Genomic DNA, 113,467 nt, shown 5'->3' on the forward strand with positions numbered 1-113,467 from the left:
ACACTCGCCTGAATTGGGTGATGCGCGGGCCCTGCCCGGATCGAACGGTCCGGCAGTTGTCGCTGTGCCGGGGCGGGAACGGTCAGCCGACCTTTCATGCCCCGGGCTGGCTCGGCGCGGAAGGTCGGCTACCGATCTACGAGCGGGGCTGCGAGTCCGGCTGCAGTTCCGCGTGTGACTGGCGTTCCTCGGCGGGGATGGGTCGCGGCGCGCCGGCGACTACCGACTCGAGTTCATCCGGCTGCGCCTTGCCCAGTCGGCGCAGTTCGAAGGCCAGCATGAGGTCGGAGATCCCTCGGAAGATGGCCATGAATCCCACCCAGAGCAGGATGAAGACCGCGCGGCCGGCGAGGTCCCACGCCCGGTCGGAGGTGGAGACCCACAGGGCGAGCAGCACGATGAGCCCTCCGGAGACCAGCCCGACCCACCAGAAGGGGCTCTCGTTCCGCAGTGCGAGGCTGCGGGCGATGTAGGAGAAGCCTTGCAGGAACAGCAGCAGGCCCAGCATCGAGGCCAGGGCGAAGAAGGTGTTGACGGGCCGGATGAACGACCAGATCGCGCAGAGCAGGAACAGCACGGCGAGCGCGAAGTGCAGCACCTTCCAGCCGCCGATCATGATCGTACCCAGGCCTCCCTCGGTGACCGCGGCGACGAGGAGGACCACACCGACGAGGACGCCGACCGTGGCCAGCGAGGTGACGTTCGCGCGCAACACCAGCCAGGCGATGAGGAACCAGATGATCCCGGCCACGAGGGGCGCCCACCACCACCGGGCCGCCTCGCGCTTGAGCAAGCGCCCGGCGAGACCTGGTAGCTGCTGGGTGTCTGTGTACATGATGTTGTTCCTTCTCTTGTGTCGAACGGGCGGCCCAGGGCCGGCTGAGACCAGGGCCGCTGCACTGCAACCCGGCGACAGCGGGCTCAGCCGCTGGTCGCCTTGGCGCGTTCGTCGGCGCAGGCGCGGGCGTCGATCGCGTCGAGTACGGCCAGGCGCGCGTTGTCGACGGCCCATCCCGCGTAGTCGATCGCGGCGGATGCGGCCTCGTCCGCCCACGCCGCATCGTCCGCGGCGATATCGGCGTCGAGCTGCGCGTTCCTTTCGTCGATCTTGGCCTTGATGTCGTCCATTTTGGCGGCGGCGTCGGCCTTCATCTGGGCCCATTTGCTGCTTGCGCCGGTGCCCGCGGTGCCGGCGTGCTGCTCGGCGTCCTGGACCCCGAGGTCGACCTGGGCCTGAGCCTGGTCGATGCGCTGCCGGAGTTGGTCGCGGGACTCGGTCCCGGCGGTATCCACCGCCGCCTTCGCCTCGGCGACGCTCCTCTGCAGTGCGTCGAGCTGCGCAGAATAGTTCATCATTCCTCCTGATCTGCCTTATTCGGTGTCCTTATGGGCACCGAAGCACGTTCCGCCGATGCGCCCGACGGCCGAAGGATCCGGATCAAGGAGGCCTTCTGCCCCCGTCTTCCTGCTGTTCGGCCTGGGCAGAGAGCATTCGTGTGGACGGCCTCCATGTCGGCCATGTGTCGCGCCCCACGATGAGGGTCTGCATGGTCTCGACCACGAGCGTGTCGACGTCCTCGGCGTCTCCTGGGGCGGCGGGGTGGCGCGTCCAAGGCCCGCGCCGTCCTGGCCGAGGCCCGCGACCTCCTGGGCGGCAACGGGACGTCGAGCAGCGCGAGCATGGTGCGGGCCAGGCAGGGCAGGCGACAGGGCCGTGTCGGGCCGGGCGAACCGCCGGCGCCCGCGGGTCGAAGCGGATCACCGGGCGGTGCGGGTCGCGCGCGTCGACCAGTGGGTCGAAGGATTCGAGGCCCGCCAGGGGGAGATGTGGTCTGCGACGCCGGCGACGACGTAGGCGTCGGTCGTGATCGCCGACAGGTCCACCGGCTCGCCGAGCGTGCTCGCCTCCCCGGGGCGCACCAGCGCGTTGCCAGCGCGAGGTCGAGGAGATCGCGGTGCAGAGCGGCGGTCATGCGGGGGTGTCGGCGTTCCAGAACAGGACATCGAACGGTGCCGGGTCCCTGCCCTGTGGGAGTTGTCCACCCAGTAGGTCCAGATCGGATCGTTCGGGCGCAGCCAGGCGAAGACCTCGGCCAGGGCGCGCCCGTCGAGGTAGCCCCGCCTCCCGGACAACGCGGTCGCGGCGCTGGCGGTGGTGTCGTCGAGGAACGCGCCGGCCATCCCGGCCCGTGCCTGATCGAGCACGCTCACCGCCAGGGCGAACCCGCCCACCTTCTCGGCCAACCGTCGTCGGCACGTTGGGCGCGGCGGCCAGGCCGGTGACCAGGTTGTGCAGGCCCCTGACGACGGGGGAGCCGCGGGAGTCGACGAGTGCTCCCACGCGGTCGGGCTGATGATTCGGGCTGATGATGGGGTTGTTGCTCGGTGCCAGGGCGGCGACCGGCCGTTCCCGACCTGCCGATCGCACCCGAGGGCTTGTCGGCGGCGCCGTGGGGCGTGGGTGGGGGCACGGCCGCCGGCTGCAGGGGCACATCCGCCGGCTGCGCGGCACCGTCGGTACCGGTGGATTCGGTGGTGTCGGGGGCGCCGGTGGCGGGAGCGGGCTGTTCGGTGATCATGCCTGGGCCTCCGTGGAGCCGGGTGCGAGAGGTGCCGGAGGTGCGAAGGGCGGTCGCGGGATCGACCGGATCGGGCGGTCCGGCAGCCGGATCGACGCGAGGCCGGCGGCCAGGGCGGGGACGTCGCGGCCGGCGCGCTGAACGGTGGCGTCCGGCCGCACGATCGCGGCGCGTGCCCGGCCGCGCTGCAGCCAGCGGTGCAGAGCACTACCCGGCTCGGCCGTGACGACGACCGCGCCGCAACGCTCGATCTCGGACTTCTCCCCGGGCGTCGGAGCGGTGGTGGTGACGAGGGCGAAGCGCCCGGCCGCGAGGTCGTCGAAGCGGCGGGTCCCGTCGGCGAAGGCGTTGGGGCACAACTGCCCCGCCAGCGTCCGGCGCAGGCGGGGCCGGGCGACGAGGGCGGTCCGCCGCAGTGGTGGTGTCCGGCTGTCGAGGATGTGCTGTTTGATCCGGGGAACGTGGTGCAGGCGCGGAGCGACGATGCGGCGCACCAGCCCGCCGACACCGCCGCCTCCGGTCATGACCGTTCCGATCAGCTTCGCCAACCGGATCATGGCGTGGGCGTGCGGCTTGCGCTCCGCCTCGTAAGTGTCCAGGAGGTGCTCGGGCAGGGCGCCGCGGAGAACGGCGGCGAGTTTCCAGCTGAGGTTGGCTGCGTCGCGCAGCCCCGCGCCCATGCCTTGTCCGACGAATGGCGGGGTGAGGTGTGCGGCGTCACCGAGGAGGAAGATCCGGCGGTCGCGCCAACGATCGGCGAGCTGGGCGCGGAAGGTGTACTCCGCCACGCGGAGGACGTGCAGCTGGTCGAGCGGTGTGGACTTGGTCCAGGGTGCGATGAGCGGATGCAGGCGGGTGATGTCGCGGTAGTCGTCGGCGGTCTCCGTGGGCGCCAGGCGGAACTCCCAGCGGTAGCGGGTGTGGCCGACGCGCATGTAGGTCGCGGCACGCCGGGTGTCGCAGACCTGGTGTACGCCTTCCCACTCGGCCAGATCGCACGCGGTGTCCACGTCGACGACGAGCCACCGCTGGTCGAACCTCAGATCCAGCATGTGCGCGTCGATCACGGTACGGGTGAGGCTGTTGGCACCGTCGCAGCCCAGCACGTACGCGGCCAGCAGCGTCTCCGACTCCCCGCGGACCCGATCGGTCACATCGACCCGCACCGGCCCGTCGCCGTCCTGGGTCAAACCCGTGACCTCGGTTCCACCGCGCAGGGTGGCGGAAGGATGCCGCGCGAGGTTGGCGCGCAGCAGCGCCTCGAGCTCGGGCTGGTCGAACATGTTGGCCTCGGCGTAGCCGTGCCGACCTCGGTCGGCGCCTCGGGCCAGCTCGGCCAATATCGTCATGTCCGGCCGGACGAGGCGCAGCCCGTGGCAGGGCCGGGAGATCGCGGCGAACTCGTCGCGGAGCCCCAGACCGGCCAGGATGCGATAGACCTCGTCGTCGAGGTGGACGGCGCGGGGCTGCGGGTAGATCGACTCCCAGCGGTCGAGGACCAGGCACTCGACGCCGTGCCGGGCGAGCAGGGTCGCGGCGGTCAGCCCCGTGGGGCCGGCGCCGATGACGACGACGGGGACGACCGGAGTGTTCCTGGTGTTCATGGCCTGACTCCGAACAGGACGACGAGAGAGGCGGCGACGAGCAGGCCGGCGGCCAGGGCCGAGCTCAGCGCGACGAAGAGCGCGGCGACGATCGCGGTCAGGGTGGGCAGGGTGGTCATGCCGTCGTTCCCCGGTCGGGAATCGCGGGCGGCACGGGGCGGCGGTCGGCACAGGCATCGCGACCGTGGTGCTCATCGCCCGGCCGCAGCTCCCATGTGATGGCATAACGGCTCAGGATCGCCTCGACCGCGGCCGGATCGGTCTGCGGCGCGACGACCACGGTGATGATCACGGCGCCGTCCTCGATCCGGGCGTCGACGGTGAGCTGGAGGCTGATCTCGGTGAGCGCGTCGAGGACCGCGCGCCGGGTCGCGTCAGCCCGCAGGGGCAGCTTGTAGGGCTTGCCCACATCGGTGAACGGGACCGCGTCGAGCACGGTGACGGCCTTGGGTGCGGCGGCAGGCTCGGCGACCCGGGCGCGTGCCCAGCTGCGCAGCTCGTCCTCGGCGACGGTCGCGCCCGGCGCGAGGGCCACGTAGGCGACCGGGACCTCCCCGGCGTGCGGGTCGGGCCGGCCGACGGCCGCGGCTGCGGCGACCTGCCGATGCGCGAGCAGTGCGTCCTCGACGACCGTCGGGTCGATGTTGTGGCCGCCGCGGATGATGAGGTCCTTGGCGCGGCCGGAGAGATGGACGAAGCCCTCGCTGTCGACTCGGGCGAGATCGCCGGTGTCCAGCCAGCCGTCGACCAGCTTGCCGAGGCCGTCCAGGACGTACCCGTGCTCGTCGCGTCCCACCACGTAGCCGGGGAACACCGTCGGGCCGCTGATCGCCAGCACCCCCGTCTGCTCGGGGAGAAGGTCCTTCCAGATGCCGTCGGTGCTGATGCGGACGGCCTTCGTCCGCTGGTAGGGCAGCCGCTGGCCGACGGTGCCCGGCCGGAATGCCTCGGGGAAGGTCAGCGCGCTCGCGCAGGTGGCCTCGGTCAGCCCGTACCCTTCCATCAGGGTCACGCCGGTGTGGGCCTGGAAGTCGTCCCGAACCGCGGTGGGCAGCGGGGACGCACCGACGACGGCGAAGCGCAGGCTGGAGATGTCGGCGTCCACCGGGCATCGGGCCAGCGCGGCATAGACGGTGGGTACCGCGCTCATCGAGGCGATGCGGTAGCGCTGCACCAGTTTCCAGAACAGCGGGTACAGGGCGGGGTCGCGGTAACCGAGTGGTCCGGCCCACAGCACCTGCTGGCCCTTGAACAGCGGCATCAGCACCGTGACGACGAGCGCGTTGACGTGGAACAGCGGCAGGGCGGCGAACACCGTCGACTCAGCCGTGAACCCGGAGTAGGCGGCCAGCATCCAGGCGTCGGTCACCTCCATGCCGTGGGTGTGGGCGGCCAGTTTCGGCTCGCCGGTGGTGCCGCCGGTATGGAACAGCGCGGCGAGATCGGACGATCGTGGGACCGTGCCGGCGAAGCGTGACGGGTCGCGGTGCTGCGCCTGCGCGTCGAGATAGGCCACCGTGACTCCGGGCAGGACCGGCAACGGCTCCGGTGCGGCCGTGGCCGCTGTGGGGCGCACGACCAGGACGGTGTCGAGCACGCCGGTGGCGGCGAGGTGCCGAGCGCTCGTCCACGTGTCGGGCGCGAGTTCGGGCGTGGCGGTGATGAGCACCCGGGCTCCCGCGCGGCGCAGCAGCGCGCCCAGATGCGCGGGCGACAGCGATGCGTTGAGGGGGGCCGCGATGCCGGCCAGCTGCGCGGCGAGGGTCGCGGTGAGCAGCTCGGCGCAGTTCGGGGCCATCAGGGCGACCGCGTCGGTGCGTTGCACGCCGAGGTCGTGCAGCAGGTTGGCGTAGCGGTGCACGTCGGCGAGGAGCTGAGCGAAGGTGCGTCGGTGCGGCTCCTGCCGGTTCGCGTCCGGCAGGACGGCGACCGCGATCCGGTCCGGCCACCGCCCCGCGGCGCGGGTCAGCAGCGCGTAGGTGGTTTCGGGCAGGCCGCGTGCCTGCAGTGGCACCGCTTCGATCGCGGCCAGGTCGTCCGGGGTGGCGTAGACGGGCCACAGCAGCTCGCCGGTCATCGGGTCCACCGCACCGTGGTGCGCTGCTGGCCGAGGTCGATCGCGCCGTCGTCGGTGGCCACGGTGGCCTCGATGACGTCGCCGTCCTGCAGGTACTTCGGATTCTTCCGCTGCCGGCCGAGGAAGACCTTCCACCTCAGCGCGGGCGGCAGCAGCGAGGCGAGGAACGCGATCGGCGCGGAAGGAGCGGACAGCGCGGTGCCGACCGGGGTACCGGTGAGCAGGAGGTCGCCCGCGTCGAGGTGCTGGAACCGGGCCAGCGCCTGCAGCGCCTGCACCGGTGGATAGATCATGTCGGCGACGGTCATGTCCTGGCGTGGCTCGCCGTTGACCCACAGTCGCAGCCGCAGGTCGGCGAACCGCTTGAGCTCGTCGCGGTCGAGCAGCACCAGGGCGGGCCCGACGGGCGTGAAAGTCGGGTAGGACTTGGCCTCGTAGAACTGGGTCTGGGGCAGTTGGACGTCGCGGGCGGACACGTCGTTGGTGACCACCAGGCCGGCGACGTGGTCGGCGAGGTTCTCGTCGGTGATCTCGGCGCCGACCGGCACCTCGCGGCCGATGACGATACCGATCTCGACCTCGTAGTCCAGCAGGTGCACGTGGGCGGGCCGGACGACGTCGGCATAGGGGGCGCTGATCGATCCCGACGCCTTGCGGAAGAAGGTCAGCGGGATCGTGTTCGGGTTCATGCCCGCGTCGGTGACGTGCGAGACGAAGTTGGTCATCTGGGCCACGACCCGGCACGGGGCGGTGACCGGGGAGAGCAGGGTGAGGTGCTCGACCGGGACGATGTCCTTGCGGGCCGTCGCCGCCGTGATGGCTTGACGGTCGTCCAGCAGCTGGGCCGTGGTGGTGGCGTCGGTGTCGATGCGGGCGGCGCCGCCGGCCGTCCGGACGTACCAGGCGCCGGCGGTTCGCAGGATGACCGTGGTCATGATGTGGGCACCTTCAGCAGTCCGATGAGGCGGTGGAGGTCGAACTCGGTGTCGTCGCGCAGCGCGCGCCCGATCGCGCGCAGCTCCTGCAGGGACTCCCGGCCGGGCGTCATGCCGAGGAAGTCCTTGGTCGCCGGAGGGCCCCATTGCGCCAGGCCGGACGCGGTCATCGGGGCCCAACCGGGCTCGAGGGTGTTGTCGAACATGTCGCCGTCGCTGAAGTGCTCGACGAGGAAGCCGTCCGGGTCACGCCAGTAGTCGAAGATCTGGCTGCCCTGGATGTGTCGGCCGATTCCCCAGGACCGCTGGTAGCCGTGTTCGCGCAGGAACTCGCCCCCGGCCGCCATCGCGTCCAGATCGGCGACCTGGTAGGCGGAGTGCACGTACCGGTTGGAGGGGCCGAGCACCATCGCCAGGGTGTGGTGGTCGGTGGGCGTGGACCCGCGGTCGCAACGGATGAAGCTCATCACCGGCCCGCGCTCGCGCTGGCCCGGGTAGTAGAGGAAGTCGCTGACGATCAGCCCGAGGTGCTGCAGGTACCAGTCGAGCGTCTCGACGTAGCGGGTGGACTGGAGCACCACGTGCCCGAGCCGCTGCACCGTGGCGGGTGCTCGTGGCGGCCGTCGGGTGGCGTTCACCCGCGCCACCTCGTGGCCGACGTTCCATGACAGCGGTTGCTGCGCGGGCAGTGCGGGCAGTTCGTGGGTGTCGGCAACCACGCGGACCTGCGCTCCGCTCGGGTCGACCAGATCGACGCCGACCCCACCCAGATCTTCCGGCAGTCTGGTCACGGTCCGGCCGGTCGCCTCCGCGAGCCGCAGCACGTCCTTCCGATCGGCGGCCTGAAAGGCCGAGCCGACCAACCGCGACCGGGGCCCCCGCCGGATCACCACGCACGGCGAGTCCGCGTCCGAGCCGCGCAGCTGCAGCTCCGACCCGGTGCGCGACACGGTGACGAAGCCGAACGCGGTGGCGAACAGCTCGGCCCGCTCCAGGTCCGGCTTCTCGAACTCCAGCCAGGCCAGGTCCCGGACCTTGAGGACCGGGTTCGTCGCTCGACCGGGATGCTCGCCGGCGAGCGCGCCCTGCTCGCTGTGTAGGCCCGCGTGCGGGTCGTGGTGCGTGGTCACGATCGCTCCTCACGTTCTGGAAGATGACGATATCCTCAACTATGAGCGCTGCATCAGTCAACAAATTCTGACGAAATATTCAGAGTTGACGTTCCGTGCTAGCGTGGAGACGATCACAACGAGGAGGCTCAGGCATGACCGAGCAGGGCGAGCGCGCTCCCACCAGGCGGGAGCGCCGCAAGGCGCACACCAGAGCAGCGCTAGTGCGGGCCGCTCAGGGCTTCCTCAGCGCGGGCAGGACCGACGTCCCGATCCTCGAGATCACCCAGGCCGCCGACGTGGGTATGGGCTCGTTCTACAACCACTTCGACAGCAAGGAGCAGCTGTTCCAGGCCGCGGTCGAGGACGCACTCGACGTCCACGGCGCTCTGCTCGACGAGCTCACTGCAGACATCGACGACCCCGCCGAGGTCTTCGCGCGCAGCTTCCGGCTGACCGGGCGCCTGCACCGCCGACAGCCCGAACTGAGCAACGTCCTGCTCCGCCACGGTCTCGCGATCGCCACCTCGGACGAAGGCGTCGCGCCCCGAGCCCGTCGCGACATCCTGGCGGCCGACCGCGCGGGCCGCTTCACCGTCAAGGACGTCGATCTCGCGATGACGATCGTGGCCGGTGCCGCCCTCTGTCTCGGGCAGCTCCTGCACGATCGACCCGACCGTAACGACGCCGAGGCCACCGACCAGGTCACCGAACACCTGTTGCGCATGCTCGGCGTCGCGGCCGACGAAGCGCACGAGATCTGCCACCGCCCGCTGCCCACCCTCGACCGCTCGACCGAGGGAGGCACGGCAGCCTGACATCCGTCGAGGGACGTCCGGAGCCAGGCCCCGGGCGACGACCACTCGCGTCGCAGGGGAACGGCCAAGCGCGGGCGACCGCTGCACAGCCGGCCGGGCGGCGCTCGAGGTGCAGTCGGCCTCACAATCCTGCCCGGAGGCTCCATCCCAAGGCCTCCGGCTCGCGTCATGGCGTCGCGCACGGTGCGTCCTGCGGCAGACCCGGGCGAACCGGCCCGCGGACGCCGGGCCCTTCGGCCTTGGTCCGGCGCTTGCGGGAGGGGCATCGTGCGCCTATGAGTAGTGCTAACCGGATCTCATAGCGATGAACACGGAGCACCGGGCGCCTCTTCAGTCGGGCCGTGCGGACGTCCCCTGTGGCGACCCTCGTCGCGGTGCCGCTCGGTGGTGCCCTGCTCGGCATCGTCGGCGCGCTGGTCGCCATCCCCATCGCGGCTGGCGTGCAGCTCGTTGTGCGCGAAGTGGCGCTCCCGCGACTCGACGAGTGCTGAAACGACGGATTCGAGTGGCTCCACCGAAGTGGTGTCGTGGACCAGGGACGGAGGCAGGTCGTGAGAGCCCATGCCAGGTGCGCCACGCGATCGCCCATAGCCCGACGCTGCCGCGGGGCGTTCGGAGCCCGTGACGGCGGGTCGGCCGGCGCGCCCATGGATCTGCTGGACTGGAGACGCCGACTCGTCGGCGTCGTCCCGGTGATCGCCGCGGAATCGGGCCGGAGGCGTCGGCGGGCTTGGTTGGTAATCGGCGGACTCACACTCGTCCTGGTCGCGTGCGCTGCCGTTGGTCGCGTCCGCGCCCTTCGCCGTGCGCAGCCGCCGCTGGGCCGGATCGTCCCGGCCGCCCACCACCCCGTGCTGCTCATGAACCCGCGCAGCGGCGGGGGCAAGGTGGAGCGCTCCGGCCTGCTGCGAGAATGCGGGGCCCGCGGCATCGAGCCGGTCGTCCTCGGCCCAGGGGAGGACCTGGTCGACCTGGCGGAGGCTGCGGTGGCCGGTGGGGCCGACGTGCTCGGCATGGCCGGCGGCGACGGCTCCCAGGCGCTGGTCGCGGGCGTGGCCGCCCGGCACGGCGTGGCGATGGTGGTTGTGCCCGCAGGCACCAGGAACCACCTGGCGATGGACCTCGGCCTCGACCGCGACGACGTGGTCGGCGCGCTCGACGCGTTCGGCGTGGCTGTGGAACGCCCGATCGACCTCGGGGACGTGAACGGGAGGCTCTTCGTCAACAATGTTTCCCTAGGCCTGTATGCCGAGATCGTCCGCTTGCCGGAGTACCGCGACGCCAAGCTCGAGACCACCCTGAGCACCCTTCCCGGCCTGCTGGGGCCGGGAAGACCACCGTTCGACCTGCGCTTCACGGGCCCGGCGGGGGAGCAGCACACCGGTGCGCACGTCGTCCAGGTCTCGAACAACCCCTACGGCCGCACGGCCGGCACCTTCGTCAGCCGTCCCTGTCTCGACACCGGCCACCTCGGAGTGATCGCACTCGAACTCCCGGACGATCCCGCCGACAAGACGTTCCTCGCCGCAGTCGCGGCCGGTCGCCCGGAGCGCTTTCCCGGTTACGTCGCCTGGACGCCGTCGACGTTCGAGGTGGATTCCGACGCTCCCATCAACGCCGGTATCGACGGTGAGGCGCTGCGGATCGCCCCGCCCCTGCGCTTCAACAACAGGCGGGGTGCGTTGCGGATCCGCCTGCCGCAACATGCCAGCGGGCTCTCGCCCGCCGCCCGCGAGCTCCGCGCACGCTCGACGGTTTGCGCGCTGGGAACCCCGCCGCCAGGCCGGACGTCCGGTTCGCCGTGAGCCGTGAGGCCCGGTCGGTGACAGGCCCCTTCGTGATCGCTGTGTGAGGCGGCCTCAGCATCGGCGTCGGCCCGGCGATGGAGCTAGCGACCCTCGGTCGCTGGTCGTCCTCTCCGTGGATTCGTCGGCTCCGCCGCGACGATCTTCCGGGGAGACGGCCTCCGTCCCGCTGCAGACCACCGGCTGCGCCGCACACGCCCTGGGCACAGCCGCCGGTACGGACGGTGAAGGCGATCTAGGTCCGGGCGGCGGGCGGCCGCTCCACCACGAGCCGGAGCCCGAGTTCGATCAGTCTCCAGCCGGCCCGCCGGCGCCACGCGGGGACGCGCCGGGGGCCGGCCCGGCTCGCGGCGCTCCGGCGACTCGCGGCCCGCGCCGCGCGTCGCAGGTCCGCCTGTCGCGCGGCGCGGTGGAGCTCGGCCTGGCGCTCCCGCACCAGGAGCTCGACGGCCATCGGATGCTGTGCGGTCAGTCCCCCCATACGCCAAGTCCTACCGGGGCGGGGGAGTGCGACCAACCGGATTTCGCTCGCTGCGGAGTCCGCCGAGGGCGGACAACCCGTGCACCGTGGCGGGGTGCGGCGCCGATGCTGGTACCGCTCAGGCGTCGGGGTAGAGCCCTCCGAGGCCTGCGTGGCCGGGCTCTGTAACACCCGACCCCGCCCGGACGTTGTTGCCTGTACGCCGACAGCGCCGCGTCCCGGCCGGCGAGGGGGTTCGACCGGGACACCGGTTCGTCCTCGTGGCCGCTGACCACGAGGACGAACCGGGACTGCCGGCTCAGGCCCAGCTGACGACGTCCCGCTGGGCGAGCCGCGGCAGACGCGGGAACCACGCGTCCGGCCCCGGGTGCCCGATGTTGACGACGAGCAGGGCGCGGTGGCGTCCGCCCGGGAAGAACGCCTCGGTGACGGCGTCGGCGTCGAAGCCCGCCATGGGGCCGGTCGCCAGGCCGTGCGCACGGGCGGCGAGCAGGAAGTAGCCGATCTGCAGCGTGGCGTTGAAGGTCGCCATCGTCGAACGGCCCTCCCGGCCCGACGCCTCGAACGAGTCCTTCATCTCGGGGCGGATCGGGAAGGTCTGCGCGGTGAACTCGTGGAAATCCAGGTCGACGGCGAACAGCGCGGTGACCGGGGCGTTCTCGACCTTGCCCCGGTTGCCCTCGGACATCAGGGGGAGCAGACGGGCCTTGCCCTGCGGGGTGCGGACGAACGTCACGCGCAGCGGCTGGGTGTTGGCGGCCGTCGGCGGCCACTTGGCGAGCTCCCAGATCGAGGCGAGGGTCTCGTCGGTCACGGGCTCGTCGGTGTAGGTGTTCGCCGTGCGGGCCTCGGTGAACAACACCTCGCGGCCGGCGTCGTCGAGCAGGGGGAGACGCAGGGCGGTGGTGTCGGACGTGATCGTCATGCTTCTTGGAATGGCGCGGTCGTCCTCGACATTCCGTGTCACCGGTCACTATACTTCAACGCTCAACCACTGTACGTCGCGCCACGGCCCGCTGCGGTGCCCCACCTAGGAGATCCTCTTGTACACTCCCGCCTTGTGAGACCAGCCGAGGTGCTTGCCACGCGGAACGGCGCACGCCGGGACGCGGTCGCCGACGCGCTCGGATCGGTGCGCGCCGAGGGCCTCGAGCCGACGGCGTTCGGTCTCGGCCTGCTGGACGCGATCGCGGCCGGCCGGCTGGACGAGGACCTCGCCGTCGCGCAGCTGGTCGCCGCTCACGGTCGGTGAGCTGGGACCCCTACCTGGACCTGCGGGCCGGTGTCCTGCACAACCGGCTCGGGATCACGGACCGGGCCGCGCTCGCCGCGGCCGAGGCGGACCTCTCCGCGGTGCGTCTCACCCAGCTGACGAGGCGGCCGCTACCGGGTGGCTACGACCTGGACCACCTGCGGGCTTTCCACCGGCACGTCTTCGGTGACGTCTACGCCTGGGCCGGTGAGATCCGCACGGTCTCCCTCGGCAAGGGCCACCTGTTCTGCCTGCCGGACCGGATCGAGGCCACCGCCGAGGAGATCTTCGGCGGGCTCGCCCGGACGGAGCGTCTCCGCGGCCTCCCGCGGGACGACTTCGTCGCCGCGCTCGCGGACCTGCTCGGCGCGATCAACTCCCTGCACCCGTTCCGGGAGGGCAACGGCCGCACGCAGCGGGCGTTCGTCACGCAGCTCGCCGCCGACGCGGGTCATCGCGTCCGCTGGGCCGCGATGGACCGCGCCCGGAACGTGGCGGCGTCGCGCGCGGCGCACCAGGGCGACACCGGGCCGCTGCGGACGATGCTCGACGGCCTGGTCGACCCGCTCGGCCGCTGATCTCCCGAAGAAGCGTCGGCCTGGGAACGTCGTGGAGGTAGCGGGGGACCCCGTCCGGGCCGGGGCCGACGGCGGCTCCCGTCAGGTCCGCCCACCAGCGGGCGAGGGGCTCCGGCTCCGCGCTGTCCGTGCAGAGCGCCACCGCGGCGGGACCGGGTCCCGGGAACGCGCAGAACTCGTTGCCCTCGGGGTCGGCGTACACCCGGAAGCCGTCCTGGTCGCCGAGCGGGGTCGCGCCCAGGTCGAGCAGGGCGCGGTCTGCCGGGACGAGCAGGTCGAGATGGACCCGGTTCTTCGCCGTCTTGGGCTCAGGAACGCCGTTCACCCAGATCGTGGCTCTGCCGTCGTCCCGCAGGACCGCGTCACCGCCGTCCATGATCTCCACGTCGAGGGCGAGTACCGCACCCCAGAAGCGGGCCACCCGGGCCGGCTCGGCGGCGTCGACGCAGAGGTCCTTGAAGGTCACGGTGGGCACGGAGCCGGAGCCTAGGGTCCGTCCCGCGGACCGGACGACCGGACCCGCCGCTCAGGCCGTCGCCGACGGCGGCCAGGAGACCGGCGGCCACGCGGGCGCCCCCAGCTCACGGGACACGGCGCGGGCCGCGGCACGCAGGGCGTCGTGCGCTGCGGGATCCAGGGGCCAGCCGCTGGCCGGCACGACCAGGCCGAGCGCGCCGACGACGTCGCCCGCGCCGTCGGCGAGCGGCGCGGCCAGCCCGTACTCGCCGAGCACCGCCTCCTCGACCTCGACCGCCAGCCCGGTGCGCCGCACCTCGGCGAGCTCGGCGTCCAGCGCGGTCCGGTCGGTGACGGTCCCGCCGGTCATGCTGCGCAACGAGACCGCGGCCGCCGCCGCCGGGTCGTGGGCGAGCAGCGCCTTGCCGAGCGCGCAGGCGTGGGCCGGGATGACGATGCCGACCTCGGGCATCTGCCGGGTCCCGTCGGGCCGCGGCTCGTGCACGACCACGACGACCTCCCCGAGCAGCAGGACACCGGTCCGGACGGCGCAGCCGGTGCGCCGCGCCAGTTCCGTCGCCCACGGCGCGACCCGGGCCCGCAGCTCGAGGGTGTCGAGGTAGACGTTGCCCAGCCGGAGGGTGGCGGGGCCGAGCCGGTAGCGGCCGGAGTCCCGCTCCTGCACGACCATCCCGTGCGCGAGCAGCGTGCGCACGATCCCGTGCACGGTCGACGGAGGTAGGCCGGCCCGTCCGGCGATGTCCCCGAGGCTCATCCGGCCGCCCTGCAGGACCGCCAGGATCCGCAGCGCGCGGTCCACGGCCTGGATCACGGTCCGACCCTCCTTGTGAGCGCAGTCACACCGGCGTAGCTTACAACGCGTTCGACATCATCGAATGCCGTTCGGACACCATGCGGGCCATCGACGGGGGATCCTCGATGAAGAAGCTGATCAACGACCCGGCCGACGTCGTCTCCGAGGCTCTCCGGGGCATGGCGGCGGCCCATCCCGAGCTGCGCGTCGACCTCTCGAAACGCATCGTGTTCCGCGGCGACGCCCCGGTGCAGGGGAAGGTCGGACTCGTCTCCGGCGGCGGCTCCGGGCACGAACCCATGCACGGCGGGTTCGTCGGCCCGGGCATGCTCGACGCCGCGTGTGCGGGCGAGGTGTTCACCTCCCCGGTTCCCGACCAGATGCTCGCCGCGACCGTCGGGGTCGACGGCGGCGCGGGCGTGCTGCACATCGTGAAGAACTACACCGGCGACGTCATGAACTTCGAGATGGCCGCCGAGCTGGCCGCGGCCGAGGGCGTCGAGGTCGTGCCGGTGGTGACGAACGACGACGTGGCGGTCCAGGACAGCCTCTACACCGCCGGGCGCCGCGGGGTCGGCGTCACCGTGCTGCTCGAGAAACTCGCGGGCGCCGCGGCCGAGGAGGGCCGCGACCTCGCCGGCGTCGCCGAGGTGGCGCGCCGGGTGAACGAGACCGGCCGAAGCATGGGCATGGCGCTCACCTCGTGCACGGTGCCGTCGGCGGGGCAGCCGACGTTCGACCTCCCCGAGGACGAGATCGAGATCGGCATCGGCATCCACGGCGAGCCCGGCCGGCGCCGCGTTCCCGCAGCGCCCGCGCGCGAGGTCGCGGAGATGCTCGTCGAGCCGATCCTGGCCGACCTCGACTTCACCGGCTCCGACGGCGTGCTCGCCTTCGTCAACGGCATGGGAGGCACCCCGTTGCTCGAGCTGTACGTGATGTACGGCGAGGTCGCGGCCATCCTCGAGAAGTCCGGCGTGCGGGTCGCGCGGTCGCTGGTCGGGTCCTACATCACCAGCCTGGAGATGGCGGGCTGCTCGGTCACGCTGCTCAGGCTCGATGACGAGCTGCTGCGGCTCTGGGACGCGCCGGTGCGCACCCCCGGGCTGCGCTGGGGGGTGTGAATGAGCGGGACGGCCGGGACCGCCGAGCTCGAGAGCTGGATCCGGGCGTTCGCCGAGGCGATCTCGGCGCACGCCGAGGAGCTGACGCGGCTCGACTCGGCGATCGGCGATGCGGACCACGGGGTGAACATGGCCCGCGGGATGACGGCCGTGGTGGCCAAGCTCGACGAGGGCCCGCAGGACGGCACAGCACCCGGGGTCCTGCTCAAGCAGGTCGGCATGACCCTGGTCAGCACCGTCGGCGGGGCGAGCGGACCGCTCTACGGCACGTTCTTCCTGCGCATGGCGACGGCCATGGGGGACCGCACCGAGCTCGGCGCCGCCGGGTTCGCCGAGGCGTTCCGCGCCGGGATCGGCGGGATCGTCGCCCGCGGCAAGGCCGAGGCCGGGGACAAGACGATGTTCGACGCGCTCGCGCCGGCCGCCGACGCGCTGGACGCGGCACTCGCCGCCGGCGACGAGCTGGGTGCGGCGCTGCGGGCGGCGTCCCGCGCCGCCGACGCCGGCCGGGACGCCACCACACCGCTCCTCGCGCGCAAGGGCCGGGCCAGCTACCTCGGTGAACGCAGCGTCGGCCACCAGGACCCGGGCGCGACGTCGGCCGCGCTGCTCGTCGCCGCCGCGGCCGACGTCCTGGCGTGACCCCCGGACCCGTCGGACTGGTGGTCGTGGCGCACAGCCGGCGGCTGGCGCAGGCGGCGGTCGGGCTCGCCCGCGAGATGGCCGGCCCGGACGTCGCGATCGAGGTCGCCGCCGGCCTCGACGAGACGACCTTCGGCACCGACGCCATGGCGATCGCGTCGGCCCTGGGGGAGGCCGACCGGGGTGCGGGGGTCGTGGTGCTCATGGACCTCGGCAGCGCGGTGCTCTCCGCCGAGCTCGCCCTCGACCTGCTCGACGACGCCGACCTTCGTGACCGGGTCCTGCTGTGCCCGGCGCCGCTGGTGGAGGGGCTGGTCGTGGCCGCGGTGACCGCCGCGGGCGGGGCCGACGCCGCCACGGTCGCGGCCGAGGCGGGGGCCGCGCTGGCGGCCAAGGAGGCGCAGCTGGGCGGGGCCACTCCCGAACCCGCCGCTCTGCCGACAGTCACGCCGGACGAGCCGGTCACCGTGGAGGCGTTCACCGTCGTCAATCCGCACGGGCTGCACGCCCGCCCGGCCGCGCGGCTCGTCGGCACGGCGCGGTCGGCCGGCGACGACACGCACCTGCGGCTGCGCAACGCCACGACCGGCTCGGACTGGGCGCCCGCGACCAGCCTCTCCCGGGTCGCCGCGCTCGGTGTGCGGCAGGGGGACCGGGTCGAGGCGGCGGCCGACGGGCCGGGCGCGCGGGCGGCCCTCGACGCGCTGCTCGCCCTGGCCGCGCGCGGGTTCGACGAGGAGGTCGACGACGCGCCGCCACCGCAGGTCCCGGGAACGCCAGGCCCGATGCCCGCGGTGCCCGGCACCGCCGTGGGTCCGGCCTGGACGCCGCGGGCGGCGCGGCCGGCCGTCCCGGACGACCCCGCGGGCGAACCTGCGGCCGAGCGGGCCGCCCTCGGCCGGGCCCGCACCGCGGCGCACGAGGAGATCACCCGTAGCCGGGCCGCGGCCCCGGCGCAGGCCGGCATCTTCGACGCCCACGCGCTGCTGCTCGACGACCTGCTCACGGAGGCGTACGCGGGGGTCGACGGCGGGGAGTCGGCGGCGCGCGCCTGGGCGGCGGCCGCCGACCGCAACGCCGCCGCACTGCGCGCCCTGCCGGACGCCTACCAGGCCGCGCGGGCCGCCGACGTCGAGGCGGTCGGCGAACAGGTGCTGCGCGCCCTCGTCGGGGCGTCCGCGCTGCCCGAGCCGCCGCCCGGGCAGCGGGTGGTCCTGGTCGCACCCGACCTGACGCCGGCCGCGGCGGCCGCGCTCGACGCCGACCACGTCGCCGGGGTCGCGCTGGAGGGCGGCAGCCCGACCGCCCACTCGGCGGTGCTGCTGCGCGCCCGCGGGATCCCGGCCGTGGTCGGGACGGGGCCCCTCGGCGTCGCCGACCGCGTCGTGGTGGCCCTGGACGGCGGCCGCGGCGAGGTCGTCGTCGATCCGGCACCGGAGGTCCGGGCAGCCTACGAGGAGCGCGCCGCGGCCGAGGCGGCCCGCCGGAGCGCCGCCGCCGCGCGGGCCTCCGCGCCCGCCGAGACGGCCGACGGCACGCCGGTGCTGGTCGGCGTCAACGTCGGTGCGGACCCGATGCCCGCGCCGGGTGCCGACCTCGCCGGGCTGGTCCGCACGGAGTTCCTGTTCCTCGGCCGGGACACCGCGCCCGGCGTCGACGAGCAGGTGGCGGCCTACCGGGCCGTCGCCGAGGCGCTGGGCGGGCGGCGGATCACGCTGCGCACCCTCGACGTCGGCGGCGACAAGCCGCTGCCGTACCTACCGACCCCCACCGAGGCCAACCCGTTCCTCGGCGTGCGCGGGCTGCGGCTGGCGCTCGCGACGCCCGGGCTCCTCGCCGACCAGTTGCTCGCCGCGGTGCGCGTCGCCCACGAGACCCCGGTCAGCGTGATGTTCCCGATGGTCAGCACCCTCCCCGAGGTGCAGGCCGCGCTGGCCGCGCTGGACGACGCGATCGCCCGCGAGGGCCGCGGCCGCCCTGCCGAGCTGCAGGTCGGGATCATGGTCGAGGTGCCGGCGGCCGCGCTGAAGGCCCGCGTCCTCGCCCGGCACCTCGACTTCCTCTCGATCGGCACCAACGACCTCACCCAGTACGCGCTGGCGGCCGAGCGCGGCAACCCGGCGGTGGCGGCGTTGGCGGACCCGCTCGACCCCGGCGTGCTGCGGCTCGTCGACGCGGTGTGCCGGGGCGCCGGGGATCGCGCGCTGGTCGCGGTGTGCGGCGAGAGCGCCGCCGACGAGGCGGCGGTGCCCCTGCTCGTCGGGCTCGGGGTGCGGGAGCTCAGCGTGGCCGCGCCCGCGGTCGCCGTCGTCAAGGACGCCGTACGGGCGGTGCACCTGCCCACCGCCCGGGCCCTCGCCGCCGCCGCGCTCGACGCGGACGGAGCGCCGGAGGTGCGGGCCCTCGTGGCCGACGCGCGCTGAGCCCGTCGGATTGGGCCGCGTGCCCCCTGGTGCGCCGCCGCACGCCTTCCTGCCCCTGCGTCATGGGGCCCGAGGAGGACGAAGGGGGCGTCGTCGCCCGCCGCGCTGCCCCCACGGTCGGTGGGGTCCACCATGGGGTCATGTGTGACGGCAGTGGCACGGCCTCGGAGGTGGCAGCGACCCTCCCGCGCCCGGCCGAGGCCCCGGCGGTGGATCCCGTCGCCCTGGAGCCGGTCGACGAGGTCGTCGTCACGACGCTCGTGGACAACAGCTACGACGCGCTGATGGGCGACTCCGGCCCGGCCCGTCGCAGACCGTTCTCCCGGCTGCCGCAGGTCCCGGCCCCGCAGTTCGAGGAGGGCCGCACCTTTCCCGGGCTGGTCGCCGAGCACGGCTTCTCGGCGCTGGTGACCGTCCGCCGTGGCGCGACCTCCCACACCGTGCTGTTCGACACCGGGGTGTCCCCGGACGGGATGGCGACCAACCTCGAACGGCTCGGCGTCGACGTGGCCGCGATCGAGGTCGTGGTGCTCAGCCACGGCCACGTCGACCACGACGGCGGCTTCCCCGGCCTGGCCCGGTTGCGGGGCCGCAGCGGGCTGCCGCTCACCGTCCATCCGCTGGTGTGGAGCCGGCGCCGCTTCGCCCTGCCCGACCAGCCGCCGTGGGAGCTGCCGACGCTGAGCCGGTCCGCGCTGGAGGCCGAGGGCCTCGAGGTGATCGAGCGGCGGCAACCCTCGCTGCTGCTGGACGGCTCGGTCCTGATCACCGGGGAGGTCGACCGCACCACGGAGTTCGAACACGGGCTGCCCCACCACGAGGCCTGGCGCGAGGGACGCTGGGAGCCCGATCCGTTGATCCTCGACGAGCAGGCGCTGGTGGTCCACGTCCGCGGACGGGGACTCGTCGTGCTCACCGGCTGCGGGCACGCCGGCGCGGTGAACATCGCCCGGCACGCGGTGCGGCTGACCGGGGTGGACCGGCTGCACGCCCTGCTCGGCGGTTTCCACCTCACCGGACCGGCCTTCGAGCCGGTGATCGAGCCGACCGTGGCCGCGTTCGCCGCCATGGCGCCCGACGTGCTCGTGCCGGCGCACTGCACGGGCTGGAAGGCCCAGCACCGGTTGGCGGCGGCGCTGCCCGAGGCGTTCGTGCCGAACGCCGTGGGTACGTCCTTCACCTTCGCCGGAGCCGGAGCCGGAGCCGGAGCCGGAGCCGGAGCCGGGTGATCGGCGTCGTGGGCGGACTCGCCGCACGGTCCTGAACTGCTCGTTCGGGGACGACCTGATGCCCGGGTCGGCTACGTTCACAGTCTCTCGGGGGCAGACGCCGCCGAGGAGGGGAGTGGGGAGCCGTGACCGATCCAGCGGAGGCCTTGCGCGTGCTCATCCATGAGATCGACTCGGGCGAGATCGCCGCCGACGAGGTGCAGAGGGCGTACCTCCTCGGTGCCGCGGACACCCTGGAGTCTCTGCCCGCGGAGCGTCCGGAGGGCGTCCAGGATCCGCCTGTTCAGTAGACGACCCTTTACTGTACAGTCGGGGGATGGGCAGCAAGAAGGAGATCGTCCGGGCCATCGGGTACGTCCGGGTGAGCACCGGGGGACAGGTGGAGTCCGGCGCCGGCCTGGACGCGCAGCGCGACGCCCTTATGACAGAAGCCGTCCGGCGGGGGTGGGACCTGACCATCGTCGCGGACGAGGGCCTGTCCGGCGGAACCCTGAAGCGCCCCGCCCTGATGGAGGCCCTGGCCCGCCTGGACCGTGGAGACGCGGACGTCCTCATGGCCTCGAAGCTCGACCGCGTGTCCCGGTCGGTCACGGACTTCGCGGAGCTCCTGGAGCGGGCCACGGAGAAGAAGTGGCGGCTGGTCCTCCTGGACCTCGGAGTCGACACCTCCACCCCGGCGGGGGAGTTCGTCGCGAACACCATCGCGAACAGTGCACAGTACGAGCGACGCCTCACCGGGCAGCGCACCCGTGAGGCCCTCGCCGCGAAGAAGGCCACCGGTGTCCGTCTCGGCCGCCCGTCGGGCTTGTCCACCGAGACCATCGCGCGAATCGTGCAGGAGCACCGGGCCGGCGCGTCCCTCCGCAAGATCGGCGCCGGCCTGGAGGCGGACGGCGTCCTCACCGGCAGGGGCGGGACGAAGTGGCACGCGAGCGCCGTGAAGGCGGTGCTCGAGAGTCAGGATGCCGCTGTACTCGCCCGCTAGCAGCGAAGTATGCGTCGCCGGAAGAGCCGAGTTGTCATAACGTCGATTATCGGCTCAATGGAGAAGGCGGTGAGACCGGCGAAAGGGGCCGTTCAGGGCCCTGCCGTGCGTCCGATGTCCCGTCGCGCGGCAGGCGCCCCGTGGCCGGCCTAGTTGCCGCGACCGGTCTTCGCCTGGAGGTCGTCGATCCGCTTGGACGCGTCCGCCTTGCTGAGGCCGTCCAGATCGTCCGCTGCGTCCTCGCCGGCCTGCTGGGCCAGCGTCTCGAGGTACGAGCGCTGCGGGCCGGTCATCGGCTCGTCGCCGGTCGTCCAGTCGTCCGGATCCTTCTCGGCCGGTCCGGTCTGCTGCGGAGCGCTGTTCTGATTCGTCATGGAATCGAACATATCTTCGATCGCCCGCTCTCGCGCGGCGAGTCGGTGTCCGGCCCGGATGTTATGACAGTGTCGGCGCGGAACCCCTGCGGCACAGGGGCCCCTGCGTCGCCGGCTCAGCCGGGGGTCGGCGGCTGGTCCACCAGCTGCGCCAGGTAGAGCTGCTCGCCGAGGCGCTCGATGAGCTCGAGGTTCGTCTCGATGTAGTCGATGTGGTGCTCCTCGTCGGCGAGGATCTCCTCGAACAGGTTGGCCGTCGTGTGGTCCGCCTTGGAGCGGCACATCGTGATGCCCGGGCGCAGGCGCTCGACGACGGCGAGCTCGATCTGCAGGTCCGCCTCCAGCTGCTCCTTGACGCTCTGCCCGATCCGCAGGGTCCCGAGCCGCTGGTAGTTCGGCAGCCCCTCGAGGAAGAGGATGCGATCGGTGATGATCTCCGCGTGCTTCATCTCGTCGATGGACTCGGCCCGGGTGTACGCGGCGAGCTTCGTGAGGCCCCAGTTCTGCTGCATCTTCGCGTGCAGGAAGTACTGGTTGATCGCGGTCAGCTCGCTCGTGAGCTGGTCGTTGAGCAACGAGATGATCTCGGGGTCGCCACGCATGGAAGGTCCTCACGGTCGTCGCACTGAAGGGCGACGACGACGCTAGTGGCTTCTGACCTGCCGGGACCATGCAGGGCGGGCTGATCATCGGGTAGGCAGCCCTCTGCGGAGGTGACGCTGGGGAATCAGATCCTACGGTGCGTCACGCCGTGAGCGGGAGCCCCGCGATCTCCGACGGCGCGAGCTCCGTGGCCAGCAGAACGTCCACGGCGTTCAGGCACGAACCGCAGCCCGTGCCGGCCCCGCAGGCCTCGCCGACCTCCTCGACGGTCCGGGCGCCCTCGCCGATGCAGTCACGCAGCTCGACGTCCGTCACCGCCGCGCAGATGCACACGTACATGCAGGCCACCCTTCAGTCAGGTAAGCCTATGCTGCCATCCGGCATCCCCTGCTGGCAAGGTCCGCTTCACCCGCGCTGCCTGGTTAGGCTCGTTCATGTGCCGCTCGACGAGTACCGCCGCAAGCGTGACCGGCACCGGACCCCGGAGCCGATCCCGGACGAGGAGCCCGCCGCGGGACGCGGCGACCGGTTCGTCGTCCAGGAGCACCACGCTCGCGCCCTGCACTGGGACCTGCGCCTGGAGCACGACGGCGTCCTGGCCTCCTGGGCCGTCCCGAAGGGCCTCCCGGCGGACACCGAGACGGTCCGGCTCGCCGTCCGCACCGAGGACCACCCGCTGGAGTACCTCGAGTTCTCCGGGGAGATCCCGAAGGGCGAGTACGGCGGCGGCCGGATGACCATCTGGGACCACGGCACGTACGAAGCGGAGAAGTGGTCGGACCGCGAGGTCGCCTTCCGCCTGCACGGCGAACGCACGCAGGGCCGGTTCGTGCTGATCCGCAGCAACCGGGAGCGCCGGGACGGCTGGATCCTGCGCCGCTCGGAGCCGGTCCGCGGCCACTCCCCTCTCCCCCGCGCCGCGGCGCCCATGCAGGGCGCGCCCGGCGAGCTCCCCACGGGCGACGAGTGGGCGCTGCAGATCCGCTTCGGCGGCCGCCGGGTGCTGGTGCGCGTCGACGGCGGCCGGGCCGTCGTGACCGCGGACGGCGAGGAGATCACGGTCCCGACGCTGCGGGAAGCTCGGCCCGTCGCTAGGCGCAACGTCGATGCTGCTCGACGCCGAGCTGGCGAGGGCCGGCGAGCTGTGGATCTCGGATCTGTTGTACCTCGACGGGCGGGACACCCGCTGCCTGCCGTTCCGCGAACGCCGGAGGCTGCTCGAGGAGCTGCCGCTCACCGGACCGCACTGGCGGGTCGCGCCCGTGTTCCCGGCGAGCGACCCGGACGCGGTGCTCGCCGCCGCGCGGGACCAGGGGCTGCCGGGGGTCGTCGCGAAGCGTGTCGACTCCTCGTACGAGGCCGGGCCCAGCGAGAACTGGATCGAGGCCGGCGTGCGCGCGCCGCCGCCGCGGCCGCGGGTCCCGACCAAGGTCGGGCGGGCGAAGCTGACGAACCCGGACAAGGTGCTGTACCCGGCCACCGGCACGACGAAGGCGGACGTCCTCGCGCACTACCTGAGCGTCGCCGACGTGATGCTGCCGCACCTCGAGGGCCGGCCGGTGACGATGGTCCGCTGGCCGGACGGCGTCGAGAAGCCGTCGTTCTTCGAGAAGGACGTGTCCCGGCACGCGCCGCCCTGGATCCGGACGGTCCGGGTCGGCACGCCGGGCGGGCGGTCGGAGAACGCGGACTTCCCGCTGATCGAGAGCGTGGAGGGGCTCGCCTGGGCCGCGAACCTCGCGGCGCTGGAGCTGCACGTCCCGCAGTGGAAGGTGGGCCCCCGGGGCGGCCGGCACAACCCGGACCTGGTCGTCTTCGACCTCGACCCGGGCGAGGGCACGACGGTCGTCGACTGCTGCCGGGTCGCCGAGCTCATCGCGGACGTCCTCGCCGAGGACGACCTGCGGGCCTACCCGCGCACGTCCGGCGGGAAGGGGCTGCAGCTGTACATGCCCGTCACCGTGTCGAAGGCGGAGCGGACGGTCGAGTTCGCGAAGGACGTCGCCGTACGGCTCGCACGCGAGCAGCCGCGGCGGGTCGTCGCGGTGATGGCGAAGGCCCGGCGTCGGGGGCGGGTGTTCGTGGACTGGAGCCAGAACGACACCGCCAAGACCACCATCGCCAGCTACTCGCTGCGCGGGCGGCCCCTCCCGACGGTCGCCACCCCGGTGACGTGGGAGGAGGTCCGGGCGTGCCGCCGGCCCGAGGACCTGATCTTCACCCTCGACGACCTGCCCGCCCGTCTGGACGAGCACGGTGACCTGCTCGCACCCCTGTTGTTCACCGATCGTCAACGACTCCCCCGTCGCGGGTGATCGGGCCCGGGTGGCAGGGTTCACACGTGGGAGATCGGCACCCGTACCTCGACGGACCCTATCCGCGGGCCTACGCGCACCGCGGCTGGCACATCGGCGAGCTCGCCGGGTGCGAGAACACCCTCGCCGGGTTCGTCCGGGCGGTGGACGAGGGCTTCTCCTACATCGAGATGGACGTGCGCGCGAGCGCCGACGGCGTCGCGATGGTCCACCACGATCCGACCCTGGACCGCACCACCGACGGCCACGGCGCGCTGTCCCGGCTGTCCGCGGCGGAGATCGGGTCCGCCCGGGTGGCGGGCCTCGAGCCGGTGTCGCGCCTGGAGACCGTCCTGAGCACGCTCCCGACCACCCGGTTCACCATCGAGCTGAAGGCGGACGCGGTCGTCCTGCCGACCCTCGCCGTGCTGGAGCGCCTCGACGCCTGGGACCGCGTGTGCCTGGGCGCCTTCTACGAGGCGCGGCTGCGCCGGGCCCGCGCCGCCGGTGGTGGCCGGCTGCTGACCTCGATGGGGCAGAGCGCCGCGATCGGGCTGCGCGGCCGGGCGTGGCTGAAGGCCGTCCCGGGGCCGACCGGCGTGGTCAGCCCGCTGCTGCCGCGGGTCGCCGGCGGGCTGGCGCAGCTGCCCCGCGCGCTCGGGACGCTGCGGGTGGTGGACCGCGAGCTGCTCCGCGAGGCGCACCGGCGGGACATCGAGGTGCACGTGTGGACCGTGAACGACGAGGCCGAGATGCGGCAGCTGCTGGACCTCGGCGTCGACGGCCTGCTCAGCGACCGCCCCGACGTGCTGCGGGACGTGCTGAGGTCCCGCGGCGAGTGGCCCGGTTGATCCATCCTGCGGATAAGGTGCGCGGATGAGCAGCCGGGCGCCGGAGAAGGACGCGGGCACGCGACGTCGCATCGTCGCCTGGGGGCTCTGGGACTGGGGCTCCTCGGGCTTCAACGTCATCGTCCTGACCTTCGTCTTCTCGGTCTACCTGACGGACTCGGTCGGCAAGGGGCTCCCCGGCTCGATCAGCGCCAACAGCTGGCTCGGCTGGGCGGTCGGGGCGTCCGGGCTCATCGTCGCCCTGATGGCCCCGGTCATCGGCCAGTCCGCGGACCGCGCCGGCCGGCGCCTGCGCTCGACCGGGCTCTGGACCGCCGCCTGCGTCCTGTGCCTGCTCGCGATGATCGCGGTCCGGGCGGACCACCACTACCTCTGGCTCGGCCTGCTCCTGCTCGGCGGCGCCTCCCTGTTCTACGAGCTCGCCGTCGTCGGCTACAACGCGATCCTCCGGCAGATCTCCACGCCCGAGACGATCGGGCGCGTCTCCGGTTTCGGCTGGTCGATGGGCTACTTCGGGGGGATCGTCGCCCTGTTGGCGGCGTACGTCCTGCTGATCGCGGACGACGGGGGCCTGCTCGGCGTCAGCACCGAGGACGGGTTCAACATCCGGCTCGTCGCGCTGCTCTCCGGCATCTGGTTCGCGGTGTTCGCGATCCCGCTGTTCCGGATGGTCCCGGAGGCCCCGGCGGCCCTCGAGCGGGCGCCGCGGCTCGGGGTGGCGGCGAGCTACCGCAAGCTCTTCCGGGACCTGCGCGACCTCTACCGGGCCAGCCCGCACACCGTCTACTTCCTCGCCGCGAGCGCGCTCTACCGGGACGGCCTCGCCGCGGTCTTCACCTTCGGCGGGGTCCTCGCGGTGACGGTCTACGGCATCGCGGCGGACGACGTGCTGATCTTCGGGGTGGCGGCGAACGTGGTCTCCGCGGTCGGGGCGCTCGCCGGCGGCAGGCTCGACGACCGGCGCGGCCCGAAGATCGTCGTCACGGGGTCGCTGATCGGGATGATCGCCGTCGGCGTCGTGCTGTTGTTCCTGTCCGGGCCGACCGCGTTCTGGATCTTCGGGCTGGCGCTGTGCCTGTTCGTCGGGCCGGCCCAGTCGTCGTCGCGCACCTACCTCACCAGGCTCACCCCGGTGGGCCAGGAGGGCCAGCTCTTCGGCCTGTACGCGACGACCGGCCGGGCCGTGTCCTTCCTCGCACCGACCCTCGTCGGGCTCTTCACGTACCTGTTCGCGACCGACCGGGCGGGAATGGCCGGGATCCTCCTCGTCCTCGCGCTCGGCCTGCTGGCGCTCTGGAAGGTCCGGGCGCCCGCGCCGGCCGTCGCGCCGGCCGCCTGACGTCCCCCGTGCCCCTGCCGTCACGGACCATCTGACCTGCGACAACTCGACGATCGAGCGATCCACGGCGAGCAACGGGTAACGAGAAACGGGCGTCAATGTAAATAACGCGCGAGAACCGGTGAGCTAAGTCACACTTGGCTGACAGGTCACATCGGCGTGTGTCAGAGGGCCAGATGGTGGACACTCTCACCTCGGGCAGCCATGAACCGCCGTCGGGTACACGCCCGACGGCACGGTGAGTGAATGCGCCCCGCTCGGGAATGGACGCCTGGCAGCAGACGTTACACCGGGTGGCGACGACGTGACCGTCGAGGGGTGCCGCCCTCTCGGCTTTGAGATGGGGAGGATGACGCATGGCCGACCGCGTGCTTCGTGGCAGCCGGCTCGGGGCTGTCAGCTACGAGACCGACCGTAACCACGACCTGGCGCCGCGACAGATGGTGCGCTACGCGTTGTCCAACGGACACGAGTTCGAGGTGCCGTTCGCGAACGACGCGGAGGCCCCCGCCACCTGGGAGTCCCCGCAGGGCGGGCTCGGACGCCGGGTGGACGGTGTCGAGCCCGAGCAGAAGAAGACCAAGCCGCCGCGTACGCACTGGGACATGCTCCTGGAGCGGCGTTCGATCGCCGAGCTCGAGGAGCTCCTCTCGGAGCGCCTGGAGCTGCTGCGGGAGCGTCGCGCCGAGATCGCGTGACCTCCCCGATGCACCGCTGACGCGCGCGCAGACACCACGAAGCCGGGCCACCTCCCGTGGGGCCCGGCTTCGTCGTGTCCGGGGCAGGTCGCCAGGATGGGGCCATGCCCGACACCCCCGCGGCCACGAGGCGGATCCGTGACCTCGCCGACGCCCATGTCACCGCGCAGGCCGTCCTGGACCCGCTGCTGGCCACCTCGATCGGCCTGGCCGAGGGTGCGGACCGGCTGCCCGACCTCTCCCCCGCGGGCGGCGAGGCGCTCGACGCCCTCGCCCTGGACACGCTGACCTCGCTCGACGCCGTCGAGGCCGCCGGCGTCGACGGGGACGACGAGCGGCGCTGCGCCCGGCTGCTCCGGGAGCGCCTCGGCGCCCAGCTCGCCTCGAGCGCCGCTGGGGAACGGCTCCGCACCGTGCAGACGCTGTTCGGGCCGGTCCAGGAGGTGCGGACGGCCTTCACCCTGATGCCCACCGCCACCGAGGACGACTGGCAGGCGGTCGCGCGCCGGCTCGCGGCCGTCCCGGCGGCGTTCGGCGGCTACGTCGAGTCGCTGCGGGAGGGCGCCCGTCGTGGGCTGCTCGCCGCGCCCCGGCAGGTCGACGCGGTCGTCGCGCAGCTGGAGACCTGGGTCGCGGCCGGGGACGGCCGCGGCTGGTTCGCCACGTTCACCGACGACGCGGACGTCCCCGCCGGCCTGCGCTCCGAGCTGGACGCCGGCGCGCGCTCGGCGACCGAGGCCGCCGCGGCGCTGCGGGACGTCCTCGCCCGGGAGTACCGGCCCGCCGCCGAGGGCACTCCGGACGCCGTCGGCGAGGAGCGCTACCGGATCGCCGCCCGCCGCTGGAACGGCGCGGACATCGACGCCCGCGAGGCCTACGAGTGGGGCTGGTCGGAGTTCCTGCGGCTGCGCGGGGAGATGGCGGCCGAGGCGGAGCGGGTGCGGCCGGGGCTCACCGCGAGCGAGGCGATGGCGTACCTGAACACGCAGGGGCCGGCGATCGAGGGCGTCGAGGCCGTCCGGGAGCACCTGCAGGCGCTCATGGACAAGACGATCACCGAGCTCGACGGCACCCACTTCGACCTGGCCCCGCCGCTGAAGCGGGTGGAGGCCCGGATCGCGCCCGCGGGCAGCGCGGCCGCGCCGTACTACACCCAGCCGTCGCTGGACTTCGCCCGCCCGGGCCGCACCTGGCTGCCGACGCTCGGCCGCACCCGGTTCCCCATGTGGGACCTGGTCAGCACCTGGTACCACGAGGGCGTCCCGGGCCATCACCTGCAGCTCGCGCAGTGGGCCCACCGCTCGGGCGCGCTGTCCACGCTGCAGACCACCGAGGTCGGCATGGTCAGCGCGAACGTCGAGGGCTGGGCGCTCTACGCCGAGCGCCTGATGGACGAGCTCGGCTACGTCACCGACCCCGGTGAGCGCCTGGGCTACCTCGACGCGCAGATGATGCGGGCGATCCGCGTCGTCCTCGACATCGGCATGCACCTCGAGCTGGCCGTCCCGGCGGACTCGCCGATCGGGGCCGGCGAGACGTGGACCCACGACCTGGCCCGCACCTTCTTCGGCGCACACAGCGGTCGGGACCCGGAGTTCCTGGACAGCGAGCTGCTGCGCTACCTCGGCGGCCCGGGGCAGGCCATCAGCTACAAGCTCGGGGAACGGGCCTGGCTGGCGGGCCGGGAGGCGGCACGCACGCGGCAGGGCGCGGGCTTCGACCCGAAGCGCTGGCACATGGCGGCGCTGTCCCAGGGCTCGCTGGGCCTCGACGACCTGGTCGCCGAGCTGGCGGTGCTCTAGCCGCCCTGGGCTTCCGCGACCCGGCCGGGCTCGTCGACCAGGGGCGGCAGGGTGGACCAGGGGAAGTTGATCCACCGGCCCGTCCGCCGCCACACGTACTCGCAGGCCACCTCGCTGTGCGGCTTCTCGTAGACGACGGCGGTGCGGACCTCGGCGACCTTGTCCCCGCAGAAGTCCCGGACCAGTTTCAGCGTGGCGCCGGTGTCCGCGACGTCGTCCGCCACGAGGACGTTCGCGCCGGACAGGTCGACGACGTTCGGGACCGGCGGCAGCACCACCGGCATCGGGAGGCGCTCGCCCACGCCGGTGTAGAACTCGACGTTCATGACGTGCAGGTTCTTCACGCCGAGGGCGTAGCCGAGGGCGCCCGCGACGAAGAGCCCGCCGCGGGCGATCGACAGGATGATGTCCGGCCGGTAACCGCTGTCCGCGACCTGCACCGCGAGCTCACGGGACGCCGTCCCGAACAGTTCCCAGGTCAGCGTCTCGCGCTCGTCCGCCATGGCGGAGAGCTTTTCACGCACCACGGGCCGGGGCAGACCGGGTCAGGCCGGGACGGAGCCCTCGCTCGTCGTCTCCTCGGGCTTGCGGCGCAGTCTGCGCAGCCGGTGTGCGAGACCCCACTGCGTGACGCGCAGCAGAGCCTCCCCGACGATCGCGCCGCTCATCTTCGACGAGCCGCGCTCGCGCTCGGCGAAGGTGATCGGCACCTCGCGGACGCGGAAGCCGGCCTGATAGGCGCGCCAGGCCATGTCCACCTGGAAGCAGTAGCCCTGCGACGAGACGTGGCCGAGGTCGAGCTCCTCGAGCACCTGACGCCGGAAGACCCGGTAGCCGCCGGTGATGTCCCGGATCGGGACGCCGAGCGCCAGCCGCGAGTACACGTTGCCGCTGCGCGAGATCCACTGGCGGTGCGCCGGCCAGTTCACGACCTCACCGCCGTCGACGTACCGGGACCCGAGCACGAGGTCCGCCCCCGGGTCCGTCAGCGCCGCGAGCAGGGAGGGCAGGTCCTCGGGGGCGTGCGAGCCGTCCGCGTCCATCTCGACGACGACCTGGTGCTCACCGGACAGGGCGTGCCGGAAACCGGCGAGGTACGCGGCACCGAGGCCGGCCTTCCCCGGCCGGTGCAGCACGCGGATCCGCGGGTCCGCCGCCGCCATCTCCTCGGCGAGCTCGCCCGTGCCGTCCGGGCTCGCGTCGTCGACAACGAGGACGTCCGCCGCCGGTACGGCGGCGTGCAGCCGCGTCACGATCGGTCCGAGGTTCTCCCGCTCCTCGTACGTGGGGATCACCACCAGAACCGGGCCCGGGGGCTCAGCCATCCTCGTCCTCTCTCACCGTGGGCCCACTCTCACCATGGGCTCCTGGGGCCGCCGGTGCCCCGACGACGGCGGAGTCCGTGCGCCGGCGCCGACCCCTCAGGACCGCCGCGCCGATCGCCACCACGCCGACGACGGTCAGCATCCACTCGGGTACCGACCGTAGTCGTGACGCCAGCGTAGTCGTGTCGCGGAGCACCGTTGCACCGACCAGGGTCCCGGGCACGAACTGCCCGGTGCCGGCGGTCACCGTACCGCCCGGCGTGATCGCCGCGGACACGCCACTCGTGGTGACGACGATCGAGGACCGATCGTGTTCGACGGAGCGGATCTTCGACATGGCCAGTTGCTGGTAGGTCATCTCGCTGAGCCCGAAGGTCGCGTTGTTGCTCGGCACCGCGAGGACGGTCGCGCCGGCGTCGACACTGTCCGCGACGAGGTCGTCGAACGCGACCTCCCAGCAGATGGTGATGCCCACCGGGATCCCCGCCGCGTGCAGGACCCCGGGGCCCGGACCGGGCACGAAGTTGCCCGCCCGGTCGACCCAGCTGGAGAACAGCCGGAAGAACGAGCGCCACGGCATGTACTCGCCGAAGGGCTGGATGCGGCGCTTGTCGTTGCGGGCGACGGGCCCGGCCACGGGGTCCCACAGGAGCACGGAGTTGCTGGTGGTCCGGTCCGCGTTCACGAGCACGCTGCCGACCAGGATCGGGGCCTTCACCAGCGCGGCGGCCCGGCTGATCTCGGCGGCGGCGTCCGCGTTGCGGAACGGGTCGATGTCCGAGGAGTTCTCCGGCCAGATCACGACGTCCGGCTGGGCCTGCCGGCCGGCGGCGATGTCCGCGGCGAGCTGCTCGGTGACGCGGACGTGGTTGTCGAGCACCGCGCGGCGCTGGGCGTTGAACTCCAGGCCCAGCCGCGGCACGTTGCCCTGGACCGCGGCGATGGTCACCGTGCGGTCCGGGCCGTCGACGGTGGCCGGGACCAGGGACGCGAGGGGCCCGGCGGCCAGGGCGAGGACCAGGAGCGCCGCCGGGACGGCGGCGCCGCGGATCTCCCGGCGGACCAGCCGACGGACGATCTCGGCCAGCGCGAACCCGGCGAGCACCGTGACGAACGAGAGCAGCGGGACGCCGCCGATCGAGGCCGTCGGGAGGAAGAGGCCCTCCGGCTGCCCGAACCCGGCGCGCCCCCACGGCAGCCCCCCGAACGGCACCCGGCCCCGGACCGCCTCGATCCCGACCCACACCGCGGCGGCCCAGAGCGCCGCCCCGCGCAGCCGGGAGACCATGGTCATCCCGGCACCGGCCAGGCCGAAGAAGAGCGCCTCGAACACGCACAGCGCGATCCAGGGCAGCGCACCGACCATCCCGCCGGTCCAGCTGAGCAGCGGCAGCAGGAACGCGAGTCCGAAGAGGAACCCGAGGAGGAAACCGCGCCGGGCCCGGACGTGCCGCACGACGGCGAACAGCAGGCCGTAGGCCACGGGCGCGAGCCACCAGAGGGGTCGGGGCGGGAACGTCGCGTAGAGGAGCAGGCCCGCGCCGACGGCGACCAGCACCCGGGCGAGCGTCGGCGTGAGCGGCCGCGAGCGGGGCGGGGTCGGGGCGGCATCCGCGGGTGGGTCGAGGGTCGGGGCGGCCACCGGACGAGCGTACGGCGCTCAGCCGGCGGCGGGTGTGAGGGCGTGCGCCCGGACCGCGGGGCCGATGAGGTGCGCGTTGCCGAGCAGGTCGAGCGCGCCCGTGGCGCCGGCGGTCCGGCGGAACCACTCGTAGCCGTAGGTGGCGGCGAAACCGGCCTCCGGGACGTCGACCGGGGCGACCTGGCTGGCGTGCGCGAGGATGGCGGCGCGCTTGGCGGCGAGGTGCCGCTCGTCGCCGGTCACGGCCAGGCCGATCTCCGCGGTGACCCGCCCGAAGTCGACCTCCGCGGCGCGGGCCGCGCCGTGCACCAGGTGCCCGCCCGGGGCGGTGACGTGCAGGTGCTCGCGGTCGACAGTCGTCCGGTAGACGGTGGCGCCGGTCAGCTCGCCCGCGATGGACCCGACGAGCCCGGACATCCGGTGGTCCGGGTGGCCGTAGACGCCCAGCTCGTCGTCGACGATCAGCGTGCCTGCGCCCTCGGCGTCGGCCAGCTCGGCGATCCGGCTGGCCAGCGCGAGCGGCTCGGCGGCGGCCAGGGCGAGCGGGTGGTGGTTGCTCGGGTCCCCGGGGAGGCCGGAGTCCCGGCGGTTCAGCATGACGAGACGGGCGACACCCAGGATCTCGGCCGCGTCCTCGAGCTCCCGGACGCGGCGCTGGGCGACGGACTCGCCGGCCGCGAGCGGGACGAGCGCCTCGCCGAGGTCCCCGGACGTGGCCATGACGAGGACGACGCGGGCGCCGGCGTCCGCGAGGCGGCGGAGGGTGAGCCCGGTGAAGATCGCCTCGTCGTCCGGGTGCGGGTGCAGGGCGAGGACGGTGTGACCGGACAGGTCGACTGCAGAAAGCATGAAGGGTGTTCGCAGACGTGCGGGGCCGCTCGAGCGGCCGGGCGGACGGTTCCGGGGGTTCAGCGCGAGGTGCGACAGGACCCCGGACAGCACAGCCCGGTGACGGGGCGGCAGCTGGTCCGGCGAATCACGGGGCAGATGATGCCACAGCCGCCCCGGATCCCGGCGTGTCGGGGGCTCACCGGCGTGTCTCGTGCAGCGTGCGGCCGTCGCGGACCAGGCGCAGGCACGTCGTGCCGTCCCAGAGGGCGTAGCTCGCGGGCGCTCCCTCGCGCAGCTGCGCGCCGCCGGTGTGCGCGGCGAGGGCGGCGCCGGGGTCCAGGGCGAGGTCGGGGTTGGTGTGCTCGACGGCCGCGCGGACGCCGGCCCACGGGTCGACGGGCGTCACCGGCGAGTCCGAGCCGAACTCGAGCGGGACACCGGCGGCGAGGAGCGGTGCGAACGGGTTCATCGCGGCGGCCCGGGCGGGGCCGAGCCGGGTGGCGTACATGCCCGACGGCCCGCCCCACGCGGCGTCGAAGGCGGGTTGGACGCTCGCGACGACGCCGAGCTCGGCGAGCCGGGCGATCTGCGCGGCGTCGACCATCTCGAGGTGCTCGAGCCGGTGCCGCGCGGCCCGGACGGCCTCCGGTGACGTCGCGGCGGCCGCGGCGTCGAGCCCGGCGAGGACGAGGTCCGCTCCCCCGTCGCCGATGACGTGGAAGCCGGCCCGGATGCCCGCGCGGGTGCAGGCGACGAGGTGGGCCGCGACGGCGTCGGCGTCGAGGTAGCGGTTGCCGCGGCAGCCGGGGGCGTCCGCGTAGGGCTCGCGGAGAGCCGCCGTGCGGGAGCCGATCGAGCCGTCGACGAAGAGGTCCCCGGCGAGAGCCGCGGCGCCGGTCCGCGCCACCAGGTCGCGCGCCTCGTCCGCGGTGCCGACCGCCTCGCCCCAGTAGCCGACGACCTCGACGCCGCTGCCCGCGCCGAGGAGGTCCGCGAGGTCGTCCCGGCCGGAGATGTCCGGGCCCGCGCACTCGTGGGCGGTGCCCACGCCGCGGCTCGCCGCCAGATCCAGGAAGGCGCGCTGCGCGGCGCGGCGCTGGCCGGGGTCGAGGGCGGCGAGCGCGGCGCGGCGGACGTGATGGTGGGCGGCCGCGGCGAGCGGGCCGTCCGGGGTCCAGCCCTCGGCGCCGACGGTCCCGGGGGCGCGGTCCACCAGGGCGGTGGAGACCAGTGCGGAGTGCACGTCGATCCGGCTGAGGTAGGCGGGCCGCCCGGCCGCGGCGCGGTCGAGCTCGGCGCGGGTGGGCACCCGGGCCGGTGACCAGCGGTTCTCCTCCCATCCGTGGCCCCAGATGACGGCGGCGGGCGGGGCCGCGGCCACCGCGTCGAGCAGCTGCTCGGGCGTCCGGCATGCGCTGAGGTCCAGGCCGTGGATCAGCAGGCCGGACGCGGTGGCGTGCACGTGCGCGTCGACGAAGGGCGGCGTGACGGTGGCACCGTGCCAGTCCTGCACCGCTGCCCCGGCGGCCCGGTCCGCGGCGTCCGCGGCCGGGCCGGACCAGGTGATCCGGCCGTCCGCCACCTCCAGCGCCGTGGGGTGCGCTCCGGGCGTCCGGAGTCCGGTCAGCAGGGTGCGGGGCACACGCGCAGGTCTATCAGCCCGGCCGGTCCGTCAGTACGGGCGCCGCGGCATGAGCAGCCACAGGACCAGGTACACGATGACCTGCGAGCCCGGCAGGATGAGCGACAGCAGGAACAGCAGGCGGACGACGGAGACGTTCCAGCCGAAGCGCTCCGCGAGGCCGGCGCAGACACCGGCGATGATCGCTCCCTGGCGGGGACGGGTGAGGGTGGTCGCCACGAGGACTCCTTCTTCGGTCAGCGGCGGCGGTCGGCGCTGCAGAACCACCGTGCCCGTACCGGGTTGGTTTCTGCTCCGGGAACGCCCCGATATGTCCCCCGAGTTCCCCCGGAGGCGCGGCTGTGGACAACCGGAGGGCCGTACGGAGGAACGCGTCACTCCTTCGGCCCTCGGGCCGCTGGGCCGGACGGTGGATCACCCGTTCTCCTCCACAGGTACCCGACGAGGTGCTGGTCCGGTTTCCATGATCGCCATAACGTCCGGTCCGTGCCCCGCCTCCGCCGCCTCCGTGCCGCTCCCCTGGTCGTGCTGACGACGTTCCTGCTGCTCCCCGCCGTCGGCCCGCCCGCGTGGGCGGAGGCGCCCCCGCCGACCGCTGTCGTCGCGCTCGGGGACAGCACCGCCTCCGGGGAGGGTGCGGACGCCTACGAGCCCGGCACGCGGGGAGAACGGGAACTGGTGCCACCGGTCGTCGAACGCGTTCGTGCACCGGACCGGGCTGGCGGACGCCGGGATCAACCTGGCGTGCTCGGGCGCGGACTCGGCGGACGTCGGGTTCGGCGCGCCCGGGCGGAACGGCGAGGGATCGCAGGCCGCGCGGCTGCGGGAGATCGCCCGGACCCACCGGGTCGTGGCCGTCACGCTGCAGGTCGGCGCGAACGACGAGCCGGCGCTGACCCGCACCGCGGTGGCGTGCATCCGGACCTTCGTGGACCCGACCGTCGCGCCGTGCCGGGACACCGTCGGGCCGCAGTGGGCCGGACGGCTCGCGGCGATGGCCCCGCATGTCGAGGCGGCGGTGCGGGACGTGCAGCAGGCCATGCGGGACGCCGGGTACGCCGATGACGGCTACGCGTTCGTCCTGGCGTCCTACGCGTCCCCGGTCACGGAGGCCATGGGGCCGCTGCACGGTGTGGAGGGCTGCCCGCTCAGCCGGCCGGACGCGGGCTGGGGCCGTACGGTCGCGTTCCCGCAGCTCGCCGAGGCGCTGCGCGGGGTGGCCGAGCGGACCGGCGTGCGGTTCCTGGACCTCTCCCGCGCCACGGAGGGGCACGAGGCGTGCAGCCGCGGCACGGCCGCCGGCGAGTGGCAGCGGCGGATCACGGTGGACCCGCAGGCGCTGGTCCACGGCCGGCTCGACGCCCTCGGCCAGCACCTCTTCCAGGAGTCCTTCCACCCGAACGCCGAGGCGCACGCGCTGCTGGGCGGGTGCCTCGGCGAGTTCGTGAAGGCCGGGGCGCGGCAGGGCGCCTGCGAGGTCACCCCGCAGGGCGGCCTGCGGGCGAACTCGGGCCTGCCGCCGCCGATCACGTCGGCAGCGGTCTGAGGCCCAGGGCCCTAGAGGACGACCAGGTCCCGGGGGCGCTTGTTGAGCTGCTCGCAGCCGTCCTCGGTGACCACGACGATGTCCTCGATGCGGGCGCCCCAGCGTCCTTCCTGGTAGATGCCCGGCTCGATGCTGAAGGCCATCCCGGGCTCGAGCGGCAGGGCGTTGCCGCCGACGATGTAGGGCTCCTCGTGCACGTCGAGCCCGATGCCGTGCCCGGTGCGGTGCACGAACTGCGCGCCGAAGCCCGCCTCGGCGATCGGGGCCCGGGCCGCGTCGTCGACCTGCTCGGCCGTCACGCCGGGGCGGACGAACCGCACCGCACGGTCCTGGGCCTCCTGCAGCACCGCGTAGGTGTCCCGGACCTCGGCGGACGGCGCGGCGCCGACCGCGTAGGTGCGGGTGGAGTCCGAGTTGTAACCGCCGGGCAGCGGCCCGCCGATGTCGATGACGACGACGTCGCCGCTCTCGATCACCCGGTCCGACACGTCGTGGTGCGGGCTGGCCCCGTTCGGCCCGGACCCGACGATCACGAACGCGGCGGCGGCGTGCCCCTCCTCGAGGATCGCGTCCGCGATGTCCGCGCCGACCTGCGCCTCGGTCCGGCCGGGCTTGAGGAACTCCGCCATCCGTGCGTGCACCCGGTCGATGGCCGCGCCGGCCTCGCGCAGCTGCGCCACCTCGGCCGCGTCCTTCCGCATCCGCAGCTCACGCAGGATCGGGTCCGCGAGCGTCTGGCCGACCTCCGGGAACGCGTCGCGCAGCCGCAGGACGTGCCGGGCGGGCATCCCGTCCGCGACGGCCATCCGGGACGGACCGCCCGCCAGGTCGCTGACCAGCAGGTAGGGGTCCTCCCCGTCCGTCCACGTCAACACCTCGACGCCGAGCTCCTCGAGCGGCACCCCGGCGAACCCGGGCGCCTCCAGCTTCGGGACCACCAGCGCCGGCGGGGCCAGGTGACCTGCGGCGGGGAGCACCAGGCAGGTCAGCCGCTCGTGGGACTCGCCCTCGTGGCCCAGCAGGTACCGGAGATCGGTGCCCGGGGTGATCAGCACGACGTCCGAGTCCTGGGCGGCGGCGACCTCACCGGCGCGGCGCAGGCGGTCGGCGAGCAGCTCGGTGGGGACGGCAGCAGTCATGTCGACGAGGATATTCCGGGCGGCCCGTCGGGTGGAGCCGGGATCGGGGCTGGCATATTCCCTCACCGTGACCGACGACCGTCCCGTGATGCTGCTCGACGCCGCCAGCATGTACTTCCGCGCCTACTACGGCGTCCCGGAGTCGATCACGGCCCCGGACGGGACGCCGGTGAACGCGGTCCGCGGGTTCTGCGACATGGTCTCCCGGCTGGTGACCGAGCAGCGGCCGTCGCGGCTCGTCGCCTGCCTGGACCTGGACTGGCGCCCCGCGTTCCGGGTGGCGGCGCTGCCCTCCTACAAGGCGCACCGGGTGGTGGCCGAGCAGGCGGCGGACACCAATCCGGCCGGGATCCCCGAGGAGGTCCCGGACACGCTCGGCCCGCAGGTCCCGATCCTGCTGGAGGTCCTCGCCGCGGCGGGGATCGCGACCGGCGGGGCCGAAGGCCACGAGGCGGACGACGTGATCGGCACGCTCGCGCACACCGAGTCGGTGGACCCGGTGCTCGCGGTGAGCGGGGACCGGGACCTCATGCAGATCGTCCGCGAGGAGCCGACGCCGGTGCGGCTGCTCTACGTCGGCCGCGGGCTGGCGAAGGCGGAGCTGCTGGGGCCGGCGGAGGTCGCCGAGAAGTACGCGGTGCCCGTCGGCCGGGCCGGCGAGGCCTACGCGGAGATGGCGATGCTCCGCGGGGACCCCTCGGACGGGCTGCCGGGCGTCCCGGGCGTCGGGGCGAAGACGGCGGCGACGCTGGTGAGCCGCTTCGGCTCGTGGGCGGAGCTGCGCGCCGCGATCACCGACGCCGGGGACACGCGGCTGGCGTCCACGGTGCGGTCCAAGCTCGCGGCCGCGGCGCCGTACTTGGAGGTCGTCGAGCCGGTGGTGCGGGTGGTGCAGGACGCGCCCGTGCACCTGGACCGGCCGGACACCCTGCCCGCGACGCCCGCGGACCCCGACGCGCTCGTGGCGCTTGCGGAGCGGTGGGGGCTGACGTCGTCGATGAAGCGGCTGGTCACGGCCCTGCACAAGGCGGCGTCCTAGACAGTTCGGCAAGGACGGCGCGCCGCTACCCGGCGGTGGCGGGCACGGCGTCCCGGCACGCGGGAGCGGCCCGGCGGGTTCCGGGGTCAGACGCGCCGTACCTGGTACGTCCCGTCCTCGTCCAGGATCGTGACGGGCACTTTCACGGCCTCGCCGTCGACTTTCGCGTCGCAGGTGAATGCGCTCCCGGGCGCGACCTCGACCCCGCTCGGGCAGCTCACGTCCGTGGCGCCGAGCTTGTAGTCCTGCTGCAGGATCCGGGCGACGCCCTGGTTGAGCGCGCCCTGGTCCAAGGTGCGGGTGGTCAGGTATCCCGGCGTCACGAACAGGACGACGGCGGCCGCGACGAGCAGCACGAGCACCAGACCGCCGGTGACGAACGGGAGCGGCGAACGCCCCGGCCGACCCGGCGAACGGCGGGACCCGCGCTGCGCCTCGCGCGGGTCCCAGGCCGGCGGCATGGGGGCTTCGCGGCCCTGCTGTCCGGGTCTGCCCGGGTGCCCGGCCCAGGCCTGCTCGTCGGGCGGGCCCTGCGTGCCGTGTTCCGGGGACCATCCCTGCTCACCCGACCACGCCGGCTGGCGCCCCTGGTCGACGGGGCCGTCGGGCCACCCCTGGCGGTCGCCGCCCCGGCCCTGCTCGGTCTCCTCGCGGCTGCCGGCGCCGTCCCACTCCTGTTCCGGGGCCCACTGCTGCTCCCGGGCCGGGTCGCCCCCGCCCTCGGGGGCACGGTCCGTGTACCGGCCGCGGTCGGCGTCCTGGGCCTGGTCCTCGTGCCACCCCCCGGTCGACGAGGCGATACCGCCCTGGTCGGTGCCGGTGGGATCCCAGCCCTGATCGGTGCCGGTGGTGGGTTCCCAGCCCTGGTCGGTGCCCGAAGGCGACCAGTTCTGCTCCCTGCCACCGGACGGCGACCAGCCCTGCTCGGCGTCCGGCCGGTGGCCGGACCAGCCCTGGTCCGGTTCGCCCTGCCGGCGGTCCCCGTACTGCTGTCCGCCGTACTGCTGCTCGCCGGGGTGCGACCCGTATCCGGGCTGCTGCGGGTGGTCGTACCAGGCCTGGTCGTACCGCGGCCGGTCGTAGCGAGCCTGCCCGTACTGCCCCGGCCCGGACTGCGCGCCGCTGTACTGCGCGCCGTGCTGCGGCGACCCGTACCCGGCCTGCTCGCCCTGGTCCTGGCCGGCGGAACCCCAGCCCTGCCCGGCCTGCGGCTCCGCCGACCAGCCACCTCCCCAGCCACCGGCGGGGGGCGTGCCCCAGTCCGGCTCGTCGGGAGCCTGCGGGCTGTCGGCGTCGTCCCCGCGGCGGGGCGTGCCGTGCGGTCCCTGTGGCGTGCTCATCGAGAACCTTCCCGTGTCCGGCCGTCCGCGGCCCGTGCGACGTGCACCGTCCGGCGGGCACCGGTGGTGCTCACTCGCGGACGGTCCGGCGATCAAAGCACAGGCCCGGGCCGCGTGGCAGCGGTTCGGGGACCGCCCCCGCCGAGCGGGGCGACCGCACCGCCGAGCGTGCCGGCCGGCCTGCGCGGCAGGCACCCGCGGTGCCCGGGTGGTCACCGCGCGTCCTCGCCGACCTTCCACCGATCAGGCGACCCCGGCCGCCACGACCCCGCGACGCACCGCGCCCGCGGCGAGCGCCGCCGTCCGCCCGACCGGTGTCCCACGCCCGGCGACCCCGGCGATCTGCTCCAGCAGGTCCAGCACCTGCCGGGTCCAGCGCACGAAGTCTCCGGCGGAGAGTTCCTGCCCGTTGCGCTCGGCCGCGGCGAGGACCTGCCCGAGGGACTCCCCCTGGCCCAGCGGTGCATCGGCCAGGCGAACCCGAGATCGGGCTCGCGGGTGCGGTCGATCTTGTGGCGGCGCTCGTCCGACTCGAGGTCGCTCCAGATCCGGACGGTCTTCTCCAGCGCCTCGGACACCGCACCGGCGGGGACCCGCGGCACGGGTGCGTTGTCCCGGCGGGTCTCGTAGACCAGCGCGGACACCACCGCGGCGAGCTCGGCCGGGTCCAGCCCCTCCCAGACCTCGTGGCGCAGGCATTCGGCGGCGAGCAGGTCCGACTCGCCCCAGAGCCGGGCGAGCCTGCGCCCGTTGTCCGTGACGTCGTCGCCGTCGAGGTAGCCGCGCTCGGTGAGCAGCGCGCGGATCCGGTCGAAGCCGCGGGCCAGCGAGTGCGTGGTGGCTCGGACCTTCTGCCGGATCTGGTCGGTCTCCCGCTCGAGCCGGGCGTACCGCTCGCCCCACCGGGCATGGGCCTCGCGGTCCGCGCAGCCGTGGCACGGGTGTGAGCGCAGCGCCCGGCGCAGGGTGGCGAGCTCGGGGTCGTCCGCGGCGGCGCTGCGGCCGCGCCGGCGCTGCGGCACGGGCGGCTCGATGCCGGTGTCCCGCAGCGACGAGGCCAGGTCCCGGCGCACCCGCGGCGAGCGGTGGTCCACGTGCTTGGGCAGGCGCATCCGGCCCAGCGCCTCGACGGGCGTGGGGAAGTCCGCCGCGGAGAGCCGCCCGGCCCAGCGGTCCTCGGACAGCACCAGCGGTCGCACGTCCCCGTCCGGCTCGACCCCCGGGTCCAGGACGACGGCGAGGCCCGCCCGCTTCCCGCCGGGCACGGCGATGACGTCGCCCGGCTTCAGGGTCCGCAGCGCCTCCGCGGCGGCGTCCCGGCGGTCCGCGCTGCCCTGCCGGCTCAGCGACTTCTCGCGGTCCGAGACCTGGCGCCGCAGCCGCGCGTACTCGTTGAAGTCCCCGAGGTGGCACTGCATCGACTCGGCGTAGGCGTCGAGCGTCTCCTGGTTGCGCTCGATCCGCCGGGCCATCCCGACGACCGAGCGGTCCGCCTGGAACTGGCCGAAGGACTGCTCCAGCAGGTCCCGCCCCGCGTCGACGCCGAGGCGTCCGACCAGGTTGACCGCCATGTTGTAGCCGGCGCGGAACGAGCTGCGCAGCGGGTACGTGCGCGTCGACGCCAGCCCGGCGACCTGCTCGGGGTCCACCCCCGGCGCCCAGATGACGACGGCGTGCCCCTCGACGTCGATCCCGCGCCGCCCGGCCCGGCCGGTGAGCTGGGTGTACTCCCCGGGCGTCAGCTCGACGTGGGCCTCGCCGTTGTACTTGACGAGCTTCTCCAGCACGACCGTGCGGGCGGGCATGTTGATGCCCAGCGCGAGGGTCTCGGTGGCGAACACGCACCGCACGAGCCCCTCGACGAACAGCTCCTCGACGGTCTCCTTGAACGCCGGCAGCATCCCGGCGTGGTGCGCGGCGATGCCCCGCTCCAGCGCGTCGCGCCACTCCCAGTAGCCCAGCACCGCGAGATCGGCCTGCGGCAGGTCCCCGGTGTGCTTCTCGACGATGCGGCGGATCTCGTCGACCTCGTCCTCGCTGGTCAGCCGCAGCCCCGCGCGCACACACTGCCCGACGGCGGCGTCGCAGCCCGCGCGGCTGAACACGAACGTGATGGCCGGCAGCAGGCCGTTGCGGTCCAGCCGGTCGATCACCGTGACGCGGGACGGCGGCCGGTACCCGGAGCGCTGCCCGGGACCGGGCCGCCCCGCCCGGCCGCCGCGGCCGCGGCCCCGGTCCCAGCCCGAGATGGAGTCCCGCCGCTCGAGCTCGCGGGTCTGCCGCGCCAGTTCGGGGTCGACCGTCAGCTCCCCGGAGGAGCTCTCCGCGAACAGGTCGAACATCCGGTTCCCGACCATCATGTGCTGCCACAGCGGCACCGGCCGGATCTCGTCCACGACGACCGTGGTGTCCCCGCGCACGGTGACCAGCCAGTCCCCGAACTCCTCGGCGTTGCTGACCGTGGCGGACAGGCTGACCAGCGCGACGTGCTCGGGCAGCTGGAGGATGACCTCCTCCCACACGGCGCCGCGGAAACGGTCCGCGAGGTAGTGCACCTCGTCCATGACGACGTAGCCGAGGTGCTCCAGGGACCGGGAACCCGCGTAGATCATGTTCCGCAGCACCTCGGTGGTCATCACGACCACCTGCGCGTCCGGGTTCACGCTGGTGTCCCCGGTGAGCAGGCCGACCGCGGCCTGCCCGTGCCGGGCCACGAGGTCCGCGTACTTCTGGTTCGACAGCGCCTTGATCGGCGTCGTGTAGAAGCACTTGAGGCCCTGGGCGAGCGCGAGGTGCACCGCGAACTCGCCGACGACCGTCTTGCCCGCGCCCGTGGGGGCGCAGAGGAGGACCCCGTGCCCGTCCTCCAGCGCACCGCACGCCGCGCGCTGGAACCCGTCGAGCTCGAACGGGAGCGTGCCGGTGAACTCGGTCAGCCGGGGGCGGGCCGTGCGGGCCTTGGCCGAGGCGTACGCCGCGGCGGGGGAGACCGGCAGAGCCGGTGTGCTACTGGCCACCTCACCAGGCTGTCACACCTCACCTACTGTTCGCCGTCGCGAACAGGGGTGGGCCCGCTCACGCACAGGTCCACTGCCCGCGCACATGCTCCGAGCCGTGCGTCGGCACGCGGCCCCGTGCGTCAGCGGGGTCAGGTGACGTCGTTGAGGCCGCCGCCCCGGTAGTGGTCGGGGTCCCTGGGGCCCGGCGGCTCCACCGGTGTGGTCACGACCGGTGAGGGCGCCTCGACGGCGCTGGGCGTGGTGTCGATCGGGGAGGGCTCGTCCGGGTCCCAGTCGTCCCAGCCCTCGGCGACGCGGCGCTTGTCCTTGCGCCGGTCGTGCACCCGGGAGATCTGGATGGCCACTTCGAAGAGGATCGTCAGCGCGGCGGCGAGGGCCGTCATGGAGATGGGGTCCTGGCCGGGCGTGGCGATCGCGGCGAACACGAACAGGCCGAAGATCAGCCCGCGGCGGGACTTGCGCAGCCGCTCGTAGCTGAGGATGCCGACCTGGTTGAGCATCACCACCAGCAGCGGGATCTCGAAGCTCACCCCGAAGATCAGCAGCAGCGCGATGACGAAGCCGAAGTAGCTGTCGCCGGAGAGCGCCGTCGTCTGGACCTCGCTGCCGATCGTCAGCAGGAAGGACAGGCCCTGCGAGACGACGAAGTACGCGAGCACCGCGCCGGCGACGAAGAGCACCGCGGCCACGGACACGAAGATCAGCGCGAAGCGGCGTTCCTTCGCGTACAGGCCGGGCACGATGAACGCCCAGAGCTGGTAGAGCCACACCGGGCAGGCCAGCACCACGCCCGCGGTGGTGCCCACCTTGAGCCGCAGCGTGAACTGGTCGAAGGGGCCCGTGCCGAGCAACGTGCAGGAACCGTCCGCGGTGAACTGGGCCCGCGCCGACGCCGGCAGGGAGCAGTAGGGCTCCTTCAGCAGCGCGCCGAGGCTGGGCCCGCCGAAGAACCCGACCTCGAACCAGATGTAGCCGACGATCGTCGTGACCAGGATGGCGAGCAGCGCTATCCCGAGCCGGTTCCGCAGCTCGTAGAGATGCTCGATCAGCGTCATCGTGCCGTCGGGACTCTTCGGCCGACGGCGCCCCAGCTTGAGCTTGACCACGTGCGCGAACGCCTACTGCGGGGTATCGGTACGACCCGGCTGGGCCGTCGGGGCGTCGATGTGGGCCGGGGGCACCTTGTCCGACGGCGGCAGGGCCGACGGCGGCGGGACGGCGCCCTCGTCCTGGTCCTTCTTCGGGTCGTCCTTCATGCCCTTCATCTCGCCCTTGAAGATGCGGGCGGACTGACCGACCGAGCGCGCCATGTCCGGGAGCTTCTTGGCGCCGAAGAGCAACAGCACCACCACCACCAGGATGACGAACTCCCAGCCACCGAGGTTCGGCATGACCTGATCCTTCCGACGGAGCGAGAGACGGTGCCGATAGTACGCATCCGCGTTCACCGCGCCAGAATGCCCGGCTCGAACGGCGAGGTCAGGGCTCCCTGCGGGCCCTGATCGCGGCCGCGGACGCCACAAGCGGGGCGATTCCGGACATCGTCGAGCGGCGGAGGCGAACCAGGCTGCGGGCGAGCCGCCGCAGATGCCCCAGCAGCAGCACCAGGAGCAGCAGCAGCGCCAGCAGCCCGACCGCCGCCACGAGGATCGGCACCACGAACCCGCTCACGTCGTACTCCCCACCTGAGGCGATGGCGCCTCGTCCAGTCCGGCGAGCGCCGCGCGCGCCCGCTCGGCCACCGCGGCCGCGACCTCCGGCGGTTCCAGCACCCGGGCCCCACCGCCGAGGCCCAGCACGAGCCTGACCAGCCAACCCGGATCCGCGTAGCGCAGCAGCACCCGGGCCGTCCCCGGAGCGTTCCCGGCTCCGTCCAGCTCGACGACCTCGTCCACCGGGTAGTACTCGGCGATCCACCGCGCCTCCGGGGCCACCTCGAGCACGGCGGTCCGGTGCTCCGCGCTGGGCCGGAACAGCCCGGCCGAGACGTCGGTGGGTTCCGCGTCCGGGGGCGGGGCGGCCGGCTCGTCGAGCGTCTCGACGTCCTCCACCCGGTCCAGCCGGAACAGCCGGACGCCCTCGGCACGGCGGCACCACGCCTCGAGGTACCCGCGGCCCTCGACGAGCAGCAGCCGCATCGGGTCGATGACGCGCTGCGAGACCGCGTCCCGGCCCGCGGTGTAGTAGCGGATGCGCAGGGCACGGCGCTGCTCGAGCGCGGTGCGGACGGCGGCCGTGGTGGCCTCCTCCTCCCGCGTCAGGTCGACGGCGACGGTCGTCAGCCCCGCGTCCCCGACCGCCCGCTCGATCTTGGCGGTGGCGCGGCGGACCGCGGCGGTGTCGACGATGCCGGGAGCCTCGCCGAGCGTGCGCAGGGCGACCAGCAACGCCGTCGCCTCCGCCGTGGTGAGCCGCAGCGGCCGGCGCATGCCCGCGTCCTCGGTGACGGTGACGGTGTCCCCGGCGAAGGAGAGGTCGACCAGGTCACCGGGCCCGTAGCCGGGCAGCCCGCACATCCACAACAGTTCGAGGTCCCGGCGCAGCTGGCGCTCGGTGATGCCGAAGTCCGCGGCGGCCTCGGTGATCGGGATGCCCGGGCGGGCCAGCAGGTAGGGCACGAGGTTGAGCAGCCGTGGCAGCCGGTCCGTGACGCCGCCCCCGGTCACGGCGGCGCCCCGTGCGGCGCGGTGTGGGCGGTGAGGACGCCGATCCAGTTGTCCCGGACCAGCTTCGCGAGCTCCGGTGGCCGCAGCACGACGACGTCCGGGCCGTGACCGGCCAGCCAGCGCGCCACCGTGCGCTCGCTGCGCAGGTCGATCTCCAGCTCGTCGCCGGGACGCCCGCCGTGCTCCCGGGGCCCGACGACCCGGCCGAGCCGGCGCAGCCCGTGCGCCTGCCCCTCGGCCACCCAGAGCCGCGCGGTCCCGGTGACGGGCCCGGACTCGAAGGTGCTGCGGACGTAGGCCATGAGGTCCGTGCCGGGCGGGACCGTGACGGCACCCGGCTCCCCCAGCGCCGTGACCGGGGGGATGACTCGCGACAGCCGGAACGACCGGACGTCCGCCCGGTCCCGGTCGTACCCGACGAGGTACCAGCGACCCCGCCACGAGACGACCCCCCACGGCTCGACGGTCCGGCGCACGACGTCCCCGGTCGGCCCGCCGCGGCGGTGGTCGAACCGGACCACCCGACCGGCCTGGACCGCGGCCAGCAGGGGCGCGAACGCGGGCTCGGCCGCCCGGACCCGGGGCTGTACGGAACCGCGGGTCTCGTCGACCTCGACGCCGGCGGCCCGCAGCTTGACCAGGGCGCCGTGGGCGGCACCCGAGAGCTCCGGGGAGTCCCACAGGCTCCCGGCCAGCGCCACGGCGGCGGCCTCCTCGGCGTCGAGGTCCACGTCGCCGAGCTCGTAGTCGCCGCGGGCGATCCGGTAGCCCTCAACCGTGTCGAAGGCCGAGCGCCGCCCGGTCTCCAGCGGGACGCCGAGCTCGCGCAGCTCGGTCTTGTCCCGCTCGAACATCCGGAAGAAGGCCTCGTCGCTCGTCGCGTCCGCGTACCCGGGGACGGTGGCGCGGATCCGCTCCGCCGTCAGGAACTGCCGGGTCGACAGCAGGCAGAGGACCAGGTTCACCAGTCTCTCTGCGCGAGCGGACGACACGCGGGCATCGTACGGCCGACACCTGCGCGCGCGGGGCCGACCGGGGTAACGCGCCCGATCACCGAACCGGAGCCGCGGGCGGGCCGGGTGTCTCATCCTGGGACGCCCGCCCACCTTGACGCGCACCCGCTCCGGATCAAGGCTCGGCTGTGACGCCGGACACGGCCGGAACGCGAACGAACGGAAGGCAGGGGCCATGAGCGAGGTCGACAGCAGCGTCGAGACCTTCAACCCGTGGAGCGTCGTCAACCTGGTCTTCCACCACCTCGCCGAGCAGGGTCTGCACCCGGTGCTCGGCGAGACCGGAGACCCGGCGGAGGCGGCGTCCGCCCTGCTCACGGCCCTGGGGATCGCCTCCGCCCCGGACCACGCGGGGCCCGCCGCCGCGCCGGTGCAGGACATGCTCGCCGACCTGCGGAAGAAGATGATGCCCGGAATCGAGTAGCGGCGGCTCGCCGTTCCCGGACCCGAACGCACGACCGGCTCTTTCGCTCAGTAGGTACGAGCGGAAGAGCCGTTCGTGCGAAAAGGGGGCCGAGCCCCGCTCAGAGGGACGCGATCAGGCGGTCCACGCGCTCGTCGACCGCGCGGAACGGGTCCTTGCACAGCACGGTGCGCTGCGCCTGGTCGTTCAGCTTGAGGTGCACCCAGTCCACCGTGAAGTCCCGCCCGGCGGCCTGCGCGGCGGCGATGAAGTCCCCCCGCAGCTTGGCCCGGGTGGTCTGCGGCGGGGTGTCCTTCGCGACCTCGATCTCGCCGTCGTCCGTCACCCGCTCGACCAAGCCCTTGCGCTGCAACAGGTCGAACAGGCCGCGGCCGCGGCGGATGTCGTGGTAGGCGAGGTCCAGCTGGGCGACGCGGGCACTGGCCAGGTCCATGTCGTGCTTGGCCTGGTAGCGCTCGACGAGCCGGTGCTTGATCGCCCAGTCGATCTCGCGGTCGATGAGCGACAGGTTCTGCGACTCGACGGCGTCGAGCGTGCGCCCCCACAGCTCGACGACGCGCTCCATCGTCCGGTCCTCGCTGCCCCGCGCCTGCAGGTGCTCGACCGCCCGCGCGTGGTACTCGCGCTGGATGTCCAGCGCGCTGGCCTCGCGGCCCCCGGCCAGACGCACGGTGCGCCGGCCGGTGAGGTCGTGGCTGATCTCGCGGATCGCGCGGATCGGGTTGTCCAGGGTGAAGTCCCGGAACTGGACGCCCGCCTCGATCATCTCGAGCACGAGGTGCGCCGACCCGACCTTGAGCTGGGTGGTCACCTCGCTCATGTTCGAGTCGCCGACGATGACGTGCAGCCGCCGGTACCGCTCGGCGTCCGCGTGCGGCTCGTCGCGGGTGTTGATGATCGGGCGTGAGCGGGTGGTGGCGCTGGAGACGCCCTCCCAGATGTGCTCGGCGCGCTGGCTGAGGCAGTACACGGCGCCGCGCGGGGTCTGCAGGACCTTGCCCGCGCCGCAGATGAGCTGGCGCGTCACCAGGAACGGCAGCAACACGTCCGCGATCCGGGAGAACTCGCCCTGCCGCGCCACGAGGTAGTTCTCGTGACAGCCGTAGGAGTTCCCCGCGGAGTCGGTGTTGTTCTTGAACAGGTAGATGTCCCCGCCGATCCCCTCGTCGACGAGCCTGCGCTCGGCGTCGACCAGGAGGTCCTCGAGGATGCGTTCGCCCGCCTTGTCGTGGGCGACGAGCTGGTTCAGGGAGTCGCACTCGGCGGTCGCGTACTCCGGGTGGGAACCGACGTCCAGGTAGAGGCGGGCACCGTTGCGCAGGAAGACGTTCGACGACCGCCCCCACGACACGACGCGGCGGAACAGGTAGCGCGCGACCTCGTCCGGCGACAGCCGTCGCTGGCCGTGGAAGGTGCACGTGACCCCGAACTCGGTCTCGACCCCGAAGATCCGACGCTGCATGCCGTTCAGACTAAGCGCAGGGACGCCTCTACTGTCAGGCCTGTGACCGACTGGATCCGGCGCGTCGCCGGCGTCAACCCGCCCGCCCGGATCACCCGTCCGGTCCACGCTGTCGGGCGTGTCGTGTCCCGGCGTGCCGTCGGTGTCAACGCGCTCGACCTGGCGATCTCCCGGGCGGTGGCCCAGCGCCCGCCCAGCTCCCTCGACGACGTCATGAAGACCCTGTCCAAGGCCGCGGACCACAGCACGCTCTGGCTCGGCCTGGCCGCGCTCATGGCGCTGCGCCGCGGCGCCTCCCGCAAGGCCGCGTTCCGCGGGGTGCTCGCCATCGCCGGCGCCAGCGGCACGGCCAACGCGATCCTCAAGCCGCTGCTGCCCCGGCGCCGCCCGGCCGCCTCGGAGCTGCCCGCCTACCAGAAGATCGCCGACCCGCCGACGTCGTCGTCGTTCCCGTCCGGGCACGCGGCGTCCGCGGCGGCGTTCGCCACGGCCGTCGCGATCGAGAGCCCCCGGCTGGCGCCCGCGGTGGTCCCGCTGGCCGCGGCCGTCGCGTACTCGCGGGTGCACGTCGGTGTGCACTGGACCTCGGACGTGCTGGCGGGCGCGGCCGTCGGCTCCGGGGTCGCGCTGGCCACCCGCCGCTGGTGGCCGGCCCGGGTCACCGACGAGGCGCGCGCCCGGCCCGTCGACTCCGTTCCCGCGCTCCCGCAGGGCGAGGGCCTCGTGATCGTCGCCAACCCGTACTCCGGCCCGCCCGAGTACGACATCACCGACGACATCTCCGAGGCGCTACCCGCCGCCCACCTGCTGCGTGTGCGCGAGGGGATCGACCTGGTCGAGGAGCTCGAGGAGGCGATCGCCGAGCGCGGGAGCTGGGTCAAGGCCCTGGGCGTCGCGGGTGGCGACGGCACGGTGGCCGCCGTCGCCGCGGTCGCGCTGCGCCATCACCTGCCGTTGGTCGTCATCCCGGCGGGGACGCTGAACCACTTCGCCCGGGACGTCGGCATCTACGACCTGCAGGAGGCCGTCGACGCCACGCAGGCGGGCGAGGCCGTCGCCGTGGACCTCGCGCTCGTGGAGGCGCACCCCGGGCGGGGCGCCGAGCCGGCGAGCGAGGAGGTCATCCGGACCCGGTACTTCCTCAACACCGCCTCGATCGGCTCCTACCCCGAGCTCGTCCGGCTGCGGGAGAAGCTGCAGCCGCGGCTGGGCAAGTGGCCGGCGTTCGCGGTGGCACTGGTGCAGGTGCTGCGCAAGTCCGAGAAGGTCGACGTCAAGGTGGAGGGCCGCTGGCAGCAGGTCTGGTTCATCTTCGTCGGCAACGGCCCGTACCACCCGCGCGGCTTCGTCCCGGCTTGGCGCCCGACGCTGGACTCGGGCCTGCTCGACGTCCGGTGGCTGCGCGCGGACGTCCGGTTCTCCCGGCTCCGGGTCGTCGGCGCGCTGATCCTCGGCGCGCTCGGGCACAGCCGGGTCTACACCCAGCTGGAGACCCCCGAGCTGGACGTCGAGCTGCAGGTGCCGAGCTCGCTCGCGACGGATGGTGAGGTCGTGGAGGAGGCGGGCCGCTACACGTTCCGGGTCGCGAAGGAGCCGATCCCGGTCTACCGCCGTGACGAGTCGAAGTGGACCGGCCGCGACCGGCCGTTCCAGGGTTAGGGCCCGTAGGACGGGCGCTCACCTCGTAGGGTTGACGGCATGGGACGGCTGACGGCGAGACGACCGGTGCTCCGCCTGGGCGCGGACGGGACGCAGCGACGGCGGCCGGACAGCCTGGCCGTCGAGGAGCCCCTGGAGCTGCGGGTCGACGGGAAGCCGCTGAGCGTCACGATGCGGACGCCGGGCCACGACGTCGAGCTCGCCCACGGCTTCCTGCTCACCGAGGGCGTCATCGGCTCCGCGGAGGATCTCGCCGCGGCCCGCTACTGCGACTCCGTCGACGCCGAGGGCCGCAACACCTACAACGTCCTCGACGTGGCGCTCGCCCCCGGCGTCGAACCGCCGGACACCTCCCTGGAGCGCAACTTCTACACGACGTCGTCCTGCGGCGTGTGCGGCAAGGCCTCGCTCGACGCCGTGAAGCTCAAGTCCCGTTTCTCCCCGGCCGGGGACCCGGTCCGCGTCCCCTGGTCGACCGTCGGGACGCTCCCGGACCGGCTGCGCGAGGCCCAGCGGGTCTTCGACTCCACCGGCGGCCTGCACGCGGCGGGGCTGTTCCGCGCGGACGGCGGGCTGATCGTCGCCCGCGAGGACGTCGGGCGACACAATGCCGTGGACAAGGTGCTCGGGCACGCGTTGCTCGCCGGCGGGATCCCTGCCGCGGGGACCGTGCTGATGGTGTCCGGCAGGGCGTCGTTCGAGCTGGTGCAGAAGGCCGTGATGGCCGGGGTGCCGGTGCTCGCGGCGGTGTCCGCGCCCTCGTCGCTGGCGGCCGAGCTGGCTGCCGAGGCCGGGATGACGCTGGTCGGCTTCCTCCGGGACGGGACCGGGAACGTGTACACGGGGTCCCAGCGGATCGAGGTCTGATCGGCTCGTGGCCGCCCTTGTGCGCTCCGAGGGGACCTAGTCTCGGGGCGTGCGCATCGAGGCCCTGGACCACATCGTGCTCGTCTCGCCCGAACCCGAGCGGTTGATCGACTGGTACCGCACCGTGCTCGGCCTGCGACCCGAGCGGTTGGAACAGTGGCGGCGCGGCGAGGTGCCGTTCGCGTCGCTGCGCGTCTCCCCCACCACCATCATCGACGTGCTGCGGGGCGAGCGGACCGGGACGAACCTGGAGCACACGGCGTTCGTCGTGGACCTCGACGACGCGGGGCTCGCCGCGCTGGCCGCCGAGCACGGCGTGCCGGGCCCGAAGGACCTGTTCGGGGCCCGGGGCCGGGGCAGCGGCATCTATCTGCGGGACCCGGACGGGAACGGCGTGGAGCTGCGCCGCTACCCGTGAGCCCCTGCGTCCACCTGTGAACCCCCCCGACCCAGCCTTGAACGCTACCCAGCGGGCTCAGCCTCCGACGCCGCCCGCCGGCGCCTCGTCCCCGCCCGCGACCTCGCCGCCCGGGGTCGGCTCGTCCGAAGCGCGGTTCGCCGCGGGCAGCAGCTCGCGGAGCACCGGGCCGGTGAGCCGGCGGAACGTCCGGCCCGGACGGCTGCGGTCCAGGATCGCGACCTCCAGCGCGCTCACCCCGAGGGTGCGTGTGTCACCGGCGCTCCCGTTGCCGCTGCCGGGGGCGGGTGCGGCCTGCAACCCCTCGACGGCGACGCCGATCGCCGCGGCGAGCTCCAGACCCGTCGCGTAGGTGTCCTTGAGCTTCGTGCTGATCGGTTCGGTCGTCCCGCCCATGACCACGAACTCGGGCTCGTCGGTGATCGAACCGTCGTAGGTGATCCGGTAGAGCTGGTCCCCCTCGGCCGTGTCGCCGACCTCGGCCACGCAGATCTCGGCCTCGAACGGCTTCTGCTGCTCGATGAATGCCGTCCCCATGAACTGGGCGTAGGTGTTCGCGAGCCAGCGCCCGGTCACGTCGACGCGGTCGTAGGAGTAGCCGCGCGAGTCCGCGAGCCGGATGCCGGCGGTGCGCAGCCCCTCGAACTCGTTGTAGCGCCCGACCGCGGCGAAGCCGATCCGGTCGTAGATCTCGGAGACCTTGTGCAGGGCCGTCGAGTGGTTCTCGGCGACGAACAGCACGCCGTCGGCGTAGGTCATGACCACGACGCTGCGGCCGCGGGAGATGCCCTTGCGGGCGAGCTCCGAGCGGTCGCGCAGCAGCTGGTCGACGGAGGAGTAGAACGGCATCGTCATCGGGGAGCGCTCCTGATCATGATCATGCGGCCGGCCTCGTCAGCGGGGCGGCTCAGCCGCCCGGCTTCTCCGTCCGCCCGGCGACGACCTGGTCGACGACGGCGGCGATCTCGTCCTCGGGCCGCCGCACGGCGCCCTCGGGACCGGTGATGCTGACGACGACGGGGTAGATCTTGCGGATCGTGTCCGGGCCGCCGGTGGCGGTGTCGTCGTCCGCGGCGTCGTAGAGCGCCTCGAGGGCGGTCCGCACCGTCGTCGCGAGGTCCGCCGAGGTGCTGTGCAGCTTCTTCAGCGAGGACTTCGCGAAGACCGAGCCCGAGCCGACGGAGTGGTAGCCGAGGTGCTCCTCGTACCGGCCTCCGGTGGCGTCGTAGGTGATGATCCGGCCGGCCTTGGCCGGGTCCGGCTGGTCCAGGTCGTACCCGGCGAACAACGGGACGACGACGAATCCCTGCATGGCCGCGCCGAGGTTCCCGCGCACCATCCCCGCGAGCCGGTTGGCCTTGCCGTCGAGGGACATGACGACGCCCTCGATCTTCTCGTAGTGCTCCAGCTCGACGCTGTAGAGCCGCACCATCTCGATCGCGATGCCCGCCGAGCCCGCGATGCCCACGGCCGAGTGCGAGTCCGTGATGAAGATCTTCTCGATGTCCCGCTGCGCGATGACGTTCCCGGCGGTGGCCCGGCGGTCACCGGCGATGACGACACCCTCGGCGAACTTCAGCGCGACGATGGTGGTGCCGTGCGGGACGCCCAGCGCCTCGGGTCCGGACGCCTGCGCGCGCGTCGCATGCTCGGGCAGCCGGCCGGGGAGCAGGTGCGGCTGGGTGGCCGCCAGGTAGTTCGTGAAGGACGTCTCACCGAGCGCCCGGAACGCACTCTCGTGGCCGACGGGCGGCTGTCCGGAGAACAGGCCGGGGGTGCCCTGCTGGCGGAACTCCATGGTCGGGTGGGTGCCTTTCGTCGTGCATGGCTCTCGGATGAGGGGGCTCCGGAAAGGAGCAGCGGTGCATCCGGGACGGGCCGGGCCCCGCTGTGCACCAGCGGAACCCGGCCCGTCCGGAGCAGGTGCGGCTACTCGCCGCCCTTCTGCACGTAGGCTCGGACGAAGTCCTCGGCGTTCTCCTCGAGAACGTCGTCGATCTCGTCGAGGATCGTGTCCACGTCCTCGCCCAGCTTCTCCCGACGTTCCTGGCCTGCGGCCGACGCGTCCGCGCCGTCCTCGTCGTCGCCGCCGCCACCGCCCTGACGTTTCGTCTGCTCCTGCGACATGACGCTTCCTCCTCGCGCCTAGGCCCCACCACCGCGGCGTCGTGACCTCGGCGCCGCGCCGGTATGGGGTCCGGTGACCAAACACTACCTAGCAGATGACCGACACGCCCGCGAACGCGACGGTTGTGGCGGGCGCGTCGCGATCTTCCCCACCTCGCGGGCGGGGGATCCCGGCCGGCCCGGTGCTCGCCGGGCCGGTCAGCCCTTCGTGAGGGCCGTGACGAGCTCCTCGGCCGTGCGCGAGGCGTCGATCAGCTCGCCCACGTGCCGGCGGGTCCCGCGCAGCGGCTCCAGGGTCGGGATGCGGACCAGGGACTCCCGGCCCAGGTCGAAGATCACCGAGTCCCAGGACGCCGCGGCGACCTCGGACGGGTACCGTTCCAGGCACCGGCCGCGGAAGTACGCGCGGGTGTCCTCCGGCGGGTTCTGGATGGCGTTCTCGACCTGGTCCTCGCTGATCAGCCGCTTCATCGAGCCGCGGGTGACGAGCCGGTTGTACAGGCCCTTCGCCAGTCGGACGTCGGTGTACTGCAGGTCGACGAGCGCGAGCCGGCCCGAGTTCCAGGCCAGGTTGTCCCGCTCCCGGTACCCGTTGAGCAGGCGCAGCTTGGCCGTCCAGTCCAGGCGGTCCGCGGTCCTCATCGGGTCCGTGGACAGGTCGTCGAGGACCTCGCCCCACAGCTGCAGGACCTCGGCGGTGTCCGGGTCCACGTCCGCGCCCTGGGTGTTCTCGACGTGCTTGAGGGCCTTCTCGTGGTAGGCCCACTGCAGCTCGACGCCCGTCAGCTTGCGCCCGTCCGCCAGCTCGACGGTCTGCTTCAGCGACGGGTCGTGGCTGATCTGGTGGACCGCGCGGACCGGCTCGGCCAGGCGCAGCTCGTCGAACCGGACCCCGGCCTCGATCATGTCCAGGACCAGCGCAGCGGTGCCGACCTTGAGCAGCGTCGAGTACTCGCTCATGTTGGCGTCGCCGATGATGACGTGTAGCCGGCGGTACTTGTCCGCGTCCGCGTGCGGCTCGTCGCGGGTGTTGATGATCCCGCGCTTGAGGGTGGTCTCCAGGCCGACCTCGACCTCGATGTAGTCCGCGCGCTGGGAGAGCTGGTAGCCCTCCTCGTCGCCCTGCGGGCCGATGCCGACCCGGCCGGCACCGGTCACGACCTGGCGGGACACGAAGAACGGGGTGAGGCCGCCGACGATCGACGGGAACGTCGTCTGCCGGGCCATCAGGTAGTTCTCGTGCGAGCCGTAGCTCGCCCCCTTGCCGTCGACGTTGTTCTTGTAGAGCTGGATGCGCGGCGCGCCGGGGACGGTGGCGGCGCGCATCGCGGCCTCCTCCATCACCCGCTCCCCCGCCTTGTCCCAGATCACGACGTCGCGCGGCGTGAGGACCTCGGGGGTGGAGAACTCGGGGTGCGCGTGGTCGACGTAGAGCCGGGCGCCGTTGGTGAGGATCACGTTGGCGGCGCCGAGGTCGTCCAGTTCCGACTCGCTCTGGCTGGCCAGGGTGGGGGCGGACAGGTCGAACCCGCGCGCGTCGCGCAGCGGGGACTCGACCTCGTAGTCCCAGCGCGCCCGCCGGGAACGGGGGATGTCCTGCGCAGCCGCGTAGGCCAGCACGATCTGCGTGGACGTGATGACCGGGTTGGCGGTCGAGTCGCCGGGCACGGAGATGCCGTACTCGACCTCGGTGCCCATGATCCTGCGAGCGGTCACGACGTCTCGCCGGCGCGGGAGTGCCCACCATCGAAGTACATGGCCAGAGCCTAACTCGCGGCCCCGGCCCGGCACGCGCCGACGACGCCGACGTTGCGAGGATTGCGGGGTGCACGAGCCCGGAGACGAGCGGATCGCCCTGTACGACGCGTCAGGTGCGCAGATCGGTGCGGAGTCCCGGCGGGTGGTCTACGCGCGCTCGCTGTGGCACGGGAGCGCGGGGGTCCTGCTGCGCAGCGGCGACGGCGAGCGGATCTTCGTGCACCGGCGTTCGGACGACAAGCTCGTCATGGCCGGGATGTGGGACTGCGTGGCGGGCGGGGTCGTCGATCCGGGCGAGACCCCCGCGCAGACCGCGCGCCGCGAGCTCGCCGAGGAGCTCGGGGTCACGGGCGTCGCGTTGACGCCGCTGTTCTCCACGGCCTGGGAGTCCGGCCCGGGCACCGGGCTGGGCTCCGGACCGGCCGGGCTGCGGGCGCACCTGTTCGCCTACGAGGCGTTCTGGGACGGCCCGGTGACGCTGCAGGAGAGCGAGGTGGCGGAGGGACGCTGGATGGCCCTCGACGAGCTCCGCGCCCTCCTGGCGGACCGGAGCCGCCCCTTCGCCCCGGACAGCCGGATCCTGGCCGAGCGCCGCCTCGCGGAGCTGCCGTAGCGCCGGACCGCCGCTTGAGTGGCTCAAGCACCACGCAGCGCTGCTTGAGCCACTCCAGCGTCAGGGGCCGGAGGCCGACCTCAGAAGTTGATCATGTGCCCGGCGAGGCCGTGGATCGCCTCCTGCAACGCCTCGCTCAGCGTCGGGTGGGCGTGCACGTTGCGGGCCAGCTCCGTGGCCGTGAGGTCCCACTTCTGCGCCAGGGTCAGCTCCGGCAGCAGCTCGGTGACCTCCGGGCCGATGAGGTGCCCGCCGAGCAGCTCGCCGTAGGTCTCGTCCGCGACCAGCTTGACGAACCCGCCGGGCTCGCCCAGGCCCTGCGCCTTGCCGTTCGCGGTGAACGGGAACTGGGCGACCTTGACCTTCCAGCCCTTCTCGTCGGCGAGCTCCCTGGCCTGGGCCTCGGTGTAGCCGAAGCTCGCGACCTGCGGCTGGCAGAAGGTGGCCCGCGGCATCATCACGTAGTCGAGCTCCTGGGTCTCCGCGTCCGCGATCGTCTCCGCGGCCACGACGCCCTGGGCCTCGCCGACGTGCGCCAGCATCAGCTTCGCGGTGACGTCGCCGATCGCGAAGATGTGCGGGACCGACGTGCGCATGCGGTCGTCGATCGCGATGGCGCCGCGCTCGGTGAGCTCCACCCCGGTCTTGTCCAGGCCGTAGCCCTCGACCCGCGGCTGGAAGCCGATGGCCTGCATGACCTTGTCCGCCTTGAGGTCCCGGGTGCCCTTGGCGTCGGTGACCGTGACGGTGACCTGCTCGCCCGAGTCGTCGATCTTCTCGACGCGGGTGGAGGTGAGGACCTCGACACCCAGCTTCTTGTAGCGCTTGCCGAGCTCCTTGGACACGTCGGCGTCCTCGAGCGGCAGCAGCCGGTCCAGGAACTCGACGATCGTGACCTTCACGCCGTAGTTCGACAGCACGTACGCGAACTCGACGCCGATCGCCCCGGCGCCCGCGATGATGATGCTGCCGGGCAGGTCCCGCGTGGTGATCTGCTCCTCGTAGGTCACGACCCGCTCCGAGAGCGACGTGCCGGGCAGCAGCTTGGTCGTGGCGCCGGTCGCGATGATCGCGTTGTCGAACGTCACGGTCTCCGAGCCGCCCTTGGTGAGCGCGACCTCGAGGGTGTTCGGGTCGGTGAAGGAACCGCGCCCGTCGAACTCCGTGATCTTGTTCTTCTTCATCAGGAAGTGGACGCCCTTGACCCGGCCGTCCGCGACCGTTCGGCTGCGGTCGAACGCGGCCCCGAAGTCGAAGGAGACGTCCCCCGAGATGCCGAAGGTCTTCGCCTCCCTGGTGACCAGGTGGGCGAGCTCGGCGTTGCGCAGGAGCGCCTTCGACGGGATGCAGCCCACGTTCAGGCACACCCCGCCCCAGTACTTCTCCTCGACGACGGCCACGCTCTTGCCGAGCTGAGCAGCGCGGATCGCTGCCACGTAACCACCGGGACCGGCTCCGAGAACGACGACGTCGAAATGAGGCATGGGCTCAGCCTAGGACGCCGCGCCGGCACGTGTTGCGCCTGGTGAGGACCCGGCGCCCGCAGACGACCGGGAGTACGCCCCGGGCGTGTCGAGCCTCACCCGGCGCGGCGTCACCCGGATCGTTCCGGGCAGTCCGCCTCGTCCGCGGGGGTGTCCTCCGCGCACTCCTCGTCGCCGTCCGCGGGCCACACCGGCGAGCCCGTCAGGTGGGCCACGACGGCCTCGCTGATCTCCCGCAGCGAGGCCTGCTGCTCCGGGGTCAGGGCGTCGAAGAGCAACGACCGAACGGTCTCGACGTGGCCCGGCGCCGCCTCCTCCAGGGCCGCCATCCCGGCGTCCGTCAGCTCCGCGAAGGAGCCGCGCCGATCGGTCGGGCACGCGATGCGGCGCACCCATCCGGCCTGCTCCAGGCGGGCGACGGCGTGCGAGAGGCGGCTGCGGGAGGACAGGGACGTCTCGGCCAGCCGGCTCATGCGTAGGGTGCGGTCGGGAGCCTCGGACAGCCGGACGAGGATCTCGAAGTACGCGTGCGGCATCCGTGCCTCGTTCTGCAGCTGGCGCTCGACGCGCTCGAACAGCAGACGATTCGCGGTGAGGAAGCCACGCCAGGTGCGCTGCTCGGCGTCGTCGAGCCAGCGGGTGTGCTCCATGTCACCTCCATTATGGTTGAGCGCTCAACCCACTATAGCTAACTTGGTCAACGAACACCTGAGAGTTCAACTATCTTCTGGAGGCACCCGCATGACCACCACCCAGATCCCCGGCTACGTCGTGGGCACGTGGGACATCGACCTGTCCCACTCGGACATCTCCTTCTCCGTCCGACACATGATGGTCAGCAAGGTGAGGGGCCGCTTCGCGAACTTCTCCGGCGAGATCGTCACCGGTGAGACCTTCGAGAGCTCCTCGGTCACCGCGAAGATCGACGCCACCTCGATCGACACCAACAGCGAGCAGCGCGACGGCCACATCAAGTCCGCGGACTTCTTCGAGGTCGAGACCCACCCGGAGTGGACCTTCGTCTCCACCGGCATCGAGGCCGACGGCGCCGACTACAAGCTCCACGGCGACCTCACGATCAAGGGTGTGACCAAGCCCGTCTCCCTGAACCTGGAGCTCGGCGGCTTCGGGCCGGACGCGTGGGGCGGCACCCGCTGCGGCTTCACCGCCACCACCACGATCAACCGCAACGACTTCGGCGTCGACATCGCCATGCCGCTCGACGGCGGCGGCATGGTCGTCTCCGAGAAGATCGCGATCACCCTCGAGATCCAGGGCGTCCTGCGCGCGGCCTGATCCTGCACGGTCCGCGGAGCCGACCTCCCCCGCGGACCGGACCCCGGAGCCCCGCCCACCTCGCGTGGACGGGGCTCCGTCGTGTCCGGGCTCCGTCGTGTTCGCCGGAACCGTCGGGGTCGGCCGCTACCGTCGCCGGCGTGTACCGCGAGTGCCCTCCCCCGCCGTCGCTGGGCGAGCTGGTGGAGTGCGGCTGGACGACGTCGGCCCCCGCCGGACACCCGCGGCAGGTCCTGCCCGACGGCTGCATGGACCTCGTGTGGACGGGGGCGGAACTGCTGGTCGCGGGGCCGGACGTCCAGGCGTTCACCAGCGACGCGGGATCCGCGAGCGGCCTGCGTTTCCGGCCCGGCACGCTGCCCGGGCTGCTGGGCGTGCCGGCCGCGGAGCTGCGCGGCGACCGGGTCCCGCTGGCGGATCTTCGTCCCGGCCCGGGGCGCGAGGCGGCCGCGCGGCTGGGCGGCGGCGCCGATCCTCTTCCGACCCTCCGGTGGCTCGCCGCCGGACTGGCCGCCGGGGACCGGGCCGCGGAGACCGCGCCGTGGACCCCTGCCGCGGTCCACCAGGTCACCCGGCGGCTCGCCGCGGGGGTGCCGGTGTCGGAGGCGGCGGACGCCCTCGGGGTCACCACCCGGTCGCTGAACCGGCACAGCGGGGCCGTCTTCGGGTACGGGCCGGCTGTGCTCCGCCGGGTCCTGAGGTTCCGACGGGCCGTGGCCCTGCTCCGCGCGGGCCTCCCACCGGCGGAGGTGGCGGCCCGGGCCGGGTACGCGGACCAGCCGCACCTCAGCCGCGAGGTCCGGTCCTTCGCGGGGCTCAGCCCCTCGCGCCTCGCTCCGGTCCCGCTCGCCGGCCCTCAGGCCAGCGGCGCGAACAGGTCGACGCCGGTTGCGTCCGGATCCAGCACCGTCGCGTAGCGCTGGCCCCAGGGCGTGTCGAAGGGCTCCAGTTCGCTGTGGTGCCCCGCCCCGACGATCGCGGCGTACGCGGCGTCGACCTCGGCGGGCGAGTCGAAGCCGAACACCAGGGCCAGCCGCCCGGTCCCGGTGGGCGGGGTCCAGTCCGGCATGAAGCTGCGGAGGGTCGCCTCGGTGTCGAAGGCGAGCTTCCCGCCGCCGGGCAGGGGCACCTCGACGTGCGGCTCGCCGTCGGCGCCCTCGGGGATGTCGAGGCCCAGGGCCCGGTAGAAGGCGAGGGCCTCCGCCAGGTCGGCGGTGACGATCTCGATCACGGTGAACGATGCGCGGATTCCCATGGCGGCGACCGTAGCCAGGGTCCACGGGTCCGTCGTGAACGAATCGGACACGCCGGCGACGATGCCACTGACAGGCCGAAACGCGTCCGAACGGACGCTCGCGTGCGGACGACGATGCCCGGGCCCGTCGGAACGGTTGCTCGCGTGGCGCATCCCATAGCCCGATCACCCCCTCCGCGGGGGAGGGTGCAGGGATGGATCTGCTCGAAGCTGCGCTGATCCTGGTGGCCGGTACCGCGGCGGGCACGATCAACGCCGCGGTCGGTTCCGGGTCGCTCATCACGTTCCCGACGCTGCTGGCGTTCGGGATCCCGCCGGTGACGGCGAACGTCTCGAACAACATCGGGCTGGTGCCCGGCGGGGTCGCCAGCGTGTGGGGCTACCGCCGGGAGCTCGCCGACCAGCGGCGACGGCTGCTGGTGCTCGGGTCGATGTCGGTGCTCGGTGGCGTCGTCGGCGCGGTGCTGCTGCTTGTACTGCCCGCGTCGGCGTTCCGGTCGGTGGTGCCGGTGCTGATCGGGGTGGCGGTCGTTCTGGTCGCGCTGCAGCCGTGGATCCAGCGAAGGCTGGCCCGGCGGCGGGACGGACGCGAGGCCCGCGCCGACATCGGTCCCGGCGCGATGGTCGCGACCGCGCTGATCGGCGTCTACGGCGGCTACTTCGGTGGCGCGCAGGGCATCCTGCTCGTCGGCGCGCTGGGCACACTGATGACCGAGTCGCTGCAGCGGCTCAACGCGCTCAAGAACGGACTCGTCACGGCGGTGAACACCGTCGCCGCCGTGACGTTCCTGGTGGTGGCGCCGGGCCAGGTGGACTGGCGGGTGGTGGTGCTGATCGCGGTGGGGTCGACCGTCGGCGGCCTGATCGGCTCCAGGATCGGGCGCAGACTCCCGCAACCGGTGCTGCGGGCGGTCATCGTCGTGGTCGGCCTCCTCGCGATCGTGAACCTGCTGCGCCCGGCGTAGGTGCGACGACACGGCGAAGATCGGCGACCGCGACGTCTCGGGGCACCGGAGGGCCGTCCCGGCCACTCTCGCAAGGGCTCCGGAAGGACGGGAGGCCCCGCCGACGGTGTCGGCGGGGCCTTCCGGGGTGGTGCGGGTGCTACAGGTACTGGCCGGTGTTCGACGCGGTGTCGATCGCGCGGCCGGTGGCGTCGTTCTTGCCGGTGACCAGGGTGCGGATGTAGACGATCCGCTCCCCCTTCTTGCCCGAGATCCGTGCCCAGTCGTCCGGGTTGGTCGTGTTGGGCAGGTCCTCGTTCTCGGCGAACTCGTCGATGATGGCGGTGAGCAGGTGCTGGACCCGCAGGCCGCCCTGCCCCGTCTCCAGGACCGACTTGATCGCGGACTTCTTCCCCGGTCGACGATGTTCTGGATCATCGCGCCGGAGTTGAAGTCCTTGAAGTACAGGGTCTCCTTGTCACCGTTGGCGTAGGTGACCTCGAGGAACCTGTTCTCCTCGGACTCGTCGTACATCCGCTCGACGACCCGCTGGATCATCGCGTCCATGCAGGCCTTGCGGTTGCCGCCGAACTCCGCCATGTCGTCCTCGTGCACGGGCAGCGTCTCGGTGAGGTACTTCGAGAAGATGTCCTGCGCCGCCTCGGCGTCCGGCCGCTCGATCTTGATCTTCACATCCAGCCGGCCGGGCCGCAGGATCGCAGGGTCGATCATGTCCTCGCGGTTGGAGGCGCCGATGACGATGACGTTCTCCAGGCCCTCGACGCCGTCGATCTCCGCCAGGAGCTGCGGCACGATCGTCGTCTCGACGTCGGAGGAGACACCCGAGCCACGGGTCCGGAAGATCGAGTCCATCTCGTCGAAGAAGACGATGACCGGCGTGCCGGCCGACGCCTTCTCCCGGGCCCGCTGGAAGATCAGGCGGATGTGCCGCTCGGTCTCGCCGACGAACTTGTTGAGCAGCTCCGGGCCCTTGATGTTGAGGAAGAACGCCCGGCCCTCGCTCGGGTCGTCCCCCCGCTGGGCCGCGATCTTCTTGGCCAGCGAGTTCGCGACCGCCTTGGCGATGAGCGTCTTCCCGCAACCGGGCGGGCCGTAGAGCAGGACGCCCTTGGGCGGGCGCAGCTCGTACTCCTGGAACAGCTCGGCGTGCAGGAAGGGCAGCTCGACCGCGTCCCGGATCTGCTCGATCTGCCGGAACAGGCCGCCGATGTCCTCGTAGGCGACGTCCGGGACCTCCTCCAGCACGAGGTCCTCGACCTCGGCCTTCGGCACCCGCTCGTAGGCGTAACCGGCCTTCGTGTCCACCATCAGCGAGTCGCCCGGCTTGAGCGGCACCGCCTCGGCGAACTCGGTGTCGGCGAACAGCGGCGCGGCCAGCCAGACCACGCGCTCCTCGTCCGCGTGCCCGACGACGAGTGCGCGGCCGGCCGTGTCGGCGGTGGGCTCGGAGAGGACCTCGCGCAGGGCACAGACCTCGCCGGTCCTCTCCCAGTCGCACGCCTCGACGACCGTGAGCGCCTCGTTCAGGCGGACGGTCTGGCCGCTGCGCAGCTCGGGCGTCTCGACCGCGGGCGAGACCGCCACCCGCATCTTCCGGCCGGACGTGAACACGTCGACCGTGCCGTCGTCGTACGCGGTGAGGTAGACGCCGTACCCGCTCGGCGGCTGGGCGAGGCGATCCACCTCCTCGCGCAACGCGACGAGTTGGCTCCGTGCCTCCTTGAGAGTCTCCGTCAGCTTCTCGTTGCGCGCGCTGAGCTGCGAGAGTCTGCTCGCGGACTCGGCGAGGCGCTGTTCGAGAAGGCGCGCGTGCCGGGGGACTCGGTCAGCTTGCGCCGGAGCAGTGCGACTTCCTCTTCGAGGAAGCGGATCTGCGCAGCCGCTTCGGCGGGGGTCAGGTCCCCGACTTCACCTGGCTCACGACTGCCGGGACCGTCGTCGTAGGGGTTCACGGCATCCTCCCTCCGTGTTCCGATTCCTTACGGTACCTGGCATCGGCGCCCTCGGTGGTGAGGCGATTCGGTGATCCCTCACTCACGCGGACGGCACCTTGACGGCACGTGCCTGTCTGGTTCCCGTCACCGGCCGTTCCACACCACCGCGTCCGATGTCCTCAGCGACCGGTCGGCCTGCGCTGCGGACGCGGCGGGGTGACGCCGTCGGCGAGCCGCCGGGTGGTCACCAGGAACGCGGTGTGACCGATCATGCGATGCTCCGGGCGGACCGCCAGCCCGACGACGTGCCACGGCCTGACCAGCGATTCCCATGCCTGCGGCTCGGTCCAGCACTGCATCTCGCGCAGCGCCTCGGTGAGCTTGGAGAGCTGCGTGGTCGTGGCCACGTAGCCGACCAGGACCCCGCCGGGGACGAGCGACTCGTGGACGGTCTGCAGCACGTCCCAGGGCGCCAACATGTCGAGCACGACGCGGTCGAACTGCTCCGCGGCCCCGTCGTGAGTATTCAGGTCGCCCACCCGCAAGCTCCAGTTGGGTGGCACCTCACCGAAGAATTTCCTCACGTTGCGTTCGGCGTGTTCGGCGTGGTCCTCGCGGATCTCGTACGACACGACCGAACCGGACGGGCCGACGGCCTGCACGAGCGAACAGGTCAGCGCCCCCGATCCCGCCCCGGCCTCCAGTACCCGGGCCCCGGGGAAGACGTCCCCCCACATCAGGATCTGGGCGGCGTCCTTCGGGTAGATGACGGCCGCGCCACGGGGCATGGCGAGCACGTAGTCCGCGAGCAGCGGGCGCAGCGCCAGGTACGGGGTGTTCGCGGCGGACAGCACGACGCTGCCCTCCGGCTTCCCGATCAGGTCGTCGTGGGGCAGGCCGCCGCGGTGCGTGTGGTACTGCCCGCCGGCCTCGAGGGTGAGGGTGTACTTGCGGCCCTTGGGATCGGTGAGCTGGACCCGGTCCCCTTCCCGGAACGGTCCGCCGCGGTGCCCGGCGGGCCGCGACCCGCCGGCGGGCTGCCCGTTCCGCACGGGGTCTGCGGCCTCCTCGGCCGGGCTCTCCCCGTCCGGGACGGCGGGCAGGGCGTCGGCGGCGACGTCGCGTTCGGTGGGGCTCTCGGGCTCGGGCACGAGGCGCAACGCTATCCGGGACGCCGCGGGCTCCCGTCCTCCGGTCCCTCCCGGGGCCACGGCGGTGGTCCGCCGGAACTGTCGGTGGGCTCGCCTACCCTCCTGACCGTGACCGAAACCGGGGTGGACGTGCGCGGGCCCGAGGCGCCCGGGCCCGCCGCACCCGCGGGCGGCGAGCCTCTCCGGCGCCGGCCCGCCCTCTCCCCCTCCCGCGCGGCGGACTTCAAGCAGTGCCCGCTGCTCTACCGGTTCCGCGCGATCGACCGGATCCCCGAGACCCCCAGCCGCCCGCAGCTCCGCGGGACCCTCGTGCACGCCGTCCTGGAGCGCCTGTTCGAGCTCCCCGCGGCGGAGCGCGTCCCCGAGGCCGCCGCGGCGCTGGTGGGGCCGGTCTGGGCGGAGCTCGTCGCGCAGGCGCCCGAGCTGCTCACGGCCCTGTTCACCGATCCGGGCGATCCCGAGCTCGCGGAGTGGCTCGCCTCCACCGGCCCGTTGATCGACACCTACTTCGCGCTGGAGGACCCGCGCCGGCTCGAACCCGAGGCCCGCGAGCTGAGGGTGGAGACCGAGCTGGGGTCCGGGCTGCTGCTGCGCGGCATCGTGGACCGGCTCGACGTCGCCCGCACCGGGCAGATCCGGGTCGTGGACTACAAGACCGGCGCGGCGCCGCGGCCGGTCGCGGAGGCCCGGGCGCTGTTCCAGATGAAGTTCTACGCGCTCGCCCTGCTCCACCTGCGCGGCGAGGTGCCCGCGCAGCTGCTCCTGCTCTACCTGGCGGACGGCCAGTGCCTCACCTACCGGCCCGAGGAGGACGAGCTCCGCCGCTTCGAGCGCACCCTGGACGCGATCTGGGCGGCGGTGCTGGAGGCCGGGCGCACCGGGGACTTCCGGCCGAGTCCCGGCCCGGCCTGCGCCTGGTGCGACCACAAGGCGCTCTGCCCCGCCTGGGACGGCACCCCGCCGCCCTATCCCGGCTGGCCCGGGACGGACTCCGCGGAGGACGCACGGACCGCTGAGGGATGATCGGGCGGTGAGCGATCTGCACGAGCCCTTCTACCTCCCGCTGGACACGAGCGACCCGGAGAAGGGCGAGCGCTTCCACGCCACCTTCTCCACCACCGGGCCCTGGTTCTCCGACGCCCAGCACATGGGGCCGCCCTCCGCGCTGATGATGCGCGCCTTCGAGCGCTGCGCCCCGAGCCGGCCGGACGCGCCGCCGTTGCAGCTCGCCCGGATGACCATCGAGGTCCTCGGACCCGTCCCGGCCGGCGAGGTCACGGTCCGGGCCTCGGTGGAGCGGCCCGGGCGGACGATCGAGATGCTCGCCGCGGAGATGGAGGCGGGCGGCCGCACGGTGCTGCGGGCCCGGGCGTGGCGGCTCGCGATCACGGACACCACCGAGGCGGCCGTGGGCGAGGCGGCTCCGCTGCCGGGGCCGGAGGGCGCAGTCCTCTCGACGGGACGCCCGGAGGGTTGGCTACCGGGCTACCTCGACGCCCTCGAATGGCGCTGGCTGCGCAAGGGCTCGATGGGCGACACGGGTCCGGGTACGGCATGGGCCCGGCTGCGGGTCCCCGTCGTCGAGGGCGAGGAGCCGACGCCCCTGCAGCGGCTGGTGGCGGCCGCGGACTCCGCCAACGGCGTTGCGGCCCCGCTGGACCTGCGGGAATGGCTGTTCGTGAACACCGAGCTGACGGTCCACCTGCACCGTCCGCCGCGGGGCGAGTGGGCCGGGATCGACGCCGCCACGGTGATCGGGCCGACCGGCACCGGCACGGTCTCGGCCACCCTCTTCGACCTCGACGGGCAGGTCGGACGGATCACCCAGGAGCTGACCGTCCGACCCCGCTGAGGACCGGGTTCAGTCCTCCTCGCGGTCCCCGTCCACGGCCCGGCAGGATCGGATCTCCGAGGTCAGGATCGCGCGGGCGCCGCTGGCGGCCAGCTTGTCCATGACATTGTTCGAGTCCTTCTTGAGTACCATCGACCGCACCGCGACCCAGCCCTCCCGGGCGAGCGGCGAGACGGTCGGCCCCTGCAGGCCCGGGGCGACGGCGCTGAGGACGTCCAGGTCCGACTTGCGGCAGTCGTAGTCCAGCATCAGGTACTGCCGGGCGTAGACGACACCGCGGATCCGCTCGGTGAAGATCTTCTTCTGCGCGGTGATGTCGTCCGGCTCGATCCGGTCGTGCCGGGGCTCGCGCTCGATGAGCATGGCCTCGGACTCGGCGATCGCGTCCCCGATGACCTTGAGCCCGTGCTGGCGCAGGGTGCGGCCGGAGGAGACGACGTCCGCGATCGCGTCCGCGAGGCCGAGCTGCACGGAGATCTCCACCGCGCCGTCCAGCTTGATGATCTTCGCGCCGATCCGCTTACCGCTCAGGTGCGAGCGCACCAGCCGCGGGTAGGACGTCGCGATGGTCTTGCCGTCGAGGTCCTCGAGCTTCCAGTCCATCGACTCGGGCACCGCGAACCGGAACTTCGACGCGCCGAAGCCCAGCTTGAGCACCTTCTGGACCTGGCTGCCGGACTCCTCCATGAGGTCGTGCCCGGTGATGCCCAGGTTCAGGTCGCCGGAGCCGACGTAGGTGGCGATGTCCTTGGGCCGCAGGTAGAAGAACTCGATGCCGTTCTCCTCGTCGACCATCGACAGGTCGCGCGAGTCCACCCGCTGCCGGTAGCCCGCCTCCCGCATCATGGTGGCGGCGGGCTCGGCGAGAGTCCCCTTGTTCGGCAGGGCGACGCGGAGCATTGCTCTCCTCGGGAAGGTGCGGTGGTGGTTCGGCGCCGCGGTCTCAGAGCCCGCGGCGGGGGTACTCACAAGAACTTGTAGACGTCTTCCAGGCCGAGTCCGCGGCCGATCATCACGACCTGGACCCGGTAGAGCAGTTGGGAGATCTCCTCGGCCAGCGCGTCGTCCGCCTCGTGCTCGGCGGCGATCCACACCTCGCCGGCCTCCTCGAGGATCTTCTTGCCCTGGGCGTGCACACCGGCGTCGAGCGCCGCCACCGTCCCGGAGCCCTCGGGGCGGCTGGCCGCCTTCTCGCTGAGCTCGGCGAAGAGCTCGTCGAATGTCTTCACGTCGGTGTCTCTCCTTTCGCGCATCCAGTGTCCGGGTGCGTCCGTGGTGACCGCGAACCGAGACCGCCGCCGTGAGGCTGGTGGACCGTCGGATGCGCCGGACGGCCCGGCCCCGGAGGCGATCACCCGTCCGGAGGGCCCGCTCGGCGCGCCCCCCGCACGTTCGACGGTACCCGCACGACCTGCGGATCTCGGCGCGGGTCAGACCCCGGCGCGCACCCGGTGCATCACCGCGGCGAGATCATCCGGCGTCAGGCCGACGAGGCTCTCCCGCAGCACCCGGCGCGGGCCGGCCGGGACGGCGACCTCGCAGGGCACGACGAGCACGGTCGCGCCCGCCGCCTCCGCCGCGGCGACGCCCGTCGGCGAGTCCTCCACCGCGACGCACTCCCCCGCCGGCACGCCGAGCAGCTCGGCGGCCCGCAGGTACGGGTCCGGCGCGGGCTTGCCGCGCGGCACCTCGTCCCCGCAGACGGTGACGGCGAAGTTGCCCCGGCCGATCTGCTGCAGCGCCATCTCGGTCAGGTACCGGCCGGTGTTGGTGACGAGCGCGGCCGGGATCCCGGCCGCGCGCACGGTGCGCAGAGCGCTCTGCGCACCCGGACGCCACGCGACGCCCTGCGTCAGCAGCTCCCCGGTCCGGTCGACGAGCCGGCGGCGGCCCTGTTCCAGCAGCTCCGGTTCGGGCTCGACGCCCGCCTCCCGGAACACGATCGCGAGGCTCGTCGCGAGGCTGCCGCCGAGGGTCGCGGCCCGGGCCTCGGGCGCCAGGTCCGCCGTGTCCGAGCCGACGAGCCAGCGCAGGAGCCCGACCAGCGACTCGTCCCACGCCTTCTCGGAGTCGATCAGGGTGCCGTCCATGTCGAAGAGCACGGCGGCGGGCAGTCCGGGGACCGCACGAACGGAACTCTCGTGCACACCTGCGGAACGAGGGTGCCGTTCGTGCGCGGGGCCGGGGCCGGGGTCGGGTCGGGCCTCAGCCGGCATTGAAGTACTTAGCCTCCGGGTGGTGGGCGACCAGGGCGTCCGTGCTCTGCTCCGGATGCAGCTGCAGCTCCTCGGAGAGCTCGACGCCGATCCGGCCCGGCTCCAGCAGCTCGATGATCTTGGTGCGGTCCTCGAGGTTCGGGCAGGCGCCGTAGCCGAGGGAGTAGCGGGCGCCCCGGTAGCCGAGCTTGAAGAAGTCCTCGATGTTCTCCGGGTCGTCCTGGGCCAGGTTCCCGCCGGAGCCGAAGGTCAGCTCCTCGCGGATCCGCCGGTGCCAGTACTCCGCGAGCGCCTCGGTGAGCTGCACGCCCAGGCCGTGGACCTCCAGGTAGTCCCGGTAGGCGTCCTTCGCGAACAGCTCGTTGGCGTAGTCCGCGATCGGCTGTCCCATCGTCACCAGGTGGAACGGGACGACGTCGATCTCGCCGTTGGCCGTGGCGACGTCGCGCGGGCGCCAGAAGTCCGCCAGACACAGGTTCCGGTCCCGGCGCTGTCGGGGGAACGTGAACCGGAAGCGCTCGGGTGCGTCCGGACGGGGTTCGGTCAGCACCAGCAGCGAGTCCTTCTCCGCGACGGCCGGGAAGTACCCGTAGACGAGCGACGCGTGCGCGAGCACGCCCTCCGCCGTCAGCCGCTCGAGCCAGTAGCGCAGCCGCGGCCGGCCCTCGGTCTCGACGAGCTCCTCGTACGACGGCCCGCCGCCCTTGCTGCCGCGCAGGCCCCACTGGCCCAGGAACAGCGCCCGCTCGTCGACCATGCCGGAGTACTCGCTCAGCGAGATGCCCTTGACCACCCGCGTCCCCCAGAACGGGGGCGTCGGCACCGGGTTGTCCAGCGCGACGTCCGAGCGCTCCGGCAGCGGCCCGGCGGCCTCGGCCTCCGCGGCCTTCCGCTTCGCCGCGATCCGCTTGGACTTCTCGTGCCGGGCCTTCCGCTCGGCCGCCTTGGCCTCCTCCTCCGGGTCGGTCTCCGGGGCGAGGCCGCGGGCGCGGGCCATCGTGGCGTCCATGACCCGGAGGCCCTCGAAGGCGTCGCGGGCGTAGGAGACGCGGCCCTCGTAGACCTCAGCGAGGTCGTTCTCCACGTAGGAGCGGGTCAGCGCCGCACCGCCGAGCAACACCGGGAACCTGTTCGCGATCCCCCGGGAGTTCATCTCCTGGAGGTTCTCCTTCATGATCACCGTGGACTTCACCAGCAGCCCGGACATGCCGACGGCGTCCGCCCGGTGCTCCTCCGCGGCGCTCAGGATGGTCGCGATCGGCTGCTTGATGCCCAGGTTGACGACCGTGTAGCCGTTGTTGCTCAGGATGATGTCCACGAGGTTCTTGCCGATGTCGTGGACGTCGCCCTTGACCGTGGCCAGCACGATCGTGCCCTTGCCGTGGTCGTCGTCGGCCTTCTCCATGTGCGGTTCGAGGTGCGCGACCGCCGCCTTCATGACCTCGGCCGAGGCCAGCACGAAAGGCAGCTGCATCTGCCCGGACCCGAACAGCTCGCCCACGGTCTTCATCCCGGCGAGCAACGTGTCGTTGATGATCTCCAGCGGCGGGCGGGACTCCATGGCCTCGTCCAGGTCCGCCTCGAGGCCGTTGCGCTCGCCGTCGACGATCCGCCGTTCGAGCCGCTCGAACAGCGGCAGCCCGGCGAGCTCCTCGGCCCGCCCGGCGCGGGCCGACGACGCGGTCATGCCCTCGAACAGCTCCATGAACCGGTTGAGCGGGTCGTAGCCGTCACGCCTGCGGTCGTAGACCAGGTCGAGCGCCACCGAGCGCTGCTCGTCCGGGATCTTGGACATCGGCAGGATCTTCGCCGCGGACACGATCGCGGTGTCGAGACCGGCGTTCACGCACTCGTGCAGGAACACCGAGTTCAGCACCTGGCGGGCGGCGGCGTTGAGGCCGAACGAGACGTTGGAGACGCCGAGCGTGGTCTGGACGTCCGGGTAGCGGCGCTTGAGCTCGCGGATCGCCTCGATCGTCTCCAGGGCGTCGCGGCGGACCTCCTCCTGCCCGGTGGTGATCGGGAAGGTCAGGGTGTCCACGACGATGTCCTCGACGTGCATGCCGTGGTTCGTCGTCAGGTCCCGGATGAGGCGGTCCGCGACGCGCACCTTCCACTCCCGGGTGCGGGCCTGGCCCTCCTCGTCGATGCAGAGGGCGACGACCGCGGCCCCGTGCTCGCGGACCAGCGCCATCGTGCGCTGGAACCGGGAGCCCTCGCCGTCGCCGTCCTCGTAGTTCACCGAGTTGACGATCGAGCGGCCGCCGAGCCGCTCCAGCCCGGCCCGCAGCACCTCGGGCTCGGTGGAGTCCAGCATCACCGGCAGCGTCGACGCCGTGGCCAGCCGCGAGGCCAGCTCGGTCATGTCCCGGGCCCCGTCCCGGCCGACGTAGTCGATGCACAGGTCGATCATGTGCGCGCCCTCGCGGGTCTGCTCCCGGGCGATCCCGACGCAGTCCTCCCAGCGCTCGGCGAGCATCGCCTCACGGAACGCCTTGGAGCCGTTCGCGTTGGTACGCTCGCCGATCATCAGCACCGAGGTGTCCTGGCGGAACGGGACCGGGGCGTAGAGCGAGGACAGGCCGGGCTCCGGGCGCGGGTTCCGCACCGCGGGGGTGACCTGCGGGATCGCCTCGGCCACGGCGGTGACGTGCGCGGGCGTGGTGCCGCAGCAGCCGCCGACCAGTCGCAGGCCGTAGTCCCGGACGAACGTCGCCAGCGCCTCGGCCAGCCCGTCGGCGTCGAGCGGGTACTCCGCGCCGTTCGGGCCCAGGATCGGCAGGCCGGCGTTGGGCATCACCGACAGCGGGATGCGCGACTGCTTCGACAGCGTGCGCAGGTGCTCGCTCATCTCGGCGGGGCCGGTGGAGCAATTCAGGCCGATCAGGTCGATGCCCAGGGGCTCCAGCGCGACGAGCGCGGCGCCGATCTCGGAGCCCAGCAACATCGTGCCGGTGGTCTCCATCGCGACCTGGGTGATGATCGGGATGCGCCGGCCCTCGAGCCTCATCGCCTGCTGTACGCCCAGCACGGCGGCCTTGACCTGCAGCAGGTCCTGGCAGGTCTCGATGATGAACGCGTCCGCGCCGCCGCTCAGCAGGCCGCGCCCGGTCTCGACGTAGGCGTCCCGGAGCTTGACGAAGGTCTCGTGGCCGAGCGTCGGCAGCTTGGTACCGGGGCCGATCGAGCCCAGCACGTAGCGCGGCCGCTCCGCGGTGGCCATGTCGTCCGCGACCCCGCGGGCCAGCGTGGCGCCCTTCTCGGCGAGCTCACGGATCCGCTCGGGGATGTCGTAGTCCGCGAGGTTGGGCAGGTTCGCCCCGAAGGTGTTGGTCTCGACGGCGTCCGCGCCGGCCTCGAAGTAGGCGCGGTGGATGTCCCGCACCACGTCCGGGCGGGTGTCGTTGAGGATCTCGTTGCACCCCTCGAGCCCCGCGAAGTCGTCGAGGGTGAGGTCGACCCCCTGGAGCATGGTGCCCATCGCACCGTCGGCGACCACCACGCGCTGCTCGAGCGTCTCGAGGAGCGTGGTGTCGAAGGCGTGATCTGACGCGGCTGCGTTCACGGCTGACACGGGATGCAGGGTAGCCGCCCGGGGACTGCGTACGTCGCCGCGCCGCCCGTGGCCGTAGGGTGGACAGATGAACGATCGAGAGCCGAGACCGGGGGTGGCGGGCACGCCCTCCGAGCTTCCTGACCTCGTGGACCCGGTGCTCATCGCGGCCTTCGAGGGCTGGAACGACGCCGGCGAGGCGGCGAGCACCGCCCTGGAGCATCTCGAGCTGAGCTGGGACGCCGAGCCGCTGGCCTCGATCGATCCCGAGAACTACTACGACTTCCAGGTCACGCGCCCGCTGGTCCGGATGGCGGACGGGGTCACGCGCAGGATCGAGTGGCAGACGACGCGGCTGTCCATGGCCAAGCTGCCGGGCAGCGGCAAGCACGTCGTGCTGGTGAACGGGATCGAGCCGAACCTGCGCTGGAAGTCCTTCTGCCAGGAGCTGCTGGGCTACGTCGAGCAGCTGGGCGTGACGAAGGTCATCACCCTGGGTGCCATGCTGACCGACGTCCCGCACACCAGGCCGACGCCGGTGCGGGGCACGTCGTACGACAAGACCTCCGCCCGCGCGATGGGCGTCGAGCCGTCGACCTATCAAGGACCGACGGGCATCGTCGGCGTCTTCCAGAACGCCTGCGTCGAGGCCGGGGTGCCCGCCATGTCGTACTGGGCCGAGGTGCCGCACTACGTGTCCCAGGCCCGGGTGCCGAAGGCGGCGGTGGCGCTGCTGCACCGGGTCGAGGAGGCCCTGGACGTCGAGGTCCCCCTCGGGGCCCTGCCCGAGCAGGCCGAGGAGTGGGAGCGCACGGTCAGCGAGATGGCCGAGGCGGACGACGAGGTGCGCGAGTACGTGCGCCAGCTCGAGGAGCAGGCCGAGGAAGAGGAACAGGCCACGGAGCTGCCGGAGGCGAGCGGGGACGAGATCGCCGCGGACTTCGAGCGCTACCTGCGCCGGCGCGGGACCGGCGGACCCGGGGACGCATGAGCGGTTCCCCTGGCGCGGTGCGCCGGGCGGGTCTGTACGCGGGCGCCTACCTGGGTCCCTTCGGCGGCGGGATCGCCGTCGCCATGCTGCCGGAGCTGGGCGGGACATTCGGGGTCTCCCCGGGTGCGGCCTCGGCGTCGCTGACCGCCTACATGCTGCCCTTCGCGCTGGTCATGCTGGCGTCGGGGACGCTCGGTGAGCGCTGGGGGCGCAGCCGCACCGTCGTCGTCGGCTATCTCGTGTACGCCGCGGCCACGGTGGGCTGCCTGCTCGCGCCCACCTGGGAGACCTTCCTGGTGGCCCGCGCCGGCCAGGGCGTCGCCAACGCGTTCACCACTCCCCTGTTGCTCGCCGCGCTGGCCGGGGCCGTCGAGCCCAGCCGGCTCGGTCGTGCGCTGGGCTGGTTCGGGTCCCTGCAGTCCGCCGGGCAGACGTCCGCACCGCTGGTCGGCGGCCTCGCCGCCGAGGTGGACTGGCGGCTGGCCTTCGTGGTGCTCGGCGTCGTGGCCCTGGTGCTGGCGGTGATCGGGGTGCCCACGGAGGGGAACACGGGCGAGGCGCGCCCGCGGCCCACCCTGCGCAGCGCCTGGCGGCCCGACGTCGTGCGCGCCGGGGTAGTCGCCGCGATCGGCTTCGGCTGTCTCGGCGGGCTCGGGTTCCTCGTCGCGCTGCGCCTGCAGGACGCGTTCGCCCTCGACGCCGGGCCGCGCGGGCTCGCGCTGACCGGGCTCGGCATCGCCGGCATCCTCACCGCCCGGCTGATCGGCGGCGGCGTGGACCGGCTCGGCCCGCGGCGGTGCGTGGTGATCGGCGCGCTGACGGGGGCGGTGCTGCTCGTCGGCGTCGGGCTCGCGCCCGCGGTGTGGCTGGTCGTGGCCTGCTGGACGCTGGCCGGGGTGCCCAGCCAGCTCATCCTGGTCGGGGTGAACACGCTGGTCCTGGGCTCGGGCGGGGGCAACGCCGGGGGCGCGGTCTCCGTCGTGCAGGCCCTGCGGTTCGTGGGGAGCTCCGCGACGCCGGCCGCGGTCCCGCCGATCTACCACGCGGATCCGCTGGCCGGGTTCCTGGTGCCGGCGGCACTGCTGGCCGTCGTCGTGCCCGTCGCGCTGCCCCGAGCCCGTCCGGGAGCTGCGGACCCGGACAGGCCCTAGCCCTGGGCCGCGTGCGCCCTGAGGTCGTCCAGGTCCACCCACTCCAGCGTCCGGGCGTGCGTCGCCTCCAGCACCACCGGCGGCGCGACCCCCGCGCGCAGCGCCTCGGCCCAGCGGTCCGCGCACAGGCACCAGCGGTCCCCCGGGGTGAGCCCGGCGAACCCGTACTCCGGCTTCGGCGTCGAGAGGTCGTTGCCCCGCTCGCGGCTGAAGTCCAGGAACTCCGCGGTGACCTGCGCGCACACGGTGTGCACGCCCTGGTCCTCGCCGCCGGTGTCGCAGCAGCCCGTGCGGTAGAACCCCGTCATCGGGTCCGTGCCGCACGTCGCGAGCTCGCCACCGAGCACGTTGCGGGCCATCAGGGCCCTCCCGTCTAGAGTGCGATGCCCAGGAGGGCGTCGATCGCGGTCCGGGCGAGCGCCGGGGCGCCGGCGTCCGTGCCGCGGCGGGTGAGGGCCTCGTCCGCCCACGCGTCCACGGCGGCGAGCGCGCGCGGGGTGTCCAGGTCGTCCGCCAGGTGCGTGCGCAGGTTCGCGACCAGCTCCGCCGCGTCCGGGCCGGAGTCCAGCGAGACGGCCTCGCGCCAGCGCGCCAGCCGCTGCTCGGCGGTCGTGAGCAGGTCGTCGGTCCAGGCGCGGTCCGTGCGGTAGTGCCCGGACAGCAGGGCGGCGCGGACGGCGTTCGGGTCCACCCCGGCGGCGCGCAGCTTGGAGACGAACACCAGGTTGCCCCGGGACTTGGACATCTTCTCGCCGTCGAGGCCGATCATCCCGGTGTGTGTGTAGTGCCGGGCGAAGGGGTGCTCGCCGGTGAAGGCCTCGGCGTGCGCGGCGCCGCACTCGTGGTGCGGGAAGATCAGGTCCGAGCCGCCGCCGTTGAGGTCGATCTGGTTGCCCAGCCGGTTGAGCGCGATCGCGGCGCACTCGACGTGCCAGCCCGGGCGGCCGTCGCCGAGGTCCGACGCCCAGCTCGGCTCGCCCTCGCGGGCCACCCGCCAGAGCAGCGGGTCCAGCGGGCTGCGCTTGCCGGGGCGCTCCGGGTCCCCGCCGCGCTCGGCGGAGAGCTTCAGCATGGTGGCCTCGTCGTAGTTCGACTCGTAGCCGAAATGCCCGGTCACCGACGAGTCGAAGTAGACGTCCGGGAACTCCGGGTCGTCGACGCGGTAGGCGGCGCCGGACGCGAGGAGCTTGCCGACGAGCTCGGAGATCTCGTCCATCGCCTCCACGGCGCCGATGTAGTGCTGCGGCGGCAGGACGCGCAGCGCCTCCATGTCCTCGCGGAACAGCGCGGTCTCCCGCATGCCGAGGACCACCCAGTCGTCCTGGTCCCGGGCCGCCCGCTCGAGCAGCGGGTCGTCGATGTCGGTGACGTTCTGGACGTAGGCGACGTCGTGCCCGAGGTCACGCCACAGACGGTTGATCAGGTCGAACGCCAGGTAGGTGGCGGCGTGGCCGAGGTGCGTGGCGTCGTAGGGGGTGATGCCGCAGACGTACATCGTCGCCGTCGCCCCCGGCGCGGTGGGGCGGACCCGGCCGGTGGAGGTGTCGTACAGGCGGAGCGGCGGTCCGCTGCCGTCCAGCGCGGGGAGGTCGACGGGGGCCCAAGTCTGCATACGCCCACCCTAAATGCTCGGGAGGGGTGCTCCGGCCGTTCGGGCGCACGTCACCGCGGCGGCCGGCGTCCCGGAGCGTCGTTCACGCGGCGGCGGGCACCGGTTCGGCCGGCGCGGTCCGGGCGAAGCGGCCCGCGAGCCAGGCGCACACCATCAGCTGGATCTGGTGGAAGAGCATCAGCGGCAGCACCAGGAGCCCGACGCCCGTCCCGGCGAACAGCACCCCGGCCATCGGCAGCCCGCTGGCCAGGCTCTTCTTCGACCCGCAGAACAGGATCGTGATCCGGTCCTCGCGGGAGAAGCCGAGCCAGCGCGGGACGACGGCCGTGACGGCCAGGACCACGCCGAGCACCGCCACGTCGACCGCCAGCAGGGCGCCCAGCGCGCCGAGGGACAGGCTGCTCCAGATCCCGGTGACCATGCCCTCGCTGAAGGCCACGAAGACGACCAGCAGGATCGATCCCCGGTCGACGATCTTGAGGACCTTCGCGTGCCGGGCCACCCAGCCGGCGATCCAGGGCCGGACCAGCTGCCCGAGGACGAACGGCGCGAGGAGCTGCAGCGCGACGTCGAGCACCGCCCGGCCGGAGAACCCGCCGTGCGAGGACAGCAGGACGGCGGTGAGCACCGGGGTGATCACGATGCCGCCGAGGTTGGAGAGCGAGGCGGCGCAGATCGCGGCCGGGACGTTGCCGCGGGCCACCGAGGTGAACGCGATCGACGACTGCACGGTCGACGGGAGGCAGCACAGGAACAGCACGCCGACGGCGAGCTCGCGGGGCAGGACGGACGCCGGCAGGAACTGCGCCGCGAGCCCGACCAGGGGGAACAGCACGAAGGTCGCGAGCACGACCGTCCCGTGCAACCGCCAGTGCTTGAGGCCGTCGACGGCCTCGCGGGGGGCGAGCCGCACGCCGTAGAGGAAGAACAGCAGGCCGATCGCGACGCTGCTGGCCCAGCCGACGCCGGTCGCCCAGCTGCCGCGGGCCGGGATCAGCGCGGCGACGCCCACCGTCACCAGGATCATCAGCAGGAACGGGTCGACGCGGATGTTCTTCAGGCGGACGAGCACCCCACCAGTCTCGACCCACCGTGGTGATTCGGAAACGCACGCACCACGATCAGTGTCAGTGCGATCTATGATGAGTGGTGTGCTCGACCCGGTGCAGCTGCGCTCGTTCGTCGCGGTCGCGCGGGCGCTGAGCTTCACCCGGGCCGCGGCCGAGCTGGGCATCCGGCAGTCGACCGTGAGCCAGCACGTGCGCAAGCTGGAGACCGTCGCCGGGCGGCCGCTGCTGGTGCGGGACACCCACACCGTCGCCCTCACCCCGGACGGCGAGGCGATGCTGGAGTTCGCGCGCACGATCCTGGACACCGGGGAGCGGGCGCTGGCGCACTTCGGCGGCGAGCAGGTCCGCGGGCGGCTGCGGTTCGGGGTCTCCGAGGACCTCGTGCTGACCCGGCTACCGACGATCCTCGCCGAGTTCCGCCGCCGGCATCCGCGGGTGGACCTGGAGCTGACGGTCGGGCTGAGCGAGAACCTCGAGCAGCTGGTCGATCACGGCGAGATCGACCTGCTGTTCGCCAAGCGCTCCCCCGGCCGGACGGGCGGGACCCCGGTGTGGCGGGACCGCTTCGTCTGGGTGGGCGGACCGGACCTCGCCCACCTCGGGCCGGACGACGCCGTCCCGCTGGTCAGCTATCCCCCGCCGAGCCTGTCCCGGGCCGCGGCGATCGCCGCGCTGGAGGAGCACGGCCGGCCGTGGCGGATGGCCTGCACGAGCGGGAGCCTCAGCGGCCTGCGCGCCGCCGCCCTCGCGGGGCTGGGCGTCGTCGCGCACGCGGAGACGCTGATCCCCGCGGGCCTGGTGCCGATACCGCCGAGCAGCCGGCTGCCGGAGCTGGGCTCGTTCGTCTTCGTGCTCTCGACCGGCCACCGCGTGCCGACCGACCCCGCGAAGGCCCTCGCCGACACGATCCAGGCCGCGAGCACCCGCCTCCGAGAGCGATGAACATCGCGTCGTGGAGCCACAACGCGCTTCTCGGGTCCCGGGAATCGCGTCGTGGCTCCCTGACGCAGGTCAGGTGCGGCGGGTTCTGAGGTAGTCCGCCACCACCTCCGCGCCCAGGCCGTCCAGGGTCGGGGTGACGATCCTGCCCCCGCAGCGCTTCGCGACGTCGTCCATGAACGCCGCGAGCCTCGGGTCCTCGCCCAGGACGAAGAAGGTGAAGTTCGCCTTCATGCCGGCCAGCTTGTCCAGCTCCCCCACCGTCGCCCGCAGCGTGTACGGGCTGGGCGGGTAGTCGAAGTAGGCCTCCCCGTCCGGCTCGAGGTGCGCGGTCGGCTCCCCGTCCGTGACGACGAGGACCACCGGCAACGCGTCCGGGTGCCGGCGCAGGTGCCGCCCCGCCAGCAGCAGGGCGTGGTGCAGGTTGGTGCCCTGCGCGTACGCCCCCTCCAGCCCGACCAGCTCGCCCAGCTCGACGGACCGCGCGTGCCGGCCGAAGGTGATCAGCGCCAGGTCGTCCCCGCGAAACCTCGTGGAGATCAGCTGGTGCAGGGCCAGCGCGGTGCGCTTCATCGGCACCCACCGCCCCTCCGCCACCATCGACCAGGAGGTGTCGACGAGCAGCGCCACCGCCGCGCGGGTGCGCTGCTCGGTCTCGACCACCTCGACGTCCGTGACGTCCAGGTTCCGCGGGTCCCCACCCGCCTTGCGGAGCTGCGCGTTGAGCAGCGTCCGCGGCACGGACCAGGCCTCGGTGTCCCCGAACGCCCACGGCCGGGTCGCCCCGGTCGCCTCGCCCGCCGCCCCGGACCGCCGGGTCTCTCGTTCCCCGCGTCGGGACGAGAGCTGATCGACCACGTCCGACAGCACCGACTGCCCCAGCCGCCGCAGCGCCTTCGGGGAGAGCTGCAACGTGCCGTCGGCGGCCCGCTCGAACAGGCCCTGGCGCTGTAGCTCCCGCTCCAGCTGGGCCAGCGTCCGGGCGTCGACGGCGGCCTGCTCGCCGAGCAGCTCCGTCAGGGCGTCCAGGTCGACGTCCTCGATCCTCGCGCCCGGGTAGCTCTGGGCCAGCTGCTCGGCCAGGGCGTCGAGCTGCCCGAGCTGTTCCATGGCCCGGGTGGCCTCGCCCATGCCCATCGGGTTGTCCCCGCGGAACCGGCCGGAGCCCTCCCAGTCCTCCCCCGGCCGCAGCCCCTGGAGCTGCGCGTCGAGCTGGGCCAGGGACTGCGCGAGCCGCGGGTCCCCGAACGCCTGCCGGGACAGCTCCGCCAGTTCGGCGCGCTGCTCGGCGGACATCGAGTTGAGCATCCGCTGGGCGGCCGCCGCGCGGGCGGCGAGGAGGTCCGCCAGCTCGTCGGTGTTCTGCGGGTTCTCCGGGAAGAACTCGCCGTGCTTGCGCATGAACTCAGAGAACTGCTCGGTGGTGTCCTGGCCCTGCGCGTGGTTCGCGAGCAGCGCGTTGAGGTCGTCGAGCATCTCGCGGATGCGCTCGACGTCTTCGGGCGTCGCGTTCTGCATGGCCTGCTTCATGCCCTCGAAGCGCTGGTCGAGCATCTCGCGGCCGAGCAGGTCCCGGATCTCCTCGTAGGCCTCGCGGGCGTCGGCGGAGCGCCAGTCGTACTCGCCCAGCTCGCGCACGGCGCCGCCCGGGTCGTTCGGCAGCGCGTCGAGCTGCATCTCGCGGAAGCGGGCGTCGTCGCTGTCCTCGTTGCCGAGGGCCTCGCGCTCGGCGGAGAGGGCACGTTGCAGGAGTTCGCGGACCTCCTGCAACGTGCCGTCGAGCCGGTTGTCCCGCTGCAGGTCCCGGCGGCGCTGCCAGACCTCGCGGGTCAGGTCGTCCAGACCCCGCCTGTTCTCCATGCCGCGGCGGAGCAACTCCTGCATCGCCTGCCGCGGCGAGGAGCCCTCCATGACGTCCCGGCCGATCTCGTCCATCGCCGCCCGGATGTCGAACGGCGGGGCCAGGGGATCCGGCCCGCCGTGGTACGGGCCGTACGCGTACCGGAACCTGCGGCGCCGGGGATCAGCCATACTCCACCGTGTCTCCGTCGTCGGCCGAGTCCTTGGCCAGCTTGCGGGTGAGGAACAGGTACTCCAGCGCGAGCTCCGCGGCCGAGGCCATCGGGCCCGGGTCCTCGGTGCCGGCCGCGTCCAGCCGCTTCGCGACCTCGGTCAGCGCCTCGACCTGCGGCAGCTTCGCGACGACCTCGACCGCCGGAACCCGCTCGCCGGTCCGGACCGGCCGGGTGGCGACCTCGGCCGCGAGCTCCGAGAGGTCGACACCGCGGAGCGCGAACCGCGCGGTGTCCGCGACGGCCCGGCGCAGCAGGTGCTCGAGGATCTCCTCCTCGCGGCCCTCCTCGCCGGACTCGAACTCCAGCTTGCCGCGCAGCACCGCGGGGACGGCCTCCAGGTCCACCGGGCGCGCGAACGCCCTGGCCTCCCCGGTGATCGCGGCCCGGCGCAGCGCGGCGGCGGCGACGGTCTCGGCGGCGGCCACGGCGAACCGCGCGGACACCCCGGACCCCTGGTCGACGGCGCTGGACTCGCGCAGGTGCCGGGTGAACCGCGCGACGACCTCGATCAGGTGCCGCGGGACCTCGGCGTTGAGCTCGGCCTCCTGCTGGACGAGGGCGACCTCGTCCGCCACCTCCAGCGGGTAGTGCGTGCGCACCTCCGCGCCGAAGCGGTCCTTCAGCGGCGTGATGATCCGGCCGCGGTTCGTGTAGTCCTCCGGGTTGGCGGAGGCGACGAGCAGGATGTCCAGGGGCAGTCGCAGCGTGTAGCCGCGCACCTGGATGTCCCGCTCCTCCATGACGTTGAGCAGCGAGACCTGGATGCGTTCGGCCAGGTCCGGCAGCTCGTTGATCGCGACGACGCCGCGGTGCGCCCGCGGGACGAGGCCGAAGTGGATCGTCTCGGGGTCGCCCAGGGAACGCCCCTCGGCGACCTTCACCGGGTCCACGTCGCCGATCAGGTCCGCGACGGCGGTGTCCGGGGTGGCGAGCTTCTCGGTGTACCGCGCCGAGCGGTGCTTCCAGGTGACCGGCAGGTCGTCCCCCAGCTCGGCGGCGCGGCGGATCGTGGCCGGCGCGATCGGCTCGTAGGGGTGCTCCCCCAGCTCCGAGCCCTCGATCACCGGCGTCCACTCGTCGAGCAGGCCGACGATCGAGCGGAGCAGCCGGGTCTTGCCCTGGCCGCGCTCGCCGAGCAGCACCAGGTCGTGGCCGGCGAGGAGTGCCCGCTCGAGCTGCGGGAGCACGGTGGACTCGAAGCCCACGATCCCCGGCCAGGCGTCGCGGCCCGCGCGCAGCGCGGTGAGGAGGTTGTCCCGGATCTCGGTCTTGACGCCCCGCAGCTCGTGGCCGGACGCGCGCAGCGCGCCGAGGGTGCGGGGGAGGTCGGAAGGTGGTGTGACTGGCACGGGGACGACGCTACGCCCGCATCCCGACGGTTCGCGCGGCGTTACCCAGGCTTCACGGGGCGAGCAGCAGCACCGTCGGCACCGCGACCAGCGCGATCGCCCCCAGCCGGACCAGCACCCGTCGGGGCCGGGACAGCGCCGCGGGATGGCTGCTGATCCGCTCGATCCGGGCGTCCAGGGCGTCGGTGAACGAGGTGAGCGCCGCGGCCGGCGCGGACCCGCCGACCGTGCGCAGCGCGCCCACGAGCTGGTTCGGCTCGGAGCGGCAGGCCGCGACGTCGTCCGCCCGCATCTCGATCAGGGCCGCGACGGCGAGCTGCGCGCACACCATCCCCCGCACGAACGGCGCCGTGGCCCCCCACGCGACGAAGGGCAGGACGACGAGGTCGTGCCGTTCCCGCAGGTGGGCACGTTCGTGCGCGAGAACGGCCCAGACACCCTCGGGCTCCAGCGCCTCCAGCACCCCGGCCGACACGACGAGCCGGGAGCTGCGCCCGGGCAGGCAGTAGGCGACGGGCAGCGGATGGTCCAGTACCCGGGTACCGGGCGAGTCCGGCCAGGGTGTGGCCAGCACGTCGAGGAGGTCACGGTGGCGACGGCGAGCCCGCAGGGTCCGCAGTGACACTGTGGTCAGCACCCACAGGAGCCGCCCTCCGACGATCACCGCCACGGCGAGCGCCGCGAAGTGCACCACGTCCAGCCCCGCGGGCCAGCGGGCCACGGACCATTCCCGGACCAGCACCGGGACCGCCTCGGCCAGGTTCGCGCCCAGCGGTGACAGCCCGAACACCAAGCCGGACCCGATCAGCGACAGCCCGCCGGCCAGCCCGATGGCCTGCCACATCAGCAACGCGCCGACCGGATCGCGACGGGGCCAGCTCGCCCGGGAGAACGCACGACTGACCGGCTCGGCGAGGACTACGCCGAGCACCAGCAGGCCGAGCGCGGTGAACGGCATCGGCACATTCTCGCCGTACGGCCCGCGGGCTAGTCCAGCAGGTCGCGCAGACGGGCGCGCTCCTCCTGCGGGATGGACCCGAGGAAGCGCGCGAGCGCGGCCCCACGGTCCGGCGCGCCGTCGAGCGCGTCGTTCATCAGCTCCGCGACGTGGTCCTCGCGGCTGGCGGTGGGGCGGTAGTGGTGGGCACGCCCGTCGCGGGTCCGGTTCACCAGCTGCTTGCGCTCCAGCCGACCGAGAACCGTGAGCACCGTGGTGGTGGCCAGGTCACGCGCGCAGAGCGCCTCCTGGACGTCGCGGGCCGTCAACTCGTGATCGGCGGCCCACAGCACCTCCATCACGGCGCGTTCCAACTCACCCAGACTCGGCACGGCGCGATTCTACCCCGCGTAGAAAGGGGCCGGCGCCAGGAATCGGGGTGGCCTCTACGTGATCTGGACCTCGTCGCCGACGGCCAGGTGGTCGAACCACGTGACGGCGTCGTCGTGCAGGAGCTTCACGCAGCCCGCGGACGGGGTGTCCTGGCGTCCCTCGTGGAAGGCGATGCCGCCGTCGGCGAAGAAGACCGAGTACGGCATCTGGGTCAGGTACTCGCGGCTCGTGTACTGCTCGGCCTTCCACTGGACCCGGAAGGTGCCGAGCGGCGTCGGGTCCTCGTCGTCACCGGTCTGCACGAGGACCGGGCCGCGGACGACCTCGCCGGCGTCGAGCAGCCAGGCGCGGCGCCCGTCCCGGTCCACGCAGGCCCGCGCGGTGGCTGTGCACGGGGTCCCGAGGACGCGCGCGGGCACGGGCGCGGGGGCGGCGGTACCGCTCGGCGTGGAGCCGCGCGGCTCGGCCTGCCCCGACCCGGCGGCGCGCGCCTTGGTCAGGGGCAGCAGGCCGGGTCCGTCCGCGGAGGTCGTGGGGACCGGGTCGCCGCCGGGCGCGGCCGTGCCGACGCCGGTGAGGACCGTCCCCGCCACCACGACGAGTCCCGCGGCCAGGCCTGCGAGGGCGACCGCCCGGCGCCGCCCGCCGCCGGGGCGAACCGGATCCTGCCGCGCGTGCCCGCCCACTGCCTGCTCCTCGATCGTCGTCGGCGCACCCCGGATCGGTGCTCCTACGCACGTCAACGACCGCGCGCCGATCGAGTGACGCCATCTGTGACCATCGGTCGACCTTCAGCCGAAGGCGTGGTTTCCCACGGTCACCCCCAGGAACACCGCGCCGGACCGATGACCGGGAGTCACGGTCCGCCGTCGATTGCTCCGTTCGCGGTGTCAGCGGCCGGTGAACGAGGGTCGGCGCTTCTCCAGCCGCGCCCGCCGCCCCTCCGCGATGTCCTCGCTCGCCCAGCAGCTCTCGAACGCGGCGGCCAGCTCGGCGTCGTCCTCGGGGAGGTCGACGCGGTCCAGCACGAGCTTGTTGTAGGCCAGGGTCAGCGGCGCCATCGTCGCGAGGTCCGCGGCGAGCGCCTCGGCGTCCGCGCGCTCGCCGACCCGGTCCGCCAGCCCGCGCGCGTGCGCGAGCTCCGCGCCCATCTGCTCGCAGGCCAGCAGCAGGGCCCGCGCCGTCCCGCCGCCACCGATCTGTTCGAGACGGCGGATCGTCCACGGGTCCACCGCGAGCCCGAGCCGGGCGGTCGGCAGCCCGAACACGGCGCCGGGGGCGGCGACCCGGATGTCGCAGGCGATCGCGAGCTGGGTCCCGGCGCCGATCGCCGGCCCGTTCACCGCGGCGACGACGGGCATCGGCGCGGTGTGCACGGCGCCCAGGGCGGCGTAGAGGGCGTCGCGGAAGCCCTCGCCGTACACCTCGCCGAAGTCCGCGCCCGAGCAGAAGGCGCTCCCCCGGCCCGTCACCACGATCGCCCGGACCTCCGCCTTGCGGAGCTCCTCGACGGCCCCGACGAGCTCCCGGCAGGTCGCGACGTTCAGCGCGTTGCGCTGGTCCGGCCGGTTCAGCTCGATCGTCCCGACCCCGCTCGCGGAGACACCGACCACCACGTTCGTCACGCTCGTAGACCTCCCTCTCACCGTCCCGCGACGGCGTGATCACCAGGGGCAGGCTACGAGACGTACGCTCCCCGCGAGTCAGGCGGCCGGGCCGGTCGCGGGTCGGGAGGCGGAATGGCGGACGTCCAGGAAGGTGTCCGGATGGGCACCCCCGCCGGGCGGTGGGTCCTGTTGACCACGGTCCTCGGCTCCAGCATGGCGATGCTGGACGGCACGGTCGTCAACGTCGCGCTCGCGCACATCGGCGCCGAGCTCCACGCGGGGTTCACCGGCCTGCAGTGGACGGTCAACGGCTACACGCTGACCCTCGCCTCGCTCATCCTGCTCGGCGGCTCGCTGGGCGACCAGTTCGGCCGGCGCCGGGTCTTCCTGATCGGGGTCGTCTGGTTCGCCCTCGCGTCGCTGGCCTGCGGGCTGGCGCCGAACATCGAGCTGCTGATCGCGGCTCGGATGCTGCAGGGCGTCGGCGGGGCGCTGCTGACACCGGGCAGCCTGGCGCTCATCTCGGCCTCCTTCCACGGGCCGGACCGGGCAGCGGCCGTCGGGGCGTGGTCCGGGCTGGGTGGGATCTCCGGGGCGATCGGGCCGTTCCTCGGCGGCTGGCTCGTCGAATGGACGTGGCGGGCGGTGTTCCTGCTGAACCTGCCGCTGGCGGTGCTGGTGATCGTGGTGGCGGTCAAGCACGTCCCGGAGTCCAAGGACCCGGCGGCCGCGCCCGGCCTGGACGTCTCCGGGACCGTGCTGGCGGTGCTGGGCCTGGGCGCGCTGACGTGGTCGCTCACCGAGATCGGCGGGGGCAACGGCACCGCGGCCGGTTATGCCCTGCTCGCGGTCGGGATCGCCGCGCTGGTGGCGTTCGTGCTGGTGGAGCGGCGGTCGGCGCACCCGCTCGTCCCGCCCACACTCTTCTCGAGCCGCGTGTTCACGGCGGCGAACGTCGTCACCCTGCTGGTGTACGCGGCGCTCGGGGCCGTGTTCCTGCTCCTGGTGCTGCAGCTGCAGATCGTGGCCGGGTTCCCGCCCGCGCTCGCCGGCGCCGGGTTGCTGCCGATCACCCTCGTGATGCTGCTGTTCTCCTCCCGGGCCGGCGCGCTCGCGCAGCGGATCGGCCCGCGGATCCCGCTGACGGCCGGGCCGCTGATCAGCGCCAGCGGAATGCTGCTGATGCGCCGCATCGGGCCGAACGCGTCCTGGCTGCTCGACGTCCTGCCCGCGGTCCTGGTGTTCGCCGCCGGGCTGTCGCTGACGGTCGCGCCGCTCACCGCGACCGTCCTGGATGCCGCGCCGGACCGCTTCGCCGGAGCCGCTTCCGGGGTGAACAACGCGGTCGCCCGGGCAGCCGGGCTGCTGGCCGTCGCCGTCATCCCGGGGATCGCGGGGATCGGGAACGCGGACTACACGGACCCGGCGACGTTCGACGCGGGCTTCCGGACGGCCACCGTGATCGGCGCGGGGCTGCTGGCGCTGGCCGCGATCGTCTCGGCGGTGGCGGTGCGGACCTCGCTGGGCGGCGCCCCCTCACTGGGGGACACGGCACCCGACGGCACGGCACCAGACACACCGTCGCGGGTGCCGCTGGAGCGCTGTCCCCACTGCGGGATCACCGCGCCTCAGACCCACCCCCGGGACTGACCGCGAGCTCGTCCTCGCCCCTGCTCCCGCGCAGGTCCTGGTCCAGCCGGACGACGATCTGGTCGATCCGCCGCAGGACCCGCACGACGGCGAGCAGGGCCGGCCGCAGGGACGGATCGTCCGTCCGTGCGGCCCAGGCGTCAGCCGCGTCGACGAGCTGCTCGGCGGGCCTCACCTCGGCCGGGTCCTCGGCGCCGTCGAAGAGCTCACGGAGGCCGTCGATGTTCGCGCGCACCCGGTCCATCGCAGGGTCCAGGGTCACCGCCCAGCCCGGCGCGACGATGCGGTCGGAGAGCCGGGCCAGCGCGCGGGCGTAGTGGTCGACGGCGGTCAGCACCCGGACCGCCCGCTGGTAGCCGCCCCTCCCGCGCCGCCACGGCAGCGGGCTGTCCAGCGGCTTCGCGCGTTGCCGCAGGGTGCCGAGCCGGTCGTCCATCTCCCGGGCGAGCTCGACGGGCGGGGCCGCGGGGGGCCGGCCGGTGATCGCGTCCGCCGCCGCGCACAGCACGTCGTCGATCGCGTCGACCGTGTCGTCGAACGCCTCGACGAACGCCGTGCGCGTCTTCTTGGGCAGGACCAGGAACCCGGCCAGGGCGCCGAGCGCCCCGCCGACGGCGGTCTCCTCCACCCGCAGGACGAGGGTCTCCACGCTGAACTGGCCGATCAGGCCGTAGAGCAGCGCGAGCACCGCGGTGATCCAGAACGCCATCAGTCCCTGCGAGATCCGCAGCAGGTACAGCGCGAGGAACACGCAGACGAACAGCAGCACGAGGGTGACGACGAAGTGCCCGCCGACCAGGAAGGCCAGCAGCATCCCGGCGACGACGCCGCCGACGGTGCCGACCAGGCGCTGCCAGCCGCGGGCGAGGACGTCGCCGCGGCTGGCCGTACCGGCGAACATGACGAAGGCGGCGACGACGGCCCAGTACCAGCGGGCCGGGGACACGAGCTCGCCGACGACGATGGCCAGGCTGGTCGCGACACCCACCTGGATCGCCTGGCGCGTGGTGAGCGCGAGGCCCCGGTCGCCCGTGCCGTCCGTGTCGTCGGCCGGGTCGTCGTCCGGGCCGTCGTCCTGGTCCTTCGCCGCCTCCTCGGGCTCCTCGGTGGGTGCCCCACGGTGCCCGGCCTGCACCTCGACGTCCGCCGCGACCCGCGCGGCGTCCAGGGCGTCCGTGAGGCGGGTCACCGCGAACGCGACGCGCTGGGCGCGGTCCCGCTGCTCGCCGCTGCTCTCGGCGGTGAGCGGGGTGACGCTGCGCCGCGCCCCGGCGAGCAGGGCCTCGCGGAGCGCGGGGGGAGTGCCGGTGGTCGTCGCGGCGCCGATGCCGCGGACGCCCGCGACGAGCCGGCGGCGGACCTCCGGGTCCAGCGGGCCCTCGCGTTCGGGGTCGTCGGCGAGGCGGCGGGTCGAGACGGCCAGGCGCTCGGTGGCGAGCTCCACGTCCAGCACGTCGACGTCGAGGCGCTCGATCTCGGGGTCGTCGGGGGTGTCCTCGTCGTCGGCACGGGCGTCCCGGCGCCGTTCCAGGCGGTCGACCAGCAGCAACGCGGTGTCGTTGAGCCGCACCCGACGGTCGTGGACGTCGCGCAGCGCGGCCTCGATGGCGCGCCGGTCGTCCGCCGGGGCCTCCAGCACGTCGATCACCGCGGTGGTCACGGCGTGCACGTGCGCCCGGAAGGCCCGCAGCAGCCGCTGGAGGACCTTGTCCGGGTCCTCCGCGAACAGGTAGCACCGCAACAGCAGCGTCGAGCCGATCCCGACCGCGGCCGCGAGCATCAGCCACGGCAGCTGGGCCGGCTTGGCCTGCAGGAACTGGGTGAAGAAGTACGGCATGAACATCGCCATGCCCAGGGCGAACCCCCGCGGCCCGTAGCGGCGGATCCACACCGCCGCCATCATGACGGCGACGAACACGACGTCCCCGACGATCCGGTTCGAGGCCAGCAGCGTGCCCAGCGCGATCGACCCGGCCGCGGGCAGCAGCATGAGCGCGGTGGTGACCCGCCGGCGGCCGAGGTCCGGCTCGTTGACCGCCAGGTTGCTGATCATCGCCAGCACCGCGGCGAACAGGACGACCGTGACGGCCTGCCCGGTGAGCAGCCGGACCGCGGACATCACGCCGGCGGCGAGCACCATAGAGGCGGTCGCGACGCCGGCCAGCGCCAACCGGGTCAAGCCGGGGTCCACCCCGGTCACCCGGGTGCGGAGCTCCTCCGCCCACGCCCGCACGCGCACGTCCCGGAGTCTCCCACGGTGCGCGCGGACCTTCAGCTGATCACACCCGCCGGAAGCTCGAGGGACGCCGCGAGGGCGGTCAGGGCGGGGACGTACTCCGCCTCCTCCCGCACCAGGATCTGCGCGCAGACGTGGTCCGCTCCGGCGTCGAGGTGCGCGGTGAGTCCGGCGGCGACGGCGCCCGCGTCCCCGTGGATCACCAGCGCGTCCACCAGGGCGTCGGAGGCGGTGTCCAGGTCCTCCTCGGTGAAGCCGAGGCGCAGCAGGTTCCTGCGGTAGTTCGAGAGCTTCAGGTACGGATTGCGCACCTTCTCGCGGCCGAGGGCGCGCGCCCGCCGGACGTCCGTGTCCAGCACGACCTTCTGTTCCGGCGCGAGCAGCTTGCCCGCGCCGAGGATCTCCCGTGCCTCGCGGGTGTGCTGCGGGGTCGTCAGGTAGGGGTGTGCCCCGGCCGTGCGGTCCCGGGCGAGGGCGAGGACCTTCGGCCCGAGGGCCGCGAGCACCCGGCCCTCGACCGGGACGCCACCGGCGTCGAGCTCGTCGAGGTAGGAGACGATCGTCGCGTAGGGGTTGCGGTACTCCCCCGTGGCCTCCGGGTGCCCGATGCCGACGCCCAGCAGGAACCGGCCCGGGTAGCGCCCGGCGACCCGCGCGTAGGACGCCGCGACCTCCGAGGCGGACGAGCTCCACATGTTGACGATGCCGGTGGCGACCACGACGCGCTCGGTCGCGCCGAGCAGGGACTCGGCGAGCCGCAGGTCCGGCGGCGCGCTCCCGATCCAGATCGCCCCGTACCCCAGCTGCTCGATCCGCGCCGCCAGCTCGGGGGTCAGCTGGTCCCGCACCGCCCAGATCCCGTACCGCCCCGGTGCCACCGCCATGTCCGCACTCCTTCTCGTCCTCGTCCTGGTTCGGGCAACCCCGTCGCCGGGGACCCGCCTTCCGGTTACTGTCGTACCCCTTCCCTAGGCTCGCTCCCGTGACCGATCCCCTCGCCGCGCGCGCCCATCCGTTGCGCCGGCGCCCACGGGTGCTCGTCCCGGCCGGACCGCCGCAGACCCGATCGGCGCCGGCGGGGACGCGGGTCGTCGTCGTCGGGGGCGGGGTGGCCGGGATCAGCGCCGCCGTGGTGCTGGCCGAGCGCGGGGTCGCCGTGACGCTGCTGGAGGCGGCGGACACGCTGGGCGGGCGGCTCGGGTCGTGGCCGCACACCCTGCCGGACGGCACGACCCAGAACGTCGAGCACGGGTTCCACGCCTTCTTCCGGCACTACTACACGTGGCGGGCGATCCTGCGCCGCGCGGATCCGCTCCTCGGGTTCCTCCGGCCTGTCGACGGCTATCCCGTGATCTCCCGGCGCTGGCCCGCGGAGGACCTCGGGAACCTGCCCAAGGCACCCCCGCTCAACCTGCTCGCGCTGTTCGCCCGCTCCCCCAGCCTCCGGCTGCGCGAGATCGCCGGGGCGGACGCGGGCGCCGGGTTCGCCCTCCTCGCGCACGAGGCGGACCGCACCCGGGAGCTGTTCGACGACGTGAGCGCGACGGCCTTCCTGGCCCGGCTCGGCGTCTCGGAGCGGGCCCGGCAGATGCTCTTCCAGGCGTTCGCCCGCTCGTTCTTCTGCGCCGAGGAGGAGCTCTCCGCCGGTGAGCTGGTGGCGATGTTCCACTACTACTTCCTCGGCAACCCGGAGGGGATCGGCTTCGACTCGCCGTCCGAGGATCACCTGACCTGCATCTGGGAGCCCCTGGCGGCCCACCTCGAGGCGCACGGCGGGCAGATCCGGACCGGCGTCCGCGCGGAGAGCCTGGAACGGGTGGACGGCGGCTGGCGGGTGGCCGGGGTCGAGGCCGAGCACGTGGTCCTCGCCCTGGATCCGGGGAACCTCCGGTCGCTGGTCGGCGCCTCGCCGGACGTCTCCTCGCGGCTCGCAGAGCAGTGCGCCGGCCTGCGGGTGGCGCCGCCGTTCGCCGTCACCCGGCTGTGGCTGGACCGGGACGTCCGGCCGGACCGGGCGGTGTTCAGCGCGGTCAGCGGGGAGCCGACGCTGGACTCGGTGACGCTGTACTCGCGGCTCGAACGGCCCTCGGCGGAGTGGGCCGCGCGCACCGGCGGCGCGGTGCTCGAACTGCACTCCTACGCGTCGCGGGCCCCGGACGCCGCCACCGCGAGCGCCCGGATGCGCGCCGAGCTCGAGGCCCTCTGGCCCGAGGTGGCCGGGGCCCGGGTGGTGCACGAGTACACGCAGTTCGGGGCGAATGCGCCCGCGTTCCCGCCCGGCAGCGCCGGGACGCGCCCCGCGGTGCGGACGGACACGCCGGGGATCCGGGTGGCCGGGGACTTCGTCGAGGTGCCGTACGTGTCCGGGCTGATGGAGCGGGCGTCGATGTCCGGGGTGCTCGCCGCGAACGACGTCCTGGCCGCGGTCGGCGCGGGGCCGGAGGAGATCCTCGGCATCCCGCAGCGCGGCCTCCTCGCCGGTCTCCCGGTCCACCGCCTGGGTCGCCTGGGCCGGGCCCGCGTATGACGTCCACGCCCACGTTCGCGGGTCCACGCACACGTCCCGGCATGTTCGTGGGCACCCGGAGGTGTGCGTGAGCGCGGCGCGGGTGGCCCTCGTGCTCGACGGCGAGGGCCCGGGTGGGGTGCTGCGGCGGCTCGACGGCTCCGGGGCGCCGCTCGGGGAACCGCAGCGGTTGGTCGACGCGGCCGCCGCGGTCCGGCTGGTCGAGGAGGGCGCCACGCCCCCGCGGTGGGTGTGGCGCAACACCCGGACCTACCGGCGGCTGCTCGGCGCCGGCGGCCGGGTGGCGCGCTGCCACGACGTCGAGCTCGTCGAGGGGCTGCTCGTCGCCGCGGACGGCAGGTTCGGGGCACCGCGCGGGATCGCCGCCGCGGCCGCCCGGCTCGCCGGGCGCGAACCGGAGCCGGACCCCGCCCCCGACGGGGACGACGAGCGGCCCGCGCTCTTCGCCCCCGCCCCGCGGGAGGCCGACCCGGATCCGTTGGGCACGCTCGTCGCCGTGCACGCCGAGCAGCAGCGCAGGCTCGCGGCGCACGACGCCCGGTTCCGGCTGCTGGCCGCCGCGGAGTCCGCGGGCGGGATCGTCGCGGAGGAGATGCGGGCCGCCGGCCTGCCCTGGCGCGAGGACGTGCACGACCGGTTGCTCACCGACCAGCTCGGTCCCCGCCCCACCGGGTTCGGCCGCCCGGCCCGGCTGGTCGAGCTGAACGAGGAGATCTCCCTCGCGTTCGGCCGCGAGGTCAACCCGGACTCCCCGGCCGAAGTGCTGCGCGCCTTCGGCCGGGCCGGGCACGAGCTGGAGTCCACCCGGTCCTGGCTGATCAAGCGCATCGACCATCCCGCCGTCGCGCCGCTGCTCGCGTACAAGGAGCTTCTCCCGGCTCCACACCGCGAACGGCTGGACGTGGCTGCGGACCTGGGTGCGCGACGGCCGGTTCCGGCCCGAGTACGTCGTCGGCGGCGTCGTGTCCGGCCGCTGGGCCACCCGCGGCGGCGGAGCGCTGCAGATCCCGCGGGCCGTGCGGGCGGCCGTGCGCGCCGATCCGGGGCACCGGCTCGTCGTCGCGGACGCCAGCCAGCTCGAACCGCGGATCCTGGCCGCGATGGCCGGGGACACCGGTCTGGCCCGGGCCGGGGGCCACGACACCGACCTCTACGCGGGCCTGGCCGAGGACCTCTTCGACGGCGACCGGGCCCGCGCGAAGCTCGCCCTGCTGTCCGCGATCTACGGGCAGACGTCCGGCGGGGCCGGGGTGCTCCTCGGGACGCTGCGGCGCCGGTTCCCCGCCGCGGTGGCGTTCGTCGAGGACGCCGCGCGGGCCGGGGAGGAGGGCAGGCTCGTCCGCTCCTGGCTGGGCCGCACCTCACCGGCCGCGCGGCCCGGGGACGAGCAGCCCGCCGCCGCGCGGGCCCGCGGCCGGTTCACCCGGAACTTCGTGGTCCAGGCGACGGCGGCCGAGTGGGCGCTGGTCCTCCTCGCGGAGCTGCGCAGCGCGCTGCGCCGGGCCGCGAGTCCGGCCGAGCTGGTGTTCTTCCAGCACGACGAGGTGCTGCTGCACTGCCCGGACGAGGTCGCCGAGGAAACCGCGGCCGCCGTCCGCACCGCCGCCGCGACGGCCGGGCGCCGGCTGTTCGGGGACTCCCCCGTGCGGTTCCCGATGGACGCCCGGGTGGTCGACGGCTACGACGAGAAGGAGGGCCCGGTCGACACCGCCCCGCAGGCGGAACTGCCGGCCTGAACCGGGCCGCCGGGTCCGCGGGGATCAGGCCGCGGCGGCGCGACCCGTCAGGTCCGCGAGCACGGTCGCGGCGATCGCCTTCATGCCCTGTGCGTTCGGGTGCACCGGCGCGGCGGGGGCGGTCGGCACCAGGCCCTCGACCCACTTCGTGCCGGGGAGCTGGCAGATGTCGTGGCCGATCGTGGGCGTGTAGGTGTCGACGTAGGTGACGCCGGCGTCGTCGGCCTCGCGCTCGAGCATGGCGTTGAGGGCCTTCTCGACGCCGCGCAGGTACGCCACGTCCCCCGCGCTGAACGGCACGATCGGGAAGCAGCCGGGACCCTGGTCCGGGAGGATCGCCGGGTAGCCGATGAGCGCGACGCGCGCGTGCGGGGATCGGTCCGCGATCTCGTCGAGAGCGTCCGCGATCTTCGCGCTCACCCCGTCGATGCGGGCGGCGAGCTGGTCCGTGCCGCCCGCGGTGTAGTAGTCCTTGCAGGCGGACCCGAACGGCGCGAGCGGAGAACGGGCGGCACAGTCGCCGATGATCGACGCGAAGCCGATGTCGTTGCCGCCGATCCCCAGCGTCACCAGGTCCTCGGCGCCGGTCAGGGCGTCGAGCTGCGGCGGGTTCGGGCCCGGCGAGACGTTCTGCGGGGCCGTGAGGTCCGTGGTCGTGGCGCCGCTGCAGCTGACGTCGACGAACGTTCCGGCCTGCAGCGACCGCGCCACCAGCGACGGGTAGTTGGCCGTGGAGCGGAGGCAGCCGGCGGGCTGTCCGGACTGCACCGGGATGAGCGGCCCCGCGGTGTAGGAGTCCCCGAGGGCGACGTAGCGGTCCGGCCCGGTGATCTCCGTGGTCGCGCTCGCCGGGGCCACGGCGGCGGTGACGAGCGCGGCGAGCGCGGTCGTCCCGACGATCCCGACACGGGCCGCGACGCGACGAACCATGGCGCGGGCGGAACGGCTCACGAGCACCCTCCGGGGGGACGAACGGGCCGACCGGCTCGGCCGTTCAGCTCAACGAGCCGGGTCGGGCAGAGGGTGCGTCCACCGACCGGGTGAAACATGGCCGTCGGGGGTTTCGCGCTCGCCCAGCAGGGACAGCAGGCCGCGCAGCGGGATCCGCAGGTTCCGCCGGTTCCACACCGGGTTCGCGACGCTCTGCGTGCTCTTCGTCGCGACCTGCGCGACGTGCTGCAACCAGGCCAGGACGAGCAGTATCCGCGGGTCCAGGACGTCCCCGCCCAGCGCCCGCTGCAGCCGGCGCATCAGGTCGAACTCGTGCGGCGGAGTCTCGGCCAGCCAGCGCAGCAGCAGCGGGCCCAGCTCCTGGCCGTCCCCCTGCACCGCGCGGAGCTCCATGAACGTGACGGCGTCGAGGACCTGGAAGCCCTCGCGCTGGGCGTCGCACCAGTCGATGATCGCGGAGAGCTGGCCGTCGTCCGCGGCGAGCATGTTCACCGGACCGAAGTCGCCGTGGACCCAGCCCACCGCGACGACCTTGCCCCGGAGCCGGGCGTCCAGCTCGTCGGCCAGGGCGCGGGCTTCCGCGTGGAAGGCGCGCGGCACCGCCTCGACGACGTGGGCCATCGGGCCGTGCACCCAGGCCGTCAGCTCCACGTCGCCGACCGTGCGCAGCTCACCGGTGCAGCGGTGGAACTCGCTGATGGTGCTGATCGCGCTGGCCGCCAGCACCCGGGCCCGGGCGGGGTCCTGCAGGGCTTTGACCGAGCTCCCGCCGGGCATCCGGGTCTCGATCACGCAGTAGCTGCCGCCGATGTCGCCAACCCCGAGCACCGACGGGAGCAGCCCGGCCCAGTGCCGGATCCGCGGGTCGTCGTGCAGCTCGCCGAGGACCTCCGTCTGCCACTGCAGGGCGCGCCGGCTGCGGTCCGTGTCGCACGCCTTGAGCAGGGCGTCCGGGCCGTCCTGCGGGCCGATGCCGGCGACGACGGACTCCGAACCGCCGGCCAGGGTGCCGTGCACGACCCACGGCTCGTCGTACGGGAGATCCGCTTCCCCGGCTCAGCTGCGCCGCCGGACCGCCGACGCGGCGCAGCAGGGCGGCGGTGCGCATCGCGTCCACCCGGGTGCCGAGCAGCGGCGGCAGCCACGGCGCCTTGGCGATCAGGATGATGACGGCCACGACCGAGTGCCCGAGCAGCCAACCGATCCCCACGCCGGTGATGCCGAGGATCGGCATGAGCAGCCAGGCCGTGACGAGCACGATCATCGCGATGGCCGCCGGGACGGCGAACAGGATGCCCATCCGCTGCCGCACCCGGGCCGCGCTGATCGTCGAGGAGTTCACGACGTTCGGGATCGCGGCCAGCGCGGTGAGCGCGAGCGCCGCCGTCCCGGTGTTCGCGTAGTGCTCGCCGAACACCGAGAGGATCAGCCGCCCGCCGACCACCAGCACGACCGCCGCGGGCACGACGAGCGTGAGCGACTTGCGGATCATCGCGCGGCGGGCCTTCTCGACGCCCCCCGGGTCCGACGCGCTGTGCGCGACCATCGACTGGTTCATGCTCGACGAGATCAGGAACAGCGTCTGCCCGATCTGCCACACGATCCCGTAGGCGGCGCTGGCCTCGGCGCCGAGCCGGGCGAGCACCAGGACCGGCAGGCCGAGCATCGCGGCCTGCTGGAACACCGAGCCCGCATAGTCCGCCCGGACGAACCGGCCGATGGCGCCGAGGGTGATCGGGACGGCCGCGTCCTCGTGCTCGCGGCCGAAGCGCGGCAGCGCCCGGAACAGCAGCCAGACGTTCACCCCGAGCACGATCAGCGCGGTACCGACCATCCAGGACACCGCGATCCCGCCCTGGACCGTCGCGGCCAGCGAAGCGAGCAGCAGCCCGACCTTGAGCACCGCGAAGATCGCGTTCTCCAGCGGGACGACCTTGGCCTTGCGGATGCCGGTCAGGACGTAGTCCTGGACCACGAACAGCGACCAGACCGGCGTCGCGATCATGAAGAAGGCGAGCAGCGCCTCCTGCGAGACGGCCTCGAGCATCTCCGGCGCCCAGATCCGCGCGCCGAGGGCGAACACCCCGCCGACCAGCGAGGCGAGGACGCCGGCGACGAGGTACCCGCCCACCACCAGGCGGCGCCCGGCCCGGCCCGCGACCGGGACGAACCGCAGCAGCGCGTAGGTCATGTTCAGGTGCGCCACACCGCCGAGCAGCATCACCGCGGACAGCGCGGCCTGGTTGACGCCCAGGGTCTCCGGCGGGAACAGCCGCGCGCCGATCACCCAGTAGACGAGCCCGACCGCGGACGTCAGGACGGTGCTGAGGATCAGCGCCATCCCGTCGCGGTGCGCGGGCGCACTCCAACCACGAAGCCATCCGGGTCGCGCCGAGGATGCCGTGGGCACCCCCGGGGCCCGTTCCTCCACCTGCACGTGGCGGAATCTAGCAACCCCTGGTCGGTGGCCTCGTGACGAACTGTCGATGAACGGTAACCGAATCAATCGGACGAAACGGGCCGCCGGTCGAGTTGACGACCACCCGTACGGCCTAACGATGCTGGTCCCCGCTCCGCGCTGCGGCGAAGTGCCACGGGCGGCGTCATCCTGGCCCGCAGCGCGGGGCCGTCGATCGTCGCCGGGCGCGTCCGCAACCCCCCTAGCGCATCGGCAGCCGTAGCCGCCGCGGCGTCGAGCGGTCGGTGGGCACCGACGAGGAACGCCCACTCGTGCTCGTCGCTGCCGTAGTACGCGACCCGCCCCGCGCCGAAGACGTCGTGAAACCGCGCCCAGGCGGCGCGCAGCGTCGCGTCCCGCCAGAGCGCCGGGCTGCCGGCCTGGCAGACCACGACGCCGCCGGCCGAGAGCCGGGCGGCACAGGCGGCGAGGAAGTCCGCGGCGTAGAGCCGGTTGATCTGGGCGTCCGGCTCGTCGGGGCGCTCGTCCGGGAGGTCGACGACGATCACGTCCCAGCGCTCGTCCGTCCCGTGCACGAACGCGTGGCCGTCCGCGTAGTGCAGCCGGACGGGGCCGTCGCCGCGCTCGGCGGCCGCGAGGGAAGCCGGGGTGTAGCCGTAGGGCAGGTGCTCGGCGCAGATCCGCACGCACTCGGCGTCGATGTCCACGTGCTCCACGTGCGTCGCGCCCGCCGCCACCGCCATCTCGGACACGACGCCCTCGCTCGACCCGATGACCAGCACCCGCTCGCGCCGGGCGGCCAGCAGGGCGGCGGGCAGGTAGAGGGCCTCGTGGTAGGTCAGCTGCGTGCTCTCGGCGCTCTGCCGCTCGTCGTCGCAGAAGAGGGTGACGCCGTGGGTCGTGTCCGCGACGAGGACGTGCTGGTAGGCGGTCCGCGCGTCGGCGTGGACCCGGCCGAGCTCCCAGCGCCGGGTGAGGCCGGGCGACAGCGGCTCGACCACGGACCGGGGCGGACCCCCGCGCTCGACGACCTCGAGTGAGATCGTCCCTGCCTTCAGCGCGGCGGCCAGCGCCCGCGCCGCCTCGACCGGGTCGGCCGAGTCCCCGCAGGTGAACACGTCGACGTGCGCGGTGCCGAGCCCGGCCAGGTGTGCAGGGAGGCGTGCGACTCGGCCAGCAGCGCGACGACGGTGACGCCCTGCGGCGCGAACCGCTCGGCCACGACCTGCAGCACCCGAGCACCGGCGGCGGTCAGGACCGTCCGCAGGGTCGCGCCGAGCGCGTCGGCGTCGTCGAGGACGTGGAGGGAATCCCGCCCAGCTCGGCGAGGACGTGCCGGCCGACGGGACGCGGGGTCTGGGAATCCACGGCGGGGACGCTACGGCGTGCCCACCACATGGACGGGCAGGGGCGGGAAGCCGTTGAAGCCGACGGAGGCGTAGCTCGCGGTGTAGGCGCCCGCGTGCAGCAGGTCGACGTGGTCCCCGGCGCGCAGGTCGCCGGGCAGGGCGTACGGGGTGCGGCGGTAGAGCACGTCGTCGCCGTCGCAGGTGGGGCCGGCGAGGACGACCGGGCCGGATGCGCCCCCGCGGCCGGGGACCCGCAGCGGGTAGGCGATGTACTCGCCCTCGGTCTCGGCCAGACCCTGGTAGCGGCCCGCGTCGAGGTAGACCCACCGGCGATGGTCGACCCCCGGGCGGCGGGAGACCCGCAGCGCGGTCGTCCGCAGGACCCCGGCCTCGGCGACGAGCGCGCGCCCCGGCTCGAGCAGCACGTCCGCACCGTCGACGTCCCCTGCGGCCCGGGCGCCGGAGATCCCGTCCCGGACGGCGTCGGCGAACTCCTCCGGCGCCGGCACCGGCGCCCGGTAGGGCACGGGGATCCCACCGCCGACGTCCAGGGCCGGATGGGCGAGCCCGGCCTTGCCCGCCGCGCGCAGGGCGACCCGCACCGCGTCCCGGTAGGCCTCCGGACGGGACTGCTGCGAGCCGACGTGGAACGTGAGGCCCGGGTCGAGGCCGCGGGCGGCCGCGGCGCGGAGCAGCCGGACGGCCTCGGCGGGTGCGGCGCCGAACTTGCCGAAGAACGGCGTGGCCGAGCCCCGGTCGTCGACCAGGATCCGGACCAGCACGGACGTGCCCGGGAGGTGGTCCGCCAGGTCCTCGGCGGAGTCCGTGACGAACCGCCGCACGCCCGCGGCGTGGGCGGCCGCGACGGCGCCCGGGGCACGGACCGGGTTGCCGTGGCAGAGGCTGCCCGGCGAGGCGCCCGCGTCCAGGCAGAGGTCGATCTCCGCGGGGCTCGCGACGTCGAAGCCCGTGCCCAGGCGGGCCAGCAGGCGCAGCACGGCGGGCTCCGGGCAGGCCTTCACGGCGTAGAGCAGGCGGGCCTCGGGGAAGGCGGCGGCGAGGCGGGTGTACCGGTCCGCGACGACGTCGAGGTCCAGGACGAGGTACGGCGTCGCCCTGGTGCGGTCCGCGAGGAAGGCCTCGAGCGCGCCGGTCATGGGACCGATCATCCCGACGGATCTCCCCAGGACGTTCGCCGGGGCGGAACGGCGACCTACCCGCCGGCCCGGGCCGCTCCTAGCGTCCCGGAACCATGCGGCGCAGCACGGAGCGGATCCTGACCACCCACGTCGGCAGCCTGGCCCGGCCGCACGACCTCCTCGAGATCATGCGGGAGAAGGAGCACGGCCGGCCCTACGACGCCGACGCGTACGCCAAGCGGGTCACCACGGCCGTCGCCGACGTCGTGCGGGGACAGCTCGACGACGGCCTGGACGTCGTGACCGACGGCGAGATGAGCAAGGTCAGCTTCCTGACCTACGTGAAGGACCGGCTCGCCGGCTTCTCCGCCTCCAGCGGGGAGAAGCTGATGCCGCCGTCCTGGCAGGTGGAGATCGACGCGTTCCCCGAGTACTACGCCGGCTACCTCGGCAAGTACAAGGAGACCGTCAGCCCGATGACGACGATGGTCTGCACCGGGCCCGTCTCCTACGCCGGGCACGAGCAGCTCCGCATCGACGTGGAGAACCTGCGGTCCGCCCTCGACGGGCGCGAGACGGAGGCGTTCCTGCCTTCGACGAGCCCCAGCGGATTCGGCCGCAACGAGTACTACGGCTCCTACGCCGAGTACCTGACGGCGGTCGCCGAGGCGCTACGCGAGGAGTACCTGGCGATCGTCGACGCGGGGTTCCTGCTCCAGATCGACGACCCGTGGCTGATCGAGTACCTCTCCGAGAACCCGTCGACCACGCCGGAACAGCGGCGGCGGGACGCCGAGCAGCATGTCGAGATCCTGAACCACGCGCTGCGCGGGATCCCGGAGGAGAAGATCCGGCTGCACACCTGCTACGGCCTCAACCACGGCCCGCGGATCCACGACCTGGAGTTCCGCGAGATCGCGCCGATCATGCTGAAGATCAACGCCGGGGCGTACTCGTTCGAGGTCGCGAACCCCCGCCACCAGCACGAGTGGCGCGTCTGGGAGGACCTGGTCCTGCCCGACGGCAAGATCCTCATCCCGGGGCTGCTGGGCCACGCGAGCAACTACGTCGAGCACCCGGACCTGATCGCGGACACGCTGCGCCGCTACGTGGACCTGGTCGGCCGGGAGAACGTGATCGCGGGCGCGGACTGCGGCTTCTCCTCCCGGGCGACGTTCTCCCCCGAGGTGCACCCCACCGTCGTCCGGGAGAAGTTCCGCGCCCTCGCCGAAGGCGCCCGCCGCGCCACGGAACGCCCGTAGCCCCGACTCGCGCGGACCCAGACCCCGACTCGCGGGGGGTCGAGATCCAGGCCCGGCGAGTCGGGGTCCAGGGACGCGCGAGTCGGGGTCTAGGGACGCCCGAGTCGGGGTCTAGGGACGCCCGAGTCGCGGTATTCCCGGGCCGGTAGCGTGCAGATCATGACCGCACCGAAGACCCAGCGCCGCGGCCGGGCCATCGCGATGACCACCGACGAGCTCGACGGCTACCTCGCCGAGCAGCACGTCTGCCGCGTCGCGACCAACGGCACGAACGGGCCGCACGCGACCCCGCTCTGGTTCCACTGGGACGGCACGTCGCTCTGGCTCACCTCGCTGTCGCGGAGCCAGCGGTGGAAGGACCTCGAGAAGGACCCGCGGATCGCGGTCGTGGTGGACGACGGGGACGCCTACACCGAGCTGCGGGGCGTGGAGCTGCGCGGCCGGGTGGAGATCGTCGGCGAGGTGCCGCGCACCGGCGAGCCGAACCCGGAAGCTCGAGGCGGTCGAGCAGGCGTTCGCGGACAAGTACACCGGCGGCCATGTCGTGATCGACGGCCGCCACGCCTGGCTCCGCCTCACCCCGGAGAAGATCAGCAGCTGGGACTTCCGGAAGATCCCCACCTCCTGAGATGCACGAGCGGCACTTTCGTGCGCCAGGTCTGCACGAAAGTGCCGCTCGTGCGGATCCGAGGGTGTCAGGGGGTACCGGTCACGAGCGGCCAGAGCCCGTCCGCGCCCGCCTCGAGCACCCGCGCGCCGATCCGGTCGTTCCAGAACGAGTCCGAGCCGTCCTCGTCCCGCCAGGCCCAGAGCCGGGTGGTCGCCAGCCTGAGGTCGTGTTCGCGGGTGAAGCCGATCGCGCCGTGCACCTGGTGCGTGATCCGCGCGACGACGGCCGCCGCCTCGCTGCACCGCGCCTTGGCCGCGGCGATCGCGAACCCGGTCGCCGGCGAGTCGAAGCCGTCCGCCCCCGCCGCCCGCGCCGCCGCCTCGGACGCCGCGGCGGCGGCCGCGACCTCCGCGCCGGCCAGGGCGAGCTGCTGCTGGATGGCCTGCAGCTTCCCGATCGGGCGGCCGAACTGGACCCGCTCCCCCGCGTACTTGACGGCCATCGCCAGCGCCGCGCGCGCGGCCCCGGCCAGCAGCAGGGACCGACCGAGCGCCGCCCGGAGCGGGAACTCGACGGCCACCTGCGCGGGCGCGTCCGCGATCGAAGCGGCGGCCACCGTGACGTCGTTCAGCACGACGTCGTCACGCGGCTCCTCGGCCAGGTTCGCGCCCTCGGTGATCGCCACCGACGCGGGGTCGAGCAGCACCACCTGCTCGCCCACCAGCACGACGATCCCGGCGGCGGACCGCGCCCACGGCACCTTCGGCAGCGTTCCCGAGACGGTCGCGCCGCTCGCCGTCCGCTGCACCCGCAGGTCCGGGGCCACGACGGCGGTCAGCGGGCCGGGCGGGACCTCGATCCCGGCGGTGTGCAGCAGCCAACCGGCCAGGAGGTCCGTCTCGACGAGCGGAACGCGCGCCGCATAGGTCCCCGCGGCCGTGAGGACGGCGGCGGCGTCGGTCAGGGAGCCCTCGCTGCCCCCGGCGGCCTCGGGCAGCGTCAGCCGGGCGATCCCGGTCTGCTCGCAGGTCTTCCACAGCTCGGAGTCGAAGCCGGTGGCGGTGTTGTCCCAGGCGTCCGAGAAGACGGACTCGGCCAGGTCCTGAAGCTCACTCATCGAAGTCCCAGCCCTCGCGCCACGATCCCGCGAAGGATCTCGTTCGTCCCACCCCGGAGCGTGAAGCCCGGGGACTGCAGCACCGCGTCCGCCAGCAGCCGCGCGTACCCGTGGTCGGCCCCCGGGTCCGGCGGGATCGACAGCAGCAGCCGTGCCGCGTCGATCACCTCGTTCTCGAACCTCGTCCCCAGGTCCTTGACCACCGCCGCGGCGAGCTCCGGTGCGGCGCCGGACTCCAGCGCCCCCGCGATCGCCAGCGACATCCGCCGCAGGGTCCAGAGCCGGGAGACCAGCCCGCCCAGGTCCCGGCGCCGCCCGGCGTCGAGCTCCGTCCGCCCGATCTCCCCGACGAGCGCCGCGAGCAGCGGGTACGTGGACAGGAACCGCTCCGGGCCGGACCGCTCGAACGCCAGCTCCGACGTCACCTGGTGCCAGCCCTGGCCGACCTCGCCGAGGACCATCGAGTCCGGGATGAAGACCTTGTCGAAGACCACCTCGTTGAAGTGGTGCGCGCCGGTGAGCAGCGGGATCGGCCGGATCTCCACGCCGGGCGAGTTCAGCTCGACGATCAGCTGGGACAGCCCGGCGTGCCGGTTCGTGTCGTCCTTCGGCGCGGTCCGGACCAGCGCGAAGAACGCGTGCGCGTGGTGCGCCCCGGACGTCCAGACCTTGCGGCCGGTGAGCTCCCAGCCGCCGTCGACCTTGTCCGCCTTCGACCGCACGGACGCGAGGTCCGAGCCCGAGTCCGGCTCGGACATGCCGATGCCGAAGTACACCTCGCCGGCCGCGATGCCCGGCAGGAACTTCTGCCGCTGCTCCTCGGTGCCGAAGCGCATGAGCGACGGCCCGATCTGCCGGTCCGCCACCCAGTGCGCCGCGACGGGCGCGCCCGCGGCCAGCAACTCCTCGGTGACGACGTACCGGTCGAGTGCACCCCGCCCGTGGCCGCCGTACTCGGTCGGGATGGTCATGCCCAGCCAGCCGCGGCGGGCCAGCTCCTTGGAGAAGCGCTCGTCCCAGCCGGTGAGCCAGACGTCCGCGCGCGGATGCCAGGCCCCGGCCGCGCGTTCCTCGGCGAGGAAGGCGCGGACGTCGGCCCGCAGCGCCGCGACGCGCTCCGGCAGATCCACGGGTGGGGGTACCAGGCTCGGCAACCTCGTCATCGTCGTCACGGTCACCCTGCATTCCTAGCCGACGACCCGCGACGCTGCATCATCCCCGTGTCCGATGGCACCATCCCAGTCATGACGAACCCCGATCTCGAGCGCAAGGTCCTCGACTCCGTCCCCACCGGGCTGCTGATCGGCGGCGAGTGGAGGCCGGCGGCGTCGGGAGCCACGACGAAGGTGGAGGACCCTGCCACCGGCGAGGTCCTCGCCGAGGTGGCCGATGCCGGCCCGGAGGACGGCATGGCCGCGCTGGCCGCGGCGCATGACGCGCAGGCCGGGTTCGCCGCGATGGCCCCGCGGGAGCGTGGGGAGATCCTGCGCCGCGCCTACGACGCGATGATGGCGAACGTCGACGACCTCGCGCTGATCATGACCCTGGAGATGGGCAAGCCGCTCGCGGAGTCGAAGGGCGAGGTCGCCTACGCCGCCGAGTTCTTCCGCTGGTTCTCCGAGGAGGCCGTGCGCATCGACGGCGGCTACGCGACGGCGCCGAACGGGCAGAGCCGGTTCCTGGTGATGAAGCAGCCGGTGGGACCGTGCGTGTTCATCACGCCCTGGAACTTCCCGCTGGCCATGGGCACCCGCAAGATCGGCCCGGCCATCGCCGCCGGCTGCACGGTGGTCATCAAGCCTGCGCACCAGACGCCGCTGTCCATGCTCGCGCTGGGCCAGATCCTGCTCGACGCCGGCCTGCCCGCCGGCGTGCTCAACATCATCAACGCGACGGACGCCGGCGGCGTCATGGAGCCGATCATCCGCGACGGCCGGGCGCGCAAGCTCTCGTTCACCGGCTCCACCGGGGTCGGCAAGACGCTCCTGCGGCAGGCCTCGGAGAAGGTACTGCGGACGTCGATGGAGCTGGGCGGGAACGCGTCCTTCATCGTGTTCGACGACGCGGACCTGGAGAAGGCCGTGGCCGGCGCGATGGTCGCCAAGATGCGGAACATGGGCGAGGCCTGCACCGCGGCCAACCGGTTCTACGTGCACCGCTCGATCTCCGACGCGTTCGCGGAGAAGCTCGCCGAGAAGATGGGCGCGCTGGTCGTCGGCCGCGGCACCGAGGACGGGGTGCAGGTCGGGCCGCTCGTCGACGCGAAGGGCCGGGACAAGGTCGTCGACCTCGTCGGGGACGCGCTGGCGCACGGCGCGACGGTGAAGGTCGGCGGCGCGCCCGTCGACGGGCCGGGGTACTTCTACACCCCGACGGTGCTGACGGACGTGCCGAAGGAGTCCCGCCTCAACCACGAGGAGATCTTCGGGCCGGTCGCGCCGATCAGCGTGTTCGACACCGAGGCCGAGGCCCTCGCCGCGGCCAACGCCACCGAGTTCGGCCTGGTCAACTACGTGTTCACGGAGAGCCTGGACCGGGCGCTGCGGGTCGCGGAGAAGCTCGAGAGCGGGATGATCGGTCTCAACACCGGGCTGGTCTCCAACCCGGCCGCCCCGTTCGGCGGGGTCAAGGAGTCCGGGCTGGGGCGCGAGGGCGGCTCCGTCGGGATCGACGAGTTCCTCGAGACCAAGTACGTCGCGATCGGCATCGCGATCTGACGTCCCGAGGAGACGGCCGCGCCGGCCCCGGACTCCTCCGGGACGGCGCGGCCGTGTTCAGGCGGTCAGTTGGCGGGCGGCACGGGAGCCGCCGGGGCGGCGCCGTTGTCCGTGACCACGGTCGTGTCCGCCGGCACCTTCCCCCCGTTGAGCAGCATGCTGACCAGCGTCGCGCCGCCGTTGAACACGGCCAGCACGATCAGCACGGCCAGCATCCCGGCGACCGACGCCGTCAGCGCCTTCTGCCGGCCGGTCCCCCGGCCCTCCGCACGCCCGGTCGAGGTCTCGACGACCCACGCCCGGGCACCCATGAGCAGGAGCAGCGCGAAGAACGCCATCCAGGTCCACGCCGCCCCGGTCACCGTGCCTCCTCGATCACTGGGGACCCGCCACGTTCTTGCGCAGCACGGCGTCGAACCCGTTCTGGTAGGTCAGCGTGTACTTGCCCGACGCGACGGCCTGCTGGATGACGTCGAGGGTCCAGCCGGGCTGCCTGCCGTTGAGCACGACGCCCTCCAGCTCCATCGACTTGTAGACCAGGATGACGTCCGGGTACTCCAGGTTGATGCAGGGGATCGGATCGGCCGCGAGCGCGGGACACTTCTTCCCGTCGATGTTGCCGCCGCGGTCGTACTTCCCGATCCCGGTGATCCCGTACGGCCCCACGCTGGAGATCGGCATGATCTTGCTGCCCGGCGGGGTGGTCGCGTAGACGTCGCGGGTGATCGCGATGTCCTCGGCGGTGACGTTCATGTAGGCGTCGTTGCCGCCCCGGATGACGATGACGGAGCAGAACGTCAGCAGCATGCCGACCGCCAGGATCTTCTCCCGGCCGCGGTTCTTGCGGGCGAAGCTGCGCAGGGCGTCCGCGCCGAGGATCGTGAGGATCGGCAGGCCGTACAGCACGATGCGCAGGAACAGCTCCCCGCCGTAGCTCTGCACCGCGGCGAAGGCCATCGGCACGGCGGCCAGGGCGATCGGCACGAGGTCCCGGCGTCGCTTCCAGTAGACCCACGCCCCGACGATCGCGAGCAGCCACGTCAGGCCGGGCACCAGGATCCGCATCAGCTTGACCGCGATCTGCCCGGTGTCCCCCGCGAGCCGGTCCGCGACGCCGGCCTGCAGCGCCCCGTCGTCCTCCCCGCTCCCGGTGATCAGGCTGAGCTGGGTCATCCAGAAGTCCCGGCCTGCGATCAGCACGTAGACCGCGACGGCCAGGATCGCGACGAGCACGAGGCCGCGGCCGCGGAACCGGCCCACTACCGCGAGCACGGCGAGCTGCCCGATGATCGCGAACGGGGTGAGCTGGTGGGCCGGCGCGATGGCCAGCAGGCACAGCGACGCGCAGAAGTAGATCAACAGCAGCTGCCGCGGGGGCAGCGTCGGCCGGTTCGGCGGGGTCATCGCCGCGACCGTCCAGCGTCGCCAGAGCGGGAGCTTCGCGGTCGTCCCGCTCGGCCAGTGGGCGGCGCCGAGCGGATCCGTCCGGCGGGTGGCCAGCGGGCCGAGCGCGAAGGTCAGCACCGTCAGCAGCAGCACGATGCCGGTCGCCTGCGGCGAGAAGTAGTCCTGCTCGATCCAGTTCAGGCCGACGAACAGCCATGCCGCCACCCACGGCGCGCGGTGCCCGCCGAGCATGGACTTCGCGAGGGCGTAGACGCCGATCGCCCACACCGCGACGACGGCCGGCGGGAACCAGCGGAGCACCTCGTCGAGCTGCCCGACCCCCGCGGCCTGCCGGAAGAACGCCCACTGGGCGAAGAAGGCGGGCCAGTAGAACCGCGCGTCGACACCCTGCGGCGGGACGCCGTTGCCCGACGCGATGGCGTCGACGAAGCCGGACAGCAACCAGGCCGTGGTGAACCGCGCCTCCGGCATGACCACCGAGGGCATGCCGGTGCTGCAGAGGATCAGGATGGCGGTCGCGGTGCCGAGCATCGGCACGCGCGGCCGCGGGGACCAGAGCTCGGCGACGCAGGCGCCGACGGCACAGGCCAGGGCGAGCCAGCCGGCGACGCCGAGGACCTGGGCGAGGCCCCAGCCGCCGAGCTCGTCGAGGTTCGTCGTGGCCGCGGCCACCGGCAGCAGCGCGACGGCCAGCAGCGCGAGCACGGGCGAGAGCCAGATCCACAGCCGGGGCACCGGCTCGGTCGCCGCCGGGCGGGGCGACGACCCGCGCGGGCCCGCGGCCGATGCGGGGACCGGTGGCCGGCCGCCGGCGTGGATCGCCCGCGTGGGCGGGTCGAGGCCACGCACCGCGGCGGTGGCGGACTCCCCGTGCCCCGCGTCCGGGTTCGAGTAGTACAGCGTCTCGCCGCCGTCGGGGTGTCCGGTCGGCGGCACCACGGGAATCACCTGCGTGGGGGGATCGATGGGATCGCGCCCCTGCCCGGGTACGTCCTGCCCGTCACGGCCGTCACCCGGCTGACGGGTGTCGGTCGAGGTCACCTCTTCACCTCCGGTCGGAGCCGGCGCCGCAGCGCCGGGGGTATGAGGACGGCCGCCGCGCTGAGCACCTGCACGGCGACGTAGCCGAGCGCGATGGGGAGCAGGGCGGAGTCCGTGGTCGAACCGGCCGGGGGTGTGGGCAGCGCCGCGACGACCGCCAGCACCAGCAGCGTGTTGACGAGCTGCAGCCGGCTGAAGGCCAGCGCCGCGCCCGCGGCCTGCCGCACCCCGAGCTCGTGCACCACGACGAGCCGGAACACCAGCCCGATCATCAGGATCTGCAGGATCCGGCTGGCCTCGGCGTAGCCGGGCCCGAAGATCAGCAGCACCGGCTGGGCCAGCATGATCGCGAGCCCGAGCACCGGCAGGAAGAGCACCATCATCCGGCGCTGGGCCGCCCGGGCCAGCGCAGCCGCGCGCAGGGGCTCGCGCGCCGTCTGGACGGCGAGCGAGTCCATGTAGAAGGTGGCCGCGATGTCGACGACGGACACCGCCTGCCAGACGATGAAGAACGCGGCGCCCGGCCCCGGGCCGAACCGCAGGGTCACCAGCAGCGTGACCTGGTTGTAGAGCAGGGCGCTGCCGATCTGGGCGACGGCCGTCGGGCCGAGGAAGGAGACGGCCTCCCGGCGGCTGGGGAGCACCGACCCCTCGGCCCGGCGGGCGAAGCGGCGCACCAGCAACGCGATGACCAGCGTCCCGCCGACCGTCCACACGACGATCGGGACGACCCACGACACCACGAGGCCCTGGGCGCCGAGGCCTGCCCCCAGCGCGATGAGCAGCCCGATGCGGACCACCGCGAACAGCCCGTTGCGCCACACCGTCCACCAGGGCCGGTGCATCGCGACCAGGATGAAGTCGTGGACGACGAACACGGCCCAGCCGGCGCAGGCCAGCACGAACAGCAGGACACCGACGCCGATCGAGCCGTCGCCGGGTGAGAGCAGCCCGGACGCCGTCGCCCCGAGGTCCGGCACGATCAGCACGTAGACCAGCCCGACGAGGGCGGACAGCGGCATGATCAGGAAGAGGCTGCCCCACACGAGCCGGGACGCCTTGCGGCCGGATCCGGGGAGCCACCGGAGCAGGCCGACGTTGATGTTCAGCTGGGCGCAGCCGCCGATGAGGATGAACGCCGAGACGACGGCCGAGGCCCGCCCGACCTCCTCCTGCGGCATGATCCGCGCAGCGAGCAGCCAGCTGAGGAAGCCGGCCAGCGAACCGAGGACCGAGCTGATGGACAGCGCGAGGCCGTCCCCGCCGCCGCTCTTCTTCCGGCCGGGCGTCGTCCCCGGTTCGTCGGGCGTACTGGCCGGCGCGACCACGCCCAGGACGACGGTCGGGCTCTCGCTGCCCGCCACACCGCCGCCGGACCCCTGAGCCGAGGCCGCGCTCCCGCCCACCGCCGGGGGAAGCTCGACCGTCGGCTCGTCCGCGTCGTGCGGCGGCAGGACGACCGTCGGTTCGTCCGCGCCCGGTACCGGGCCGGTCCGGGGCCGCGGGGTCGGCCGCTGGTGACCGGCGCGCTGGGCCGGCGGGTCGATCCCGGCCACGTCCCGTGCCGTCACTGGGCCACCACGGCGTGCCGCAGCAGGAACGGCACGCTGACGGCGGTCAGGATGACCAGCATCCAGTTGGGATGCCACCAGACGGTGCTGACCATGACCTGCGCGGCGAGCAGCGTGGTGGCGACGCCGACGCCGATGGTCAGCAGCCAGACGTGGGCGGCGGGTGCGCGTCGCAGGAAGCCCGCCGCCGCCCAGCCGGGGCCTAGCAGCAGGAAGGCGATCGTCACGAACAGCCGGACGTCGCCGGCGATCCCGCCCGAGACGTTCAGCAGGTTCAGCCCACAGGCCACCAGACCGGCCACGGCCAGCAGCAGCGCGACCGCGCGGCGTGCCGTGCGGGCTCGGGTCAGTTCGGCCGCGGAGGGCATGCTCACCGCGTCACTCCGTTCCTCGCCGGTTCGTCACCGGGCTTCTCACGTTCGCCGGCATCCCTTCCGACCCCCGTCCGGATGCCGGGCCCACACATGACCCGGCGCCCGTCGCGGACGGGCGCCGAGGTCCACACACGGGTGACGCCCGTCAGGACGCCTCCTCCTCCAATGCGTAACGCATCTCGAGCTCCTGACGCTCCGCCTCGTCGCGCTGCGGCGACGGGCGGTTGGCCGGGTCTGCCGGGCGGTTCCCGTTCCGCGGGCTCGGCGACGGGCGGACCGGCGGACGCACCGTCATCGCCGGGCCGGCCGGCTCCGACGGGTGCATCGGCAGGCCCGTCGACGAGTAGCCGCCGTTCACCGCGGGGAAGCCGTTGGCCGGCGTCGCCGGGCCGAGGTCGACCTCCAGGTCCTCGTGGGACGCGGGGCCGGCGGCACCGTTCGCCTTCTTCTGGAGCGCACGCCGGCGCTCCGCGGCGAGCGTGCGCAGCACCCGGGTGCCGTCCGCGAAGGTCCGCAGGTTGGTCTCGCCGAACATCCGCTCGCGCTCGAGCGAGGGCACCTCGGTGATCTTGAGGCCGGCGGCCGCGACGCGGCAGTTCAGCACGGTCTCGATCTCGAAGCCGTCGCCCCAGAGCATCGACCCGTCCGTGGGTGCGGGAGCGTCCACCGCCGGCAGCTCCAGCACGGGCAGAAGATCGGCCCAGAAGGCGTTGTAGCCGTAGCACAGGTCCGTGTACCGGGTCTTGAACAGCGCGTTGGCCACGCCGTTGAGCCCGAAGTTGCCGGTCTTGCGCAGGAGCGTGATGTCGTCGCTGCCCCCGCCCCGGACGAACCGGCTGCCCTTCGCGAAGTCCGCGCCCGCGACGAGGGCCGCGACGAATGCGGGGATCTCGTTCGGGTCCGCGGAGCCGTCCGCGTCGAACATGACGATCACATCGCCCGTGGCCGCGGCGAACCCGCAGGCCATGGCGTTGCCCTTGCCCTTGCGCGTCTGCGCGATGATCTTGGCCCACGGCAGGACGCGCCGTGCCGTCTCGACGGTCCCGTCGATCGAGTTCCCGTCGACCACGATCACCTCGTGCACGGCGGGCCGCACGGCGGCGATCGCCGGCAGCACCACCTCGAGGTTGCGTGCCTCGTTACGGGTCGGCACCACCACGGACACCGTCGGGTTTCCGCTGCGTTGCATCGCCGATCTCCCCCTCATCGCACCGGTCGTGCGGTCGCGGTGACGCCGTGGCGTCCGATCCCTGCTCTGCCCAGACTTCTACCCGGAATCCTGCTCATCGCTCGGACTATCTCCTCGGGCACGCGTCGCGTTACGTGACGTACCGCTCGTCCTTCCGGGCACACGCCGATGATCCAACCGTCTGGCGGTGCGAGAACCGACACCACTGTCGTGGGCACCGGGCGAACTCTACGGAAACCGCACGTCCGACGTTCGACCGGGCTCGATCACCGGGCCGTTCCGGCACGTCGGACACCCTTCGCGAGGGCCCGGCCCCGGGACGTCGTGATCGTCGGCCGGACCCGGTGCCGGCGCCGTGATCTTCCCGGTCGGGGGTGAGGCGGAGCCGCTCCCGGCTGCCGGTACCGTCCTGCGGTACCGCAACACGGGTGCACGGCCCGTGACCGACATCCCGGGCGCGGACGGCCGAGCGGGGCCGGGCCGCCCCGGAACCCAGGGGGCCCTGCGCCGATGTTGCCCGGCAGTTTCCAACCGACAGTCTCCGTCTGCATCCCGGTCTACAACGGCGAGGCCTACCTCGCGGAGACGATCCGTTCGGTGCTCGACCAGACCTACGGGGACTTCGAGCTCGTCCTGTTGGACAACAACTGCAGCGACCGCAGCCCGGAGATCATGCGTTCCTTCGCGGACCCGCGCATCCGCATCGAGCGCAACACCGAGACCCTCCCCCAGCCCCGCAACTGGCGGGTCTGCGTCGACCACACGCGCGCACCCCTGATCAAGGTGCTGTGCGCGGACGACGTCCTCCACCCGCGCTGCCTCGAGCTGCAGACCCAGCCGCTGTTGGACGACCCGGGCCTCGCCGTCGTCGCCTCCCGCCGGCACATGATCGACGAGCAGAGCCGGGTCATCGTGCCGCGCCGCGGGCTCTCCGGGCTGATCGGCGTGCACAGCGCCGCCGAGGTCGCCCGGAAGGTCGTCCGGAACGGGGCGAACCCGATCGGCGAGGTCGGCAACGTCATGTTCCGGCGCGCGGACTTCATGGCCATCGGGGGCTGGCGCGAGGACCGCCCGCTCGTCATGGACATCGACTGCTTCGTGCGGCTCCTCAAGTTCGGCGAGTTCCTCGGCCAGCCCGAGGCCCTCGCCGCGTTCCGGATCGGCGGCAGCTCGATCACCGCCGAGCGGATGGACGAGATCTACGCGGCGCAGCGGGCGCTGACCGAGGAGCTGGGCGAGTCCCCCGAGTACGACGTGCGGGGCCTCGACGTGACGATCGGCCGTGCGCTCGCGCCGTTCGGCCGGATGCGTCGTTCCCTGCTGTTCACTTTGTCGGGCCTCGCGGCGAAGCGGGACGCCCGGCGGGAGAGCGTCACCACCTGAGCTCCTCCCGCCCGTCCCCCCGGACAGGTGCATCCGGGTGGCTCTCGCACAAAGTTTGCGACAGCCCCGATCGGGTGTTTAGCCTGGGCTGCCGCCGGTTCCCCGGTCGGTCCCCTCGGCCGCCTGGAGGACGGGTTGTCCGGATCGCCGCACGAGGCGGTCGTCGCCATGCACATGAGCGACGGCCTCGTGAACGCCCCCACGTCGCTGCTGTTCGGCGCGGTCGCGCTCGTCTGGCTGGTGCTGGCCGCGCTGCGCGCCCGTGCGGACCTCGACGACCGCACGGCCCCGATGGCGGGCCTGGTCACGGCGTTCGTCTTCGCCGTGCAGATGATCAACTTCCCGATCCTGCCCGGCGCCAGCGGACACCTGCTCGGGGGCGCCCTCGTCGCGATCCTCGTCGGGCCGTGGGTCGGCACGCTCTGCATCGCGATCGTGCTGGTGGTGCAGGCGCTGCTGTTCGCCGACGGCGGGCTCACCGCGCTGGGCACGAACATCACCAACATGGCGCTGATCGGCGTCGTCGTCGGGTACGCGGTGGCCGTGGCGCTGCGTCCGCTGGCCCGGCGCGGCAAAGGTGGTCTCGCCGCGACGGCATTCGTCGCCGCCTTCCTCAACACGGTCGTCGCGTCGCTGGGCTTCGTCGTCGAGTACGCGGTCGGCGGCTCCGGCGGGGCGAGTCTCGGCACCGTGTTCGGGCTGATGGTGGGTCTGCACGCGCTGATCGGCATCGGCGAGGGTGTGATCACCGCAGCGACCGTCACGGCCGTCGCGGCGGTCCGCCCGGACCTCGTGTACCTGTTGCGCGGCGCCAAGGCCCCGCTGCTGCGCCGGGCCGCCGGGACCGCGTCGTGACCCGGGGCCGCAGCCTCGGCTTCCTGCTGGGGTTCCTCGCCGTCGCCCTGCTCGTCGCGGGCGGGTTCTCCTACCTCGCCAGCCCGGACCCGGACGGCCTGGACACCGTCGCGCTGCAGGGGTGCCAGGTCACCGGGACCGACGCCGGCGAGCAGCTCACCGGCACCTGCATCGCGCAGCACACCACGGACCACGCGATGAGCTCCTCGCCGCTCGCGGACTACACGGTGGGCGGCGGCGCGGGCACCACCGGGCTCGCCGGGATCCTCGGCGTGATCGTCACGCTCGCGCTGGCGGGCGGGCTGTTCTGGGCGCTGCGCCGGCGCGGGGTCGCCCCCACCGACGACGGCCAGGGCCGATGAGGGGTCGGGGCCGATGAGGGGTCGAGGCTGATGGGCGCGGGCCACGCGCACCCGCTGCACCTCGCCCGGGACTCGCCGGTCCACCGGCTCCCGCCGCAGGTCAAGATCGTCGCGGCGTTCCTGGGCGTGGTCTGCGTGGTCGCGACCCCGCGCGAGGCGTTTGTCGTGTTCGCGGGGTATCCGGTGGTGCTCGGCGCGGTGTGGTGGGCCGCCCGGATCCCGGCCGGCTGGATCCTGCGCCGCGCCGTGATCGAGCTGCCCTTCGTCGTGCTGGCGGTGCTGCTGCCGCTCACCGGCCCGGACCCGCGGGTCGAGTGGCTGGGCATGTCGCTGTCGGAACCCGGGCTGCTCGGGGCGTGGAACATCCTCGTCAAGGGCACGCTCGGCGTCCTGACGTCGCTGACCCTGGCTGCGACGACGTCGATGCGGGACCTGCTCGTCGGGTTGCAGCGGCTGCACGCCCCGGCCCTGGTGACCACGATCGCGACGCTGATGCTGCGCTACGTCGACGTGATCGTCGCCGAGGCCGGCCGGATGCGGCTCGCCCGCGTCTCCCGCGGGCACGACCCGCGCTTCCTCTGGCAGGCCGGGGCCACCGCCCGCGGCGTCGGGGCGTTGTTCGTCCGGTCCTACGAGCGCGGGGAGCGGGTGCACCTGGCGATGCTGTCCCGGGGGTGGTCGGGCGCGATGCCGGTGCTGTCGACGGCCGGGCTCGCGACGCGGCGGGACTGGACGGCGGGGCTGGCGCCGGTGGGCGTCGCGGCGCTGCTGGCCTTCTCGGGATGGGTGATCGTGTGAGCGCGCCTTCGACCCGGGCGGGGACCGGCGTGGACGCGGTCACCGCGCCGTCGCTCGAGGTCAGGGACCTCGCCTTCGCCTATCCGGACGGACACCAGGCGCTGTTCGGGGTGGACCTGCGGATCGAACGGGGCGAGCGGGTCGCGCTGCTCGGCCCGAACGGCGCGGGCAAGACGACCCTGGTGCTGCACCTGAACGGCATCCTGGACGCCGGGGAGGGCATGGTCCGGGTGGGCGGCCTGCCGGTGGAGCGGGCACACCTGAAGGAGATCCGCCGCCGGGTCGGGATCGTGTTCCAGGACCCCGACGACCAGCTGTTCATGCCGACCGTCCGCGAGGACGTGGCCTTCGGTCCGGCGAACTTCGGGGTGCCCGTCGAGGAGCTGGGCGCACGGGTGGACCGGGCGCTCGAGGCCGTGGGGATGGCGGAGCACGCGGACCGCTCGCCGCTGCACCTCTCCGGCGGTCAGCGGCGGCGGGTCGCGCTGGCCACGGTGCTCGCCTGCGACCCGGAGATCCTGGTCCTCGACGAGCCGTCGTCGAACCTGGACCCGGTGGCCCGCCGCGAGCTCGCCGAGGTGCTGCTGGGGCTGGGCCGGACGATGCTGATGGTCACCCACGACCTGCCGTACGCGCTGCAGCTCTGCCCGCGCAGCGTCGTCCTGGACGACGGGGTCGTCGTCGCGGACGGACCGACCAGGGGAGCTCCTGGCGGACCGCGACCTCCTCGCGGCCCACCGCCTGGAGCTCCCCTACGGCTTCTCCCTCACCTGAGGCCACCCGCGTCGTGGCTCCACAACGCGGGTCTCAGGTCCGCTCAGCCGCGTCACGGAGCCACAACGCGTATTCGAAGCGGCGGGTGGGTCAGGCCCCGTCGATGCGCGGGACCCCGTTTGGCGGGGTCAGGTCGTCGACGGGAAGCTCCCGCCGGCAGGCCCTGCGGGCCCCCTCCCGGCGCGGCGCGGACCGCCTTCGGGGCGACCTCGCCCAGCGCCGGGACCTCCTGCCGGGCGGCGGCCGTGGCCGCCGCGACCTGGGCGGCGATCTCCGGGTCCCCCGAGGTGTCGAACCAGCCCTTCACCGACTCCTCGTCGTCCTCGGGCCTGACGCGCTGGCCGTCGTCCGGCGAGGGGGTGTACTTGAAGACGCCGTCCTCGCCCGGCGCACCGAGCATCTTCGTGAAGCCCTCGAGGGCCTTGCCGAAGTCCGACGGCACCATCCAGACCTTGTTGGCCTCGCCCTTCGCCATCTCCGGCAGGGTCTGCAGGTACTGGTAGGCCAGCAGCTCGGGTGTCGGGCGGCCGGCCTTGATCGCCGCGAAGCGCTTCTCGATCGCCTTCGCCTCGCCCTGCGCGTAGAGGTACTGCGCGGCGCGCTCACCCTGCGCCCGCAGGATCCGGCTCTGCCGCTCCGCCTCGGCGTTGAGGATCGCCGCCTGCTTCGCGCCTTCCGCGGTGAGGATCTGCGCCTGCTTGTTGCCCTCCGCGCTGCGGATCGCGGACTCCCGCTGGCCCTCGGCGGTGAGGATGGTGGCCCGCTTC

105 protein-coding genes and 6 pseudogenes (1 of these 111 only partly in view) are annotated in these 113,467 nt (G+C 73.3%); 43 read left to right on the forward strand and 68 right to left on the reverse strand.

Features of this window, described 5'->3' with window-relative positions; all coding sequences use genetic code 11:
* Window positions 1–136 precede the first annotated feature (136 nt).
* The 8 genes from WBK50_RS15515 to WBK50_RS15550 form a co-directional block, all read right to left on the reverse strand.
* Complete coding sequence (locus WBK50_RS15515) at window positions 137–835, reverse strand: DUF308 domain-containing protein (protein ID WP_341336301.1); 699 nt, start codon at window positions 833–835, stop codon at window positions 137–139.
* A gap of 86 nt (window positions 836–921) precedes the next feature.
* Window positions 922–1,353 (reverse strand): hypothetical protein, encoded by a 432-nt coding sequence (locus WBK50_RS15520; protein WP_341336302.1) that lies wholly within the window; start codon window positions 1,351–1,353, stop codon window positions 922–924.
* Window positions 1,354–1,758: 405 nt separating this feature from the next.
* A complete protein-coding gene (locus WBK50_RS15525; RefSeq protein ID WP_341336304.1) occupies window positions 1,759–2,244 on the reverse strand; it encodes a hypothetical protein in 486 nt (161 codons plus the stop codon).
* Window positions 2,245–2,575: 331 nt separating this feature from the next.
* Complete coding sequence (gene mhpA, locus WBK50_RS15530) at window positions 2,576–4,183, reverse strand: bifunctional 3-(3-hydroxy-phenyl)propionate/3-hydroxycinnamic acid hydroxylase MhpA (protein ID WP_341336305.1); 1,608 nt, start codon at window positions 4,181–4,183, stop codon at window positions 2,576–2,578.
* Window positions 4,180–4,302, reverse strand: coding sequence for a hypothetical protein (locus WBK50_RS15535; protein WP_341336306.1), 123 nt, complete (start codon window positions 4,300–4,302; stop codon window positions 4,180–4,182). Before WBK50_RS15535 ends, mhpA begins: the two co-directional genes overlap by 4 nt.
* Window positions 4,299–6,260 (reverse strand): acyl-CoA synthetase, encoded by a 1,962-nt coding sequence (locus WBK50_RS15540; protein ID WP_341336307.1) that lies wholly within the window; start codon window positions 6,258–6,260, stop codon window positions 4,299–4,301. The genes WBK50_RS15535 and WBK50_RS15540 overlap by 4 nt, the downstream gene beginning before the upstream one ends.
* Window positions 6,257–7,195, reverse strand: coding sequence for a fumarylacetoacetate hydrolase family protein (locus tag WBK50_RS15545; protein WP_341336308.1), 939 nt, complete (start codon window positions 7,193–7,195; stop codon window positions 6,257–6,259). Before WBK50_RS15545 ends, WBK50_RS15540 begins: the two co-directional genes overlap by 4 nt.
* The gene (locus tag WBK50_RS15550; RefSeq protein ID WP_341336309.1) at window positions 7,192–8,325 is read right to left on the reverse strand and encodes a VOC family protein; all 1,134 of its coding nucleotides are present in this window, start codon (window positions 8,323–8,325) and stop codon (window positions 7,192–7,194) included. The genes WBK50_RS15545 and WBK50_RS15550 overlap by 4 nt, the downstream gene beginning before the upstream one ends.
* A 134-nt stretch (window positions 8,326–8,459) precedes the next feature.
* Between WBK50_RS15550 and WBK50_RS15555 the strand changes: the two genes are divergently transcribed.
* The 3 genes from WBK50_RS15555 to WBK50_RS15565 all read left to right on the forward strand — a co-directional run bounded on the left by WBK50_RS15555 (window position 8,460) and on the right by WBK50_RS15565 (window position 10,927).
* Entirely contained in the window at window positions 8,460–9,122 is a 663-nt protein-coding gene (locus tag WBK50_RS15555) for a TetR/AcrR family transcriptional regulator (RefSeq protein ID WP_341336310.1), read from the forward strand.
* 341 nt (window positions 9,123–9,463) lie between these two features.
* Window positions 9,464–9,613, forward strand: a complete 150-nt coding sequence (locus tag WBK50_RS15560) for a hypothetical protein (protein WP_341336311.1) — start codon at window positions 9,464–9,466, stop codon at window positions 9,611–9,613.
* 156 nt (window positions 9,614–9,769) lie between these two features.
* Entirely contained in the window at window positions 9,770–10,927 is a 1,158-nt protein-coding gene (locus tag WBK50_RS15565; protein ID WP_341336312.1) for a diacylglycerol/lipid kinase family protein, read from the forward strand.
* Window positions 10,928–11,162: 235 nt separating this feature from the next.
* Here the strand turns inward: WBK50_RS15565 and WBK50_RS15570 are convergent, their stop codons facing one another.
* Window positions 11,163–11,408 carry a hypothetical protein gene (locus WBK50_RS15570; RefSeq protein ID WP_341336313.1) on the reverse strand — a complete coding sequence of 82 codons (246 nt, stop codon included), beginning with the start codon at window positions 11,406–11,408 and terminating at the stop codon, window positions 11,163–11,165.
* Between the two features lie 298 nt (window positions 11,409–11,706).
* Window positions 11,707–12,333: a malonic semialdehyde reductase gene (locus tag WBK50_RS15575; protein WP_341336314.1), complete on the reverse strand. Its 627-nt coding sequence runs from the start codon at window positions 12,331–12,333 to the stop codon at window positions 11,707–11,709.
* 135 nt (window positions 12,334–12,468) lie between these two features.
* Here WBK50_RS15575 and WBK50_RS15580 point away from each other — a divergent pair, with 135 nt between their 5' ends.
* The gene (locus WBK50_RS15580; protein ID WP_341336315.1) at window positions 12,469–12,660 is read left to right on the forward strand and encodes an antitoxin VbhA family protein; all 192 of its coding nucleotides are present in this window, start codon (window positions 12,469–12,471) and stop codon (window positions 12,658–12,660) included.
* On the forward strand, window positions 12,657–13,238 hold the full coding sequence (locus tag WBK50_RS15585; protein ID WP_341336316.1) for a Fic/DOC family protein: 582 nt from the start codon (window positions 12,657–12,659) through the stop codon (window positions 13,236–13,238). The genes WBK50_RS15580 and WBK50_RS15585 overlap by 4 nt, the downstream gene beginning before the upstream one ends.
* 178 nt (window positions 13,239–13,416) lie before the next feature.
* On the opposite strand, the pseudogene WBK50_RS15590 reads toward WBK50_RS15585, so the two are convergent.
* Window positions 13,417–13,713, reverse strand: a pseudogene (locus tag WBK50_RS15590) (VOC family protein); the annotation flags it as partial.
* A gap of 51 nt (window positions 13,714–13,764) precedes the next feature.
* Window positions 13,765–14,526 (reverse strand): IclR family transcriptional regulator, encoded by a 762-nt coding sequence (locus WBK50_RS15595; protein ID WP_341336317.1) that lies wholly within the window; start codon window positions 14,524–14,526, stop codon window positions 13,765–13,767.
* Between the two features lie 107 nt (window positions 14,527–14,633).
* Between WBK50_RS15595 and dhaK the strand changes: the two genes are divergently transcribed.
* The 6 genes from dhaK (at window position 14,634) to WBK50_RS15625 (ending at window position 20,911) form a co-directional block, all read left to right on the forward strand.
* The gene (gene dhaK / locus WBK50_RS15600; RefSeq protein ID WP_341336318.1) at window positions 14,634–15,632 is read left to right on the forward strand and encodes a dihydroxyacetone kinase subunit DhaK; all 999 of its coding nucleotides are present in this window, start codon (window positions 14,634–14,636) and stop codon (window positions 15,630–15,632) included.
* A complete protein-coding gene (gene dhaL / locus WBK50_RS15605; protein ID WP_341336319.1) occupies window positions 15,633–16,274 on the forward strand; it encodes a dihydroxyacetone kinase subunit DhaL in 642 nt (213 codons plus the stop codon).
* Window positions 16,271–18,697, forward strand: coding sequence for a phosphoenolpyruvate--protein phosphotransferase (gene ptsP, locus WBK50_RS15610; protein ID WP_341336320.1), 2,427 nt, complete (start codon window positions 16,271–16,273; stop codon window positions 18,695–18,697). The genes dhaL and ptsP overlap by 4 nt, the downstream gene beginning before the upstream one ends.
* A gap of 140 nt (window positions 18,698–18,837) precedes the next feature.
* The gene (locus WBK50_RS15615; protein WP_341336321.1) at window positions 18,838–19,926 is read left to right on the forward strand and encodes an MBL fold metallo-hydrolase; all 1,089 of its coding nucleotides are present in this window, start codon (window positions 18,838–18,840) and stop codon (window positions 19,924–19,926) included.
* A 125-nt stretch (window positions 19,927–20,051) separates the two neighbouring features.
* Entirely contained in the window at window positions 20,052–20,216 is a 165-nt protein-coding gene (locus tag WBK50_RS15620; RefSeq protein ID WP_341336322.1) for a hypothetical protein, read from the forward strand.
* Between the two features lie 26 nt (window positions 20,217–20,242).
* Window positions 20,243–20,911, forward strand: a complete 669-nt coding sequence (locus tag WBK50_RS15625) for a recombinase family protein (protein ID WP_341336323.1) — start codon at window positions 20,243–20,245, stop codon at window positions 20,909–20,911.
* Between the two features lie 149 nt (window positions 20,912–21,060).
* On the opposite strand, the gene WBK50_RS15630 is transcribed toward WBK50_RS15625, so the two are convergent.
* The 3 genes from WBK50_RS15630 to WBK50_RS15640 form a co-directional block, all read right to left on the reverse strand.
* Window positions 21,061–21,285, reverse strand: a complete 225-nt coding sequence (locus WBK50_RS15630) for a DUF3072 domain-containing protein (protein ID WP_341336324.1) — start codon at window positions 21,283–21,285, stop codon at window positions 21,061–21,063.
* A 116-nt stretch (window positions 21,286–21,401) separates the two neighbouring features.
* Window positions 21,402–21,887 carry a bacterioferritin gene (gene bfr, locus WBK50_RS15635; RefSeq protein ID WP_341336325.1) on the reverse strand — a complete coding sequence of 162 codons (486 nt, stop codon included), beginning with the start codon at window positions 21,885–21,887 and terminating at the stop codon, window positions 21,402–21,404.
* Between the two features lie 142 nt (window positions 21,888–22,029).
* Window positions 22,030–22,227, reverse strand: a complete 198-nt coding sequence (locus WBK50_RS15640; RefSeq protein WP_341336326.1) for a (2Fe-2S)-binding protein — start codon at window positions 22,225–22,227, stop codon at window positions 22,030–22,032.
* A 28-nt stretch (window positions 22,228–22,255) separates the two neighbouring features.
* Between WBK50_RS15640 and WBK50_RS15645 the strand changes: the two are divergent.
* From WBK50_RS15645 to WBK50_RS15670, 6 genes and pseudogenes are all read left to right on the forward strand, one after another.
* Window positions 22,256–22,711 (forward strand): annotated as a pseudogene (locus tag WBK50_RS15645) (DNA polymerase ligase N-terminal domain-containing protein); the annotation flags it as partial.
* Window positions 22,712–22,994: 283 nt separating this feature from the next.
* A complete protein-coding gene (gene ligD / locus WBK50_RS15650) occupies window positions 22,995–24,203 on the forward strand; it encodes a non-homologous end-joining DNA ligase (RefSeq protein WP_341336327.1) in 1,209 nt (402 codons plus the stop codon).
* Window positions 24,204–24,229: 26 nt separating this feature from the next.
* Entirely contained in the window at window positions 24,230–25,033 is an 804-nt protein-coding gene (locus WBK50_RS15655; RefSeq protein WP_341336328.1) for a glycerophosphodiester phosphodiesterase family protein, read from the forward strand.
* A gap of 25 nt (window positions 25,034–25,058) precedes the next feature.
* Window positions 25,059–26,372, forward strand: coding sequence for an MFS transporter (locus WBK50_RS15660; RefSeq protein ID WP_341336329.1), 1,314 nt, complete (start codon window positions 25,059–25,061; stop codon window positions 26,370–26,372).
* A gap of 356 nt (window positions 26,373–26,728) precedes the next feature.
* Window positions 26,729–27,070, forward strand: a complete 342-nt coding sequence (locus WBK50_RS15665; protein ID WP_297499571.1) for an RNA polymerase-binding protein RbpA — start codon at window positions 26,729–26,731, stop codon at window positions 27,068–27,070.
* 104 nt (window positions 27,071–27,174) lie between these two features.
* The gene (locus WBK50_RS15670; RefSeq protein WP_341336330.1) at window positions 27,175–28,872 is read left to right on the forward strand and encodes a DUF885 domain-containing protein; all 1,698 of its coding nucleotides are present in this window, start codon (window positions 27,175–27,177) and stop codon (window positions 28,870–28,872) included.
* Here WBK50_RS15670 and WBK50_RS15675 read toward each other — a convergent pair.
* From WBK50_RS15675 to WBK50_RS15700, 6 genes are all read right to left on the reverse strand, one after another.
* Complete coding sequence (locus tag WBK50_RS15675; RefSeq protein WP_341336331.1) at window positions 28,869–29,375, reverse strand: phosphoribosyltransferase; 507 nt, start codon at window positions 29,373–29,375, stop codon at window positions 28,869–28,871. The two genes, WBK50_RS15670 and WBK50_RS15675, sit on opposite strands and share 4 nt — an antisense overlap.
* 42 nt (window positions 29,376–29,417) lie before the next feature.
* On the reverse strand, window positions 29,418–30,197 hold the full coding sequence (locus WBK50_RS15680; RefSeq protein WP_341336332.1) for a polyprenol monophosphomannose synthase: 780 nt from the start codon (window positions 30,195–30,197) through the stop codon (window positions 29,418–29,420).
* On the reverse strand, window positions 30,190–31,839 hold the full coding sequence (gene lnt, locus WBK50_RS15685; RefSeq protein ID WP_341336333.1) for an apolipoprotein N-acyltransferase: 1,650 nt from the start codon (window positions 31,837–31,839) through the stop codon (window positions 30,190–30,192). The genes WBK50_RS15680 and lnt overlap by 8 nt, the downstream gene beginning before the upstream one ends.
* 18 nt (window positions 31,840–31,857) lie before the next feature.
* Window positions 31,858–32,688 carry a PIG-L deacetylase family protein gene (locus WBK50_RS15690; protein WP_341336334.1) on the reverse strand — a complete coding sequence of 277 codons (831 nt, stop codon included), beginning with the start codon at window positions 32,686–32,688 and terminating at the stop codon, window positions 31,858–31,860.
* A gap of 178 nt (window positions 32,689–32,866) precedes the next feature.
* Window positions 32,867–34,312, reverse strand: a complete 1,446-nt coding sequence (locus WBK50_RS15695; protein ID WP_341336335.1) for an amidohydrolase — start codon at window positions 34,310–34,312, stop codon at window positions 32,867–32,869.
* A 30-nt stretch (window positions 34,313–34,342) separates the two neighbouring features.
* Complete coding sequence (locus WBK50_RS15700; protein WP_341336336.1) at window positions 34,343–34,531, reverse strand: PspC domain-containing protein; 189 nt, start codon at window positions 34,529–34,531, stop codon at window positions 34,343–34,345.
* A 415-nt stretch (window positions 34,532–34,946) separates the two neighbouring features.
* On the opposite strand from WBK50_RS15700, the gene WBK50_RS15705 reads away from it, so the two are divergent.
* Window positions 34,947–35,858, forward strand: coding sequence for a hypothetical protein (locus WBK50_RS15705; protein ID WP_341336337.1), 912 nt, complete (start codon window positions 34,947–34,949; stop codon window positions 35,856–35,858).
* 11 nt (window positions 35,859–35,869) lie between these two features.
* Here WBK50_RS15705 and WBK50_RS15710 read toward each other — a convergent pair whose 3' ends face one another.
* Window positions 35,870–36,997, reverse strand: a complete 1,128-nt coding sequence (locus WBK50_RS15710; RefSeq protein ID WP_341336338.1) for a M24 family metallopeptidase — start codon at window positions 36,995–36,997, stop codon at window positions 35,870–35,872.
* 88 nt (window positions 36,998–37,085) lie between these two features.
* Here WBK50_RS15710 and WBK50_RS15715 point away from each other — a divergent pair, with 88 nt between their 5' ends.
* Window positions 37,086–38,036, forward strand: a complete 951-nt coding sequence (locus WBK50_RS15715) for a 5'-3' exonuclease (protein ID WP_341339399.1) — start codon at window positions 37,086–37,088, stop codon at window positions 38,034–38,036.
* 86 nt (window positions 38,037–38,122) lie between these two features.
* Here WBK50_RS15715 and WBK50_RS15720 read toward each other — a convergent pair whose 3' ends face one another.
* The 7 genes and pseudogenes from WBK50_RS15720 to WBK50_RS15750 form a co-directional block, all read right to left on the reverse strand.
* Window positions 38,123–39,376 (reverse strand): DUF4333 domain-containing protein, encoded by a 1,254-nt coding sequence (locus tag WBK50_RS15720; RefSeq protein ID WP_341336339.1) that lies wholly within the window; start codon window positions 39,374–39,376, stop codon window positions 38,123–38,125.
* Between the two features lie 243 nt (window positions 39,377–39,619).
* Window positions 39,620–42,393: pseudogene (locus tag WBK50_RS15725) on the reverse strand (DEAD/DEAH box helicase).
* Window positions 42,394–42,524: 131 nt separating this feature from the next.
* A complete protein-coding gene (gene tatC, locus WBK50_RS15730; protein ID WP_346271526.1) occupies window positions 42,525–43,451 on the reverse strand; it encodes a twin-arginine translocase subunit TatC in 927 nt (308 codons plus the stop codon).
* Between the two features lie 63 nt (window positions 43,452–43,514).
* The gene (tatA, locus tag WBK50_RS15735; RefSeq protein ID WP_341336341.1) at window positions 43,515–43,787 is read right to left on the reverse strand and encodes a Sec-independent protein translocase subunit TatA; all 273 of its coding nucleotides are present in this window, start codon (window positions 43,785–43,787) and stop codon (window positions 43,515–43,517) included.
* A gap of 88 nt (window positions 43,788–43,875) precedes the next feature.
* A complete protein-coding gene (locus WBK50_RS15740; protein ID WP_341336342.1) occupies window positions 43,876–44,067 on the reverse strand; it encodes a hypothetical protein in 192 nt (63 codons plus the stop codon).
* Window positions 44,064–45,062, reverse strand: coding sequence for a helix-turn-helix transcriptional regulator (locus tag WBK50_RS15745; RefSeq protein ID WP_341336343.1), 999 nt, complete (start codon window positions 45,060–45,062; stop codon window positions 44,064–44,066). The genes WBK50_RS15740 and WBK50_RS15745 overlap by 4 nt, the downstream gene beginning before the upstream one ends.
* Window positions 45,059–46,054 (reverse strand): helix-turn-helix transcriptional regulator, encoded by a 996-nt coding sequence (locus WBK50_RS15750; protein WP_341336344.1) that lies wholly within the window; start codon window positions 46,052–46,054, stop codon window positions 45,059–45,061. Before WBK50_RS15750 ends, WBK50_RS15745 begins: the two co-directional genes overlap by 4 nt.
* A 196-nt stretch (window positions 46,055–46,250) precedes the next feature.
* Here WBK50_RS15750 and WBK50_RS15755 point away from each other — a divergent pair, with 196 nt between their 5' ends.
* Window positions 46,251–46,499: a hypothetical protein gene (locus tag WBK50_RS15755; RefSeq protein ID WP_341336345.1), complete on the forward strand. Its 249-nt coding sequence runs from the start codon at window positions 46,251–46,253 to the stop codon at window positions 46,497–46,499.
* A 100-nt stretch (window positions 46,500–46,599) separates the two neighbouring features.
* On the opposite strand, the gene pafA is transcribed toward WBK50_RS15755, so the two are convergent.
* Complete coding sequence (gene pafA, locus WBK50_RS15760) at window positions 46,600–47,961, reverse strand: Pup--protein ligase (protein ID WP_341336346.1); 1,362 nt, start codon at window positions 47,959–47,961, stop codon at window positions 46,600–46,602.
* A gap of 123 nt (window positions 47,962–48,084) precedes the next feature.
* On the opposite strand from pafA, the gene WBK50_RS15765 reads away from it, so the two are divergent.
* From WBK50_RS15765 to WBK50_RS15775, 3 genes are read left to right on the forward strand one after another with little or no spacing between them, the layout of a single operon-like run.
* The gene (locus WBK50_RS15765; RefSeq protein ID WP_445942364.1) at window positions 48,085–49,620 is read left to right on the forward strand and encodes a phosphatase PAP2 family protein; all 1,536 of its coding nucleotides are present in this window, start codon (window positions 48,085–48,087) and stop codon (window positions 49,618–49,620) included.
* A gap of 39 nt (window positions 49,621–49,659) precedes the next feature.
* Window positions 49,660–50,487, forward strand: a complete 828-nt coding sequence (fdhD, locus tag WBK50_RS15770; protein ID WP_341336348.1) for a formate dehydrogenase accessory sulfurtransferase FdhD — start codon at window positions 49,660–49,662, stop codon at window positions 50,485–50,487.
* A 49-nt stretch (window positions 50,488–50,536) separates the two neighbouring features.
* The gene (locus tag WBK50_RS15775) at window positions 50,537–50,905 is read left to right on the forward strand and encodes a VOC family protein (RefSeq protein WP_341336349.1); all 369 of its coding nucleotides are present in this window, start codon (window positions 50,537–50,539) and stop codon (window positions 50,903–50,905) included.
* Between the two features lie 57 nt (window positions 50,906–50,962).
* On the opposite strand, the gene prcA is transcribed toward WBK50_RS15775, so the two are convergent.
* From prcA to dop, 4 genes are all read right to left on the reverse strand, one after another.
* On the reverse strand, window positions 50,963–51,760 hold the full coding sequence (gene prcA / locus WBK50_RS15780; protein WP_341336350.1) for a proteasome subunit alpha: 798 nt from the start codon (window positions 51,758–51,760) through the stop codon (window positions 50,963–50,965).
* Between the two features lie 52 nt (window positions 51,761–51,812).
* A complete protein-coding gene (gene prcB / locus WBK50_RS15785; RefSeq protein WP_341336351.1) occupies window positions 51,813–52,703 on the reverse strand; it encodes a proteasome subunit beta in 891 nt (296 codons plus the stop codon).
* A 131-nt stretch (window positions 52,704–52,834) separates the two neighbouring features.
* Entirely contained in the window at window positions 52,835–53,032 is a 198-nt protein-coding gene (locus tag WBK50_RS15790) for a ubiquitin-like protein Pup (protein ID WP_297499617.1), read from the reverse strand.
* A gap of 198 nt (window positions 53,033–53,230) precedes the next feature.
* On the reverse strand, window positions 53,231–54,730 hold the full coding sequence (dop, locus tag WBK50_RS15795) for a depupylase/deamidase Dop (RefSeq protein ID WP_341339400.1): 1,500 nt from the start codon (window positions 54,728–54,730) through the stop codon (window positions 53,231–53,233).
* Between the two features lie 127 nt (window positions 54,731–54,857).
* Here dop and WBK50_RS15800 point away from each other — a divergent pair, with 127 nt between their 5' ends.
* Window positions 54,858–55,403 (forward strand): NUDIX hydrolase, encoded by a 546-nt coding sequence (locus tag WBK50_RS15800; protein WP_341336352.1) that lies wholly within the window; start codon window positions 54,858–54,860, stop codon window positions 55,401–55,403.
* 80 nt (window positions 55,404–55,483) lie between these two features.
* Here WBK50_RS15800 and lpdA read toward each other — a convergent pair whose 3' ends face one another.
* Together lpdA and WBK50_RS15810 are read right to left on the reverse strand one after the other, a co-directional pair.
* Window positions 55,484–56,887, reverse strand: a complete 1,404-nt coding sequence (gene lpdA / locus WBK50_RS15805) for a dihydrolipoyl dehydrogenase (protein ID WP_341336353.1) — start codon at window positions 56,885–56,887, stop codon at window positions 55,484–55,486.
* 110 nt (window positions 56,888–56,997) lie between these two features.
* On the reverse strand, window positions 56,998–57,537 hold the full coding sequence (locus tag WBK50_RS15810; protein ID WP_341336354.1) for a MarR family winged helix-turn-helix transcriptional regulator: 540 nt from the start codon (window positions 57,535–57,537) through the stop codon (window positions 56,998–57,000).
* A gap of 91 nt (window positions 57,538–57,628) precedes the next feature.
* Between WBK50_RS15810 and WBK50_RS15815 the strand changes: the two genes are divergently transcribed.
* Both WBK50_RS15815 and WBK50_RS15820 read left to right on the forward strand, forming a co-directional pair.
* Window positions 57,629–58,183 (forward strand): YceI family protein, encoded by a 555-nt coding sequence (locus WBK50_RS15815; RefSeq protein WP_341336355.1) that lies wholly within the window; start codon window positions 57,629–57,631, stop codon window positions 58,181–58,183.
* A gap of 140 nt (window positions 58,184–58,323) precedes the next feature.
* Window positions 58,324–59,100, forward strand: a complete 777-nt coding sequence (locus tag WBK50_RS15820; protein ID WP_341336356.1) for a DUF6597 domain-containing transcriptional factor — start codon at window positions 58,324–58,326, stop codon at window positions 59,098–59,100.
* On the opposite strand, the gene WBK50_RS15825 is transcribed toward WBK50_RS15820, so the two are convergent.
* On the reverse strand, window positions 59,040–59,489 hold the full coding sequence (locus WBK50_RS15825) for a VOC family protein (RefSeq protein WP_341336357.1): 450 nt from the start codon (window positions 59,487–59,489) through the stop codon (window positions 59,040–59,042). The two genes, WBK50_RS15820 and WBK50_RS15825, sit on opposite strands and share 61 nt — an antisense overlap.
* Window positions 59,490–59,632: 143 nt before the next feature.
* Between WBK50_RS15825 and WBK50_RS15830 the strand changes: the two genes are divergently transcribed.
* On the forward strand, window positions 59,633–60,403 hold the full coding sequence (locus WBK50_RS15830; RefSeq protein ID WP_341336358.1) for a sulfite exporter TauE/SafE family protein: 771 nt from the start codon (window positions 59,633–59,635) through the stop codon (window positions 60,401–60,403).
* Between the two features lie 139 nt (window positions 60,404–60,542).
* Here WBK50_RS15830 and arc read toward each other — a convergent pair.
* A pseudogene (arc, locus tag WBK50_RS15835) lies at window positions 60,543–62,355 on the reverse strand (proteasome ATPase).
* A gap of 161 nt (window positions 62,356–62,516) precedes the next feature.
* Window positions 62,517–63,389 (reverse strand): tRNA (adenine-N1)-methyltransferase, encoded by an 873-nt coding sequence (locus WBK50_RS15840; protein ID WP_297498652.1) that lies wholly within the window; start codon window positions 63,387–63,389, stop codon window positions 62,517–62,519.
* A gap of 207 nt (window positions 63,390–63,596) precedes the next feature.
* On the opposite strand from WBK50_RS15840, the gene WBK50_RS15845 reads away from it, so the two are divergent.
* On the forward strand, window positions 63,597–64,511 hold the full coding sequence (locus WBK50_RS15845) for a RecB family exonuclease (protein WP_445942263.1): 915 nt from the start codon (window positions 63,597–63,599) through the stop codon (window positions 64,509–64,511).
* Between the two features lie 16 nt (window positions 64,512–64,527).
* Window positions 64,528–65,340, forward strand: a complete 813-nt coding sequence (locus WBK50_RS15850) for a thioesterase family protein (protein WP_445942365.1) — start codon at window positions 64,528–64,530, stop codon at window positions 65,338–65,340.
* 9 nt (window positions 65,341–65,349) lie between these two features.
* On the opposite strand, the gene hisG is transcribed toward WBK50_RS15850, so the two are convergent.
* The 4 genes from hisG to metH form a co-directional block, all read right to left on the reverse strand.
* Window positions 65,350–66,240 (reverse strand): ATP phosphoribosyltransferase, encoded by an 891-nt coding sequence (hisG, locus tag WBK50_RS15855; protein WP_341336359.1) that lies wholly within the window; start codon window positions 66,238–66,240, stop codon window positions 65,350–65,352.
* A 65-nt stretch (window positions 66,241–66,305) separates the two neighbouring features.
* A complete protein-coding gene (locus WBK50_RS15860; protein WP_341336360.1) occupies window positions 66,306–66,569 on the reverse strand; it encodes a phosphoribosyl-ATP diphosphatase in 264 nt (87 codons plus the stop codon).
* A 201-nt stretch (window positions 66,570–66,770) separates the two neighbouring features.
* Window positions 66,771–67,487 (reverse strand): HAD family hydrolase, encoded by a 717-nt coding sequence (locus WBK50_RS15865; RefSeq protein ID WP_341336361.1) that lies wholly within the window; start codon window positions 67,485–67,487, stop codon window positions 66,771–66,773.
* Window positions 67,488–67,545: 58 nt separating this feature from the next.
* On the reverse strand, window positions 67,546–71,130 hold the full coding sequence (metH, locus tag WBK50_RS15870; protein WP_445942264.1) for a methionine synthase: 3,585 nt from the start codon (window positions 71,128–71,130) through the stop codon (window positions 67,546–67,548).
* Between the two features lie 67 nt (window positions 71,131–71,197).
* Between metH and WBK50_RS15875 the strand changes: the two genes are divergently transcribed.
* On the forward strand, window positions 71,198–72,100 hold the full coding sequence (locus WBK50_RS15875; protein ID WP_341336362.1) for a PAC2 family protein: 903 nt from the start codon (window positions 71,198–71,200) through the stop codon (window positions 72,098–72,100).
* Window positions 72,097–73,251: an MFS transporter gene (locus tag WBK50_RS15880; protein WP_341336363.1), complete on the forward strand. Its 1,155-nt coding sequence runs from the start codon at window positions 72,097–72,099 to the stop codon at window positions 73,249–73,251. The genes WBK50_RS15875 and WBK50_RS15880 overlap by 4 nt, the downstream gene beginning before the upstream one ends.
* Here the strand turns inward: WBK50_RS15880 and WBK50_RS15885 are convergent.
* The 3 genes from WBK50_RS15885 to WBK50_RS15895 form a co-directional block, all read right to left on the reverse strand.
* Window positions 73,248–73,610, reverse strand: a complete 363-nt coding sequence (locus WBK50_RS15885; protein WP_341336364.1) for a DUF2237 family protein — start codon at window positions 73,608–73,610, stop codon at window positions 73,248–73,250. The genes WBK50_RS15880 and WBK50_RS15885 overlap by 4 nt on opposite strands.
* A 14-nt stretch (window positions 73,611–73,624) precedes the next feature.
* Entirely contained in the window at window positions 73,625–74,863 is a 1,239-nt protein-coding gene (gene mshC, locus WBK50_RS15890) for a cysteine--1-D-myo-inosityl 2-amino-2-deoxy-alpha-D-glucopyranoside ligase (RefSeq protein ID WP_341336365.1), read from the reverse strand.
* 82 nt (window positions 74,864–74,945) lie between these two features.
* A complete protein-coding gene (locus tag WBK50_RS15895; protein ID WP_341336366.1) occupies window positions 74,946–75,935 on the reverse strand; it encodes a bile acid:sodium symporter family protein in 990 nt (329 codons plus the stop codon).
* A 70-nt stretch (window positions 75,936–76,005) separates the two neighbouring features.
* Here WBK50_RS15895 and WBK50_RS15900 point away from each other — a divergent pair, with 70 nt between their 5' ends.
* Window positions 76,006–76,875, forward strand: coding sequence for a LysR family transcriptional regulator (locus WBK50_RS15900; RefSeq protein ID WP_341336367.1), 870 nt, complete (start codon window positions 76,006–76,008; stop codon window positions 76,873–76,875).
* A gap of 69 nt (window positions 76,876–76,944) precedes the next feature.
* On the opposite strand, the gene WBK50_RS15905 is transcribed toward WBK50_RS15900, so the two are convergent.
* The 6 genes from WBK50_RS15905 to WBK50_RS15930 form a co-directional block, all read right to left on the reverse strand.
* Window positions 76,945–78,903: a VWA domain-containing protein gene (locus tag WBK50_RS15905; RefSeq protein ID WP_341336368.1), complete on the reverse strand. Its 1,959-nt coding sequence runs from the start codon at window positions 78,901–78,903 to the stop codon at window positions 76,945–76,947.
* Entirely contained in the window at window positions 78,896–80,296 is a 1,401-nt protein-coding gene (locus WBK50_RS15910; RefSeq protein WP_341336369.1) for an ATP-binding protein, read from the reverse strand. Before WBK50_RS15910 ends, WBK50_RS15905 begins: the two co-directional genes overlap by 8 nt.
* Before the next feature lie 52 nt (window positions 80,297–80,348).
* Complete coding sequence (locus WBK50_RS15915; protein WP_341336370.1) at window positions 80,349–81,254, reverse strand: M56 family metallopeptidase; 906 nt, start codon at window positions 81,252–81,254, stop codon at window positions 80,349–80,351.
* 29 nt (window positions 81,255–81,283) lie between these two features.
* Window positions 81,284–81,625 carry a BlaI/MecI/CopY family transcriptional regulator gene (locus WBK50_RS15920; protein WP_341336371.1) on the reverse strand — a complete coding sequence of 114 codons (342 nt, stop codon included), beginning with the start codon at window positions 81,623–81,625 and terminating at the stop codon, window positions 81,284–81,286.
* Window positions 81,626–81,679: 54 nt separating this feature from the next.
* Window positions 81,680–82,312, reverse strand: a complete 633-nt coding sequence (locus tag WBK50_RS15925; RefSeq protein ID WP_341336372.1) for a L,D-transpeptidase — start codon at window positions 82,310–82,312, stop codon at window positions 81,680–81,682.
* 204 nt (window positions 82,313–82,516) lie between these two features.
* The gene (locus tag WBK50_RS15930; protein ID WP_341336373.1) at window positions 82,517–83,251 is read right to left on the reverse strand and encodes an enoyl-CoA hydratase; all 735 of its coding nucleotides are present in this window, start codon (window positions 83,249–83,251) and stop codon (window positions 82,517–82,519) included.
* Window positions 83,252–83,392: 141 nt separating this feature from the next.
* Here WBK50_RS15930 and WBK50_RS15935 point away from each other — a divergent pair, with 141 nt between their 5' ends.
* Entirely contained in the window at window positions 83,393–84,883 is a 1,491-nt protein-coding gene (locus WBK50_RS15935) for an MFS transporter (RefSeq protein WP_341336374.1), read from the forward strand.
* Here the strand turns inward: WBK50_RS15935 and WBK50_RS15940 are convergent.
* Together WBK50_RS15940 and WBK50_RS15945 are read right to left on the reverse strand one after the other, a co-directional pair.
* Complete coding sequence (locus tag WBK50_RS15940; RefSeq protein ID WP_341336375.1) at window positions 84,852–87,122, reverse strand: FUSC family protein; 2,271 nt, start codon at window positions 87,120–87,122, stop codon at window positions 84,852–84,854. The genes WBK50_RS15935 and WBK50_RS15940 overlap by 32 nt on opposite strands.
* A 32-nt stretch (window positions 87,123–87,154) precedes the next feature.
* A complete protein-coding gene (locus WBK50_RS15945) occupies window positions 87,155–88,003 on the reverse strand; it encodes an LLM class F420-dependent oxidoreductase (RefSeq protein ID WP_341336376.1) in 849 nt (282 codons plus the stop codon).
* 98 nt (window positions 88,004–88,101) lie between these two features.
* Between WBK50_RS15945 and WBK50_RS15950 the strand changes: the two genes are divergently transcribed.
* Window positions 88,102–89,646 (forward strand): FAD-dependent oxidoreductase, encoded by a 1,545-nt coding sequence (locus tag WBK50_RS15950; RefSeq protein ID WP_341336377.1) that lies wholly within the window; start codon window positions 88,102–88,104, stop codon window positions 89,644–89,646.
* A gap of 249 nt (window positions 89,647–89,895) precedes the next feature.
* Here the strand turns inward: WBK50_RS15950 and WBK50_RS15955 are convergent, their stop codons facing one another.
* Window positions 89,896–90,474, reverse strand: coding sequence for a hypothetical protein (locus WBK50_RS15955; RefSeq protein WP_341336378.1), 579 nt, complete (start codon window positions 90,472–90,474; stop codon window positions 89,896–89,898).
* 89 nt (window positions 90,475–90,563) lie between these two features.
* Between WBK50_RS15955 and WBK50_RS15960 the strand changes: the two genes are divergently transcribed.
* Window positions 90,564–91,382, forward strand: a complete 819-nt coding sequence (locus WBK50_RS15960; RefSeq protein ID WP_341336379.1) for a bifunctional 3'-5' exonuclease/DNA polymerase — start codon at window positions 90,564–90,566, stop codon at window positions 91,380–91,382.
* Between the two features lie 24 nt (window positions 91,383–91,406).
* On the opposite strand, the gene WBK50_RS15965 is transcribed toward WBK50_RS15960, so the two are convergent.
* The 5 genes from WBK50_RS15965 to WBK50_RS15985 all read right to left on the reverse strand — a co-directional run bounded on the left by WBK50_RS15965 (window position 91,407) and on the right by WBK50_RS15985 (window position 97,258).
* Window positions 91,407–92,333: an SGNH/GDSL hydrolase family protein gene (locus tag WBK50_RS15965; protein WP_341336380.1), complete on the reverse strand. Its 927-nt coding sequence runs from the start codon at window positions 92,331–92,333 to the stop codon at window positions 91,407–91,409.
* A 48-nt stretch (window positions 92,334–92,381) separates the two neighbouring features.
* The gene (locus WBK50_RS15970; RefSeq protein WP_341336381.1) at window positions 92,382–93,350 is read right to left on the reverse strand and encodes a phosphotransferase family protein; all 969 of its coding nucleotides are present in this window, start codon (window positions 93,348–93,350) and stop codon (window positions 92,382–92,384) included.
* 1,485 nt (window positions 93,351–94,835) lie between these two features.
* The gene (locus tag WBK50_RS15975; protein ID WP_445942265.1) at window positions 94,836–95,870 is read right to left on the reverse strand and encodes a spermidine synthase; all 1,035 of its coding nucleotides are present in this window, start codon (window positions 95,868–95,870) and stop codon (window positions 94,836–94,838) included.
* Window positions 95,807–96,019, reverse strand: coding sequence for an S-adenosylmethionine decarboxylase family protein (locus WBK50_RS35160; RefSeq protein ID WP_445942366.1), 213 nt, complete (start codon window positions 96,017–96,019; stop codon window positions 95,807–95,809). The genes WBK50_RS15975 and WBK50_RS35160 overlap by 64 nt, the downstream gene beginning before the upstream one ends.
* Before the next feature lie 111 nt (window positions 96,020–96,130).
* The gene (locus tag WBK50_RS15985) at window positions 96,131–97,258 is read right to left on the reverse strand and encodes a type III PLP-dependent enzyme (protein WP_341336382.1); all 1,128 of its coding nucleotides are present in this window, start codon (window positions 97,256–97,258) and stop codon (window positions 96,131–96,133) included.
* Window positions 97,259–97,353: 95 nt separating this feature from the next.
* On the opposite strand from WBK50_RS15985, the gene WBK50_RS15990 reads away from it, so the two are divergent.
* Both WBK50_RS15990 and WBK50_RS15995 read left to right on the forward strand, forming a co-directional pair.
* On the forward strand, window positions 97,354–98,502 hold the full coding sequence (locus tag WBK50_RS15990; RefSeq protein ID WP_341336383.1) for a cobalamin-independent methionine synthase II family protein: 1,149 nt from the start codon (window positions 97,354–97,356) through the stop codon (window positions 98,500–98,502).
* 201 nt (window positions 98,503–98,703) lie between these two features.
* Window positions 98,704–98,907: pseudogene (locus WBK50_RS15995) on the forward strand (pyridoxamine 5'-phosphate oxidase family protein); the annotation flags it as partial.
* Between the two features lie 290 nt (window positions 98,908–99,197).
* Here the strand turns inward: WBK50_RS15995 and WBK50_RS16000 are convergent.
* Window positions 99,198–100,229, reverse strand: a complete 1,032-nt coding sequence (locus WBK50_RS16000; RefSeq protein WP_341336384.1) for an acyl-CoA dehydrogenase family protein — start codon at window positions 100,227–100,229, stop codon at window positions 99,198–99,200.
* On the reverse strand, window positions 100,226–101,392 hold the full coding sequence (locus WBK50_RS16005) for an acyl-CoA dehydrogenase family protein (RefSeq protein ID WP_297502458.1): 1,167 nt from the start codon (window positions 101,390–101,392) through the stop codon (window positions 100,226–100,228). Before WBK50_RS16005 ends, WBK50_RS16000 begins: the two co-directional genes overlap by 4 nt.
* An 81-nt stretch (window positions 101,393–101,473) precedes the next feature.
* Here WBK50_RS16005 and WBK50_RS16010 point away from each other — a divergent pair, with 81 nt between their 5' ends.
* On the forward strand, window positions 101,474–102,946 hold the full coding sequence (locus tag WBK50_RS16010) for an NAD-dependent succinate-semialdehyde dehydrogenase (RefSeq protein ID WP_341336385.1): 1,473 nt from the start codon (window positions 101,474–101,476) through the stop codon (window positions 102,944–102,946).
* Between the two features lie 65 nt (window positions 102,947–103,011).
* Here WBK50_RS16010 and WBK50_RS16015 read toward each other — a convergent pair whose 3' ends face one another.
* The 5 genes from WBK50_RS16015 to WBK50_RS16035 form a co-directional block, all read right to left on the reverse strand.
* Window positions 103,012–103,308, reverse strand: coding sequence for a hypothetical protein (locus WBK50_RS16015; protein ID WP_341336386.1), 297 nt, complete (start codon window positions 103,306–103,308; stop codon window positions 103,012–103,014).
* A gap of 13 nt (window positions 103,309–103,321) precedes the next feature.
* A complete protein-coding gene (locus WBK50_RS16020) occupies window positions 103,322–105,292 on the reverse strand; it encodes a hypothetical protein (RefSeq protein WP_341336387.1) in 1,971 nt (656 codons plus the stop codon).
* A gap of 98 nt (window positions 105,293–105,390) precedes the next feature.
* A complete protein-coding gene (locus tag WBK50_RS16025; RefSeq protein WP_341336388.1) occupies window positions 105,391–106,965 on the reverse strand; it encodes a lipopolysaccharide biosynthesis protein in 1,575 nt (524 codons plus the stop codon).
* A complete protein-coding gene (locus WBK50_RS16030; protein ID WP_341336389.1) occupies window positions 106,962–107,339 on the reverse strand; it encodes a hypothetical protein in 378 nt (125 codons plus the stop codon). The genes WBK50_RS16025 and WBK50_RS16030 overlap by 4 nt, the downstream gene beginning before the upstream one ends.
* Before the next feature lie 145 nt (window positions 107,340–107,484).
* Window positions 107,485–108,528 carry a glycosyltransferase family 2 protein gene (locus tag WBK50_RS16035; RefSeq protein WP_341336390.1) on the reverse strand — a complete coding sequence of 348 codons (1,044 nt, stop codon included), beginning with the start codon at window positions 108,526–108,528 and terminating at the stop codon, window positions 107,485–107,487.
* 510 nt (window positions 108,529–109,038) lie between these two features.
* Here WBK50_RS16035 and WBK50_RS16040 point away from each other — a divergent pair.
* From WBK50_RS16040 to WBK50_RS16060, 5 genes and pseudogenes are all read left to right on the forward strand, one after another.
* Entirely contained in the window at window positions 109,039–109,911 is an 873-nt protein-coding gene (locus WBK50_RS16040; RefSeq protein ID WP_341336391.1) for a glycosyltransferase family 2 protein, read from the forward strand.
* Window positions 109,912–110,079: 168 nt separating this feature from the next.
* A complete protein-coding gene (locus WBK50_RS16045; protein WP_341339405.1) occupies window positions 110,080–110,766 on the forward strand; it encodes an energy-coupling factor ABC transporter permease in 687 nt (228 codons plus the stop codon).
* Window positions 110,763–111,128 (forward strand): PDGLE domain-containing protein, encoded by a 366-nt coding sequence (locus WBK50_RS16050; RefSeq protein ID WP_341336392.1) that lies wholly within the window; start codon window positions 110,763–110,765, stop codon window positions 111,126–111,128. The genes WBK50_RS16045 and WBK50_RS16050 overlap by 4 nt, the downstream gene beginning before the upstream one ends.
* Window positions 111,129–111,158: 30 nt before the next feature.
* On the forward strand, window positions 111,159–111,926 hold the full coding sequence (gene cbiQ, locus WBK50_RS16055) for a cobalt ECF transporter T component CbiQ (RefSeq protein ID WP_341336393.1): 768 nt from the start codon (window positions 111,159–111,161) through the stop codon (window positions 111,924–111,926).
* Window positions 111,911–112,700, forward strand: a pseudogene (locus tag WBK50_RS16060) (energy-coupling factor ABC transporter ATP-binding protein). The gene cbiQ and the pseudogene WBK50_RS16060 overlap by 16 nt, the downstream one beginning before the upstream one ends.
* Before the next feature lie 52 nt (window positions 112,701–112,752).
* Here WBK50_RS16060 and WBK50_RS16065 read toward each other — a convergent pair.
* Window positions 112,753–113,467: the 3' portion of an SPFH domain-containing protein gene (locus WBK50_RS16065; RefSeq protein WP_341336394.1), read on the reverse strand. 554 nt of this gene lie beyond the right edge of the window; 715 of the gene's 1,269 nt are visible here — the last part of the coding sequence; its start codon lies off the right edge, out of view — the gene reads right to left on this strand; the stop codon is at window positions 112,753–112,755.

Source organism: Pseudonocardia sp. T1-2H (genome assembly GCF_038039215.1).
In the GTDB taxonomy this organism is placed as follows: Bacteria; Actinomycetota; Actinomycetes; order Mycobacteriales; family Pseudonocardiaceae; genus Pseudonocardia.

Bases quoted from the DNA above. Each gene is read 5' to 3' on its own strand.
- WBK50_RS15945 (WP_341336376.1), bottom strand. From the start codon at position 88,003: ATGGCGGTGGCACCGGGGCGGTACGGGATCTGGGCGGTGCGGGACCAG.
- WBK50_RS15660 (WP_341336329.1), top strand. From the start codon at position 25,059: ATGAGCAGCCGGGCGCCGGAGAAGGACGCGGGCACGCGACGTCGCATC.
- WBK50_RS15710 (WP_341336338.1), bottom strand. From the start codon at position 36,997: ATGACTGCTGCCGTCCCCACCGAGCTGCTCGCCGACCGCCTGCGCCGC.
- WBK50_RS15630 (WP_341336324.1), bottom strand. From the start codon at position 21,285: ATGACGAATCAGAACAGCGCTCCGCAGCAGACCGGACCGGCCGAGAAG.
- fdhD (WP_341336348.1), top strand. From the start codon at position 49,660: ATGGGACGGCTGACGGCGAGACGACCGGTGCTCCGCCTGGGCGCGGAC.
- WBK50_RS15675 (WP_341336331.1), bottom strand. From the start codon at position 29,375: ATGGCGGACGAGCGCGAGACGCTGACCTGGGAACTGTTCGGGACGGCG.
- WBK50_RS16005 (WP_297502458.1), bottom strand. From the start codon at position 101,392: ATGACGAGGTTGCCGAGCCTGGTACCCCCACCCGTGGATCTGCCGGAG.
- WBK50_RS15900 (WP_341336367.1), top strand. From the start codon at position 76,006: ATGAGTGGTGTGCTCGACCCGGTGCAGCTGCGCTCGTTCGTCGCGGTC.
- WBK50_RS15810 (WP_341336354.1), bottom strand. From the start codon at position 57,537: ATGGAGCACACCCGCTGGCTCGACGACGCCGAGCAGCGCACCTGGCGT.
- WBK50_RS16000 (WP_341336384.1), bottom strand. From the start codon at position 100,229: ATGAGTGAGCTTCAGGACCTGGCCGAGTCCGTCTTCTCGGACGCCTGG.
- WBK50_RS15540 (WP_341336307.1), bottom strand. From the start codon at position 6,260: ATGACCGGCGAGCTGCTGTGGCCCGTCTACGCCACCCCGGACGACCTG.
- WBK50_RS15985 (WP_341336382.1), bottom strand. From the start codon at position 97,258: ATGACCGGCGCGCTCGAGGCCTTCCTCGCGGACCGCACCAGGGCGACG.
- dhaL (WP_341336319.1), top strand. From the start codon at position 15,633: ATGAGCGGGACGGCCGGGACCGCCGAGCTCGAGAGCTGGATCCGGGCG.
- dhaK (WP_341336318.1), top strand. From the start codon at position 14,634: ATGAAGAAGCTGATCAACGACCCGGCCGACGTCGTCTCCGAGGCTCTC.
- WBK50_RS16040 (WP_341336391.1), top strand. From the start codon at position 109,039: ATGTTGCCCGGCAGTTTCCAACCGACAGTCTCCGTCTGCATCCCGGTC.
- mshC (WP_341336365.1), bottom strand. From the start codon at position 74,863: ATGCAGACTTGGGCCCCCGTCGACCTCCCCGCGCTGGACGGCAGCGGA.
- WBK50_RS15715 (WP_341339399.1), top strand. From the start codon at position 37,086: ATGCTGCTCGACGCCGCCAGCATGTACTTCCGCGCCTACTACGGCGTC.
- WBK50_RS15575 (WP_341336314.1), bottom strand. From the start codon at position 12,333: ATGACGATCACGTCCGACACCACCGCCCTGCGTCTCCCCCTGCTCGAC.
- lpdA (WP_341336353.1), bottom strand. From the start codon at position 56,887: ATGCCTCATTTCGACGTCGTCGTTCTCGGAGCCGGTCCCGGTGGTTAC.
- pafA (WP_341336346.1), bottom strand. From the start codon at position 47,961: ATGCAGCGTCGGATCTTCGGGGTCGAGACCGAGTTCGGGGTCACGTGC.
- tatC (WP_346271526.1), bottom strand. From the start codon at position 43,451: ATGACGCTGATCGAGCATCTCTACGAGCTGCGGAACCGGCTCGGGATA.
- mhpA (WP_341336305.1), bottom strand. From the start codon at position 4,183: ATGAACACCAGGAACACTCCGGTCGTCCCCGTCGTCGTCATCGGCGCC.
- ligD (WP_341336327.1), top strand. From the start codon at position 22,995: ATGCTGCTCGACGCCGAGCTGGCGAGGGCCGGCGAGCTGTGGATCTCG.
- WBK50_RS16035 (WP_341336390.1), bottom strand. From the start codon at position 108,528: ATGCAACGCAGCGGAAACCCGACGGTGTCCGTGGTGGTGCCGACCCGT.
- WBK50_RS15755 (WP_341336345.1), top strand. From the start codon at position 46,251: ATGAGCGAGGTCGACAGCAGCGTCGAGACCTTCAACCCGTGGAGCGTC.
- prcA (WP_341336350.1), bottom strand. From the start codon at position 51,760: ATGACGATGCCGTTCTACTCCTCCGTCGACCAGCTGCTGCGCGACCGC.
- WBK50_RS15935 (WP_341336374.1), top strand. From the start codon at position 83,393: ATGGGCACCCCCGCCGGGCGGTGGGTCCTGTTGACCACGGTCCTCGGC.
- WBK50_RS15615 (WP_341336321.1), top strand. From the start codon at position 18,838: ATGTGTGACGGCAGTGGCACGGCCTCGGAGGTGGCAGCGACCCTCCCG.
- WBK50_RS15545 (WP_341336308.1), bottom strand. From the start codon at position 7,195: ATGACCACGGTCATCCTGCGAACCGCCGGCGCCTGGTACGTCCGGACG.
- hisG (WP_341336359.1), bottom strand. From the start codon at position 66,240: ATGCTCCGCGTCGCCCTGCCGAACAAGGGGACTCTCGCCGAGCCCGCC.
- WBK50_RS15670 (WP_341336330.1), top strand. From the start codon at position 27,175: ATGCCCGACACCCCCGCGGCCACGAGGCGGATCCGTGACCTCGCCGAC.
- WBK50_RS15555 (WP_341336310.1), top strand. From the start codon at position 8,460: ATGACCGAGCAGGGCGAGCGCGCTCCCACCAGGCGGGAGCGCCGCAAG.
- WBK50_RS15625 (WP_341336323.1), top strand. From the start codon at position 20,243: ATGGGCAGCAAGAAGGAGATCGTCCGGGCCATCGGGTACGTCCGGGTG.
- WBK50_RS15990 (WP_341336383.1), top strand. From the start codon at position 97,354: ATGCGGCGCAGCACGGAGCGGATCCTGACCACCCACGTCGGCAGCCTG.
- WBK50_RS15520 (WP_341336302.1), bottom strand. From the start codon at position 1,353: ATGAACTATTCTGCGCAGCTCGACGCACTGCAGAGGAGCGTCGCCGAG.
- WBK50_RS15570 (WP_341336313.1), bottom strand. From the start codon at position 11,408: ATGGGGGGACTGACCGCACAGCATCCGATGGCCGTCGAGCTCCTGGTG.
- WBK50_RS15565 (WP_341336312.1), top strand. From the start codon at position 9,770: ATGGATCTGCTGGACTGGAGACGCCGACTCGTCGGCGTCGTCCCGGTG.
- WBK50_RS15955 (WP_341336378.1), bottom strand. From the start codon at position 90,474: ATGCGCTTGATCAGCCAGGACCGGGTGGACTCCAGCTCGTGCCCGGCC.
- WBK50_RS15830 (WP_341336358.1), top strand. From the start codon at position 59,633: ATGGATCTGCTCGAAGCTGCGCTGATCCTGGTGGCCGGTACCGCGGCG.
- prcB (WP_341336351.1), bottom strand. From the start codon at position 52,703: ATGGAGTTCCGCCAGCAGGGCACCCCCGGCCTGTTCTCCGGACAGCCG.
- bfr (WP_341336325.1), bottom strand. From the start codon at position 21,887: ATGCGTGGCGACCCCGAGATCATCTCGTTGCTCAACGACCAGCTCACG.
- WBK50_RS15665 (WP_297499571.1), top strand. From the start codon at position 26,729: ATGGCCGACCGCGTGCTTCGTGGCAGCCGGCTCGGGGCTGTCAGCTAC.
- dop (WP_341339400.1), bottom strand. From the start codon at position 54,730: ATGGGCACCGAGGTCGAGTACGGCATCTCCGTGCCCGGCGACTCGACC.
- WBK50_RS15915 (WP_341336370.1), bottom strand. From the start codon at position 81,254: ATGCCGTTCACCGCGCTCGGCCTGCTGGTGCTCGGCGTAGTCCTCGCC.
- WBK50_RS15720 (WP_341336339.1), bottom strand. From the start codon at position 39,376: ATGAGCACGCCACAGGGACCGCACGGCACGCCCCGCCGCGGGGACGAC.
- WBK50_RS15880 (WP_341336363.1), top strand. From the start codon at position 72,097: ATGAGCGGTTCCCCTGGCGCGGTGCGCCGGGCGGGTCTGTACGCGGGC.
- WBK50_RS15515 (WP_341336301.1), bottom strand. From the start codon at position 835: ATGTACACAGACACCCAGCAGCTACCAGGTCTCGCCGGGCGCTTGCTC.
- WBK50_RS16045 (WP_341339405.1), top strand. From the start codon at position 110,080: ATGCACATGAGCGACGGCCTCGTGAACGCCCCCACGTCGCTGCTGTTC.
- WBK50_RS15905 (WP_341336368.1), bottom strand. From the start codon at position 78,903: ATGGCTGATCCCCGGCGCCGCAGGTTCCGGTACGCGTACGGCCCGTAC.
- WBK50_RS15875 (WP_341336362.1), top strand. From the start codon at position 71,198: ATGAACGATCGAGAGCCGAGACCGGGGGTGGCGGGCACGCCCTCCGAG.
- WBK50_RS15640 (WP_341336326.1), bottom strand. From the start codon at position 22,227: ATGTACGTGTGCATCTGCGCGGCGGTGACGGACGTCGAGCTGCGTGAC.
- WBK50_RS15790 (WP_297499617.1), bottom strand. From the start codon at position 53,032: ATGTCGCAGGAGCAGACGAAACGTCAGGGCGGTGGCGGCGGCGACGAC.
- tatA (WP_341336341.1), bottom strand. From the start codon at position 43,787: ATGCCGAACCTCGGTGGCTGGGAGTTCGTCATCCTGGTGGTGGTGGTG.
- WBK50_RS15690 (WP_341336334.1), bottom strand. From the start codon at position 32,688: ATGCTTTCTGCAGTCGACCTGTCCGGTCACACCGTCCTCGCCCTGCAC.
- WBK50_RS15680 (WP_341336332.1), bottom strand. From the start codon at position 30,197: ATGGCTGAGCCCCCGGGCCCGGTTCTGGTGGTGATCCCCACGTACGAG.
- WBK50_RS16010 (WP_341336385.1), top strand. From the start codon at position 101,474: ATGACGAACCCCGATCTCGAGCGCAAGGTCCTCGACTCCGTCCCCACC.
- WBK50_RS15885 (WP_341336364.1), bottom strand. From the start codon at position 73,610: ATGGCCCGCAACGTGCTCGGTGGCGAGCTCGCGACGTGCGGCACGGAC.
- WBK50_RS15815 (WP_341336355.1), top strand. From the start codon at position 57,629: ATGACCACCACCCAGATCCCCGGCTACGTCGTGGGCACGTGGGACATC.
- WBK50_RS15535 (WP_341336306.1), bottom strand. From the start codon at position 4,302: ATGACCACCCTGCCCACCCTGACCGCGATCGTCGCCGCGCTCTTCGTC.
- cbiQ (WP_341336393.1), top strand. From the start codon at position 111,159: ATGGGCGCGGGCCACGCGCACCCGCTGCACCTCGCCCGGGACTCGCCG.